We start from the raw sequence: 109409 nt of genomic DNA, 5'->3' as shown, positions 1-109409 counted from the left end.
ACGCCACATCGGCGTGCTCAGCCCGATCGTGCACACACTGCCAGTGCAGCTGCTGGCATACCACACCGCACTGGCCCGCGGGACAGACGTGGACAAGCCGCGCAACCTGGCCAAAAGCGTGACCGTGGAGTAGCCACCGTCGCCGCAGTGCACGGCGACATGCAAGCAAAAACCCGGCCTTGGCCGGGTTTTTTGTTTATCTGTCTGCCGTCGATCAGGTGCGTCCGTACGTATCCTCAAATCGTACGATATCGTCTTCGCCCAGATAACTGCCGGACTGCACTTCGATGAGTTCCAGCGGCAGTTTGCCCGGGTTCTTCAGACGATGCGTAACGCCCAGCGGAATGTAGGTGCTCTGGTTTTCGGTCAGCAGCAGCACCTCTTCGCCGCGCGTGACCTCAGCGGTGCCGCTGACCACGATCCAGTGCTCGGCCCGGTGGTGATGCATCTGCAGGCTCAGTGTTGCCCCCGGCTTGACGGTGATGCGCTTGACCTGGAAGCGGGCGCCGTTGTCGATCGAGTCGTAGGCGCCCCACGGGCGGTAAACCTTACGGTGCCAGGTCGCTTCGGGACGGCCCTCGGCCTTGATCCGCGCGACCACCTGCTTGATCTCCTGCATGCGATCGCTCTTGCCGACCATCACCGCATCGTCGGTCTCGACCACGATCACGTCGTCCAGCCCCACCAATGCGATGAGGCGCTCGCCGTAGGCAAAGGTGTTGCGGCAGTCGATCGCGATCACGTCGCCGTGGTGTGCGTTGCCATCCCCATCCTGTTCGGACACATCACGCAGCGCGGTCCACGAACCGACGTCGTTCCACCCCGCATCCAGCGGCACGACGACGGCATCGGCGGTTTTCTCCATCACCGCGTAGTCGATCGAGTCTGACGGCACTGCGGCGAACGCTTCTTTGTCCAGACGGGTGAAATCGCTGTCGCGACGTGCCTTCTGCCAAGCGGTGCGACTGCCGGCGAGCATGGCGGGGTGGAACTTTTCCAACTCGGCGAGGAAGCGGGATGCTTTGAACAGGAACATGCCGCTGTTCCAGAAGTACTCGCCCGACTGCACGTAGGCAGTTGCCGTTTCAGCATCCGGCTTTTCGACGAAACGATCCACCGCGCGAACGTCACCACCGGAGGCCGCCTTGATGTAGCCGTAGCCTGTTTCCGGGCCGGTCGGCACGATACCGAAGGTCACCAGCTTGCCTGATTCTGCTGCCGGGACCGCACGCAGCACGGCCGCACGGAATGCAGTCTCGTCGGCGATCACATGATCCGAAGGCAGCACCAGCAGCAGCGCATCGTCTCCATCCCGGGTTGCTTCCAGCGCGGCCACCGCGATCGCGGGCGCGGTGTTGCGGCCAACCGGCTCAAGCAGGATCGCCTGCGGCTCCACTCCAAGCTGCTGCAACTGCTCGGCAGCCACGAAACGGTGTTCCTCGTTGGCGACGATCAATGGCGCGCGGCCGGCGATCGGCGCAACCCGCTGCCAGGTTGCCTGCAGCATGGTCTGTTCACCCGCCAAGGCGAGGAACTGCTTGGGATAGGACTCACGGGACAGTGGCCACAGGCGGGTGCCTGAGCCACCGGAAAGAATGACGGGAAGGAGGTTGTGCATGATGGGGTGCTTGTCGCCTCAGGCGTCCTGGATCAACCGGGAGAGTTCATCAGTGCGCGCGCGCAGCAGTGCCGCGTCACCCCGGGTCTCAACATTCAGGCGGAGCAGCGGTTCGGTGTTGGAGCTGCGCAGGTTGAAGCGCCAGTCACCGAAATCGGCGCTGATGCCATCGGTATGGTCCAGCGCCGGTGCCTGCGCAGCAAAGTGCTCCATCACGCGGGCGAGGGCGCGCTTGGCATCGGCCACCTTGAAGTTGATCTCACCACTGCACGGGAACTTCTGCATGCGTGCTTCGACCAGATCGGCCAGCGAACGGCCGGACTCGGACACCAGCGCCGCGATGAGCAGCCACGGGATCATGCCGGAATCGGCGTAGGCGAACTCGCGGAAATAATGGTGCGCACTCATCTCGCCGCCGTAGACGGCATTTTCCGAGCGCATCTTTTCCTTGATGAAGGCGTGGCCGCTCTTGCACAGCACCGGCTGGCCACCGGCTTGCTCGACCATCTCCACCGTGTTCCAGGTCAGGCGCGGGTCGTGCACGATCTTGCCGCCGGGCTGGCGCGCCAGGATCGCCTGGGCGAGCAGGCCGACCAGGTAATAGCCCTCGATGAAGCGGCCGTTATGGTCGAAGAAGAAGCAGCGGTCGAAATCGCCATCCCAGGCGATGCCGAAGTCCGCGCCATGCTCGCGCACGGCCTGGGCGGTGAGCTCGCGGTTCTCCGGCAGCAGCGGATTGGGAATGCCATTGGGGAAGCTGCCATCGGGCTCATGGCAGATGCGGATGAACTCCAGCGGCAAGTGTGGGGCCAGTAGATCCACGATCGTGCCGGCGCCACCATTGCCGGCATTGACCACCAGTTTGAGCGGCTTGAGCGCCTTGGGCTCGATGTAGCTCAGCAGATGGGCGATGTAGGCGCTCTTGTCCGGATGCGACTGCAGGCCAGCGCTCGGCTCGGCGGCAGGCGCCTGGTCGGCCTCGACCGCATCGGAGATCGCGAACAGGCCGGTATCGGAGCTGATCGGGCGTGCCTGTTCCTTGACCAGCTTCATGCCGTTGTAATCCATCGGGTTGTGACTGGCGGTCACCATCACGCCACCGGCGGCCTTCAGATGGTCCACCTGGAAATAGACCTCCTCCGTCCCGCACAGCCCGATATCGAGCACCTCACGGCCGGCGCCGCGCAAGCCGGCAGCCAGAGCGTCCTGCAGCGCCAGACTGGTCAGGCGGACATCGTGGCCGACGACTACCTTGCCGGGCGACAGCTGCGCGGCCAGCGCCACGCCGATGCGGCGGGCCAGGTCTTCGTTCAGTTCGTCCGGCACACGGCCGCGGATGTCGTATGCCTTGAATGCGGGGAGCGTCATCTATTCCAGTCCTTCTGACAGTCAGGCCGCTAGTCTAGCTGCTGCCATGTATGGGAATCGTTTTCAGCCGGGGCGGGTGGTTGAACTGCCTGGGCACACCCGGGAAAGCCACTGGCAATGGCTACAATGGCGGCTTACATCAACGAGGTGAGGGCGTAGATGAGCAAGTCCCCAGACAACGCCGTGCGACCTGGCAAGCGGTACGCCAGTGCAGCCGAGGCGCTGCAAGGTGCCATCGCCGATGGCCAGACGTTGGCGGTCGGCGGGTTCGGCCTGTGCGGTATTCCCGAGGCCCTGATCGCTGCGTTGCGCGATACCGGCGCCAAGGATCTGACCGTGATCTCCAACAATGCGGGCGTGGATGGCTTTGGCCTCGGCCAACTGCTGGCGACCCGTCAGATCCGGAAAATGATCTCGTCCTATGTGGGTGAGAACAAGGAATTCGAGCGCCAGTATCTGGCCGGTGAGCTGGAGCTGGAGTTCAATCCGCAGGGCACCCTGGCCGAGCGGCTGCGCGCCGGTGGCGCCGGCATCCCGGCCTTCTTCACTGCAACCGGCTACGGCACGGTGGTGGCCGAGGGCAAGGAAACCCGCGCGTTCGATGGCAAACACTATGTGATGGAAACCGCGTTGCGCGCGGACGTCGCACTGGTCAAAGCCTGGAAGGCCGACGAGGCCGGCAACCTGGTGTTCCGCAAGACCGCGCGCAACTTCAACCCGGCCTGCGCGATGGCCGGCAAGCTGTGCATCGTGGAGGTGGAGGAGGTGGTGCCGGTCGGCAGCATCGACCCGGACCAGGTGCACCTGCCGGGCATCTACGTGCACCGCATCGTGCACAACCCGGATCCCGAGAAGCGTATCGAACAGCGTACCGTGCGCCAGGAGGCGAACTGAGATGGCCTGGACCCGCGATGAAATGGCACAGCGCGCCGCGCGCGAACTGACCGACGGCGCCTACGTGAACCTGGGCATCGGCCTGCCGACCCTGGTCGCCAACCACATTCCCGACGGCGTGGATGTGTGGCTGCAGTCCGAAAATGGCCTGCTGGGCATCGGCCCGTTCCCGACCGAGGCCGAGGTGGACGCCGACCTGATCAACGCTGGCAAGCAGACGGTGACTGCACGTGCGGGTGCCAGCTACTTCGGCAGCCACGACAGCTTCGCGATGATCCGCGGTGGTCACATCAACCTGGCCATCCTTGGCGCGATGCAGGTCACCGACAAGGGCGACCTGGCCAACTGGATGGTGCCGGGCAAGATGGTCAAGGGCATGGGCGGGGCGATGGATCTGGTCGCCGGCGTGCAGCGCGTGGTGGTGCTGATGGAGCACACCGCCAAGAGCGGCGAGCACAAGATTCTGCCCGAGTGCACGCTGCCGCTGACTGGCGTGGGCGTGGTCGATCGCATCATCACCGAGCTGGCCGTGTTCGATGTCACCGATAAGGGGTTGGTGCTGGTCGAGGCTGCCCCGGGTGTGGGTATCGATGAGTTGAAGGAAAAGACCGGCGTGGCGTTCGGCCAGGCCTGATCGCTGTCGTCAGCGTGGTGTCCGTCAACGGGCACCACGCCGTCCCCTGAGGAAAGCCCATGGACCTGCATCTACGCGAGGCCGAGGTGAGTTGGCATCGCCACTGGCTATCCCGTGACGCCGCCGACACCCTCCAGCGCACGCTCCGCGAGGACGTCCCGTGGGAGGTGCACAAGATTCGCATGTTCGGCCGTCAGGTCGATTCCCCGCGCCTGAGCTGCTGGATGGGCGACCCGGCCGCGCGCTACCGCTATTCCGGTACCGAATTCGTGCCGCAGCCCTGGCATCCGGCGCTGCTGCCGCTGCGCGATCAGCTGGGCGAATTCTGTGGTCACGCCTTCAACAGCGTGCTGCTCAACCGCTACCGCGATGGCGATGATGGGATGGGCTGGCACAGCGACAATGAGCCCGAGTTGGGGCCGGCGCCGGTGATCGCGTCAGTGAGCCTGGGCGCGGCGCGGCGGTTCCTGCTGCGGCGCCGGGACGACCATGCCAAGAAGGCCGAGGTACTGCTGGACCATGGCGACCTGCTGGTCATGGGCGGTCAGACCCAGCGCCATTACCAGCATTCCCTGCCCAAGAGCGCCCGGCCGCTGGCCGAGCGCCTGAATCTCACGTTCCGCTGGATTACCGCACCCGGGTCGGCGTGACTGCAGCGCGGGCGTGATCCTGCTCGCCGGTCACCAGCGTCCAGCCCACCACGTTCGTGGTCAGTGTCTGCAGCCCCTGTTCCAGCACGGCGGTGACCTGGGCGACGTCGCTGCTGCCGACCGGATTTTCCTGGCGGAAGGTGCGGTCGGCGACCACGCGCTGGTCGATCACGTGGATCAGCTTGGCGTTCACCTCGATCAGCGCGGTGGGCGTGGCCTGGCCGCGGTAGTCCGCTTCGAAACGACGCACGTCCATGGCCAGTTTGTAGTCGGCGCGGATGCCGGTGGTGACCCGGGCCACGCCGTTGATGCGGCCGGAATCCTCGAAGCCGCGCACCAGCGCGTCATCGAGCATGTCGGTGGCCGGCTGGGCCCAGCTCACGCCCTTGTAGACCTCCAGTTCGGAGGGGGTCGGGCGCACGTTGATGCGCGGGCTGTCGACCACGCGCGCCGCGCTGGGCTTGACCAGCACCAGCTGCCAATCGACGGTCGGCCAGCTCGGGTCGGCCTGGATGCGGACCACGGGGGAATAGATGGTCACCGCGCTGCGTTCGTTGCTGCCCAGCAGCGAGCAGCCGCCAAGCGCGGCGATCAGGGCGATCGGCAGCAGGGGCCGGAAGAAGGTCGGGTGGCTCATTTGGGTTCGAACTCCTTGGGTGCGTCACGGCCGAGCAGGTAGCGTGCCGGGTTGTTGTCCAGGCGGTCGCTGACCCGGCGCAGGTCGCGGATCAGGCCGCGCAGCTCGGTCAGGGTCGGGCCGAGCTGGGCCAGGCCATCGTTGGCGAAGCTGTTGATCGCGGCGCGGTTCTCGCCAAGGATCGAATCGGCATTGCCGGCGGCCGAATCCAGCTTGCTCAGCGTGGTTTCCAGCTTGTCCAGGATCGGCGGCAGCTGCTGCACCAGGTTCTTGTCCAGGCGCTGGATGGTGCCATTGGTGCTCTTCAGGGTGACATCCAGGCTGCGGGCGGCATCGCGCGCGCTGAGCAGCAGCGCCTGGGTGCCCTGGTCGCGGTCGGCCAGGCCGCCGCTGATGGTTTCCAGGTTGGCCAGGGTCGCGTTGATGCTGGCCACGTTGCGGTCGCTGAGCACCTGGTCCATGCGCTCGACGATGCGGTTGGCCACGTCGGTGATGTTCTGCAGCGCAGACGGGGTAGTCGGGATGATCGGGGCCGGGTCCTTGTTGACCGCGGTCAGTGCGGCGGACTGCGGGGTACCACCACTGAGCTGGATGATCGACGGGCCGGTCAGGCTGGTGATCGCCAGCTTGGCGCGGGTGTCGGTCTTGACCGGCGTATTGGAGTTCAGCCGGATCCGCGCGACCACCTGGCGCGGGTCATCCGGCACCAGGTTCAGTTCGGTGATGGAGCCGACCGCGATGCCGTTGTACTGCACCGGGCTGCCCACCGACAGGCCGGTGACGGCCTCGCGGAACACCACGCGGTATTCCGTCCAGGTGCGGTCGGAGGAGTACTTGGCGGCCCACAGGCCGAAGGCCAGCAGCGCCAGTCCCACCACCAGGGTGAAGGCGCCGATCAGGACGTAATTGGCTTTGGTTTCCATGGCTTACTCGCTCTCGTGCTTTGCATCGCGCGCAGCACGCGCGCGCGGTCCGTGGAAGTACTCCTGGATCCACGGGTGGTCCAGTTGTTCGATCTCGTGCAGCGGGGCATTGGCGATGACTTTCCTGTCGGCCAGCACCGCCACCCGGTCACAGATCGCATACAGCGTGTCCAGATCGTGTGTGATCAGGAAGACAGTCAGGCCCAGCGCTTCCTGCAGGGTCTTGATCAGGCGGTCGAAGGCGGCCGCACCGATCGGGTCCAGCCCGGCGGTGGGCTCATCCAGGAACAGCAGCGGCGGGTCCAGCGCCAGCGCCCGGGCCAGGCCGGCGCGCTTGCGCATGCCACCGGACAGCTGCGAGGGCAGCTTGTTGATCGCATCGGCGGGCAGGCCGGCCAGCTTGACCTTGAGCAGGGCCAGTTCGTAATGCCAGCGCTCGGGCAGCTCGCCGTGATGTTCCTTCAGCGGTACCTGCACGTTCTCGCCCACGGTCAGCGACGAGAACAGCGCACCATCCTGGAACAGCACGCCGGTGTTGCGTTCGATATGCAGGCGGTTGGCCGGGTCGCTGGAGCGGGCATCGACGCCCAGCACCTCGATCTGGCCATCGTCCGGCGTGCGCAGGCCCAGGATGCTGCGCATCAACACCGATTTGCCGGTACCCGAGCCGCCGACCACGCCCAGGATCTCGCCGCGTCGGACATCAAGATCCAAGCCGTCGTGTACCACCTGGGCGCCGAAACGGTTGGTCAGCCCGCGCACGCGGATCAGCAGTTCACCTTCATCCGTGGCGGCGTCGTCGCGGTCAGGGGCCGGGGCGGTGTCGGTGATCATCGGTTACCAGCCCATCTTCATGAACCACAGCGCGGCGAACGCGTCGAGGATGATCACCAGCGAAATGGCCTGCACCACGCTGGAGGTGGTGCGCTCGCCGACCGACTGCGCGGTGCCTTCCACCTTCAGGCCCTCCAGGCAGCCGATCAGGCCGATCACCAGCGCGAACACCGGCGCCTTGGACAGGCCGACCAGCATGTTGCGTACTTCCATGGTGTCGTGCATGCGCGCGATATACATCTGCGGCGGGATATCCAGATCGAAGGCGCCGACGGTGATGCCACCGGCCAGGCCGGCGATCATTGCGATGAAGGTCAGCAGCGGCAACGTGATCAACAGTGCCATCAAGCGCGGCAGCACCAGCAGATCGACCGGGTCCAGGCCCAGCGTTTTCATTGCGTCGATTTCTTCGCGCGCCTTCATCGCACCGATCTGCGCGGTGAACGCACTGGCGGTGCGGCCGGCCAGCACGATCGCGGTCAACAGCACGGCGAACTCACGCAGGAAGGCGATGCTGACCAGTTCGACCACGTAGATCTCGGCGCCGAAGTCGCGCAGGATCGTGGAGCCGAGGAAGGCGATCACCGCGCCCACCAGATAGGACAGCAGGGCGACCAGGGGCACTGCATCCAAGCCGACCTGTTCCATCTGGGCGACCGTGGCAGTGAGCCGGAAACGGCGCGGCTCCTTGATCAGGCGCGCACCCTTGACCAGGTTCTCGCCAAGGAAACTGGCCAGTGCCACGATGTTGTGGCCCATGCCGTGCACGCTGACACCGAGCCGCTCCAGCGCGGCCAGCACGCCGAAGTCCCGCTTGGCCTTGGGCCGGTCGTCGGCGACTTCCTCGATGGTCGAGACCAGCGCACGATGTTCCTCGCGGAACGTCACCGCATGCTCGCCGAGATCGGCGCGGTGGGCCACGCGCAGCAACTGCAGCACACCGGCCGAGTCGAGCAGGGTGATCCCGCTGGCATCCAGGCCGGTCACGTTCTCCGGAAGGCCACGCAGCACTTCGGCCGCGTCCAGCGCGGTGCGTAAAGTCCAATGGCCAGACAACCGGATCAGGCCGGGGTCCTGGGCATCCTGCTCGAGATGGGGGGCTTGGTCTGAGGTCATGTAGGCGTCCTGCGCGCAGCATACCCTGTCCGGGTGCATGGCTCGCGTATGCGCCGGGACGGGCTGAACGCGTCGGTCAGTGCGGCCCGTTCCTGCACGCAGGCGCACGATGACACCGGGATTCTTCAGGCCGGGGCGTGTTCGGGTAATACTACGGCGCATGTCTGCCGACGCCCCCACCATCGTTGCACCACCGGCCACCTACGCACAGCGCGTGGCCTTCGTTTCGGAAATGGCCGGGCGCCTGCACAGCTATGGCACCACCGCGCAGCGGCTGGAAGCAGCCGTGGTCGCGCTGGCGCAGCGCCTGGACCTGGATTGCGAGCCGTGGTCGAACCCGACTGGCCTGATCCTGAGTTTCAGCGACCCGACCAAGGCGATCGGTTCATCGGACATCACCCGTGTGATCCGGTTGGCACCGGGCGAGAACGACCTGCATAAACTCAGCATCGCCGACCAGATCACCGATGCGGTGGCCAACGGCACCATGAGCATCGCGCAGGGCCATACCGCGCTGCGCCAGCTGGACAAGGATCCTGGCCGTTGGGGCAAGATCCGCACCATCCTTTCCTACAGCCTCGGCGCAGCGGGCGTGGCCGGCCTGTGGAAACTGCCGTGGCTGGATATCGCCACCGCCGGCGTGATCGGTCTGCTGATCGGCGTCATGGGCATGTATACCGACCGCCGCCCGGCCACGCGCGAAGCCAACGAGGCGTTGGCGGCCCTGCTGGCCGGTTCGGTGGCGACGCTGGTGGCCTCCTTCATCGGCGCGCTCAACCTCAACACGGTGATCATCGCCTCGCTGGTGGTGCTGCTGCCCGGGATGTCGCTGACCAATGCGGTCAATGAGCTGGCGAGCCAGCATTGGGTTTCGGGCACGGCGCGGTTTGCCGGTGCGGTGACCACGATCCTGAAACTGACGGTGGGCGCGGTGATCGCGGTGACGCTGTCGGGCATCGTCGGGCTGGAGCCGCTGGTCCGCGCTTCGCGGCCGCAGGCCGATTGGGTCGAATGGGGCGCGTTGCTGCTGGCCGCGTTCGCGTTCGCGATGTTGTTCAAGGCCAACCGCCGCGATTTCCCCTGGGTGATGGCGGCGGCCGTCGCCGGTTATGCGATATCGAAATTCGCCGGACAGGCGTGGGGCATCCCGGCCGGCATTTTCATGTCCGCGATGCTGCTGACCGCCGCCGGCAATCTGTTCGGTCGGCTGGCGCAGCGACCGGGCGCGATCATCCGCCTGCCCGGCATCATCATGCTGGTGCCCGGCAGTACCAGCCTGCGCGGCGTGCTGACGCTGGTCCAGCAGCAGGACATGAGCGCCGGGCAGACCGTGCTGATGACGGTGCTCAACGTGGTGATGGCGCTGGTGGCCGGCCTGCTGTTCGGTAATCTGCTGATCCCGGCGCGCAAGAATCTTTGACCGCCCGGTCACCGCGCGCGCCATCAACGGGTACGAAAACGCCGGCGCGAAGCCGGCGTTTTCATGTGCAGCAGTGACTGACCGGCTTACTTCTTGATCAGGAACTCTTCGACCTTCTTGCCCTTGGCGGTATGCGCGGCCAGCCAGCGCGGCTGCTTGCCACGGCCGGTCCAGGTTTCCTTCGGGTTGGCCGGGTTGCGATACTTCGGGGCGACCTTGCCGAGCTTGCGCACGGCCTTGGCCGGGGCCTTGGTGGCCTTGCTCGCGGCGCGGCCACGTGCGGCCGGGGCAGCGCCGCCGAACAGTTCTTCCACCGAATAGCCCTGGGCCTTGGCCAGCTTGGTCAGCTGTGCGCGGACTTTGGTGATCGCCGGACGCTTGGCCACGATGGTCTGCTGCTTCTTGGCGTTCTTGATCAGCGCGCCCAGCTCTTTGGCGGACAGGCCGCTCAGGTCAATGCTCATCTACTACTCCGCAATATATTAAGGACAGGGTGAGCCGGTCCTTGGCGTCGGAAACAGCATACATTCTCTTTTGCGAAATACACAAACAAACCGGAGATATTGAAACCGGGTCCACCATTGAAAAGGCCGGGTTATTCACCCGGCCTTTGTCTTTACTTCGTCAATTTTGCCAGCAGTGTGTCCTTGTCGAGGACCTCCGCTTCGGCGGCATTGCGCGCGCGGTACTCGAACGTGCCGGCGGCGACGCCGCGCTCGGAGACCACGATGCGGTGCGGCACGCCGATCAGTTCCATGTCGGCGAACATCGCGCCCGGGCGCAGGCCGCGGTCGTCCAGCGCCACATCCAGGCCGGCGGCCTGCAACTGTGCAAGCAGCTCGGCGGCGGTGGCCGCTACGGTCTCGTCCTGCTTCGGGTTGATCATGCAGACCACCACCTGCCACGGCGCCATCGCGTCGGGCCAGATAATGCCGGCGTCGTCATGATTCTGCTCGATCGCCGCGGCGACGATGCGCGAAATACCGATGCCGTAGCAGCCCATCGCCAATACCGCGGCCTTGCCGTTCTCGTCGAGGACGGTCGCATTCAACGCCTGCGCATACTGGCGGCCGAGCTGGAACACATGGCCAACTTCGATGCCGCGGGCGATCTTGAGTTCACCGCCATCGGCGGCACGATCACCGGCCTTGGCGTTGCGGATGTCCGCCACTTCCGGTTCGGGCAGGTCGCGGCCCCAGTTGACGCCGGCGATATGGAAGCCGGCTTCATTGGCACCGATGACGAAATCGGCCAGCGCGGCGACGTCGCGGTCGGCCACGATGCGGATCGGCAGGGCCGGATTGAGCGGGCCGAGGAAGCCCGGCTCGCTGCCCAGGTGCGTGGCAATCTCCGCCTCGCTGGCCATGCGGTAGCCCTGCAGGCCCTCGACCTTGCCGAGCTTGATTTCATTGACGTCGTGATCGCCGCGCACCAGCGCCAGCACGAAACCGGCTTCGCTCATGATCGCGATCGACTTGACCGTGCGCTCCAGGCCCAGGCCAAGCAGGGCGGCCACGGCTTCACAGGTTTTCTGCGTGGGCGTATCGATTTTGCGCAGCGCTTCGCTGGCGGCCGGGCGCTCGCCCGGGGCCGCGGCGATGGCCGCTTCCATATTGGCCGCGTAATCCGAGCCGGTGGAAAACACCAGTGCGTCTTCGCCGGACTCGGCGATCACGTGGAATTCCTGCGAGGCATCGCCACCGATCGCGCCCGAGTCGGCCTGCACCATGCGGAAATCCAGGCCCAGGCGGGTGAAGATGCGGCTGTAGGCCGCCTTCATGTTCTCGTACTCGCGCACCAGGCAGTCATCGTGCAGGTGGAAGGAGTAGGCGTCCTTCATCAGGAATTCGCGCGAGCGCATCACGCCGAAGCGCGGCCGGATCTCATCGCGGAACTTGGTCTGGATCTGGAAGAAATTGACCGGCAGCTGCTTGTAGCTGGACAGCTCCTGGCGCGCGAAATCCGCGGCGGCTTCTTCAGCGGTCGGGCTGTAGCAGAACACCTGCTCCTTGCGATCCTTGATCTTCAGCAGCTGCGGGCCGAACTTTTCCCAGCGGCCGGTGGCTTCCCACAGTTCCTTGGGCTGGAGGGTCGGAATCTGGAATTCCACCGCGCCGGCACGCTCCATTTCCTCACGCACGATGCGCTCGACCTTGCGCAGCACGCGCAGGCCCAGCGGCGACCAGGTGTACAGCCCCGAGGCCAGCTTGCGGATCATGCCCGCGCGCAGCATCAAGCGGTGGCTGGTCAGCTCCGCGTCGCTGGGGGTTTCCTTGGTGGTGTGCAGGTGGAACTGGGAGAGGCGCATCGTCGGCTTCGCTGAACGGCAGAAGCCGATATTCTGCCAGTCCGGCCGCCGCGATGGGTGTTGCCGTTGGTTTTGGCTGCCTCGACGGGGCCGGTGGCTCAGGCCTTGGGGGTGCAGTAGGCCTGGATGGCGGCCTCGGCCAAGGTCTTCTGGGCGCTGCGCTGCTCGTCGGTCAGGGCGGTATCGGCCGTGCCGTCGCCATCGGCGTCCTGCATGACCTTGCCCGGCCCGTTGAGCAGGGTGAGATTGCCGCGGGCGTCGGTACAGGCCTTGTTCTCGGCCGGGGCGGTGGCGGTCTCGCGCGGGAGCGGGTCCCGGTTCTCGACCTGGCGGGCCTCGTACTTCTGCCCGGCCGGCGGCTTCTCCGAATACTGGGTGACGCCGTTGGCGTCTTTCCACTTATAGACAGTGCCGGCGCTGGCCGTGGCGCTGGCGAGCAGCAGCAGGGCGCTCAGACGGGACAGGGCACGCATGGCAACTCCGGGAACGGGGCAGAACCGCGATTGCAGCACCCCGCGCCGGTGCTGGCAAGCTAAACTGGCCGCATGGATCAGATGAAACCCCCGCCGCGCTCGCGCAGCATTTACCTGCTGCCCAACCTGTTCACCACCGCAGGCCTGTTCGCCGGCTTCTACGCGATCATCGCCGCGGCCAACGGCGACTTCGTGAATGCCGCAGTCGCGGTGTTTGTCGCGGCGGTCATGGATGGCCTGGACGGCCGTGTGGCCCGCCTGACCGGCACCAGCAGCGAATTCGGCGTGCAGTACGACTCGCTGGCCGATCTGGTCAGCTTCGGCATGGCCCCGGCCCTGGTGATGTACCACTGGTCGTTGTCCTGGCTGAAGTTCGACGACCCGGTGCTCGGCCGCGTTGGCTGGGCGGTCGCCTTCCTGTATGCCGCCTGCGCCGCGCTGCGCCTGGCCCGCTTCAATACCCAGGTAACCGTGGTCGACAAGCGCTGGTTCATCGGCTTGGCCAGCCCGGCTGCGGCCGGCCTGATGATGTCCTTCGTCTGGGCTTTCGCTGATGGCAACCTCGGCTGGGACGGCAACCAGCTGCGCTATGTCGCGCTGGGCGTGACCCTGGTGTCGGCACTGCTGATGGTCAGCCGGATCCGCTTCTGGAGCTTCAAGGGCAGTGGCGAGAAAGGACCGCGCGCGGATCGCGTGCCGTTCCTGGCGCTGGCCCTGGTGCCGATCGCCATCGCGATCATGGTCATTGATCTGCCGCGCGTGCTGTTCGCGGTGGGCGTGGTGTATGCCTTGTCCGGCCCGTGCTACTGGGCGTGGCAGCGCACCCGCAAGACGGTCGAGCCGAACGCGTGAGCGGGCAGGCGCTGCCGCCATTGTGGTCGCCGGCGCAGCAGTCCTGGCTGCAGGCGATGGGTTATACGGTGTTCGTCGACGGCAGCGTCGAGCCGGAAGCCGCTGCGGTACCTGATGTCCAGCTCAGCGCGGCGCCGCTCGCCGAGTCGTCCGCGCCGGTGCGCCAGTCGCGGCCAGCACCGGCGGTGGATGCGCCCGCGCCGGTACGCCGAAGCGCGCCGCGCACGGTCGAAGAAGGCGCGCCGCCATCCGTCCCGGCGGCCACGCCGGCACGCGGAGGCGGAGGCCGCCGCGCGGCGGTCCGGATGCCCGATCGCCTGCAGATCGCCCTGTTGCGCGCCTCCGGCTGCAACCCGGCCGAGCCGGACACCCAGGCCTTGATGGCCAGCTGGAACCTGGATGAACTGCGCAGCAGTGCCGCCGCCAAGCGCGCGTTGTGGCCGCAGCTGCGCGCCCTGCGCAAGCGGGGCCGACCGTGAGCGCGGTGAGCTCGCCGCGGCCGTTGTCGTTGCGCGCGCTGCGCGAAAGCGACCTCAATGCGGTGATGGCCATCGAGGTGCGCGGTTACCCGTACCCGTGGACCCGCGGCATCTTCCAGGACTGCCTGCGTGCCGGTTATCCCGGCCTGGCGATGGAAGAGGACGGTCTGCTGATGGGCTATGGCCTGCTCAGCATCGCCGCCGATGAAGCGCATATCCTCAACATCTGTGTGGACCCGCTGTGCCAATCGCGCGGCCACGGCCGCTACCTGCTGCGCGCGCTGGTGAAGCTGGCGCGTGACCACGGTGCGCACCGGGTGTTCCTGGAAGTGCGCCCGTCCAATACCTCGGCGGTGGCGCTGTACCACAGCGAAGGGTTCAACGAGATCGGCCGCCGGCCGCGCTATTACCCTGCCCGCGACGGGCGCGAGGATGCGCTGGTGATGGCCATCGAGCTGGTTGACGACGACATCCAGGTGATGCCGCCGCTCTGACAGCGTGGGGGGGTGCTACGCCAACCGCAGCACCACTGCCCCGAGCACGATCAGGCCGGCGGCGATCCAGCGTTGGCGGGTAACGCGTTCGCGCAGGAGCCACGCCGAGATCAGGATGCCGAACAAGATCGAGGTTTCGCGCAGTGCGGCGATCATCGCGATCGGCGCGACCGTCATGGCCCACAGCGCCAGCCCGTAGGAGACCAGCGTGCCGATGCCGCCGGTGATGCCGTAGCCCCAGTTGCGGCGCGCATAGTCACGCAGCGCGCTGGCGCGTGTGCACACCGCCCACAGTGGCAAAGGCAGGCCGGAAAGCAGAAACAGCCACAACGTGTAGCTCACCACGGCACCCGAGTGACGCGCGCCCCAACCATCGACCAAGGTGTAGGTGGCGATGACACCGGCATTGAGCAGCGGCAGCCACAGATGCTGGCGCGAGGTGCCGCGGGTCATGCACAGGATGCCCAGGCAGATCAGCCCGATGCCGGCCCACGCGATCCATGCCAGGCGCTCACCCAGAAACAGCGTGCTGATCAGCGCGACCAGGATCGGCGCGCAGCCGCGCATCAGCGGGTAGGACGCGCTCATGTCGGTCACTTGGTAAGTACGCGCGACAAGCACGTAGTACCCGACCTGGAGCAGGGTCGAGGCGGCCAGCCATGGCCAGCTCTGCGCGGCGGGTGTGGGCACGAACGGCAGCGCGATCGCGGCAATCACCACCGCCGAGCCGGTGACCAGGATCGTGGTCAGCAGCGTGTCGGTGCCACGTTTGACGATCGCGTTCCAGCTGGCATGCAGCAGGGCGGCCAACAGCACGATGCAGAAGAGGGACAGCGACATCGTGTCGGCGGTCATTCAATCCGTGGACGAACCCGCATCATGCCGCAGATGGGCAGGCATCGGGCCCGTAACCGCGCGGGCGGGCCCTACCTACGTTATCGGCCCAGGGTAGAGCCACCCCATGGGTGGCTGCACGCCATCCCGCCCCGGAAGGCAGCCACCCATGGGGTCGCTCTACCCTGGCCCCGCAGAAGCAGCCACGCATGGCGTGGCTCTACCCGTGCGCTTACAGCTTCGCGCGCTGCGAACGCAGACCGTCCAGCTGGGCGGTCCATTCGACCAGGCGCACGCGCTCCTGCTCGACCACAGCCGCCGGCACCTTGTCGGTGAACTTGGCCAGCTTGGTCCCGCTCTTTTCCTTCTCCGATTCCACCCGGGCGATTTCCTTGTCCAGGCGCGCGCGCTCGGCACCCAGATCGACCAGGCCCTCCAGCGGCACCAGCAAGGTGAGATCGCCCACGATCGCGGCGGCGGCCGGCGGCGTGTCGCTGCCGTTGGCCAGCCACTCGATGCGCTCCAGCTTGAGCAGGAACGACAGCGAGGAGGTGAAGCGGGTCATGCGCGCGCGGTCGTCGTCGCTGCCACCCTGCAGCAGCAGCGGCACCAGCTTGGACGGCGGCACGTTCAACTCGCTGCGCACTCGGCGCAGCGCGTTGACCATCGACTTCAGCCATTCCACGTCGGCTTCGGCGCGGGCGAAATCACCGGCGAACTCTTCGGCGGTCGGGTACGGCCGCAGCGAGATGGTGTCGTCGGTGAGGCCCAGGCGCGGGGCGACCTGGCGCCACAGCTGCTCGGTGACGAACGGGGTCAGCGGGTGCAGCAGGCGCAGCAGCGCTTCGAGCACGTACAGCAGGGTGTGGCGGGTGCTGTTGGCATCGTCGGCATCGGCGCCGTTGAGGGCCGGCTTGGTCAGTTCCAGGAACCAATCGCAGAACTCGTTCCAGGCAAATTCGTACAGGCACTGCGCCAGCAGATCGAAGCGGTAGTTGGCGTAATGCGTCTGCGCTTCGGCCGAGACCGCGGCCAGGCGCGCGAGGATCCAGCGCTCGGCATCGGTGCGCGGCTGCGGCACGCCGGTGAAGCTGCTGCCCTCAGTGTTCATCAGGGTGAAGCGGCTGGCGTTCCACAGCTTGTTGCAGAAGTTCTTGTAGCCCTCGGCGCGGTTCATGTCGAACTTGATATCGCGGCCGTGGGTGGCGAGCGCGGCGATGGTGAAGCGCAGCGCATCCGCACCGTGGGCGATGATGCCCTCGGGGAATTCGCGGCGCGTCGCCTTCTCGATCTTCGGCGCGTCCTTGGGCTTCATCAGGCCGGTGGTGCGCTTGGCGACCAGGTCCTCGATGGAGATGCCATCGATGATGTCCAGCGGGTCCAGCACGTTGCCCTTGGACTTGGACATCTTCTGGCCCTGCGCATCGCGGATCAGGCCGGTGATGTAGACGTCCTTGAACGGGATCTTCCCGGTGAAGCTGTCGGTGGCCATGATCATGCGGGCCACCCAGAAGAAGATGATGTCGAACCCGGTGATCAGCACCGACGACGGCAGGTAGCGCTCGAAACCGCGCGCGTCCATCGCCTGCTCGTTCGGCCAGCCCAGGGTGGAGAACGGCCACAGCTGCGAGGAGAACCAGGTCTCCAGCACGTCACTGTCCTGGTGCAGGGCGAGGTCGGCGGCGAGGTTGTTCTTCGCGCGCGCTTCGGCTTCATCACGGCCGACATAGCAGTTGCCCGCATCGTCGAACCACGCCGGAATGCGGTGGCCCCACCACAGCTGGCGGCTGATGCACCAATCCTGGATGTTCTCCATCCAGTGGCGGTAGGTGTTGATCCAGTTGGCCGGGACGAACTGGATGCTGCCGTTCTCGACCAGCTCCAGGCCGCGCTTGGCCAGCACGTCCATCTTCACGAACCACTGGTCGGTCAGGTACGGCTCGATCACCTGCTGGGTACGATCGCCACGCGGCACCTGCAGCTTGTGCGCCTTGGTTTCGACCAGGATGCCCAGGTCTTCCAGCTCGGCCAGGATCACCTTGCGCGCTTCGTAACGGTCCAGCCCGCGGTATTTCTCCGGGGCGTTGTCGTTGATTGCCGCCACCGGGGTGAACAGGTTGATCATCGGCAGGTTGTGGCGCAGGCCGACCTGGTAATCGTTGAAATCGTGCGCGGGGGTGACCTTGACCACGCCGGTACCGAACTCGCGGTCGACGTAATCATCGGCGATCACCGGGATCTCGCGGTCGGTCAGCGGCAGCTTCACCATTTTGCCGATCAGGTGCGCGTAGCGCTCGTCTTCGGGGTGCACCATCACCGCGGTGTCGCCGAGCATGGTTTCCGGGCGGGTGGTGGCCACGGTCAGGGTGCCGCTGCCATCGGCCAGCGGGTAGCTGATCGACCACAGGAAGCCGTCTTCCTCCACGCTCTCCACTTCCAGATCGGAAATGGCCGTCTTCAGCACCGGATCCCAGTTGACCAGGCGCTGGCCACGGTAGATCAGGCCCTGCTCGTGCCAGCGCACGAACGCCTCGACCACCGCTTCGGACGGCTGCGGGTCCATGGTGAAGGTGCTGCGCGACCAGTCGCTGGAGGTGCCCAGACGGCGCATCTGGCGCTCGATGGTGTCACCGGACTGCGCCTTCCACTCCCACACCTTCTCGATGAAGCCGTCGCGGCCCAGCGAATCGCGGGTCTCACCGGTGTTGGCCAGCGCCAGGTTGCGCGACACCACCATCTCGGTGGCGATGCCGGCGTGGTCGGTGCCGACCTGCCACAACGTGTCGTAGCCACGCATGCGGTGGTAACGCACCAGTGCATCCATCAGGGTCTGCTGGAAGGCATGGCCCATGTGCAGCGTGCCGGTCACGTTCGGCGGCGGCAGCAGGATGGTGTACGGCTCGCCCTTGCCGGACGGCTTGAAATGGCCGGCCTTCTCCCACGCGTCGTACAGCGCGGTTTCAAAGGTTTTCGGGTCGTAGCTGGAGGCGAGTTGGGTCATGCGGGAACCAGGATCGAATACGGAAGGTGGGGGTGCCGGAAGCTCAGCGCCCGAAGGCGCGGCGGATCTTCTGGTCGGTATGGAACTGTGAGACCGCGTAGGCGGCCCAGATCGCGGCGGGCAGCCAGCCGATCAGCGTGATCTGCAGGATCAGGCAGAGGATGCCTGCGATCGGGCGGCCGATGGTGAAGAAGGCGAACCAGGGAAAGATCAGGGCGATCAACAGGCGCATCAAGGGTCTCCGGGGGCGGCGGCGACCGAACGGGCGCCGCGCGGGTTACATGTCGTATTTGTTCAGGTCAAAGCCCAGTGCCTTGTACTGGCGCCAGCGCTCGCGCAGCGGTTCGCGCGCTTCCGGGTCGGCCGGCACCACTTCCAGCACGCGGTCGCAGGCGGCCAGGTAGGGATCGTCGCGCAGGTTGATCACCAGCGGCCGGGCCGGGGCCTCGGTGCCGGGAACGGCGATCAGCACCAGCGCCTCTTCCTCGTCCATGTCTTCGCCGGCGATCTGGTGCGGGATGTAGGCATCGTTGTCGAACGCCCACAGCAGCTCGTCCAGCTCTTCGGCCTGGGCCTGGTCGCGTGCCAGCACCAGGGTGAACAGCCCGGCGTCATTGGCCTTGCGGGCCAGTTCGCAGACCAGGCGCAATGGCTCGGTCAGGAAGCGGGGCTTGGCGATCAGGTAGAAATCAGCACGGGACATGGCAGGGCCTGGAGCGGAGGGAGAACCCGGCGCCAGGCCGGGCGGGATCGCGGCCACCCGCAGGCGGCCGCGATCGGGCAGGGCATCAGGCGCGGGCGGCCTGGTCCAGCAGCCACTGGCTCAGCAGGCCGACCGGGCGGCCGGTGGCCATGCCGCGCTTGCCTTCGTCGCTGGCCACGCCGGCGATGTCCAGATGAGCCCAGCGCTGGCCTTCGGCGAAGCGCGACAGGAAGCAGCCGGCGGTGATCGCACCGGCCCAGCGGCCGCCGATGTTGTAGATATCGGCGAAGCTGGAATCCAGCATCGGCTGGTACTCGTCCCACAGCGGCAGGCGCCAGGCGCGGTCGAACACGTGCTCACCGGCGGCCAGCAGCTCGTTGGCGAGGTCGTCGTGCTTGCTCATCAGGCCGGCGGTCTGGTGGCCCAGCGCCACCAGGCAGGCACCGGTCAGGGTGGCCACGTCGATCAGCGCGGCCGGCTCGAAGCGCTGCGCGTAGGTCAGCGCGTCGCACAGGATCAGGCGGCCTTCGGCGTCGGTGTTGCCCACTTCGATGGTCTTGCCCGACATCGAGGTGATCACGTCCGACGGGCGGTAGGCATTGCCGTCGATGGCGTTCTCGACCGCCGGCACCACCACCACCAGGTTGAGCGGCAGCTTGGCCGTCACGGCCGCGACGAAGGTGCCGATGACGTTGGCGCCACCGCACATGTCGTACTTCATCTCTTCGATGCCGCCCTGGGTCTTCAGATTGACGCCACCGGTATCGAAGGTGATGCCCTTGCCGACCAGCACATAGGGCTTGGCGTCGCCGCCGTTGTTCCACTTCAGCACGACCAGGTGCGGGCGGTTGGCCGAGCCACGGGCCACGGCCAGCAGCGAGCCCATGCCCAGCGCTTCCATCTGGTGCTCGTCCAGCACCTCCGCTTCGGCGCCTGCATGCGCCTGCGCGAACGCGACCGAGGACTCGGCCAGGTAGGCCGGGGTGCAGACGTTCGGCGGCAGGTTGCCCAGCTCGCGGGCGTACTGCACGCCGGCGGCGATGGCCTGGCCCTGGGCCAGCGCCTGGGTGTCGGTGCCGGCGATGGCCAGCGTGGTCAGGCCCGGCTCGTCGGCCTTCTTCTTGCCCAGCGTGGCGCTGTAGCGGTAGGCGGCGTGGTCGGCGGTGATGATGGCCTGGCGGATGTTCCAGGCGGCATCGCGGCCCTTGACCTCGATCTCGGTCAGGGTGAACAGCGCCTGATGGTTGACGCCGCTCTTGAGGGCGCGGCTGGCATCGCCGACCGCCTTGAGGTACTGCGCCACGCCGAACTTGGCCGGCTCGCCCAGCCCGACCACGAGCACGCGTGCGGCGGTGACGCCGGGCAGATCGTGCAGCAGGGTCGTATTGCCGGTCTTGCCGCCCACGTCGCCGCGGGCGATCAGGGCCGACAGACGGCCACCGGACGCGGTGTCCAAGGCCTGTGCCGCGGGGCTCAGGGTCTGGTCGGCATAGGCGCCGACGATGACGCAATCGCACTCGGCCGAGGCCGGCGCTGCGTGGTTCAGGGTGAATTCCAGGGCCATTGATCAGATTCCGTTGGCAAAACCGTACAATCGCGAGCTGTTTACGTCCCGTCAGTAGACTGGGCAGCACCGCGAACGAATCCGAGAGTTTAAACCACCGCCCCATGTCGAAGCTCGATCGCTATCTCCTGCGTGATTTCGTCCAGAGTTTCCTGGCCACCCTCATCGTGTTGCTGGTGGTGAGTGTCGGCGGGGTCCTGGTGGACATCCTCGGCAACATCGCCGACGGCCGTCTGCCTGCCCGCCTGCTGTTCTCCCAGTTGGGCCTGCAGTTCATCGTCTACATGCCGCTGATCCTGCCGCTGGCGCTGATGCTGGGCCTGCTGCTGGCCACCGCGCGGCTCTACCGGGACTCGGAAATGGCGGTCATCACCGCCATCGGTGTCGGCCCCAAGCGCCTGCTGCGGCCCCTGATGATGCTGGTGGTGCCGGTGGTCGGCCTGATCGGGCTGTGCTCGCTGTGGCTGGGCCCCTGGGCCGACCGCACCAGCGAGACCATGATCGACGAGGCCAACCGCAGCGTGGTCATGGCCGGCCTGGAGGCCGGCAAGTTCACCCCGCTGCCCAACGGCGGCGTGGTCTACCTGGCCTCGGTCTCCCCCGACGGCACCCAGTTGGGCAAGGTGTTCCTGCAGCGCCAGAAGGAAGACCGCATCGAAGTGATCTCTGCCGACCACGGCCGGATGTACTTCGAGGGCGCCAAGCAGCGCTATCTGGAGCTGGATGACGGCCACCAGGTCGAGGGCCCGGCCAACGGTGCGCTGGATTACAAGCTGATGACCTTCGCCCGCAACGACGTGGCCATGCCCGACGGTGCCGAGACCCGCAAAGACGATGACCCCGAACTGCTGCGCACCACCGAGCTGTTCGGCGATGAGCGCCCGGAGGCCCAGGCCCAGCTTCACTCGCGCATCGCCCCGCCGCTGATCGCGCTCGCCTTCGCCCTGATGACCCTGCCGCTGGCCCGCAGTTCGCCGCGGCAGCAGCGCTACGGCCGGATGATGCTGGCCTTCATGGCCTACATGGTGGGCATGAACCTGATGTTCATCGGCACCCGCTGGATCGCCGATGGCAAGATCCCCGCCGTGGCGGGCCTGTGGTGGCTGACGCTGCCGTTGCTTGCCCTCGCCCTATGGATGTATTTCCGCGACGGCAAACTGTCGCGTCCCCGGAGGACCGCATGAACGTGTTGCGCCCCATGCGGTTTGATCTGTACCTGGGCCGTGCCGTGTTCGGCACCGTCCTGCTGACCTGGGCGGTGCTGGTCGGCCTGGACGTGGTGATGGCCTTCTCCGGGGAGTTCAAGGACGTTGGCAAGGGCAGCTACACCGTCGGCCACGCGGCCGCCTGGGTGCTCTACACCGTGCCTCGCCGCGCCTATACCTTCTTCCCGACCGCCGCCGTGATCGGCGCGCTGATGGGCCTGGGCCAGCTGGCCGCCACCTCCGAACTCACCGCACTGCGCGCGCTGGGCCTGTCGCGCAAGCGCCTGAGCGTCTCGGTGGCGATCGCGCTGTCGCTGATGACCGCGGTCATGGTGTTCAGCGGCGAAACGCTGGGCCCCTGGGGCCAGAGCAAGGCCGATGACGTCAAGATCAGCGCAAGGTGGGGCAGCAGCCTGAGCGCGGCCCGCTATTCGGGCGTGTGGGCGCGGGAAGGCGATACCTTCCTCAACGCGATCAGCGGCGACGAGCAGCTGCAGGCCGGGGGCGGCACGCGCCTGATCCTGCACGACGTGCGTCTGTACAAGATCGCCGACGACGGCCGCTTGGGCTCGATGACGTATGCCACCACCGCCGAACATGACGCCAGAGGCTGGGTGTTGAACAAGGTGCGCCGCGATATCTTCGGTGAGCGTTCGGCAACGCGCGAGACGGCCGAGTCCGAGCCATGGGATTCACGCTTGGATGCGGCGGCGCTGGCCAGCGGCATTTCCAAGCCACGCAATCTGACGGCGATGGATCTGCGTAACAGCATCGAGTACCGCAAGCGCAACGGGCTGGATGCGCGCGATTACGAGGATGTGTACTGGAGCCGTTGGTTCTATCCGATCAATGTGTTGGCGTTGTGCCTGGCGGCGATACCGTTCGCGTTCGGTTCGCTGCGCAGTGGCGGTATGGGCAAGCGGTTGTTCCTGGGCATTCTGTTCGCGTTGGGCTTCTGGTTGCTGCAGTTGTTCTTCGGCCGCATGGCCGGTGCGCTGAAGTTCGATTACCGGATTGCGTATGCGTTGCCGCCGATCGTGATGATGGTGGTGTCCGGGTTGTTGTTCCGACGTAAGTCGGGCTGATTCATCCGGCCGGCCTGGCGGCAAACGCCGAAGCCAACGCCAACGCCAAAGCGGCCACCATGTGCTGTCGAGCTAGGCGCGACGGGCTCGCCATTCCGGGACCCGCCGCAAGTACGTCCCTGTAGCAACTGTGTTGCTGGAGGGAGTTCGGTCCCTCCAGTAGACGGACGCGGTAGTGCCGGCCGCTGGCCGGCAGCCTTTGGAGATGTGCCCGTGCGCGCTTCAGGCCGGGATTGGTCCGCTTTGAGCGTCGCGCACGCGGGCGTTGAGGATCACCAGCATCTTCCGCATTACCGCCACGATCGCCACTCCTGACGGATCTCGGCTCGACCGCCGTGGATGCTTCGTTTTCCGCGTATCGTCCCGCTGTCGTGGGACATCGGTGCCACGCCCACCAAGCTGGCGATGGCCTTGCCGCTGATCTGGCCCAGCTCAGGCAGGTAGCTGGCCAGCACCGCCTGTAGCCCCGGTCCCACGCCCTTCATCGACTTCAGAATCGTGAGCTGGGGCTGTTGAGCGACTTGCTCGGCAATCTGCTTTCCCAGGCGTTCTACCAGTGTCTGCAAGCGGGTGATGTTGGTCTGCAAAAGCCGTCGCAATTCATGATCACGCACCATTTCCTGCTGCTGTCGCGCTACGGTCAGGGCCTGCATCATCTGTCGACGTGCCCGCACAAATTCCCGCAGTTTCTGCTGCCAAGGCTCTAGTGGCTGGTAGGCCGGCAGTTTCACCAGCGCGGCCATCTGTGCCAATGCATAGGCATCCAAGCGGTCTGTCTTGGCTATTTGGCCCAGCCCCTGAGCTAGTTTCCGCGCCCGAAAGGCATTGGCGCGCACCACCCGATGGCCTGCCTTGTGCAGGAAATCCAGCACGGGCTGCTCATATCCGCCGGTGGCCTCCAGCACGATCTGGATCGCTGGACGCTTCTTCAGCCAAGCGTTCAATTCAACAAAGCCAGAGGGGCTATTGCTGACCTGCAGGGTCTCTCTGTCCGTCGTGCCGACATCCAGCTGGCGCTTGCTTACATCAATCCCGATCCCGTTCATCGCCCGACTCCGTATAGTCTGGAAGGGTCGAGAGCTCCCCCGCTTGCCCAGTCTTATCGCTTCGAGTGTCAGCTCCAGCAACTGTTCGGGCGGATCAAGGGAGATTCCGGCGTGGGCGCCAAGCTACATGGCGATCGCTCAGATCCAGGCTCGTACGGCGGCCCACGCCGGCTCTCGGCACCTAAGCTGCCAGATTCCGAACAGATAAGGCTCGTGTGCTGCCATCCATGGCAGCACACGGTCCCGGCCTGGCAATCCCGCCGCGCCTCCGACAGTGTGCTGGTGGGGGAGGGGAGAGCAGCCGGGCATGGCCCGGCTCTACCCGTTCTGATGGATTGGCGAAGTGACGCTGTTCGTATTGAATCTTGGCGACTGAGCGACTGAGCGACTGAGCGACTGAGCGACTGAGCAATTGAGCAATTGAGCAATTGAGCAATTGAGCAATTGAGCAATTGATCGACGAAGGCTTGATCGATTGAGCGAAGGTACGACTTCGCTATGAAGATTGCGCTCCTTACGCGTCTTGATCGCGAGAGCCGGTACTGAGTGCGAAACGTCGGTCACGCAACAAATCCGCTTTGATCAACCGCACTTCGCAATCTGTCAATGCGGAGAGGCGCAGCCCATTTCAGGGCCGTAGTGCGCCATGGATGGCGCACTACGAGCTTACATGGACGTACTTGCAGCGGGCCCAGAAATGGGTTGCGCCTCTCCGCAAACGCACAGAAAACAGAGGCGCTGCTTTCAGCGCTGTTCTGGAAGGCTTTAGAGCGTCAGTGCGTCAGTACGTCAGCGCGTCAGTACGTCAGTACGTCAGTACTTCGGCAGCCGGACAACCCGCGTTCCGCTGGCCCGGTCATGCCAGGTCAACCGCTGCCGATCCAGCAGCGCCCACCAGAACCCCAGGCCGGCCGCCAACACCGACAGCGACCCCACCGCATAGCGCCGCCACAACTGCCCGCGCGTCGGCACCGTGCCGTCCAGCGACACCACCCGCAACCGCCACGGGCGCATCCCCAGCGTCTGCCCGCCGCGGCGCCAACTCATCGTCGCGTACAGGCCCGTCACGACCCAGCAGCAGGCCCACAACGCCCACTGCCACGCACTGAACGGCGCGATGTTCTCGCGCTCCGCATGACCGCTCAACGTGTAGACCGCCACGAACACCGCACCGAGCAGCATCCACAGCGCCAGCGCCGGGAAGACGTCGTACAACAGCGACAACCACCGCCACAGCAGCAACGATGCAGGGCGATCAGCAGGGGGGGGCGACAGCGCGGTATCGGTCATGACCCGGAGCATACCCGGCCGGCCGCCCGCGTTCGATGGCCCACGCGCGGTCTGCTCCGTATGCTGTCCGCATGTCCGATGCCACCACCCCCGCCCTGCGTCGCCAGCTCATCCAGCACCTGCCCGAGCTGCGCGAGGATGACAACGTCCGCATCCAGCGTTTCCTCGACACCGCCTGGGCCGAGCACGGCCTCGCGCGTGCCAGTCTGGACAGTTACCGGCGCGATCTCGAAGGCCTCGCGCGCTGGCGTGATGGCGCCGCCGGCGGGCTGGCTGGCCTCGATCGCGCCGGGCTGTTCGACTACCTCGCCTGGCGCTCCCGCCATGGCTGGTCGCCGCGCAGCAATGCCCGCCTGCTGTCCGCGCTGCGGGCCTTCTTCGCCGATGCGGTTCGCCGCGGCGAGCGCGGCGATGACCCCAGCGCGCTGCTGGATCCGCCCAAGCTGCCGCGGCTGCTGCCCAAGGCGCTGGCCGAAAGCCAGATCGATGCGCTGTTGGCCAGCCCCGATATCGAGACGCCGCTCGGGCTGCGCGACCGCGCCATGCTGGAACTGATGTATGCCGCCGGCCTGCGAGTCAGCGAACTGGTCAACCTGCCGGCCAATGCCGTGAACCTGCGGCAGGGGGTGCTGCGCGTGACCGGCAAGGGCAGCAAGGAACGGCTGGTTCCGCTGGGGGAAGAATCCCAGCACTGGCTTGTGCGCTACCTGGCTGAATCGCGCCCGCAGCTCACGGGCAAGCGCAACGTGCCGACGCCGCAGGAGGGCGCCGTGCCGATGTTCCTGACGCCCTCGCTGCACCCGCTCAGCCGCCAGCAGTTCTGGGGGCTGGTGAAGACGTACGCGGTGCTGGCCGGGATCGACCCCGCCCGGATCAGTCCCCACGGGCTGCGCCACAGCTTTGCCACGCACCTGCTCAACCGGGGCGCGGATCTGCGCGCCCTGCAGATGCTGCTCGGCCACAGTTCGCTGTCCACCACCCAGATCTACACGCTGGTGGCCCGCGAGCACCTGCAGAAGCTGCACGCCAAGCACCACCCGCGCGGCTGAGAGGGTGCCAACCCCGGCCGCGCATCACCGTTCCACTGCGGTCCAGCTGTGTGAGCAGGCAGCTGTGCGAGAATCCAGCCTGACTCCTTACACCGGAATGCTCGATGCTCCGTGTTGCCATTGCGGCGCTCTTCGGCGCGCTCAGCCTGTCTGCCTGCGCGCAGCAACCGTCCGCTCCGGCGGCCAAGACCACTGCCGCCACCCCGGCCGCTGCCGGTGATGCTGACCAGCGCGTGCGTACCGCGCTGCAGCAGCTGGACCCCACCTTCAAGCCTGATTTCATCGGGGCCGCGCCGTTTGCCGGTTTCCGCGAGGTGCTGGTCGGTGGCCAGGTGCTGTATGTCTCCGATGACGGCCGCTACCTGATGCAGTCCCAGCCGTACGACATCCAGAACAAGGCGCCGGTCAGCAGCCAGGGCCTGCTCAGCTACCGCCGCAAGCTGCTCGATGGCGTGCCGCACACCGAGCGCATCGTGTTCGCCGCGCCGAATGCCAAGTACACCGTCAGCGTCTTCACCGACATCGAGTGCGGCTACTGCCGCAAGCTGCACCAGGACATCGCCGAGCTCAACCGCAACGGCATCACCGTGGAATACCTGGCATTTCCGCGCATGGGGCTGGGCAGCCAGGACTACACCGACATGATCTCGGTCTGGTGCGCGGCCGATCGCAAGCAGGCCCTGACCGCGGCCAAGACCGGCAAGGCCGTCACCCCGAAGAACTGCACCAATCCGGTGGCCATGCAGTACAAGCTTGGCCAGCAGATGGGCGTCAACGGCACCCCGGCCATCTTCGCCGCCGACGGCACCCAGCTCGGTGGCTACCTGCCGCCGGCCCAGCTCAAGGCCGCGCTGGAGCGCGTCTCGGCAGGCGGCAGCCGCTGAAAACAGAACGCCCCGGCCAGGCCGGGGCGTTTTTCTGTCAGCGGAGGAGCGGCCTGCTCGATCAGCGAGGCAGCGTCCCGCGCGACGGTGTCACTTCAAGCCGTCACTGATCGCCTTGGTCAGGGTGCCCTGCGCATCATCGCCGCTGAACTCCCAGAAGAATGCGCCGCCCAGGCCCTGTGCTTTCACATAGCCCATCTTCTCGGTGACCATGGCCGGCGTATCCAGACTCCAGAACGTGGTGCCGTTGGAGATCCACGTGGCCTTGGCGATGTTGTCGGTGTACACCGGCCAGTTGAGGTTCTTGAGCACCTTCCAATCTTCGATACCGGCTTCGTAGGTGCCCGGTGCCGCGCCGCTGGCGCTCTTGTAGAGCCCGTTGTTGCCGCTGGCCACGCCAGTCCAGCCACGCCCGTAGTAGCCGATGCCCAGGTTCAACTTGCTGGCCGGCACCCCGCGGCTGAGGAAGGCTTCCATCGCATCGTTGCTGTTGTAGAGCTTCTGGTCGCCGGTGGAGGGATCAGCCGGTGAATCGAACAGGGCCGAGTGATGGTTGGTCTGCGGATCCCACGCGCCGTGGAAGTCGTAGGTCATCACGTTGATGAAATCCAGGTACGGGTGGTAGCTGGCCGGATCGGTCACGCGCACCTTGTCCACGCCGGCACCGACGGCCACCGTCAGCAGCAGGCCGGGCCGCACTGCATCCAGTTGGCGGCGGAATTCGGCCAGCAGCGCGGTGAAGTTGGCGTTGTCGGCCGGCGTCCCGCAGCTCAGCCCGCAGGCCACCGGATACTCCCAGTCGATGTCGATGCCGTCGAACACGCCGAGCGCCGCACCCGCACCGCCCGCACCGTCGGCCACCGGCAGGTTGCCTTTGATGTAGGCATCGATGCATGAGGCCACGAACGCCTGCCGGTTGGCCGGCTGCGCCGCGCTGGAGAAGCCGCGCGACCAGGTCCAGCCGCCCAGCGAGATCAGCACTTTTACGTTCGGGTGTTTGGCTTTGAGCTGCTTGAGCTGGTTCCAGTTGCCCCGCAGTGGCTGGTCCCAGGTGTCGCCCGTGCCGCTGACGCTATCGCCGGCAGCGAAGGACTTGCCGTAATCGGCGTAGGCATCGCCGCCCACGCCGGTGTTCGAATCGGAGGCCTGGGTCACGCCCACTTCGCAGCGGTTGTTGCGCACGTTGCCGAAGGCGTAATTGATGTGGGTCAGCTTCGCCGCCGAGCCGCTGGTGTCGATGTTCTTGACCTGGTAATTGCGGCCGTAGATGCCCCACTGGGTGAAGTAGCCGATCACCCGCTTGGTGCTACCCCCGCCGCCACCGGCGGCCGTGGTCACGCTGATCGAGCCGCTCTGCGCCGAGGCATTGCCGGCGTTGTCGCGTGCCCGCACCGTGTAGGTATAGGCCGTGCTCGCGGTAAGGCCGCCATCGGTGTACTGGGTGGCGCTGGGCGAACCGACCAGGCTGCCGTTGCGGTACACGTCGTAGCCGGCCACACCGCTGCCGCCGCTGTTGTCGGTGGCCGCGTTCCAGGCCAGGTTCACCGTCGTGGCGGTCCTGGACGGGGAAGCCAGTCCGCCCGGGACGCTGGGGGGCGATGTGTCGTTGCTGGCCGCGGTGACGGTCACATTGACGGTGGCCGAGGAGGTCACCGCGTTGTTGTTGTCGGTCGCCACCGCCTTGAAGGTGTGGCTGCCGGCCGAGGCATTGCTCCAGACCACGCTGTAGGGCGCGCTGGTGTCGATGCCCAGCGAGGTACCGCCGCGGAAGAACTCGACCTTGCTGATGCTGCCGTCGGTATCGCTGGCATTGGCGCTGACCGTGATGCTGCTGCCGGCGGTGAAGCTGGCCCCGGCGGCGGGCGAGGTCAGCGCGACGCTGGGCGGCTGGTTGCTGCCACTGCCATCGCAGGCACCGAGGTTGGTGTAGTAGGGCGCACCGGCCGGGTGGTCGGGGGGGGCGTTCCAGATGTCCTGGTTGGCGCGGTACAGCACGCCGCCTTTCTGCAGGGTCTGGCTGGCCAGATAGATGGCCGCGCCATTCCACTCGGGCGCCCCGGTACAGTTCGCGGCCTGCACCAGTATGGGCGTGCCGGCGGCAGCGGCCAAGGCCAGCGCCAGCAACCAGCGCCGTCGGCGCGGAAGCAGGGCGGGGGAGGAAAACGATGTCACTGCACGGCGCGCAATCGGGTCTGGCATGGTCGGTCTCCGATCAGGTGGTGTGCGCATGCCGCCGGGATGGCGGCATGCGTGCAGCAGGTCCGGGCGCCGGTGAGAGAGGCCGGCAACGACGTGGGGGACGGACGGCACCTGGCGCTGGGCCAGGTGGTGATAACGTTGTCATGTAATCGACATGCAATCCGTGAACCAGTCGATGGTTCGCGTGTGAACGGTGTCGTCCGCGGCCCCACGCCGGCCGATCGCCCGGGCCGGGCCGCGGCGGCCGACTTGGGTACAATAGTGGGCCCCGTTCCCAACCACGGTTCCCCGGACATGATGGTCCTCGAGGGCGCATCCGCCCTTTCGCCGTTCCGCCGCGAACGTCTTGAATCCCGCCTGCAGTCCCTGGCCGCCGATCTGCGCATCACCGGTGCCTGGCATGTCTACTTCATCCAGACCGAGGGCGATGCGGCCCCGGATCCGGCGATCCTGAGCCGGATCCTGGAAGCGCAGCCGGCGCTGGCCGGGCGTGAGGACGGGGCGGTATCGCGCTTCGTGGTGCCGCGGTTGGGCACGCTGTCGCCGTGGTCGAGCAAGGCCACCGAGCTGGTCCGCGGTGCCGGGCAACCGATCCGCCGGGTCGAACGTGGCCTGCGCATCGATCTGGCCGGCTGGCCGGCCGATGCGGCCGCACAGGAAGCGGTGATCCGCGCGCTGCACGACCCGATGACCCAGTCCGTGCTGGCCGAGACCGCCCAGGCGCAGGCGCTGTTCAGCGCCCCGGCGCGTGGTGAGCTGGAACGGATCGCCCTGGAAGATCTGGAGGCAGCCAACAGCCGCCTCGGCCTGGCCATGGCCCAGGACGAGATCGACTACCTGCGCCAGCGCTTCGGCGCGTTGGGCCGCAAGCCGTCGGACGTGGAACTGATGATGTTCGCGCAGGCCAACTCCGAGCACTGCCGCCACAAGATCTTCAATGCCAGCTGGACCATCGACGGTGCCGACCAGTCGCACTCGCTGTTCCGGATGATCAAGAACACCCACCAGCAGACCCCGCAGCACACGTTGAGCGCCTACAGCGACAACGCTGCGGTGGTGGCCGGCTTCCCGGCCGCGCGCTATCGCCCGGATCCGGCCACCGGCCAGTACCGCAGCGAGGCCGTGGTCGATTCGGCGTTCTGCATCAAGGTGGAAACACACAACCACCCGACCGCGATCGCCCCGTTCCCAGGTGCGGCCACCGGTGCGGGCGGTGAGATCCGCGATGAAGGCGCGACCGGCCGCGGCGGCAAGCCCAAGGCCGGCCTGACCGGTTTCTCGGTCTCGCACCTGCGCATCCCGACCCTGCCGCAGCCGTGGGAGGCACCGCGCGCGCTGAACCCGCGCATGGCCCCGGCGCTGGACATCATGCTGGACGGTCCGCTCGGCGGCGCTGCGTTCAACAACGAGTTCGGCCGCCCGAACCTGCTCGGCTACTTCCGCAGCTTCGAACTGCCCGAAGGCGAGGGCCTGACCCGCGCCTACGACAAGCCGATCATGCTGGCCGGTGGCCTCGGCGCGATCGACCAGAACCAGGTCGAGAAGCTGCGCCTGCAGCCCGGCGATGCGGTGATCGTGCTGGGTGGCCCGGCGATGCTGATCGGTCTCGGCGGCGGTGCCGCCAGTTCGGTGGCCTCCGGTGAGAGCGCCGAAGACCTCGATTTCGCCAGCGTGCAGCGCGACAACCCGGAAATGGAGCGTCGCTGCCAGGAAGTGATCGACCGCTGCGTCGCGCTCGGTCTGGACAACCCGATCCGCTGGTTCCATGACGTGGGCGCCGGTGGCCTGTCCAACGCGATTCCCGAGCTGCTGCATGACTCCGGCGTGGGCGGTGTGATCGATCTGGGCAAGGTGCCCGCCGATGACCCGTCACTGTCGCCGATGCAGTTGTGGTGCAACGAATCGCAGGAACGCTACGTGCTCGGTGTGCCGCAGGCACGCCTGGCCGAGTTCGCCGCGCTGTGCGCGCGCGAACGTTGCCCGTTCGCCGCCGTTGGTGTCGCCACCGCTGAAGAGCGGCTCGTCGTGGCGTACGGCGCCACCGTGGGCAATACCCCGGCGGATGCCCCGATCGATCTGCCGATGGACGTGCTGTTCGGCAAGGCGCCGAAGATGCATCGCGACACCGTGCACCCGGCGGCACCGCGCTGGCCCGCGCTGAAGACCGCCGGGCTGGACCTGCATGAAGCCGGTCTGCGCGTGCTGGCCCATCCCTCGGTGGCCTCGAAGAACTTCTTGGTCACCATCGGTGACCGCAGCGTCGGTGGCCTGACCGCACGCGAACAGATGATCGGCCCGTGGCAGCTGCCGCTGGCCAACGTCGCCATCACCTTGGCCGGGTTCGACAGCGTGGCCGGTGAAGCCATGGCGATCGGCGAGCGCACCCCGTTGGCCCTGCTGGACGCGGCCGCGTCGGCGCGCATGGCGGTCGGTGAAGCGATCACGAACCTGTGTGCGGCGCCGGTGGATGCACTGGAAACGGTGAAGCTGTCGGCCAACTGGATGGCCGCGGCTGGCCATCACGGTGAAGACGCGCTGCTGTATGACGCGGTGCGTGCGGTCGGCATGGAGCTGTGCCCGCAGCTGGACCTGAGCATTCCGGTCGGCAAGGACTCACTCTCCATGCAGGCGCAGTGGCAGGCCGACGGCCAGGCGCACAAGTCGGTGTCGCCGGTGTCGCTGGTGATCTCGGCGTTCGCGCCGGTTGCCGATGCGACCGGCCAGCTGACCCCGCTGCTGGACCGTGACGCCGACAGCGAGCTGTGGCTGATCGGCCTGGGGGCGGGCAAACAGCGCCTGGGCGGCTCGATCCTGGCCCAGGTGCACGCCGACCATTCCGCACTGCCGGCCTTCGCCGGTGCCGTGCCGGATCTGGACGATGCACAGCGCCTGCGTGCCTTCTTCGAACTGATCCGCGATGCGCGCCAGGCCGGCCTGCTGCTGGCCTATCACGACCGCAGCGATGGCGGTGCGTTCGCCGCGCTGTGCGAAATGGCTTTCGCCTCGCGCCTGGGCCTGGATATCACCCTGGACGCCTGGGGCGATGATCCGTTCCGCAGCCTGTTCAATGAAGAGCTGGGTGCGGTGGTGCAGATCGCCAAGGAAGATCGTGCCGCGTTTGCTGATCTGGTCGAGCGTCATGCACTGACCGAATGCGCGCAGCGCATCGCGCGTCCGACCACCGCCCCGGTGGTGCGTGTCTCGCTGCAGGGCGAAAGCCTGGTCGAGTGGCGCTGGGAAGCGCTGTTCGATGCCTGGTGGTCGGTCACCCACGCCATGCAGAAGCTGCGCGACAACCCGGACAACGCCGACCAGGAGCGTGCGATCGCGCGCAACTTCAACGCGCCGGGCCTGAAGCCCAAGCTGACCTTCGATATCAGCGAAGACGTGGCGATGCCCTTCATCAACACCGGCGCGCGTCCGCGTGTGGCGGTGCTGCGCGAGCAGGGCGTCAACGGCCAGATCGAAATGGCGAACGTCTTCGAACGTGCTGGCTTCAGTTCGTTCGACGTGCATATGAGCGACCTGATCGAAGGCCGTGTCGCACTGTCCGATTTCACCGGTCTGGTGGCCTGTGGCGGCTTCAGCTACGGCGACGTGCTCGGTGCCGGCCGCGGCTGGGCCACCTCGGTGCTGGAGCGCAGCGCGCTGCGGGATGCCTTCGCCGCATTCTTCGCCCGCGAGGACAGCTTCGCCTTGGGCGTGTGCAACGGCTGCCAGATGATGAGCCAGCTGAAGGACATCATCCCCGGTGCCGAGCACTGGCCGCAGTTCCGCCGCAACCGCAGCGAGCAGTTCGAAGCGCGCACCGCGTTGCTGGAAGTGGTGGAATCGCCGTCGATCCTGCTGCGTGGCATGGCCGGCTCGCGCCTGCCGGTGGCGGTGGCGCATGGCGAAGGCCAGGCGGTGTTCGCCAATGCAATCGATCAGGCCGCGGCGCGCGTGTCGCTGCGTTACATCGATGGCGATGGCAACGTGGCCACCCAGTACCCGCTGAATCCGAACGGCTCGCCCGACGGCATCACCGGCCTGACCACCACCGATGGCCGCACCACGATCATGATGCCGCACCCGGAACGTACCGCGCGTGCGATCAACCACAGCTGGCATCCGGATGACTGGAACGGTGATTCACCGTGGCTGCGGATGTTCCGCAACGCAAGAGTATGGTGCGGCTGATACTGCGCACCGCATCAAAATCGATGCAGTGAAAATCGCGTGAAGAAACCGCCGGCCTGTCCGGCGGTTTTCTTTTGTGTGGGGCACAAACTGATCGGGAGCAATGAGTTACACGGCGTTACAACGTGAAAATCCGTTATATCGTTTGCTCACATGCAGCTAACAAAAATGCGCAATAACGCGGCGTTTTTGTGACGCGTGACACGGTCATATGAAAATCGACGTCAAAGTCTTGACGTTATTGAAACTGTACGTTAACACTGCATCCTCATTTCGACAGCGTTCAGTTCCACAGTAACCGCATGGATGGCGAGCACGCTGTAGGTATCTGCCAGCCATTGCGCACAACGCAGTAAATCAAGCGAAAAACGCCCCCAGGGGACGTTGGACCACGCGGTCCGGCGTTGGCGTCGCTTTGCCTAAAACCAGCCTAATCAGGAGCCGCATCGATGAATCGGATTTATCGCAAGGTCTGGAACAAAGCACTGGGGCAGATGGTCGTCGCCTCGGAATTGGCCAGCAGCCAGTCCTCGGGTGTCGTCATCGATCAACGCCGAACCTCTGGCGGACGCAACACCGCACTGCTCTCGGCCGCCATCGCGTTGACGCTCGGATTGGGCACGGCAGGCGCCACGCTGACAGCGCACGCGCAGTCGGTGGAAGTGGGTGGGAATGCGAACTGCCTGGTGCTCAACAGCGGCATCGTCGACAGCTGCGTGGTCGATGGCAACGCCACGGCATCGGGCACGAATGCGGTCGCGATCGGCAGCAACAGCACCGCCTCCGGGGCGAACAGCGTGGCGCTCGGCGCCGGCTCGAAGACCAACCGTGCCAACACGGTTTCGGTGGGTGACGCAGGTAAGGAACGGCAGGTCACCAACGTGGCCGCAGGGACCACGGCAACGGATGCGGTGAACAAGGCGCAGCTGGACAAGGTTGCGGTCGCTGCCGAAGGCGCGACCCGCTATTTCAAGGCCGATGGTGACGGCAACGACAGCGACGCGGCGAAGATCGATGGCGAGGGTGCACTGGCCGCTGGGGCCAGTGCCAACGCCGATGGCGACGGCGCAACGGCACTGGGCCGCGGCAGCCAGGCCATCGGCAATGCGACCACCGCAGTGGGCGGCGAGGCCTTGGCCGTCGGCCTCGGGGCGAGTTCGTTCGGGCAGGGCAGCATGGCTTTCGGTGATGCCAGCATCGCGCTCGGCCAGAGCGCCGCGGCGTTTGGTCTGGGTGATGTCGCCCTGGGTGCATCGGCGGTGGCCGCCAGCGAGAACGGCGCAGCAACGGCGATCGGTGGTCTGGCCGAAGCCAGCGCCGATGGCGCAACCGCGATCGGTGGCGGTGCACTGGCCATCGGGCCGGGCAGCACCTCGCTCGGCCGCGGTGCGGCCAGCGCAGGCGAAGCCTCGGTGGCGGTGGGTGCGTTCAGCGTCGCGGTCGCGGATTTCAGCGCGACGCTCGGCGCGAATTCGGCGGCGGTTGCGGTGGGTAGCGTGGCACTCGGTGCCGGCTCGTACGCCGATCGGGTCGACACGGTGTCGGTCGGCAATGCGGACAATGGCCTGCGTCGCCAGATCACCAACCTTGCCGATGGCACCGAAGACAGCGATGCGGTGAACAAGGCACAGCTCGATGAGGTCGGTGCGGTCGCCGCCAACACGAACAAGTACTTCCAGGCCACCGGCAGCAGCGACAGCGATGCCGGTGCGCTTGCGGCAGGCGACAACGCGACCGCGATCGGTGAAGCATCCAACGCGCTGGCCGACGGCGCGACCGCGCTCGGCAGCGGCGCCACGGTCACTGCGCAGAACGCGACGGCCGTCGGCTACAACGCCAGCGCCACCGGTCAGAACAGTGCAGCCTTCGGCACCAACGCGCAGGCCAATGGCCCGGGCAGCGTGGCCGTGGGTGGGGCGGCGGTGGATGCCGACGGCAACCCGCTGATCACCAATGGCGGGGTGCCGGTCGATACCGGCGCAACCAGCGCTGGCGTGGGCGGCACCGCAGTCGGCGCGAGTGCGGAAGCCGCAGGCTTCGCATCGTCCTCGTATGGTGTGGGCGCTTACGCCGCCGGTGCACAGGCCTCGGCGTTCGGCGCGGTGGCCAATGCCACCGGCGACTATTCCACGGCGGTCGGTACGCAGAGCGTGGCGACCGGCAACAGCAGTACCGCCATCGGGGGGCCGGCGGATCTGCTGCCGGGCCTGGGCTTCTTCGTGCAGACCCAGGCCAGTGGCGAAGCCGCCACCGCGGTGGGGGCCGGTGCGATCGCCAGCGGCGATTACGCCGTGGCCAACGGTACGTTGAGCGAAGCCTCGGGCACCGAAGCGACGGCCGTGGGCTACTTTGCCTACGCTCCGGGCGAGGGCGCCACCGCACTCGGCGCAGAGACCTGGGCCAGCGGTGAACTGAGCACGGCGGTGGGCTTCTACAGCACTGCGCGCGGCGCGAACAGCGTCGCCCTCGGCGCCAACTCCACCGCCACCCGGGACAACACGGTCTCGGTAGGTGACGTCGGCAACGAACGTCAGATCACCAGCGTCGCGGCCGGTACCGAAGCCACGGATGCGGTCAACAAGGCGCAGCTTGATGCGGTTGCGACCTCGGCCTCGGCAACCTCGGCGCAGTTCAAGGCGAACGGTGCGGCCAGCGGTGCGGTCGGTGCATTCGCCGATGGCGAGGATGCGCTGGCGGCCGGTGAAGCCAGCAATGCGCTGGGGGCCGGGGCAACGGCGGTCGGCGGTGGTGCGACCGCGGTCGGCGATGACACCGTCGCGCTGGGCCGCAACAGCAGCGCTACCGGCAACGGCAGCGTGGCCATTGGTGGCCTGGGCCAGGCGTATGACGAGTACAACCAGCCGCTGGTGGATGACCAGGGCAATGCGATCCTGATCGGTGCCACCGCGGCGCCGGACAGCGTGGCGGTCGGTGCCGGTGCACAGGCTACCGGCACCACCAGCAATGCGTTCGGTAGCGGCGCACAGGCCACTGGCAGCAACAGCCTGGCCAGTGGCTACAAGGCACGCGCCACCGGCGATTACAGTGTGGCGCAGGGCGACAACGCCTTCGCCAGCGGTGAAGAAACCACGGCAACCGGCGCGTACGCGTGGGCCACTGCCGATGGCGCCACCGCCTTCGGTTCCAGTGCGTGGGCCACCGAAGCCAACGCCACGGCAGTGGGTCAGTCGGCGTGGGCAAGCGGTACCGGGTCCACCTCGATCGGCTACAACAGCTGGGCACGCGGCAGCAGTTCCACCGCGCTTGGCCGCGGTGCCTTCGGCTACGGCGACAACAGCGTCGCCGTCGGCTTCCAGGCCTTGGGCAACAGCATCAACAGCATCGCCATCGGCACCAACGTGGTCGCCGGCGGGGAAAGCGCGATCGGTATCGGTGCGGGCAGCAATGCCAGCGCATCCAATACCGTGGCGCTCGGCGCGGGTTCGGTCGCCGACCGTGCCTACACCGTCTCGGTCGGCAACGATGGCCGGCAGCGCCAGATCACCCAGGTTGCCGCCGGTACCGAGGGCAGCGATGCCGTCAATCTGGATCAGCTGACCGCCGCGACGGACCGGTTCCAGGCCAGCGGTGACGGTGTTGCCGTCGCAGGTGGCGAGGAGAGTGTGGCCGCCGGTGCAAACGCGGCGACCGATGGCGACTACGCCACCGCGGTCGGTTCGAGCAGCTTTGCAGCCGGCACCGGTGCATCGGCGATCGGCAGCGGCGCCTTCGCCTTGGCCGACAACGCCAGTGCCGTCGGCTTCAACGCCGTCGCCAGCGCTGCCAATGCAAGCGCAACGGGCGCCAACGCACAGGCGACCGCCGAGTACGCGACGGCGACTGGTGCAGAGAGTCTGGCTTCCGGCGAGCAGAGCACCGCGACGGGTGCGGCCAGCGTCGCCTCCGGCGCCGGCAGCCTGGCCGGTGGTGCACTGTCCGACGCGGCCGGTGAGGAGTCGGTGGCCCTGGGCTACTTCAGCAGCGCCAGCGGTGAGGGTGCGACGGCCGTCGGCGCGGAAAGCGTGGTCAGCGGCACGCTCTCCGCGGGGTACGGGTTCGCTTCCGAAGCGACTGCCAATTACACCACCGCGATCGGCGGTTACGCGGTGGCCTCCGCCTTCAACGCGACAGCGTTGGGCAGCTTCGCGCAGGCGACCGGCTCCAACAGCGTCGCACTCGGTGGCGATGCCGAAGCCTCCGGCGCGTACAGCACCGCGACCGGCCAGGGCAGCCTGGCCAGCGGCACCAACAGCGTGGCCGTCGGTGGCGCGCTGTTCGGCCTGCTGCCCACCGAAGCCTCGGGCAACTACTCCACGGCCGTCGGTGGTGGGGCGTGGTCGTCGGGCGTGAACAGCACCGCACTCGGCAACGCAGCGACTTCCAGTGGCGCCAACAGCGTGGCGCTGGGTGCCGACTCGATCGCCGACCGCGACGACAGCGTCTCGGTGGGCAGTGCCGATGCGCAGCGCCAGATCACCAACGTCGCTGCCGGTACGGACGGCACCGATGCGGTGAACGTGAATCAGTTGAATGCAGTAGCCGATGCGGCGGCGACGACCAGCAAGTATTTCCAGGCCAGTGGCAGCGCCGACAGCGATGCCGGTGCCTATGTGGAAGGTGACAACGCGCTGGCCGCCGGTGAGGCCGCCAACGCCATCGGCAACGGTGCCACCGCGCTTGGCGGTGGCAGCACCGTGATCGCCAACGAATCCACGGCACTGGGCTTCAATGCCACGGTCACCGCAGACAACGCCGTGGCGATCGGCAGCAATGCCAACAGCAGCGCCGCTGGCGCGGTGGCGATCGGCGATCTGAGTGCGGCGTCCGGTGCGGCGTCGGTCGCCATCGGCGGCGGCTCGCTGTCGCAGGGCTTTGGTGCCGTCGCGGTCGGTGCTGGCGCCGAGGCCAGCGGTCTGGCCGCCACGGCGGTGGGGTATGGCGCCTGGGCGCTGGGGCGCGAGTCCACCGCGATCGGCAACTTCGCCACGGCGGACGGCTGGCAGGCCAGTGCGTTCGGTGCCAACGCCAACGCGGGCTTCTTCGGTACCGCACTGGGCAGCAATACGCAGGCCGCCGATGTTGCCACCGCCGTGGGTCAGGGCACGCGTGCGGATATCGCTGGCGCCGCCTTTGGCGTGCAGGCCAACGCCGGGTTGTACGGCGTGGCCGTGGGCAACAACGCCGCCACCGCCGAGGATGGCGTGGCCGTGGGCTTCAATGCGCTGGCCGGTGCGGATGCCGGCAGCGCGACCCAGGGCATCCAGACCACTGCCATTGGCAGTGAAGCCTGGGCGACCGAAGATGGTGCCACCGTGGTGGGCTACAACAGCTACGCGCAGGCGGTGAATTCCACCGTGGTCGGCAGCAACTCCTGGACCACCAAGGACGCCGACAACAGCGTCGCGCTCGGCGCCGGTTCGCTGGCCGATCGTGCCAATGCGGTGTCGGTGGGCGCCGCACAGGCCTGGACCGATGCGGCGGGCGTGGTGCATCAGGCCATCGACCGGCAGATCACCAACGTCGGTGCCGGTACTGACGACACCGATGCGGTCAACGTCGCGCAGCTGAAGGAGGTGGCGGCCACCGCCGAGGCCACCAGCAAGTACTTCCAGGCCAGCGGCAGCGCAGACAGTGATGCCGGTGCGTATGTAGAAGGCGACAACGCGCTGGCTGCCGGTGAGGCCGCCAACGCCATCGGCGATGGCGCCAGCGCGCTCGGCAGTGGCGCCACCGCCATCGCCGACAATGCCACCGCGGTCGGCTTCAACGCATTGGCAAGCGCCGAAGGTGCCGCAGCACTGGGTAGCGACGCGCAGGCCACCGGCGAAGACAGCGTCGCCATCGGTAACGGCGCCAGCGCCAGCGATATCGGCGCCACTGCCACGGGTGCAGGCGCGCAGGCCGCGGGCGCCTACGCCACGGCCACCGGCAGCCAGGCCACCGCAGAGGGCCAGCAGGCGACCGCCAATGGCTTCCGCGCCAGCGCGTCCGAAGCCGGTGCCTCGGCCTTCGGCAGCTACAGCGAAGCAACCGGCCAGCTCTCGTCGGCGCTGGGCTATGGTGCGGTGGCCTCCAATGCCTACGCCGTAGCGGTCGGTGCGGCCTCGACTGCGTCCGGTTCGGGTGCGGTGGCGGTCGGCGAGTACTCCGAAGCCACCGGCGATGAGAGCGTGGCGATCGGTGGCACGACCTTCTTCGGTCTGCTGCCGTCGCGCGCCTCGGGTACGGGGGCATCGGCCTTCGGTGCAGGCGCCTGGGCGACCGATGACTACGCCACCGCGATCGGCTGGAACTCGTGGGCCGATGCAGGCAGTGCCACCGCGTTGGGCGCCAGCGCCAGCGCAGAAGGCGTGAACAGCGTGGCACTGGGTGCCGGGTCCGTCGCCGACCGTGACAATTCCGTCTCCGTCGGCACGGCCACCGCACAACGCCAGATCACCAACGTCGCCGCGGGTACGGAAGGCACCGACGCGGTCAATGTCGATCAGCTCAATGCAGTCGCCGATGTCGCCGAAACCACCAGCCGCTTCTTCCAGGCGTCGGGCAGCGGTAACGGCGACGACGTCGGCAGCTATGTCGACGGTGCGTATGCCACCGCCGCGGGTGAGGCCGCCAACGCGTTCGGCACCGGGGCCTCGGCCTATGGCAGCGGTTCGCTTGCCTCCGGTCGCAATGCCTCGGCATCGGGCTTCAACGCTTCGGCCACGGCGGATTCGGCCACCGCGATCGGCGGGGCGCTGTACTACGAGGATGAGAACGGCAACGTGCTGCTCGACCAGGCCACCAGCGCCAGTGGTGTGGGTGCGACGGCACTGGGCGCCGGCGCACAGGCCGAGGGCAGCTTCAGCACCGCCACCGGCGCCGGCGCGACTGCCGCAGGATTGCAGTCCTCGGCCTTCGGCTACAGCGCCGAGGCTGGCAGTGACTACAGCACCGCCGTCGGTACCTTCAGCGCGGCCAGTGGCGTCCGCACCACGGCGCTGGGCTACGGGGCCGAGGCCAGTGGTGATTACGCCTCCGCACTGGGCTGGGGCAGTGCCGCGTCGGGCAGCTACGCCAATGCGATCGGCTACGCATCTCAGGCCAGTGGCGACAACAGCGTCGCGGCCGGTTCCAACGCCTGGGCCACCGCCGCACGCACCACCGCAGTAGGGCAGTTGGCGTGGGCAACCTCGCAGGGCGCGACGGCCATCGGCCAGGACAGCTACGCCTACAGCGGCCTGAACGCCACGGCGGTCGGTACCAGTTCGTCGGCCAGTGGCGCAGGCAGCGTTGCGCTCGGCGCCGGTGCCCGCACCAGCGAGGCCAATGTGGTCTCGGTCGGCGGCGGCAACGGCACCACCGCCCCGGCCACGCGCCGCATCACCAATGTCGGTGACGCGGTCAATGGCAGTGACGCGGTGACCAAGTCGCAGCTCGATTCGGTCGCTGCCACTGCCGATGCGGTGGGCAAGCACTTCCAGGCCAGCGGCAGCGGTGTCGCCACGGCCAGCGGCAGTGACGCACTTGCCGCCGGCTCCGGTGCCACCGCCAGTGCGACACGCAGCAGTGCGCTGGGGACCGCGGCCGTCGCCTCGGCGACCGGGGCCACGGCGGTCGGTGCCGATGCCTCGGCACGCGGTGCCAACAGCACCGTGCTGGGCCGCCAGGCATCGACCAATGCGACCAACGGTGTGGCGATCGGCAACGGTGCGTTCGCCAGCAACGGGGCCAACAGCATCGCGATCGGTTCGGCGGCAGGTGTCTCCGGTGCCAACGCGGTGGCGCTGGGTGCCGGTTCGCGCGCGGTGGAAGCCAATGTGGTGTCGGTCGGTGGCGGCAACGGCACGGACGGCCCGGCCACGCGCCGCATCGTCAATGTCGGTGCCGGTCGCATCGCCGCGGGCAGCACGGATGCCGTAACCGGCGGCCAGCTCAACACCACCAACCAGCGGGTCGGCGCGGTGGAAACCCAGGTGGGCGACATCGACACCCGCATCGGCTCGGTCGAGAACGTCACCGCCAATGCGCTGACCTATGACGACAGCAGTCGCGACACGCTGACCCTGTCGGGTCTGCAGGGCACCACGCTGGACAACGTCGGCAGCGGCTCGATCGCGTCCGGCAGCCGCCAGGCCATCAACGGTGGGCAGTTGTTCCAATCGCTCACCGATGTCGCCACCTTCCTCGGTGGCGGTGCCAGCGTCGGCATGCAGGGCGTGTTTGTCGCGCCGAACTATGTAATCCAGGGCGCGACGTACAGCAATGTCGGCGATGCACTTGGCGCGCTGGACCGCAAGGTCAGCGATCTCGATCAGCGGGTTGCTGGCGGCAGCAGCAGTGCGCGTGCACGCACGGCGTCGCTGTCGACCGCCAGGGTGGCAGCGGACACCAGCGCAGAGCCGGACACCGGCGCTGCGCCGGAGGCCAGCGTCGTCACTGCCGCCAGCGACACCGCCGTCGCCAGCGTGCAAGGGGCGCCGACCGCTGCGAATGTCGGCAGCAGTCAGCCGATCAACGTGCCGACTGCCGCACCTGCCGCCGTCAATGCGGTGGTGATGGGGGACGGTGCGGTAGCCAGCGGCGCATCGGCCACAGCGATCGGCCAGGGCGCCACCGCGTCAGCCGCCAACTCGGTCGCGCTGGGCCAGGGCTCGGTCGCCGACCGCGCCGACACGGTCTCGGTCGGCAGTGCCGGCAACGAGCGGCAGGTCGCCAACGTCGCCGCCGGTACGCAGGCCACCGATGCGGTCAACAAGGGCCAGCTGGATGGCGGCATCGCGACCGCCAACAGCTACACCGACCAGCGCTTCACCTCGATGGCCGACAGCTTCGACATCTACAAGGGCGAGATCGATCAGCGCCTGCGTCACCAGGACCGTCGCATTGATCGCCAGGGCGCGATGAGCGCGGCGATGCTCAACATGGCCACCAGTGCCGCCGGTGTGCGTACCCAGAACCGCGTCGGTGTCGGCGTCGGCTTCCAGGGCGGCGAATCGGCGCTCTCGCTGGGCTACCAGCGCGCCCTCAGCGAGCGCGCCACGGTGACCCTGGGCGGTGCCTTCAGCAGTGATGACAGCTCGGTCGGCGTGGGCGCCGGCTTTGGCTGGTAAGCCGTTCCAACGCGGGGCCGTGCGCGGCCCCGCTGCAACGCAATGCAAGGCCTGAGGGGGCGGGTCACGGGAACCCTGGCCAGGGCCGGCCAGGGAGCTCGCATGGAGTGTTGGCCTGAACAGTCGTTTGATCCATGACCTTGAAGAGGACGTCAACGTGACCAGTAAGCAGAACCTTCGCATCAATGTGCTGGCAGCCGCCGTGCTGTCGTTGTCCGCAGGCGCCAGCGCCTATGCAGCGGGCCTGCCGGCCAAGGAGCCGGTGCGCCAGCCGGCTGCCGCCCAAGGCGCAGAGCGCATCATCGTCAAGTACCGCGCCGGCACCGCTGCGGCCACGGATCGTTCGGCCAAGCTGACGGCCGTGCAGTCGGCGGTCGCCCGCGCCAGTGTCGGTGGCTCCGCCGCCGGCCGTGCCAGTGCCGTGAACCCGCAGATCGTGCGCAAGCTCGGTGTCGGGGCCGATCTGATCCGCCTGCACGGCCGCTTGAGCCCGGCCGAACTGCAGAAGGTGCTGGCCGAGATCAAGGCCGATCCCTCGGTGCAGTACGCCGAAGTGGACGTGAAGCTGCAGCGCACCGATGTGCGCCCGCGCGACGCGACCCCGCAGCTCGTGCCGAACGATCCGTACTACGCGCAGTACCAGTGGCATCTGAACAGCGCCACCGGCGGCATCAATGCGCCGGCGGCGTGGGACATCGCCCAGGGCGAAGGCGTGGTGGTGGCGGTGCTCGATACCGGCATCCTGCCGCAGCATCCGGACTTCTCCGGCAATCTGCTGGCCGGTTACGACTTCATCAGCGATGCGGAAACCTCGCGCCGTCCGACCGACGAGCGCGTGCCGGGTGCGCTGGATTACGGCGATTGGGTCGAGAACGACAACGAGTGCTATGCCGGCTCGCTGGCCGATGACAGCTCCTGGCACGGCACCCACGTCGCAGGCACGATCGCCGAGTCCACCAACAACGGTGTGGGCATGGCTGGCGTTGCGTACAAGGCGCGCGTGCTGCCGGTCCGCGTCCTGGGCAAGTGCGGTGGCTACCTGTCCGACATCGCCGATGCGATCACCTGGGCCTCCGGTGGCACGGTGGCCGGCATCCCGGCCAACGCCAATCCGGCCGAAGTCATCAACATGAGCCTGGGCGGCGGCGGCGCGTGTGATGCGCTGTACCAGGATGCGATCAATGGTGCCGTGTCGCGCGGCACCACCGTGGTGGTCGCCGCCGGCAACTCGGCTTCCAACGCGTCCAATTTCCGGCCGGCCAGCTGCGCCAACGTGGTGGCGGTCGGCGCCACCCGCATCACCGGTGGGATCGCCTACTACTCCAACTTCGGCACCGTGGTGGACCTGTCCGGCCCGGGCGGCGGTGGCAGCGTGGACGGCAATCCGGGCGGCTACGTGTGGCAGTCCGGTTACAACGGCCTGACCACGCCGACCTCCGGCGCCTACAGTTACATGGGCATGGCCGGCACCTCGATGGCCTCCCCGCATGTCGCGGCGGTGGCAGCGCTGGTGCAGGGCGCGGTCGCGGCGGCCGGCAAGGATCCACTCACCCCGGCAGCGCTGGAAGCCCTGCTCAAGCAGACCGCACGGGCCTTCCCGGTCACCATCCCCACCGCCACCCCGATCGGCACCGGCATCGTCGATGCCAAGGCCGCCCTGGACAAGGCGCTGGAAGAAGAGTGCACCGAGAACTGCGGCCCGGTGGCCACGCCGCTGACCAACAAAGTGGCCGTGGGCGGCCTGAGCGGCGCTGGCGGCAGCGAAGTGCTGTACAGCTTCGAGGCGCAGGCCGGCAAGGTGTTGAGCCTGCTCACCTACGGTGGCAGCGGCAATGTGTCGGTGTATGTGAGCCAGGGCAAGGAGCCGACCGCGACGGCGTTCGATGCCAAATCCACGCGTCCGGGCAATAGTGAAACGGTGCGCTTCACTGCACCGGTGGCCGGCACGTATTACATCAAGGTGGTCGGTGAGTCCGCGTTCAGCGGTGTGAGCATCCTCGCCAACCAATAAGACCGGTAAAACCCCAACGGGAGTCCGTCATGTGACGGGCTCCCGTTTTTACATCTGGACCGCGTGCAATCCCGCGTACGATCGCGGTGAACTGCTAAAGTCGCAGCGGTTGCCAGGAGAATGTTCTTGAACGCGGTTGCCCAGGATCCCACTGCAGAAGCCACCGCAGAATCCCGCATCGTCGGGGTATTGCTGGAGAAAGGTCGGCTCAAGGACAGCGACCTGGCCCGCGCGCGTCCGCTGCACCGTGAGTCCGGCGGCAGCCTGCTCGGTCTGCTGGTGCGGCTGGGGCTGGTCTCCGAACGCGACCATGCACAGACCTGTGCCGAGGTGCTCGGCCTGCCTTTGCTCGATGCCAAGGCTGTGCCGGAGGCGCCGCCCGAAACGCTGCTCGATGGCTTGCCGCTGACGCTGCGTTTCCTCAAACAATTCCATGTCTGTCCGCTGGTACTCCAGGACGGCGTGCTTGATCTGTGGCTGTCCGATCCGCAGGACCCGTATGCGGCCGATGCGGTGCAGTTGGCGGTGGGCCTGCCGGTGCGGCGGCACGTGGGCCTGCGCTCGGAGATCGACGATCTGATCGAGCGCTGGTTCGGCCAGGGCCGCAGCGCGATGGGCGCGATCATCGAGACCGCCGACGGGGAAGGCGCTGCGGTCGACGACATCGAACACCTGCGCGATCTGGCCTCCGAAGCGCCGGTGATCCGGCTGGTCAACCTCGTCATCCAGCGGGCGGTGGAACTGCGCGCCTCGGATATCCATATCGAACCGTTCGAGAATCGCCTGAAAGTGCGTTACCGCGTGGATGGCGTGCTGATCGAAGGCGAAAGCCCGCCGGTCAATCTCACCGCCGCGGTGATCAGCCGCATCAAGATCATGGCGCGGCTCAACATCGCCGAACGCCGCCTGCCACAGGACGGCCGCATCATGCTGCGCGTGCAGGGCAAGGAGCTCGATCTGCGTGTCAGCAGCGTGCCCACCGCGCATGGCGAAAGCGTAGTGATGCGTCTGCTTGATCGCGACACCGTGGTGTTCGATTTCCACCGGCTGGGCTTTACCGATGCGTTCCTGCCGCAGTTCCGCAAGGTGCTCGAGCAGCCGCACGGCATTCTGCTGGTGACCGGCCCGACCGGCTCGGGCAAGACCACCACGCTGTACACCGCGCTGAGCCAGCTCAATACCGCCGACGTCAAGATCATCACTGTCGAAGACCCGGTCGAGTACCAGATCGAAGGCATCAACCAGATCCAGGCCAAACCGCAGATCGGGCTGGATTTCGCCAATGCGCTGCGCAGCATCGTGCGCCAGGATCCGGACATCATCATGATCGGCGAAATGCGCGATCTGGAAACGGCCCGCATCGCGATCCAGTCCGCGCTCACCGGCCACCTGGTGCTCTCCACGCTGCACACCAACAACGCCGCCGGTGGTATCACCCGCCTGCTGGACATGGGCGTGGAAGATTATCTGCTGACCTCCACCATCAACGGCATCCTCGCCCAGCGCCTGGTGCGCCGGCTGGAGCCGCAGCATGCGCAGCGCTACCGTGCCTCGCCGGAAGAGATCGACAAGTTCGGCCTGCGCCGGCTGCAGCCGGAGGGGGAGATTTTCCTCTACCGCGCACAGCCCTCGGCGATAGCGCCCACCGGGTATCTCGGCCGCACCACCATCGTCGAGTTCCTGGTGATGAACGATGCGCTGCGCAGCGCGGTGATGCGTCGCGCCGGGATGGGCGAGATCGAACAGATCGCGCGCGCGGCCGGCATGCGCACCATGTATGAGGATGGCCTGTCCAAAGCCCTGCAGGGCCACACCACGCTGGAAGAAGTACTGCGCGTGACGGAGGAATCCTGATGCGCGCCTGCGGCCGGCACCCGGTGAGCGGCTGAGCATGGCCCAGTACCGCTACAAGGCGCTCAACGCGCATGGCGAACTGTTCGATGGCCAGATGGAGGCGGCCAGCGAAGCCGAGGTTGCCGCGCGCCTGCAGGACCAGGGCCACATGCCGATGGAGGCGCGCCTGGCCAGCGAGGGTGTCGCGGGGGCGTCGTCCTGGGCGGCGCTGCTGCGCCGCAAACCGTTCGACGGCGGTGGGCTGGTGCAGTTCACCCAGCAGCTGGCCACGCTGCTCGGCGCGGGGCAGCCGCTGGACCGCGCGCTCAGCATCCTGCTGGAACTGCCCGAGGACGAGCGCACGCGCCGGGTGGTCACCGACATCCGCGACATCGTGCGCGGCGGTGCGCCGCTCTCCACCGCGCTGGAACGCCAGCACGGGCTGTTCTCGCGGCTGTACATCAACATGGTGCGCGCCGGTGAGGCCGGTGGCAGCCTGCATGACACCCTGCAGCGGCTGGCGGATTACCTCGAGCGCAGTGCTGAACTGAAAGGTCGCGTCATCAATGCGCTGATCTACCCGGCGATCCTGCTGGCGGTGGTCGGCGGTGCGCTGCTGTTCCTGCTGGGCTACGTGGTGCCCCAGTTCGCGCTGATGTACGAAAGCCTGGATGTCGCGTTGCCGTGGTTCACCCAGTGGGTGCTCACTGCCGGCCTGGTCGTGCGCGAAGGCTGGATCATCATGATCGTGGTGCCTGCGGTGATCGCGCTGGTGGTGGAGCGGCGGCTGCGGCAACCGGCCACGCGCCTGGCCATGGACGGCTGGCTGCTGCAACGCAACGGCATCGGCCCGCTGCTGGCCAAGCTGGAAACCGCGCGCCTGGCCCGTACCCTGGGCACGTTGCTGCGCAACGGCGTGCCGCTGCTGTCCGGCCTGGGCATCGCGCGCAACGTGCTGAGCAACCGCGCGCTGGCCGCCGATGTGGATGCCGCCAGTGACGAGGTCAAGAACGGCAACGGCCTGTCGGCGTCCCTGTCGCGTGGCAAGCGTTTCCCGCGCCTGGCGCTGCAGATGATCCAGGTCGGCGAGGAATCCGGCGCGCTGGATACGATGCTGCTCAAGACCGCCGATACGTTCGAACAGGAAAGCGCGCGCGCGATCGACCGGCTGCTGTCGGCGCTGGTGCCGGTGATCACCCTGGTGCTGGCCTCGGTGGTCGGCCTGGTGATCGTGGCCGTGCTGGTGCCGTTGTACGACCTGACCAATGCCATCGGCTGACCGGCCGCTGGTGAATACCCCAACGATTCGATGCAAGGAGCCTGCCATATGCAACGCCGTCGCCTGACCCGCTTTTCTTCCGCGCGCCACCAGTCCGGCATGAGCCTGTTGGAAATCATCATCGTGATCGTGTTGATCGGGGCGGTGCTGACCCTGGTCGGCAGCCGCGTGCTCGGCGGTGCCGATCGTGGCAAGGCCAACATCGCCAAGGCGCAGGTGCAGACCATGGCCGGCAAGATCGACAACTACCAGCTCGATACCGGCAAGCTGCCGGCCAAACTGGATGATCTGGTCACCCAGCCCGGCGGCAGCGCGGGTTGGCTCGGCCCGTACGCCAAGCCGGCCGACCTCAATGACCCGTGGGGTCATGCACTGGAGTACCGCGTGCCGGGCGAGGGCCAGCCATACGACCTGATCAGCCTGGGCAAGGACGGCAAGGTGGGTGGCAGCAGTTACGACGCGGACATCCGGTACGAGTAATCGGCATTGGGAGCGCCGTGGCCCGTGTCGAGCAGACCGCCGCATCGCGTGCCCGCGGGCAGCCGTGCACGCGGTCTGTCGCTGCTGGAGATGCTGCTGGTGGTCGCCCTGATCGCGATCATCGGCGTGGTCACCGCCACCGCGATGAACGGTGGCATCGATGGCCTGCGGCTGCGCAATGCCGGCAAGGAGATCGCCACCCAGCTGCGCTACACCCGCACGCAGGCCATCGCTACCGGCCAGACGCAGCGCTTCGTGATCGACCCACGTGCGCGGACGTGGCAGGCGGCCAATGGTCGTCACGGCCAGATTCCCGCCGCGCTGGACGTCCGCTTCCGCGGGGCGAGCCAGCTCAGCACCGCGCCGGGGCAGGGCAGCATCGCCTTCTTCGCCGACGGCGCGGCCAGTGGCGGCAGCATCGACCTCAGCACGCGCGGCGCGGTGTGGGAGATCCACGTCGGCTGGATCACCGGCGAAGTCCGTGCCGGCCCGCGCCGGGAGGGCGGATGAAGCGTCAGCGCGGCTATTCACTGCTGGAGGTGATCATCGCCTTTGCGCTGCTGGCGTTGGCGTTGACCCTGCTGCTGGGCAGCCTGTCCGGTGCGGCCCGTCAGGTCGGCCAGGCCGACGTGCGCAGCCGGGCCACGCTGTATGCGCAGTCGCTGCTGGCCAGCACGGGCGTGGAGACGCCGCTTCAGGAAGGCAGCACGCAGGGCGAGTGGGAGCAGGGCAGGTACCGCTGGCGATTGCAGGTGGAACCGTACGCGGAGCCGCGCACGACCACCGCGCCGGTGACCACCGATATCGGCGGCCCGACCCTGGCGCAGATCACCCTGCAGGTGAGCTGGGGCGAAGGCAACGGCGAGCAGTTGCAATGGCGCAGCCTGCGCTTGTTGCCGCCGGTACCGGGCGCACCGCGATGACGCTGCGCGCGCGCCGCGCCCGCGGCTTCACCCTGATCGAAATCCTGCTGGCGACCGCGCTGCTGGTCGGCGGCCTGGCGCTGGCCTTCGCCACCGTGCGCTCGGCCATGGCAATCAGCCAGCGCGGCGAGCGCATGGCCGCCCAGAACGAGCGCATGCGCGCGGTCGAAGGCTTTCTGCGGCGTCGCCTGTCCACCGCGCTGGTCATCGCGACCTCGCCCCCGGATCCCACCCGTGACCCGGTGTACTTCATTGGCGAGCCCCAGCGGATGCTGTTCGTCTCCGATCTGCCCGGCTACCTCGGCCGGGGCGGGCCGTATGCGCATGAGCTGCAGGTCCGTCGTGCGGGTGGGCAGGAACGGCTGGAGATCGGGCTGACCCTGCTGCAGAACGGTGAAGCGATCGAAGAAGACCCGCCGCGCCCGCCGGAGATGCTGGCCGATCAATTGCGCGAGGTGCGCTTCCGCTATCGCGGCACCGATCCACGCACCGGCCAGCTCACGCCGTGGCTGGACCGCTGGGACGATACCCGGCGGCTGCCGCTGCTGGTGTCGATCGAGATCGCACCGCTGCAGGGGCCGGCGTGGCCACCGATGATCGCAGCGCTCCCGCCGCCGCGCGGGGATCGCCGATGAGGCCGGCGCGCGGTGCCGCGCTGGTGCTGGTGCTGTGGTTGATCGCGCTGCTCACGGCGGTGATCGGCGCATTCGCGCTGAGCGCGCGCGTGGAGCACATGCAGCAGCGCGTGATCGGCGACGACGCCATCGGCCAGGAGTACGCGCGCGCGGGGCTCGAATATGCCCTGCATCGTCTGCAGCCCCGCGCCAGTCAGCCGGCGTGGGTAGCTGACGGTCGCCGCTACCGCTGGACCTTCGACGACCGCCGGATCGACCTGGCGATCCTCGATGAGAACGGCAAGGTGAACCTGAATCTGGCCGATGCCAGCTTCCTCGCTGCTTTCCTGCGTGCGATGGGAGAGGCGCCGGGAAGGGCCCAGCAGCTGGCCGGCGCCATCGTCGACTGGCGCGATGCCGACAGCCTCAAACAGCCCGGTGGCGGCGCGGAGACGCCGGACTACGTCGCGGCCGGCCTGCCCTATGGCGCACGCAACGCGCGCTTCGAGACCGTGGGCGAGCTGCAGCGCGTGCTGGGGATGGATGCGGACCTGTATGCCCGGATCGAGCCGATGCTGACCCTGTACAGCCGCCAGGCGCGGCCCGACCCGCGTTTTGCAGCCGGCCCGGTATTGACCGCGCTGGGGCTGGATGCCGAACGCCTGCTGGCCGAGCGGGAACGTGCGGCGACGGCCGATCAGGCCGGATTGCCTGCCGCACCGCTTGCAGGTGGCAGCGGCACCTATAGTATCGAGAGTCGCGCCACGGACGAACGCGGCCGGATATCGGTACTGCGCGCCGTGGTGAGGACGGGGTCGGCAGGCACGCCGGGAACGGCATACACAGTACTTCGCTGGGAACAGGGAATGGCAGCAAGATGACGGCATGGCGTGACAGTCTGGTGCGGGCCCGCGGGCGCTTGTCGCCTGGCGTGGGCAGCAGCCTGCGCTGGTGGCGGCAGTCCTTGCTGGCCTGGCTGCCGGTGCGGTGGCAATGGGCGATGGGCTGGTCGCGCTCGCGGCTGCTGTTGCAGCGCGATGGTGAGGTGTTGCGCCTGCAACGCCAGACGGGCGAGCAGATCGAGGCGATCGCCGAGCTGCCTTGGCCGGTCTCGCCGGCCACCCTGGATACTGTGCTGGATGCGCGCCTGCGCAGCTTGCCGCGGCATTGGTTGCTGCCTGCCGGCAGCGTGTTGCGGCGTCCGCTGCGGCTGCCCGCCGCGGCCGCGGAGCGGCTGCGCGATGTGGTCGGTTTTGAAATTGATCGGCAGACCCCCTTCGATGCCAGCCAGGTCAGCTACGACGTGCGCGAGCTGGGGGCGCTGCCGGATGGCCAGTTGCAGGTGGAGCTGGTGGTGATCCCGCGCGTGCAGCTGGAGCAGTGGGCGCAGCAGGCCGGGCCGTGGGCGCAGGCCGTGGCCGGCATCGATGCGGTGGATGCCACTGGCCAGCCGCTGGATGTCAATCTGCTTCCGGTCGCGCAGCGGCAGCCGTATCGCGACCCGATGGCGCGCTGGAACGGGCTCCTGGCCGTGGGCGCGATCGTGCTGCTTGCGCTGGCCGGCCATCAGCTGATCGACAATCGCCAGGCCGCGGCGGACCAGTTACGTGAGCAGGTCGATGCCGCCGCGCGTGATGCGCGTCGGGTTGCCGCCGAACGGCAGCAACTGCAGCGTCTGGTCGAAGGCGCCGCGTTCCTGGAGGGCAAGCGTGCCGAGCATGCGAGCACGGTGGAGATCTGGAATGAGCTTACCCGCCTGCTGCCCGATGGCACGTATCTGGAAAAGATGTCGATCGAAGGCAGCACGCTGCAGTTGATCGGGCTCAGCCGCGAAGCGTCGCAACTGGTGCCGCTGCTGCAGGACTCGCCGCTATGGCGCAAGGTCAACCTGACCGGCGTGCTGCAGGCCGATGGGGCGACCAGCGGCCGCGACCGTTTCACGCTGACTGCCGAGCTGCAGCCGCTGCCTGGTGCGACACCGCCTGCCAAGGAGGTTGCCGATGGCAGCACACCCGACGCGCCGTGATCGCTGGCTGGCACTGGGGCTGCTGTTGGCGGTGATCGCCGTGGCCTACCTGCTGCTGGTGCATCCGTGGTTGACCCGCCCGTTGCTGGCGATCAACGCCGACATCACTGCCGTGCAGGAGCGCCAGCAGCGCGTGGAGGCGCAGTTGGCCCAGCGCGGCCAGATCGCCACCCAGCTGGGCGAGGTGCAGGCGGCGCTCGAAGGCCGCCCCGGCTTCCTGCGCGAGGCCACGGCCGAATCGGCCGCTGCCGCGCTCTCCAGCCGCCTGCAGGATGCGGTGGCCTCCGCCAGCCCGGGCAATCGCAGCTGCACGATCAGCAATCGCACGCCACTGCCTGATGCCAGTCGCGAACCGGCCTTCCCGCGCGTGGCCCTGCAGGTGCGCCTGCGGTGCGGCGTGCCGGAGATGGCCGCCGTGCTGCACACGCTGGAGACGGGGACACCGCGCCTGTTCGTGGACAACCTCAATCTGCTGGCGCAGCGCTTCCAGCAATCGCCAAGTGAAACCGGCACCGGCCTGGACGTGTCGTTCGAACTGGTCGGCTATCTGCGCCCGGGCGCCGCACTGGAGCCCGGTGCGCCTGCGCCGGCACCCCTTCCGCTGCCGGCGGGACAGGACGCTGGGCAGAACGCTGACCCAGGTGCGGCCCTGCCCAGCGATGCGGCCGAACCCGCGCCGGTATCGGACGCTGCGGAGGAGGTTGAGCATGAAGCTTGAGGCAGCCGGCCTGCGCACTTGGTGGCTGGGGGGCATCGCGCTGTGGGCACTGGCGATCTGGATCGCCACGCTGTTCGGGCTGGGCAGCCGTATCGCGCCGGCCACGGATGGCGATATCGGCCCCGCGCCGTTGCCGCAGCTGGCACCGGCCGCGCCGGAGCGCATGGCCTCGGCCAGCACCTATGCGCAGATCGGTACGCGGCCGCTGTTCGCCGAAGACCGGCAGCCGCGCCCGTATCTGCTCGGCGGCACCGAGCAGGGCACCGCCAGCAGCGTCTCGTTGACCGGCGTACTGCTCACGCCTGACTTCGCCATGGCAATCCTGACCACCGATCAGCGCCAGTCGCTGCGGTTGCGCTTGAACGGTGAGGCGGTGAACGGCTGGCAGCTGCTGGCGCTGGAACCACGCCGCGCCACGGTCAGCGGGCCGGGTGGCACCCAGACGCTGGAACTGCCGGTGTTCAACGGCCAGGGTGGCGAACCGCCGACGGTACTGGGCAGCCCACAGCTCACCACGGTTCCACCGGCCGGTACCGGGGCCCGCCCGATCAATGGCGCAGCCGCCCCGGTGCCCGCACCACCGCCGGCTGCACCCCCTGCGCCGCAGGCAGGAACGCCCTCGAATGCGGCGGCCCCCGCGCAGAACGCGCAGGGCCCCAGCGAAGACCAGATGAAGGCGATCCGCGAGCGCATCCAGGCGCGCCGCCAGCAATTGCAGCAACAACAGCAACAGCAGTCGCAGCAACCGCCCGCGGGCGGCTCCGGCCACAACCCTTAGAGTGACAGCATGACCCTGCGCCTTTTCCCCGTGTCTTTCCTTGTCGCCCTGCTGGTGGGCTGCACCACCGTGCCCGCGCCGGAGGTGCGCCGCGATGCGGTCCTCGACAGCCACCAGGTGGTCGCCGGCGATGGATCCCACGCAGGCGTCGATGCCGAGCCACTGGGAACCAGCAGTGCACCGCAGGCGGTGATCCGCCGCGGCACCGGCACGATGATCAACCGCAGCGCCGCCGCCGCGCCGCAGCCATCGCTGGGCAATGCCTCCACCGGCAATGCGACCTTCAACTTCGAAGGCGAATCGGTGCACGCCGTGGTCAAGGCGATCCTCGGCGACTTCCTCGGCCAGAACTACGTGATCGCGCCGGGCGTGCAAGGGACCGTGACCCTGGCCACGCCCAAGCCGGTGTCCTCGGCGCAGGCCTTGAACCTGCTGGAAATGGTGCTGGGCTGGAACAACGCGCGCATGGTCTACAGCGCAGGCCGCTACAACATCGTGGCCGCCGATCAGGCGCTGGCGGGCACCGTGTCACCCAGCACCGCCTCGCCGGCCAATGCGCGTGGCTTCGAAGTGCGCGTGGTGCCGCTGCAGTACATCTCCGCCACCGAGATGAAGAAAGTGCTGGAGCCGTACGCGCGCCCGAACGCGATCGTCAACGTCGACAACGGCCGCAACGTGATCACCCTCGGTGGCACCCGCAGCGAGCTGGAAAACTACCTGCGCACGGTGGAGATCTTCGACGTGGACTGGCTCTCGGGCATGTCCGTGGGCGTGTTCCCGATCCAGTCCGGCAAGGCCGAGCAGGTGGCCGCCGATCTGGAGAAGGTGTTCGGCGAGGAAAGCAAGACCCCCAGCGCCGGCATGTTCCGCTTCCTGCCGCTGGAGAATGCCAACGCGGTGCTGGTGATCACCCCGCAGGCGCGCTATCTCGATCAGATCCAGCAATGGCTGGACCGCATCGATACCGCCGGTGGCAGCGCGCGGCTGTTCTCCTACGAGCTGCGTTACGTCAAGGCCAAGGACCTGGCCGAGCGCCTGGCCGAGGCGTTCGCCAACGAGAACGGCCGCAGCGGCCGCGGCAGTAGTTCGCTGGCGCCGGGCGCGTCGCCGATGGACCTCGGCAGCCGCGATGGCAACAGCAACAACAGCAATTTCTCCAACACCGGCAGCAGCAACGGCGGCAGCCGCGGCGGGTTGGGCGATGGCACGATGAACCTGCCGCAGCGTCAGTCCGGCAACGCCAGCTTCAGCCTGGAAGTGCAGGGCGATACGGTCGGCGTGTCGGCGGTGGAGGAAACCAACACCTTGCTGGTGCGCTCCACCCCACAGGCCTGGCGCTCGATCCGCGAAGTGATCGAAAAGCTCGACGTGATGCCGATGCAGGTCCACATCGAAGCGCAGGTGGCCGAGGTCGCGCTGACCGGTGACCTCAGCTACGGCGTGAACTGGTTCTTCGAGCAGGCTGTGGCCACCGGCAAGACCGAGAGCGGCATCGACCTGCCCAGCGCGCTTGGCCGTTCGATCTGGGGCAGCATCTCCGGCTCGGTTGGCAGTGATGGGGTCGGCTGGACCTTCCTCGGCAAGAACGCCGCCGCAGTGGTCAGTGCGCTGGACAAGGTCAGCAACCTGCGCCTGCTGCAGACCCCCTCGCTGTTCGTGCGCAACAACGCCGAAGCCACCCTCAACGTGGGCACCCAGATTCCGATCAACTCGGTGTCGGTCAATACCGGCGTGGGCGGCGACAACACTTACAGCCAGGTCCAGTACCTGGATACCGGCGTGATCCTCAAGGTGCGCCCGCGCATCACCCGCGATGGCGTGGTGTTCCTGGACATCGTGCAGGAGGTCAGCTCGGCCGGCGCGATCCCGAGCGGCTGCGACCCGACCCGCACCACCTGCAACCCGCCGATCAATACCCGCAAGATCTCCACCGAAGCGGCGGTGCAGAGCGGTGACACCATCATGCTCGCCGGCCTGATCACCGATTCCGGCGAAGACGGCTCCAGTGGCGTACCGGGCCTGAGCAAGCTGCCGGTGATCGGTGCGCTGTTTGGCCGGAAGACGTTGAAGTCAGAACGCTCCGAAGTGATCGTGCTGCTGACCCCGACCATCGTGCGCAACGCGCAGGAGTCGCGGAACCTGACCGACGAATACAGCAGCCGCTTCCGTGCGATGGAGCCATTCCCCGAGCGCAAGGGCAAGCGCTGAGCGATGCCAGGCCCCTGCTGTCATCGCAGGGGCCGATCTTGTTACGCTGGCCGCGCCCAAGGGAGCCTGCGATGACACAGCGACACGGCGAAGACGGCAGCACGCAGAGGTCGGCATGAGCACGGTCATCCTGCTGCCGATCGGGGTCGACGATGCCGCGCTGGACCGCTGCCTGGCCGCGCTCGATGCCGGCACCGCAGCGGGCACCGCGATCTGGCTGGCCGACGATGGCCAGGCCGGTCCGCGCGCCCAGGCCGTGATCGAACATTGGCTTGCACAGACGCCGCTGCAGGCCGAGTACACCCGCCGCGCCCGCGCGATCGGCGAAGTCGCCCATCTGGATGAAATGCTCGCAGCGTGTACCGGCGCCGATGTGGTGGTGCTCGCCCCGGATGCGATCCCGGCACCGGGTTGGTTGCAGCAGTTGGAAGCCTGCCTGGCCCGCGATGCCTCGATCGGCTCGACCACGCCGTGGTGCAACGCCGGTGAGACGGCCGCCTGGCCGCGTCTGGGCGAGATCAATCCGCTGCCGGACGATCTGGATCTGGCCCCGCTGGCCCAGGCCTGCGCGGCGATGCCGCCGCTGCATCCCGAGCTGCCCTCGGCGGTGACGCACGCCGTGTTGTTGCGCGGCAACGCCCGGCGCAAGGCCGGCGGGCTGGACATGCACAGCTACGCGTCGTGGAATGCGGCGCTGATCGACCTCAGCCTGCGCATGGCCGGGCTCGGCTGGCGCAACGCCCTGTGCGAGACCGCCTTCGTCGCCCGCGTGGCCGAAGGTGTAACCGGCGAGGGCGACATGGAGGCGTTGGCGTCGCGCTGGCCGGCCTGGCCGCCGCGGCTGGCCGGTTTTCTGATGGCTGATCCACTGCAGCAGGCACGCCACGATCTGCAGCAGCAGCACCGGCAGGCGATAATGCCCAAGGCGCAGGGCGATCTGTTCGCGCCGCCTGTCATTGCCGCCCCGGAGTCGCCCGTTTGAGCCCTGCCATCGCCGCCATCATCGTCAGCTACCAGAGCGCCAGTACGCTGGACGCCTGCCTGCTGCGCCTGCGCGAGGCGCGCGACATCGCCGAAATCCGCGTGGTCGACAACGATTCCACCGACGGCACCCTGGAGATCGTGCAGCGCCATGCCAGCGCCGATCCGCGGGTGCGCTTCATCGCCAATCCGGACAATCCCGGCTTTGCCGCCGCCAACAACCAGGGCGTGGCCGACAGCCAGGCACCCTGGCTGGCCTTCATCAACCCGGATCTGATGGTCGGCCCGGAGACCCTGGCCCAACTGCGCGCACGCGCGCTGCCGCTGGGTGACTGTCTGCTGGGGGTCGAGCAGGTGGACGAGGAGGGCCTGCCGGACGCTGCGGTGCGCCGCCGTGATCCGGATTTCGCCGCGATGCTGCGCAACCCCGGGCAGGGCGGCAAGCTGGCGATCCCGGTCGACCGCAGCCAGCCGCTGCAGGTGGTGCCGGCCCTGTCCGGCGCATTGCTGCTGATGCCGCGCGCCCTGTTCGAGCGGATCGGCGGCTGGGATGCGGGCTACCGCCTGCACGCCGAGGACCTGGACCTGTGCCGGCGCGCACGCGACGCCGGCGCGGTGATCGCGATCGCCAACGACCTGCAGGTCACCCATGTGCGCGGTGTCTCCAGCCGCTCACGGCCGTTCTTCGTGGAATGGCACAAGCACCGCGGGCTGTGGCGGTACTTCCGGAAATTCGAGGCGCCGCAACGTGCCTGGCCGGTGCGCTGCGCGGTGTGGGGCGCGATCTGGGCGCATGCGCTGGTGCAGGTCCCGCGACTGCTCCGCCGCCGGTGAGCATCCGCGCACCCACTTCGGCACCGGGGCGATACGTGCCGTGAACGCATTCCACGCTGAGGGCACTGGCCGTTGGTCGGGCACGGTGGCAGGCGCATAATCTCCAGCATGATCATCCAGTCCCTGCTCGACACCGACCTGTACAAGTTCACCATGATGCAGGCGGTGCTGCATCAGTACCCCGGCGCGCAGGTGCAGTACCGGTTCAAGTGCCGGACCCCGGGCATCGACCTGGCGCAGTTCATCGACCAGATCAACGCCGAGATCGACCACCTGTGCAGCCTGCGCTTCAGCGCCGAAGAGCTGGACTACGTGCGCGGCCTGCGCTTCGTCAAACCGGATTTCGCCGATTTCCTCGGCCTGTTCCACCTGGACCGCAAGTACATCGCGCTGCGCCCCTCGACCACCGTGCCCGGTGAGATCGATCTGGACATCACCGGGCCCTGGCTGCACACCATCCTGTTCGAAGTCCCGCTGCTGGCGATCATCAACGAGGTCTGGTTCCGCAACACCACCGACTCGGATTTCAGCGAGGGCGAGCGCCGCCTGCAGGCCAAGACCGCGCTGCTGCGCGATACCCCCGGCTTCGAGCTGTGCCGGATCGCCGATTACGGCAGCCGCCGCCGTTACTCGCGTGAGTGGCACGGGCGGATGCTGCCGATGCTGCGCGACGCGCTCGGTGCGCAGTTCGTGGGCACCAGCAACGTGCATTTCGCCCGGCTCTACGGCATGACCCCGCACGGCACGATGGCCCATGAGTACCTGCAGGCCTTCCAGGCACTCGGCCCGCGCCTGCGTGACTCGCAGGTGGCCGCGCTGGAATCCTGGGCACGCGAGTACCGCGGCGATCTGGGTATCGCGCTGTCGGACGTGGTCGGGCTGGAGGCCTTCCTGCGCGACTTCGATATGTACTTCTGCAAGCTGTTCGACGGCGTCCGCCACGATTCCGGGGATCCCTTCACCTGGGGCGACCGCATGCTGGCCCACTTTGAAAGCCGCCGGGTGGATCCACGCAGCAAGGTGCTGGTCTTCAGCGACGGGCTGAACATCGAAAAGGTGATGCAGCTGTTCGATTACTTCCGCGGCCGCTGCCAGGTGGCCTTCGGGGTCGGCACGCACCTGACCAACGACCTGGGCCCGACCCCGCTCAACATCGTCATCAAGATGGTCCGCTGCAACGGCCAGCCGGTCGCCAAGCTGAGCGATTCGCCGGGCAAGAGCATGTGTGATGACCCGGGGTATCTGGCGTATCTGCGCCAGGTGTTCGAGTTGCCGGCCGAGGGCTGAGTGCTGCGGCTCGGCGGTCGCCCCGCCGTGGTGTCACACTTTTCGGGAGGGTCGGCCGGGGGCATCCCAGGCCTGTGATTGCCCTCACGGCCGCCCGGCGTGTCGGGTATCCCACGTTTCCGTTCAGCCCGGCCGCCGCGGGTGACGCGGCGCGTCAGGAAACGACGCAGCGCGCTTGCTATGCAGGAAAGCCAGATGTGCCACAATATTGTGAGGCGTAGTTCACACTTTTGACCGACATCGATGCCGGTAATTGCCCGTATACCGCCTCTGCATCGTGGTTCGTCTAGGCTTTTCAGATGAATTCATCAGCATTGCTTGATTACTACCGTGCCCATGCGTGCTCTACTCAGTGGCGCGGCTTCCTGCTCGCGCTCTGTGAAGAGTTCGACAGCGCGTTGCCCGATGCCGAACTGGCCCGGCTGATGGCGCGTATCGGTGAGCGCTTCGGCCGTGACCACGCACTGCCGGCGGTCGCCACGCTGGACGAACTGCAGCATGCGGCCAACGCCGTGTGGTCGTCGACGGAGTGGGGACAGGTCGTGTTCGAGGAAGCGCCCGAACAGGTGCGCATCCATCACGCGGCGTCGCCGTTGTCGGCGGTGCTCGGCACCCGCGCCGGGTGGGAGACCGGGTTTCTCGAAGGTGTGTACCGGCAGTGGTTCCGCGCCGCCGGGATGATGTCGGTGCTGGATGTGCGCTATCTGCAGAGCGACCATCCCGATGTAGCCACGTACACGCTGTCGCGTGTGTTCTGAATCTCTCCCCCCTTTCGATGGTGCCATGAGCAAGCTTCAGCAACCTGCCGATTCAGAGAGCCACGACGACGTGGCCGGTCTCTTCAACCGCCTGGGGGACCGCGATGACACGCGTGCTTACCGGGATTTCTCTCATAGCCAGTCCCGCGTCAGCACGGTAGCCAAGCCGCGCGACGAGGTGCCGCCGCCGATTCCGGCCGTGGTCCTGCCGCCGGTGCCCAATGCCGCAGCGGTGATCGCGCCGGCCCAGACTGCTCCGGTGGAGACGCCGGCCAGTGCCGCACCGGCACAGAAAACACCGCTGGAACAGCTGTTCCAGCGACTGGCCGGTGCGCGTAGCGCGACGCCGGGGCACAGCCCGCTGAGCCGGCTGCGCGGGGCGTGAAACGTAGCCGGTGATCGCTCGCCGCGCCCTTCGGGGTGGGGCGGGAGTGCCGGCTGATGCAAGGGGATGCCGCTGCGTGCGGCCGTGTTGGGGAACATCATGAGCAAAACTTCCACCCCGAGAGGGGATGCCGTTCTGGCCCGCTTGGCGCTGCTTGCGCTGGTGGTCGGCGGCGCCATGCTGCTGGCCTTCGTGATCACCGTGCCCATGGAGATCGGTCAGCAGTTCCTGTTCTCGGCCGTGGTGTTCCTGATCGCCCTGTGCCTGCGCAACCGCGAAAGCCGGTTGATTCCGCTGGTGTTGATGGGCCTGTCGCTGGTGATGTCCACGCGCTACATGTACTGGCGCCTGACCGACACGATGGGCATGAGCAGCTTCGTCGATCTCACTCTGGGCCTGGGCCTGGTGGCCGCCGAGGTGTACTCGTTCATCGTGCTGGTGCTGGGCTACTTCCAGGTGGCCTGGCCGCTGCATCGCAAGCCGATGCCGTTGCCCGAAGACCAGTCGCTGTGGCCCACCGTGGATGTGCTCATCCCGACCTACAACGAGCCGCTGTCGGTGGTACGCACCACCGTGCTGGCGGCCACCGTGCTGGACTGGCCGGCGGACAAGCTCAACATCTACCTGCTCGATGATGGCCGCCGCGAGGAATTCCGTGAATTCTGCGAGGAGGTCGGGGTGCAGTACATCACCCGGACCAACAACAGCCACGCCAAGGCCGGCAACATCAATGCGGCGCTGAAGAAGACCACGGGCGAATACGTGGCCATCTTCGATTGCGACCACATGCCGACCCGCTCGTTCCTGCAGATGTCGATGGGCTGGTTCCTGTTCGACGAGAAGATGGCCGTGGTGCAGACGCCCCACTACTTCTTCTCGGCCGATCCGTTCGAGCGCAACCTGGGCAACTTCGGGCGCGTGCCCAACGAAGGCGAGCTGTTCTACGGCTTGCTGCAGGATGGCAACGACCAGTGGAACGCGACCTTCTTCTGTGGCTCCTGCGCAGTGATCAAGCGCGGCCCGCTGGAGGAAGTGGGTGGCGTGGCCATCGAAACCGTCACCGAGGATGCGCACACCGCGATCCGTCTGCACCGTGCCGGATACCGCAGTGCCTACATCCCGGTGCCGCAGGCGGCCGGCCTGGCTACCGAGAGCCTGTCGGCACACGTCGGCCAGCGCATCCGCTGGGCCCGTGGCATGGCGCAGATCCTGCGGGTGGACAACCCCATGTTCGCCAAGGGGTTGAGCCTGATGCAGCGCATCTGCTACACCAACGCGATGCTGCACTTCTTCTATGGTCTGCCACGGATCATCTTCCTGACCGCGCCGCTGGCCTTCCTGTTCTTCGGCGCCCACGTCATCCACGCCTCGGCGCTGATGATCCTGGCCTACGCGCTGCCGCACATCGTGATGGCCAACCTGACCAACCTGCGCGTGCAGGGCAAGCATCGCCATCTGCTGTGGAACGAGGTGTACGAGACCACGCTGGCCTGGTACATCCTGCGCCCGACCCTGATGGCGGTGATCAATCCCAAGCTGGGCAAGTTCAACGTCACCGCCAAGGGCGGCCTGGTCCAGCGCAGCTACTTCGATGCGCAGATCGCCCGCCCGTACCTGTTGCTGCTGTTGTTGAACCTGCTGGGCGTGGTGGCCGGCATCGTGCGGATGGTGATGGCCGATACCAGCGGCGAGGTCAACACGATCTGGTTGAACCTGGGCTGGACCGTCTACAACATGATCATGCTGGGCGCGGTCATCGCCACCTCCAGCGAACAGCGTCAGATCCGACGCTCGCACCGCGTGCCGCTGAACATGCGGGCAGTCCTGCACCTGCCCGATGGCCAGGCATTGCCGTGCCGCACGCTGAACTTCTCCACCGGTGGCATGGCGCTGCGGCTGGACCAGTCCCAGCCCGTGCAGCCGGGTACGTACGTGGAGGTTGAACTGGCCCATCGCCAGCGCAGCGAGCGCCTGCCGGCCGAAGTGCGGCACGATCGCGACGACCAGGGCATCAGCATCCAGTTCGGCGAGCTGACCTTGGAGCAGGAACGCTGGCTGGTCACCTCCACCTTCGCCCGTGCCGACATCTGGGTGAAGCTGTGGGGTCGTCATGACCGCGATACGTTCCTGCGTTCCACCACCGACGTCCTCAAGGCCAGCATGCGCGGCTTCCACCGCCTGGGCAGTTTCGTTCTTGCGGGAGGCCGCAAGGATGGCCCCACCCCGCCGCGCACCGGAGATTCCGCATGACCCGTCGTGACCGTTCCCTGTTCCGCCCGGTGCGCGTGCCGCGTCCGTCCGCCGCAGCGGTGGCGTTCACCCTGACCCTGCTGTGTGGCGCGGTCTACGCGCAGGATCCTGCGGTTCCCGCAACGGCCACGCCCGTCGTTGCACCCGCCGATGCCGCCCCGGCAGTGCCCGTGCCGCCTGCCGCGCCAGCGGCTGGTTCGCGGCAGAGCCGCTCCACGCTCAAGCAGCTCGGCATCGATTACGAGATCACCCTGCGCGGCATCCAGGGCACCGCTGGCGTGCCGTTCTCGGTGCGCAACGACCAGGTGGTCGATCGCGCCTCGCTGCATCTGAAATACAGCTATTCACCGGCGCTGTTGCCGGATCTGTCGCACCTGAAGGTCACCGTCAACGACGTCACCGTGGCGACGTTGCCCACGCCGGTCGAGCAGGCCGGGCGGATGATCGAGCGCGACATCGATATCGATCCGCGCATGATCATCGATTACAACCGCATCAACCTGCAGTTGATCGGCCACTACACCCGCGAATGCGAGGATCCGGACCACACCAGCCTGTGGGCCAACATCGACGCCGGCAGCTATCTGGAACTGGGCTGGGCGCCACTGCAGCTGACCAATGATCTGTCGCTGCTGCCGGTGCCGTTCTTCGATGCCCGTGACACCAACCGGCTTGAACTGCCGTTCGTGTTCACCGGTCAGCCGGGGCAGGGGCTGCTGCAGTCGGCCGGTATCGTCTCTTCGTGGTTCGGCGCGCTGGCCGGCTATCGCGGTGCGCTGTTCCCGGCCTCGATCGATACCGTGCCGCTGGAAGGCAATGCGGTGGTCGTGGCCACCCCGCGCAACCCGCCGGCCGGCCTGGTGCTGCCCGACATCAGCGGGCCGACCCTGGCCGTGATCGCCAATCCGAACGATGCCAACGGCAAGTTGTTGCTGGTGCTCGGCCGCGATGACGGTGAGCTGCGCATCGCGGCCACCGCGCTGACCCTGGGCACGCCGTTGTCCGGACCGACCGCCAGCATCGGCGATTTCAAGGAGATCGCGCCGCGCAAGCCGTACGACGCGCCAAAGTGGGTGCCCAGCGATCGCCCGGTGCGAGTCTCCGAACTGGTCCAGCAGACCAGCGAGTTGAATGTGGTCGGTTACCACCCGGACCTGATCCGGATCGGCCTGCAGCTGCCGCCGGATCTGTTCACGTGGCGCCGTGATGGCATCCCGCTGGATCTGCGCTACCGCTACACGCTGCCGGAAGGCGCGAACAAGTCGGCGCTGAACATCAGCATCAACGATGCTTTCGTCACCACGCTGCCCTTGAACGGCCGCCCCGCACCGCGCTCAGTGTCGGAGATGCTGTGGAACAAGATGAAGGCACCGGGCGTGATGCCGATCCAGCAGAAGGTGATGCTGCCGACCGGCCCGTTCTCGTCCAACAGCCAGCTGCGCTTCCACTTCTTCTTTGATCGCCCGCAGGCGGCCGAATGCAAGAACACCTTCCCGGATGTGTCCGCGGCGATCGACGGCGACACCAGCATCGATCTGAGCGGCTTCGACCATTACATGGCGATGCCCAACCTGGCCGCATTCGGAAATGCCGGTTATCCGTTCACGCGTCTGGCCGATCTTTCCGAGACCGTGCTGGTGCTGCCCAACAACCCCAACGCCGATGACGTCGGCAATGTGCTGACCCTGCTCGGCCGCATGGGTGCCTCGACCGGTTACCCGGCGCTGCGCAACCGCATCATCGCTGCCGGCCAGGTAGGCGAGCACGCCGGCCAGGATCTGGTGGTGCTGGGGTCGCGTCGCAGCCAGCCGCTGTTCGGCGAGTGGGCCGCGCACCTGCCGATCGGCGAGGCGGGGCAGTCGCGCCGTTTCCAGCTGTCGGACTGGGTGTTCGAGCGGATGCCCTCGTTCCTGTCGCCGGATGCGCGCCGCACCGATCTGCCGACCACCGCCGAAGTGTCGGTGCGTCCGGACGCTGGCGATGTCGTGCTGATGGGCTTCGAGTCGCCCCTGCGCAAGGGGCGCAGCGTGATCGCGGTGATGGCCGATGATCCGGCGCAGGTCAACCGCCTGTTCGAGGCGTGGTTCGACCCGGACCGTCTGCGTGACTTCCAGGGCAGCGTGGTGCTGCTGCAGAAGGACAAAGTGCGCAGCCTGGCCGGCAACCAGACGTATTACGTCGGCCACCTGCCGCCGCTGACCTGGCTGCGCTGGTACTTCTCGCAGAGTCCGCTGCTGTTGGCTGGCTTCGTCGGTCTGGCCTGCCTGCTGTTGGCCCTGATCGCGCGCTGGCTGCTCAAGCGCAACGCCAAGTCCCGCATCGGGCTGTCAGGCTGAGCATGCTCGACACGTCCGTCCCCGCGCCGGCGCTCGCGCGCCGCCGCTTTCTGCAGGCACTCGCGGCAGCCGGTGCTGCCGCCGCGTTGCCGCTGAACGCATGGGCGCAGGCCTGTGGCACGCCGTGGCGTGAGTGGCGCACGTTCGTGGATCGGCACATCGAGCCCGACGGGCGCGTGGTCGATCACCTCAACACGGACCTGCGCAGCACCTCCGAATCGCAGTCCTACGGGTTGTTCTTCGCGCTGGTCGACAACGATCCGGTGCTGTTCGACCGCATTCTGGCCTGGACCCGCCGCCACCTCTGCCGCGGCCGCGCCGATCTCAATCTGCCGGCGTGGCTGTGGGGCCGGGCCGCCGACGGCCAGTTCCGCGTGCTCGACCCCAACACCGCCTCCGATGGCGAGTTGTGGATCGCTTATGCGCTGCTTGAAGCCGGCCGCCTGTGGAAGCGCCCGGGCCTGGTCGAGGCCGGGCGCCAGACGCTCGCGCTGATGCGCACGGCCGAAATCGTCGAGCTGCCCGGATTCGGGCCGATGCTGCTGCCCGGCAATCGCGGCTTCGTGCAGGCCGACCGCTGGACGCTCAACCCCAGTTACCTGCCGCTGTTCGTGCTGCGCCGCTTCGCCGCCGTCGATGCACGCGGCCCGTGGGCGCGGCTGGCCGAGCGCAGCGTGGCGATGACCCGCGCCAGCGCCCCGGTCGGGTTCGCGCCGGACTGGATTGCCTGGAACGGCAAGGCCTTCGTGGTCGACGCCGGCAAGGGCGCGCTCGGCAGCTACGATGCCATCCGCTGCTATCTCTGGGCCGGGATGACCGACCCGGCCGATCCGCTGCGGCGCAGCTTGCTTGATGGCCTGTCCGGCCCGCTGTCGATGCTGCGCGCGCAGACCGGCTTTGCCGAGAAGATCGACACGCGTCTGGGGGTCGGCACCGGCGCACCCTCGCCGGGCTTTGCCGCCGCACTGCTGCCGTATCTCAGTGCGCTTGGCCAGCCTGCACTGGCCAAGGCACAGCTGGCGCGGATCCCGACCGGCACCCTCAACTATTACGATCGTGCCCTGGTGCTGTTCGGCAAGGGCTGGATGGATCGCCGCTACCGTTTTTCTGCCGATGGGCGACTGCTGCCCGCGTGGAGTTCGCCATGTTCCGCAAGACCCTGACCCCCCTTTGCCTGGTTGGCCTGTGCGTGTTGACCGTGCCGGCCTTCGCGCAGAACGCGTCCTCGACGCAGCAGCTGGTCAGCCAGGGCAATTACTGGCAGGACCAGGGCCGTGAAGATCTGGCGGCCGATGCCTGGCGCAAGTTGCTGGCGACCGATCCCAACCAGGCCGACGCACTGCTCGGCCTGGGCCTGATCGACCTCAACCAGGGCCGCCGTGCCGAGGCACAGAAGCGGCTGCAGCAGCTGCAGGCACGCCACCCGTCCTCGGCGCAGACCACGCGCCTGCGCATGGCGCTTGGCGGCGGCGGCGGTGGCAACCAGCTGCAGACCGCGCGCCGTGCGGCGGCGGCCGGTCGATACGTCGAGGCGGTACGCGCCTATGACGAGGCCTTCGGTGCGGGCGGCCCGCCCAACGATCTGGCGCTGGAGTACTACCAGGTGCTGGCCGGTACGCCGGAAGGCTGGACCCGCGCGCGCGATGGCTTGCGCCGTATCGCCACCGGCAACAACAACCCGGCCAAGCTCGCACTGGCCCAGGTGCTGACCTACCGCGAGCCGACCCGCCGCGAGGGCATCGCCCAGCTGCGTGCGCTCAGCCAGGCCACCGACACCGCCGGCCCCGCGCGTGCGGCCTGGCGCCAGGCGCTGCTGTGGCTCAACGCCACCACCGCCGATGCCGGGCTGTACCAGGCCTTCCTGGACGTGGTGCCGAATGATCGTGAAGTGGCGGCCAAGCAGGCGCAGCTGCGTGAGCAGGCCATCGCCAACCGTCCCGCGCCGCAGGACCCGAACCAGCGGCTGCTCGGCGAGGGCTTCCGCGCGTTGGACAGCAACAACCTGGCCCAGGCCGAAGCGCGTTTCGCGCAGGTGCTGCGCGTGCGGCCGCGCGATGCCGAGGCACTCGGCGGTCTGGGCTCGGTGCGCCTGCGCCAGGAGCGCTTTGGTGAGGCCAATGAACTGCTGCGCCCGGCCGCTGCGATCAACGGCAAGTGGCGCAGCGCGGCCGATGCCGCGCGCTACTGGCTGACGCTGCAGGAGGTGCGTCGCCAGCCCAGCGGCGATGCGATCACCCGCGTGCAGCAGGTCATCGCGCTGCAGCCCAAGGAGCCCGCCGGCTACGTCGCGCTGGCCGACCTGCAGAGCGGCAGCGATCCGGCCGCGGCCGAACGCAGCTACCGCAAGGCACTGGAACTGGATGCCGGCAATGCCGGTGCGTTGCAGGGACTGGTCGGCCTGCTCGGCCGTCTCGGTCGCGCCGATGAAGCGGCCGCGTTGTTCGACCGGCTGACCCCGGCCCAGCAGGAAAGCGCCGGTGGCCAGTCCGTGCTGCGTGCCAACCTGGCCCGCGCCCGCGCACAGCAGGCGCTGGCCGAGGGCAGCATCGAGATGGCGCAGATCGAATTGGAAGACGCGCTGCTGGTGCAGCCGCGCGATCCGTGGCTGCGGCTGGAACTGGCGCGCCTGTACACGCGTGCCGGCCGCCCCGACCAGGCCAACGGCGTGATCGAAGGGCTGCGCGCGCTGGATGACAGCTCGGCGACCTCGCTGTATGCCCAGGCGCTGTTCGCTCAGGAAAACAGTGATTGGCCGCGCGCGTATGCGTTGCTCGAACGCATTCCCACCGCCTCGCGTGATTCAGAAATGACCGCGCTGCACGACACCGCGTGGGTGCAGGTGCAGGCCGCCCAGGCGCGCTCACTCATGCAGCGCCAGCGCAGTGGCGAAGCGCAGCTGCTGCTGGCCCGCGCCGAAGCCGCACTCGGCGACCGGGTCAAGAATCCGGCCATCGTGGCCGCGTTGGCCGGTGCCTACGCCGACATCGGCAGCCAGCAGCGCGCCCTCGTGCTCGCGCAGCGCCTGATCGAAGGCGGTTCGCCCAGCGTCGACAATCGCCTGGAATATGCCTCGGTGCTGTTGCGCGCCGGTCGCGATGGCGAAGTCGCCGCGATCCTGCGCCAGCTCGCCGACGTGCCGCTCTCGGCGAGCCAGCAGACCCGCTTGAACGATCTGCGCAGCGGTTACGTGCTGCGCCAGGTCGATGCGCTGCGTGAGCTGGGCAATCTGGAAGGTGCATATGCGGTGCTGGCCCCGGCCTTGGCCGAGCGCCCGCAGGATCCGCGCAACATCGCTGCGCTGGCACGGCTGTACGCCGCCGCGGGCGACAACGGCCAGGCGCTGGCGCTGTATCAGCAGCAGCTGCAGTTGGCGCCGGGCGATCTGGATGCGATGGTCGCCGCTGCCGGCAGTGCCGCGGCGATGCGCGACATGGACCTGGCCGAACAGTATCTGGAGCGCGCGCTGAAGCAGGCGCCGGAATCGCCGGATGTGTTGGCGGCCGCCGGCCGTGTGTACCGCGCGGCCGGCAAGAACCGCCGTGCTGAAAGCTACTTCCGCGCGTCGCTGGCGGCTGCCGCGAAGGGCAGTGGCCAGCTCGACAACGGCTACCCGCAGGCCAGCACCGCGATGCTGGCAGGCGGTGGCAGCTTCAATCCCTTCGCTGGCCTCAACCGTGGCGGTGGCACCCGTACCGCAGCGCTGCGCGACGGGGGGCTGCCATTGCCGGCCGCGACTGCCCGTCTGGCTGCCGAACCGCTGCCGATGGACGCCGGTCCGGCGATGGGCATGAGTCTGGGCCCGGCAAGCGTCACCCCGGTGATCGATGCCGATGGCCTGCCGGAGCCGGTCATGGCCACGGCCGCGGCCAGCGGCGGTGTCGGCCTGCCGTTGCCGGTGCCCGGCTCGCGCCAGGTGCCCGGCCAGGCGAGTGCGCCGCGCGCCTCGCGCAACACCGCGCTTGGCCCGCTGCCGCCGGCCACCACCGGCAACGGCGTGCTCGACGAACTGCGCGCGCTCAAGGCCGAGAACAGCAGCAGCCTGGCCGTGGGCGCGGCGTATCGCACCCGCGCCGGCGAAGCCGGCATGGGCCAGCTCGATGACCTGCAGGTGCCGCTGGAAGGGCAGTTCGCGGTCGGCGACGGCAAGCTCAAGGTGGCCATCACCCCGACCGTGCTCGATGCCGGTCGCCCGGATCCCGAGTACACCAGTGCCAGCCGTTTCGGCGGTGGCCCGCAGGCGGCTCTGGCCGGCGCACTGGCGGCTGATCGCACGCCGGTCGATGATCTGGTCGGCTCGTCGCTGTACCAGACACTGCTGACCCGTGGCGAGAGCAACGCGACCCGCAATCTGATCTACGACCGCGCACTGGACAACGGCCGTTACCAGGAACTGTTCAACCAGACCGATGGCTCGCTGACGCAGGCCGAACGTGCGGCTGCCGCGCGTGCGCTGCTGTTCGCCGATCCGCTGCCCAGCTACATCCTCAGCCGCGATCTGGCCAATACGCCGATCAGCGATATCGCCACGCAGGTGTTGGGCAATGCCGGCCTGGTGCGCGGGCTGAGCGCGGCCGAGCAGGCCCAGCTCAAGACCCTGTCCCAGGGCGGCGGCGGTTCGCAGACCCCGCAGGCCTTCCAGGACACGCTCTATGCGATGGTGGCCAATGCCGCCGGTGCGCGCCGCATGAGCTCCCAGGATGCCAGCGGTGCCGGCGTCTCGGTCGGCTACGAGCGCGGTGGCTTCCGCGCCGATGTCGGCAGCACCCCGCTCGGCTTCGATGACACCCAGATCGTCGGTGGCATCGGCTACCGCGGCCAGATCGGCGATGCGCTGATCTGGTCCGGCGAAGCCTCGCGCCGCGCCGTGACCGACAGCCTGCTGTCCTTCGCCGGGGTGGAAGACGGGCGCAACGGGCTGCGCTGGGGCGGGGTGACCGCCAGCGGCGCCAAGCTCGCCGCGACCGTCGACAACGGTCAGTTGGGCGGCTACGCCAGTGCGTCGTGGCACCGCCTGGAAGGCGAAAACGTGGCCGACAACGATCGCCAGGAAGTCGGCGTGGGCGTGTACGTACACGCGCTGGAAACCGACAACCAATCGCTGACCGCCGGCCTGAACCTGACCGCGATGCAGTACGACCGCAACCTCAGCGGCTTCACCTATGGGCACGGCGGCTACTTCAGCCCGCAGCGTTATGTGGATGTCGGCTTCCCGGTGCACTGGAACGGCCGCACCGCCAGCGGCCGCGTGGCGTGGCAGCTGGATACCAGCGTCGGCGTACAGCACTTCAAGGAAGACGCTGCGCCTTACTTCCCGACCGATCCGGCCATGCAGCAGGCTGCCTACGATGCCGCCTCGATGGCCGCGCTGCTGGGCCTGACCACCGAGTACGTCGATCCGGTCTACACCGGCCAGACCAAGACCGGCGTGTCCTACAACCTCAGCGCTGCCGCCGAATGGCAGCTGTCTTCGCAGCTGTTCCTGGGCGGGCGCATGGAGTTCAACAACGCGCGTGACTACCGGCAGTTCGGCACCAGCCTGTACCTGCGCTTCCTGCTCGACCGCCTCGGCGCCGGGCTGGGCAAGCAGCCGCAGCCGCTGCGCTCGCCGTACGCCTCGGGTGAATGATCGCCGTCATGCGCTGATGACCGGCCCGCTGCCAGGCTTTACCTGGCCGCGGGTGTCCCGCAGGCTTGGCCCGTTCCTGTTGCGAAGAGGCTGATGTCCCGTGACTGATTCCCCATCGTTCCACCCGATGCGCCGCCGCCTGCTGCAGGCGCTGGCCGTGACCCCGTTGTTGGCGTGTTCTGCCAACGGTCCAGCGCGTGGCCCCGGCCCGTGGACGGCGTGGCAGGTGATGCGCGCCTCCAGCGTGACCCCGGACGGCCGCATGGTCGACCACAACAACGCCGACCAGCGCTCGACCTCTGAAGGCCAGTCCTACGCGCTGTTCTTCGCGCTGGTGGACAACGATCAGACGCTGTTCGACCGCATCCTGCGCTGGACCGAGGACAACCTCGCCGGTGGCAGCATGGCCCAGCGCCTGCCGGCCTGGCTGTGGGGGCGCGATGCCGCCGCCAGCGCCTGGAAGGTGCTGGACGACAACCCGGCCAGCGACTCGGACGTGTGGCTGGCCTACACCCTGCACGAAGCGGCCCGGTTGTGGAAACGGCCCGCACTGCGGCAGACCGCCGAGGCGATGCTGGCCGCGATCCTGGCCCAGGAAGTGGTGAATGTGCCGGGCCTGGGCACGATGCTGATGCCGGGGCCGAACGGGTTTGCGACCGAAGATACCTGGCGCTTCAATCCCAGCTACGTCCCACTGCCGCTGCTGCGCCGGTTCGCCGCACTGGACCCGACCGGGCCGTGGACCACCGTGATCGGCAACAGCATGCGTCTGTTGCGCGACACCGCACCGCACGGCTTCGCGCCGGACTGGACCGCATGGCGCGACGGCAGCTTCATCGCCGACCCCGACAAGGGCCCGCTCGGCAGTTATGACGCGATCCGCTGTTACCTGTGGGCGGGCATGACCGCGGTCAACGATCCCAGCTTCCGCCCGGTGCTGGAGGCGCTGCACGGCCCGCTGACAGTGTTGCGCGACGGCCAGCCGATACCCGAGAAGGTCAACACGCTCACCGGCGCGCGCGAGGGCACCGGCAACTACGGTTTCGAGGCGGCGTTGGTACCGTACCTGCAGGCGCAGGGCGAAGCGGACCGGGCAAAGGCGATGGTGGCTGGCCTGCCCACGCCGGAGCAGCAGCGTGCCGCACCGCCGCGCTATTACGAGCAGGTGCTCAGCCTGTTTGCGCTGGGCTGGTACGAAGGTCGTTACCGCTTCGCCGCCGACGGCCAACTGCGCCCGGCCTGGGCCTGATCCGCCGCCTACCGGCTACCGGTCGGTAGGCGCACCTTCATTCCAGCGCGTAACGCAGCACGAACAACCCGGCCACCAGCCAGACCGCCGGGTGCACCTCGCGCCAGCGCCCGGTGCCGGCTTTGAGCACCGCGTACGCGATGAAGCCGAAGGCCAGGCCATTGGCGATGGAGTAGGTGAACGGCATCGCCAACGCGCACAGCGCGGCCGGCACCGATTCGGTCAGGTCGCCCCAGTCCACATCCACCAGCTCACGCAGCATCAGCCCGGCCACGAACAGCAGGGCAGGGGCGGTGGCATAGCCGGGCACCATCGCCGCCAACGGCGAGAACAACAGGGCGGCCAGGAACAGCGCGGCCACCACCAACGCAGTCAACCCGGTGCGGCCACCGGCCTGCACGCCCGACGCGCTTTCAGCGAAGGCGGTGGTGCTGCTGGTCCCGAGCAGCGAGCCGGCCACGATCGCGGTGCTGTCGGCCAGCAGCGCGCGGCCGAACCGCTTCTGTGCGCCCGGTAGTTTCAGCAGCCCCGCACGACCGACCACGCCGTACAGCGTGCCGGTGGCATCGAACACTTCCACCAGCACGAACACCAGCACTACCTGCAGCAACACTGCGATCGGCGCACCGCCGTCGTGGTGCAGCAGGCCGGGCAGGTCCAGCTGCAGGAAGGTCGGGGCCAGACTCGGTGGCAGCGAGATCAGGCCGTGGAACTGCACATCACCAAGCAGCCACGCCGCACCGGTGACGGCCAGGATCCCGATCAGGATCGCGCCACGCACCTTGCGCGCCTCCAGGATGGCGATCAGCAGGAAGCCGGCCAGCGCCAACAGCGGCGGCGCCGTATTGAGCGGACCGAGTGCGACCAGTGTGTCGGTGTTGGCGATGATCACCCCGGATTTCTGCAGCGCGATGATCGCCAGGAACAGCCCGATGCCGGCCACGATCGCCGCACGCAGCGAGGGCGGGATGCCCGCCACCAGCCACGCGCGTACGCCGGTGAGCGACAGCACCAGGAACACCAGACCGGAGATGAAGACGGCGGCCAACGCCTGCTGCCAGGGCAGGCCGGCGGCACCGACCACGGTGAAGGCGAAAAACGCATTCAAGCCCATGCCCGGGGCCATGCCGACCGGGAAGTTGGCGGCGAACGCCATCACCATCGAGCCCAGTGCAGCGGCCAGGCAGGTGGCGACGAATACCGCACCCGGGTCCATGCCGGTGGTGCCCAGGATGTCCGGGTTGACGAACACGATGTAGGACATCGTCAGGAAGGTGGTCAGGCCGGCCAGCAGTTCGGTGCGCACGGAGGTGCCGTGCTGCTGCAGCTGGAACAGGCGCTCGGGAAGGGACATGGTGGTTATCTCGCGACGATAAGGCGTCACGACCAACGGTCGTGACCTACCGGAATGCAAACGGCCGCGCAGTGCGCGGCCGTTTTTCCTTTCTTATTTCAGCGCCTTGAAGCGCAGGCGCTTCGGCGCGGCGTCGTCGCCCATGCGGCGGCGCTTGTCTTCTTCGTACTCGCGGTAGTTGCCCTGGAAGAACTCCACGTGCGAATCGCCTTCGAACGCCAGGATGTGGGTCGCGATGCGATCCAGGAACCAGCGGTCATGCGAAATCACGAAGGTGTTGCCCGGGAACTCCAGCAGCGCATCTTCCAGCGCACGCAGGGTTTCGATGTCCAGATCGTTGGACGGTTCATCGAGCAGCAGCACGTTGCCACCCTGCAGCAGGGTCTTGGCCATGTGCAGGCGGCCACGCTCACCACCGGACAGCGAGCCGACCAGCTTCTGCTGATCCTGGCCCTTGAAGTTGAAGCGGCCGATGTAAGCGCGCGACTGGATCTCCACACCGTTGATGTTGAGGATGTCCAGGCCGCCGGCGATTTCCTGGAAGACGTTGTGGTTGCCTTCCAGCGCGTCGCGGCTCTGATCCACGTAGGACAGCTTGACGGTCGGGCCGACCACGATCTCGCCGGTATCCGGCTTTTCCTGGCCGGTGATCATCTTGAACAGGGTCGACTTACCGGCACCGTTGGGGCCGATGATGCCGACGATCGCGCCACCCGGAACCAGGAAGTTGAGGTTGTCGAACAGCAGGCGGTCACCGAACTTCTTGGAGACGTTCTTGAACTCCATCACCGCATTGCCCAGGCGCTCGCCCGGCGGGATGAAGATTTCATTGGTCTCGTTGCGCTTCTGGTAATCCACCGACTGCAGCTCTTCCAGGCGGGCCAGACGGGCCTTGCCCTTGGTGCGGCCGCCCTTGGCGTTCTGGCGCGACCACTCCAGTTCCTTCTGGATCGCCTTCTGGCGGGACTTCTCCTGGTTGTCTTCCTGACGCAGGCGGTCGTCCTTCTGGGTCAGCCAGTCGGTGTAGTTGCCCTTCCACGGAATGCCGCGGCCGCGATCCAGTTCCAGGATCCACTCGGCGGCGTTGTCCAGGAAGTAGCGATCATGGGTGACGGCCACGACGGTGCCGGTGTAGCGGGCCAGGAACTGCTCCAGCCATTCCACGGACTCGGCGTCCAGATGGTTGGTCGGTTCATCGAGCAGCAGCATGTCCGGCTTCTGCAACAGCAGGCGGCACAGCGCCACACGGCGCTTTTCACCACCGGACAGGGTACCCACGATGGCTTCCCACGGCGGCAGGCGCAGCGCATCGGCGGCCACGTCCAGCTGGTTTTCCAGGGTGTGTGCATCGCCGGCGGCCAGGATCGCCTCCAGGCGCTCCTGCTCCTTGGCCAGCTTGTCGAAGTCCGCGCCTTCCTCGGCATAGGCCAGGTAGACGGCGTCCAGCTGGGCCTGGGCCTGCAGCACTTCGCCCACGCCTTCCTCGACCGATTCACGCACGGTCTTGGTCGGGTCCAGTTCCGGTTCCTGGGCCAGGTAGCCGACCTTGATGCCGGCCTGCGGGCGGGCTTCGCCCTCGAAATCGGTGTCCACGCCGGCCATGATCTTGAGCACCGTCGACTTGCCGGAGCCGTTCAGGCCCAGCAGGCCGATCTTGGCACCCGGGAAGAACGACAGCGAGATGTCCTTGATGATCTGCCGCTTGGGCGGGACCACCTTGCTGACGCGGTTCATGGTGTAGATGTATTGCGAGGACATGAGGTCTCCGAAGGCGCAACCCTGCGCCCGTTCCGGACGGAACAGGAACAGATGGAAGAAAAGGATGCCCCGATTATAGCCGGAAGCGATCAGTGCCGCCGGGAGCCACGAGCCCCGGGGCTTGCCGCCGCCTGAATGCGGGGTCAAAGCCCTTGAATTGGAAACCGTTTCCAGCCGGAGACCGTTCAGACGGCGTGCGCATGATGGAGCCATCAATCCACCAAGCGAGGCCAATCATGCGCATGAATCGATTTGTGGTCGGGGCCGTTGCCTCGCTGCTGGCCTTGGGCACCGTGGCCCCGGCCTTCGCCGATGACCATCGTGGCCGCGGGCACGACCGCCGGGAGTGGCGTGATGACCGCCGTGACAACCGCCACGATCGCCATGACCGGCACGATCGTCATGACCGTCGCGAGGTCCGCCACGACCGCCGTTACGACCATCGCTACGACAATCGTGGTTACTACCGTCCAGGCCCGCCGCCGCCGCGTGTGGTCTATCGCCCCGCGCCGGGGTATGGCTCCTACGGCTGGGCGCGTGGCCACCGCTACCGTGAGTACTACGGCGGGCCGGTCTACGTGGTCAACGATTACAGCCGCTATTCGGTGCGCCGCCCGCCGCGCGACCATCACTGGATCCGCGACGACCGCGGCAACCTGCTGCTGGTCGCCATCGCCACCGGGATCATTGCGGACTACGTGATCAACCGGTAAGCAGGATGACAAGAAGGCGCATCCGGTGGATGCGCCTTCTTGCTATCGCACGCCGGCGATCATTCCGGCGGCTGGCGCAGGCAACCTCCGCGCAGGGACGTGCAGCGATCCTCGACGGGACGGATGGCCGCTTCGCTCAGGCGGTACAGCGGCGGGGTGGATGGCTCTACCAATGGGATCACCGCGAGCGCAGGTAGATTGGCCGCGACCTCGCGCGCCACCTGCAGTGCCTGTTCTGGCCACACTCCGACGATGTCCAGCGTACCGGGGCGGTAGCGGATGTCGTAGTTGCCCAAGCGGGCACCCTGCGCATCGCCGGCGTGGATCGCATAGCGGCCGGGGCGCGCACCGGCATCATCCCCCTCGATGCGCAACACAACGCTGTCGATGGCATCGCCGTTGAGCAGCCCTTCGGCGGTATGGCCATTCAGTACAGCGATCTGGCCGATGTTGCTGCGGGCATCGTTGGCGGTGATGGTCAATCCGGCCTTGCCGATGGACAGCACGCCGTTGACGTAGGTGATGTCGTAGTTGGACAAGCCGTTGCCGTCGGCGTTGCTGGCGGTGATGGTGTAGTTGCCGACGTTGGCACTAGCGCTGGCTCCGGAGCTCGCCAGATCGACCTTGCCCACCGTATCACCATGGAGCAGACCATCGACGTTGTAACCGGCCAGGCCGCCGGTTTGCCCATACGTCCTGCTGCCATCATTGGCGGTGATGGTCAATCCGGCCTTGCCGATGCTCAGGACGCCGTCGACATAGGTGATGTCGTAGTTCGACAGCCCCGTGCCATCCGCATTGCTGGCGGCAATCAGGTAGTTGCCGACGTTGGCCGTCGCCACCATACCGGTGGATACCAGATCTACTGAAGACACGGTGTCGCCGTTGACCAGACCATGGCTGCCAAAGCCGTCGAGGCCACCGGACTGGCCATAGGTCTTGCCGCCGTTGTTGGCGGTGATCGTCAGTGCCCGTGGATCCACCTGCAGGGTGCCATCGATGAAGCGCAGTGCATAGCCGGCCTGCGAGCTGTCGAGTGATCCCTTTCCGACCCACAGCGCATAGGGTGTGGTGGACACATTGGCCATCGCAGTGGAGCCGGCTGAGGTGATCAACGGAGCGCCACCCAATACGCCGCCGATCCGATCCGCTTCATAAGCGCCGGCTACGCCCTGCATCGCCCCGCTCACGATGTAAGCCTGGCTCAGATCGACGGTATCGCCATAGATCTTGCTCAGGTTTGCACCGGTGACGGTCAAAAGAGGCTGGTAAGCGAACAGGTAGCGGTTGCCGCTGGCCGTTGGCGTTGCGAATGCCGGGGTGTTCCAGAGTGCGGTATTGCCGCTGTCGAGGCCATTGAACTGGTGGTTCAGCATTGGGCTGTCGAGGAAGATGCGCCACTGGCCATTGCCGCCGCTGACATCGAGTGCGGTAGAGCCAACGTCATTGACGAAGCGACCCGCTGTTGCGAGGTCGATTGTGTCGGCACGGATCATGCCGGTGAGGCGCAGCTCGCCATCGCTGCTGGCGCGCAGTGCACCCGTCGTGACGGAGCCCAATCTCAGCGCGTTGGCGGCGTTGATAGCGATATCGCGGCCAGACAGATCGACTGCTCCAGTGAAATGGTTGCCGGCATCTTTCAACGCGATATCCGCGCCATTGGCATTGAACGAAGACGCGCCGCCTACCCGGAATGCATCGGCTTGGGTAATGCCGCCGGTATCCACGTCGACCGATAGATTTCCGGTAACGTGGAGGCTCGAGCCCAGCGCGGTGAGGTTGGCATCGATGTTCAGATGACTCAACGCGCCAGCCCCCCCGACCGCGCCTGCGATACCCACCTGCCCGCCGGCGTTGATGTCCAACGCGTGCGTCCCGTCGACCGTGCCACCGAACGCGACGCTGCGACCGGCGGCGAGCGCCACATCACGATCCAGCCGCACCGCGCCGGCGTACTCCTGATCCTCGTCGGTGGTGACGTCGCCGCGCAGCGCGATCGTGTCCGCCGTTGCACGCAGGTTGCGTGCATCGACAGCGCCCAGCGGCAGGGTGTTGGCAGCGCGGATCGTGATGTCACGACCGGCAAGTGCGACTGAGCCGGCGAACTGGTTGCCAGCGTGGGTCAGCGTGATGTCGCCGATGCCTGCAGCGAGCGTGCTGGCGCCGCCGACCATCAACACGCCCGTCTGCGTGATCGCGCCCCCATTCGAGCGCGCATCCAACGCACCGGCAAGCGTCATGGCGCCGAGGTTGAGCGCACCGTGGCTGGTCGCGGCCAACGAGGACGCAGACACGCCGCCGAACGCCAGCGCATTGCGATCCGTGATCGCCACCGCGTCGGCACCGACGAGGTCGATCTCGCCTCCGAAATCGTTGTCGGTTCGCGTCAGGGTGATCGCGCCGCCGCTCGTCGCCAGGCGCGTGTCGCCCGTGACCTGGAACGCAGCCGACTGGGTGATGCCATCCCTGTCGCTCGCGAGCGACAGGGTGCCACCGCCGTTGCCGTCGTCGATGGTCAGCGCACCGCCGATCACGATCCGCGCTGCATCGGCATCCAGCCCGGCGAGCGCATGGCTGCCGCCGACCGCGCCCCCGAAGCGTATGTCGCCGTCGCCGGCGCGCGCGGTCAGGGTATGCCGGCCACTGGCGGTCGAGTCGACTGTGCCGGTGAACGCAATGTCGCCCGACGCGCTGTCCAGCGCGGTGTCGGCATCGAGCACAACGCTGCCCCGATAGGTCTGGTCACCCGAGGTGGTCATGGCGGGCGCCAGGTGGATCGTCGTCGCCTGCGCATCGAGGCTGGCCGCGTCCACCTGGCCGAGCACCAGGGTATTGCTGTCGCGGAGCGCGACGTTGCGACCGCGCATGTGGACCCGACCACTGAAGTCGTTGCCGGCGCCGCGCAGATCCATGTCGCGACCCGCATCGAGGGTCGTTGTGCCGCCTGCATCGATGCGGCCACCGGTCTGCACGATGTCCACGCCGCTCGACAGCGCGAGCGCGCCGGCCGCGGAGACATCGGCTCCGAGCACCAGACCGTTCGCGCCATACAGGGACACGGCACCGCCGCCGAGTGTGTGGCCCAGGGCCAATGCGCCGGTCTCCGAGCGCAGGGTCAAGCGCCCCATGCCCGTGTTGACAGCGGTGGCGAGTTCCAGAGTGCCGCCTGCGAGATCGACATTGCTTCCAGCGCCGCTGGCGAGGTCGACGACCCGCAGGGTGTCCTGGCTGCGCAGGACCACGCCTGCACCGGCGCGCGCGCCCACATCGCCACCGAAGCGGTTGCCGGCATGTGCCACTGCGATCGCGCCGACGGCATCGAAGGATGCGACCGCTGCGACGACGAGTGCGCCGGCCTGGCCGATCGCCGCGCCGCTGTCCGCGGTGAGGCTGCCGCCGACGCGGCCGGCACCGAACACGAGGCCGCCGGTGCCTGCATGCGCGCCCAGGTCGCCGTCGATGTCGAAGGTCCCCAGGGAAAGCGCGCTGCCGGTCAGCGTGGCATCACCCGCGACCCTCGCGTCGGCCAGCGTCAGTCCGGCCACGCTGGTCGCGCGCAGGCTGTCCACGTCGATCCCTTCAAGCGTCAGCGCCGAGGCGGCATCGACGATCGCAGCGCCGCCATCGAGCGACAGCACGCCGCCGAAGCGGTTGGACGCATTGGCCAGGGTGATGTTGCCATTCGCCACGAAGCGGGCGTTGCCTCCGATGTCGTAGGCGCCCTGCTGGGTGTACGCGCTGCCACTGTCCACGGTCAGCGTATTGGCCACGCGGATGCCGCGGGCGGACACCGTCGCGCCCTTGAGCGCCAGCGACTGCAGACGACGGGACGCACCGGCATCGGCGCCCAGCAAGACCCCGTTGAGGGCGGCGAGTGTCAGCTGGCCGCGGGCGTCGGTTTCCGCGTCGAGGGCACCGGTCACGGCGATCGAGCCGCCCGTGCTGCGCACCGTGTAGTTTCCGCTGCGCACCCCGGTCACGCCGAATGCGATGTTGCCCGCGGTGGTGAGGTTGCCACCGATCGTCGTCAGGTCGCGGACACCACGTGCATCGAACGACGACAGCGCAGTCGCGCCGCCGATGTTGCCCGCGAATGTCGACCAGCGGCCGGTGACGCCGAGTGCGTACGCGCCATCCACGCGACCGCCGAAGTCGACGGCGCCGACGGTACTGGTCAACTGCGTGTCGCGCTCGAGCAGCAGATCGCCACCGTAGAACTGGTAGCCCGCCGTGGTGACCGGTCCGGACAGCCGCAGTTGCGGCGCCCTCGCAAACAGGGCGCCGACGTTCAACGTGCCGAAGCGCAGCATCGCGGCGTCGCTGATGTACGCGTTGTTTCCGCCCAGCGACACGATGCCGCCGAAGGCATTGCCGGGGTTGTCGAATCGGATGTCGCCGTTGGCCTGCAGCGTTGTCGCGCCTGCCACACGCAGCGCGCCCGTCTGGAAGATGGCGCCAGTCGACGTCGCCGACAGCGCGCCACGGACGCTGCCGCCGCCGAAGCTGAGTGCGCTGGACACCGCCGGGCCTGAGGTGGTCGCGTCGAGGCTGCCTACATCCAGCTGCCCCAGTGTGAGAGCACCGGTATTGCGGATGCGGGCATCGCCACCCGAGGTGAGGCTGACCGCGCCCCCGAACCAGTTGTTCGGGTTGGTCAGGGTGATCGCATTGCCGCCGGTGTTGATCGTGCTGGTGCCGCCCACGTTGAGCGGTGCGACCTGCTCCAGCGCGATGCTGTTGCCCACCACCAGATTGCCCTGCACGGTGCCGCCAAGGTTACCGATGCGGTTGCTGGGTGACCCCAGCGTCACGTTCCGCAGGGGGCCGGCAAACTGCAGGGTCCCGGCCGACAGGGTTCCGGAGTTCTGGGTGACATCACCTTCGGCGTACAGCGTGGTGACACCGGCACTGACGTTGCCGGTCTGCACGATGCCCCCGCCGTGGGCCTGTACCACCAGGCTGCCATCGTTGCCCAAGACACTGCTGGCGGTGACCACGCCGCCCAGGTTGATCAGGGACGGCAGCAGGCCCGGCGCTACCGCCGCCTGCAGGTTGATCGCCCCGGCCTGCAGGGTGCCGGTGTTGTGGATGGCGCTGTTGCCGAACGCAGTGGCGGGGGAATTGCTGATGCTGGCCAAGTAGACGCTGATGCCGGTGCCGGGCTCGTAGAGCTGCAGCCGTACCGGGTTGCCCGCCATCAGGTTGATCTGCGCGGCCTGGATGCTGCCGCCATTGGTGACCGCCGCGCCCAGCAGCGATATCGATCCGTTGGTCGCGGTCAGGTTGCCCAGGTTGATGATCTGCGCACCGGTCTGGGCACTGCCCTGGAAATCGTAGACGTCATTGGCCACGCCTCCGTCCAGCGCCATCGTGCTGGCCACCAGGCCGCCGACGTTGACGCTGGATCCTGAGCTGAACATGATCCCGGCCGGATTGATCAGGAACACCTGGCCGTTGCCGTTGAGCAGGCCGGCGATGGTGCTCGGCGTACCAGAATTGATCTTGTTGACGGTGACCGCGCTGCTACCGGGCACCACGAAGTTCACGGTACCGGTACTGCTGATGTCGAAGCTGTTCCAGTCAATCAGCGCCTTGGTCGATGTCTGGTTGACGGTGAGCGCATCGACACCGGAGGGGGTGATGTTGCCAGCCCCTGTGGTCCAGATGCCGCCGGTGGGCAGGGTCGCGGCAAGCCCGGCCGGCGCCCATAGCGCCAGCAGCAGCGGCAGCCAGAGTGGGCGCAGTGCCGGCTGCCGCTGCGAGGACAGGGCAGCACCGGAACCGGCCACGCTGCCACTGGCCAGCTCCGAAGCAACCTGGACGCGGCCCAACGCACGATTGAAGACAAGGCGATAGATACGATTCATGGTCTGTGTTCCTCAGAACGTCAGGCTGATGCCGGCCCAGACGCGCATATCGTCTTGATCGGCAGGTTGGGTGCGGCCGGTCGGGGTGGCAGCGGTCAGGTTGAACTGCAGGCCCTGCGGCAGCCGCAGCTGCAGGCCCAGCCCCGCGCCTTCAAGCGTGAGGGGCTGCAGCCCGAGCCGGCGGTTCTGCGCCACGGGCGAGGTCCTGCCCCAGTCGTAGAACAGCTGGAGCGACAACACGTCTCCCCAGTTGCGGCCTTGGAACGGTGAGGGCAGGGTGGCGAAGCCGGGCGCATCGACCTGGTACTCGAAGGTGGCCTGCACGCCACGATCGCCCAGCGCGGCCGAGAGCGGGAAGGCGCGCACGCTGTTGGGGCCGCCGATGCTGAACTGCTCCATCGGTGTGAGCGCGTTGTCGGTGAACTGGCCAGTGCCACGCAGGTAGAGGCGCTGGTTGCCGGGCAGGGCCTGCAGGCGAGCCGCCGACAGTCGCGTCACCCAGTAGTAGCTGTCGTGGTTGGGATACAGCCAATCGAACGGCGCTGACTCGTCGTTGATCGACTTGCGCGTGCTCAGCTGCACCAGGTTGATGCCGCGCAACCGGCGGTCGGTATGCCGCATCGACAGGCCGGCTTCAAGCACGTCGAACGTATGACGTGAGAGCTGCATGCCGAGGCCATCAAGACGGGATTCCTGGTGGATCCAGCGGCTGGAGACCTGCAGCAGCAGATCGGTACGGTTGACGAATTTCCAGTCCAGCCCGGCTTGCCCGACCGTGGTGGGGCCATGGATTTCCAGCGCCGCGAACGGGCCGTTGTTGAGCTCGATCTCGCTGCGGCTCACGCCGGCCGTCAGGCTCAGACCGTCGATGGCGGAGGAGGGAATGCTCAGCGATAACGCCCCCTGCCAGCTGTCGGCCGGATCCAGCCCGTAGGCGACACTGGCGCCCAGTACATCGGCCGCGCCAAGCGCGTTGAAGGCACTGATACCGAGTTCGGCGCGGTACTTGCCCGTGCTGTCGGTGCCATGGTTGTTCAGCCCGGCGGTGATTTCATACGGATGCGCGCTGTCCTGGGCGACCAGCACGATGTCCGTTTCACCGGCTTGCTGACCGGGCTGCAGCACCGAGGTAACCGACACCCCTGGCAGGTCACGCGCATACAGCAGGGCGCGGTCCAGTTCGGCGCGGCGCAGGGGACGGCCGATCAGCCCCAGGCTGCTGGCGCTGAGCTGGTGGTCGCGGTAGCGCTGGCTGCCCTGCACCAGCACCCGGCCCACCCGGCCTTCCAGGACATTCAGGGTGAGCATCTGGCGCTCGCCGATGTCCTGCGGCGGCACATAGGCCACCGAGACCAGAAACCCTGCCTCGCGATACGTCTGGGTGATCCGCGCGCTGATCTGCTGGATCTGCTCGAAATCCAGCGCGGCGGGCAGCGTTGGGCTGATCTCACGCAGTGCCTGGTTGGCGACGGCCTCCACGGCGGCGCGGCTGATGCCGCTGGCGGGGTGATCACCCACGCCCTCCACGGTGACCCGCGCGATCAGTACGGTCGCGCTTGCGGTGGCGGCCGGTGGCGCAGTGTCGGCGGCCAAGGCGACCTGGCCGAGGGGCGCGGCCAGGGCCAGGACGAGCAGGCCTGCCCGCCGTGGCAGGCAGCACTGACGGAGGGCGGGGGGCGAGAAGCCGGAGCAGCGCATTGGAGCGTTTCCTTACGGTGATAGGCCCCAGGACGGGAAAAACCAGGGCTGATCCTGTTAACCGTCAAAAGTGCGTGACCGCCATCACCGAATCCAGCGTATGTCTCAAAAAATGGGGGCAGGGCGCCTTTGACCGGGCCGGCCGCGCGCAGCCAGGGCGCCGAAGCAGGGCAGCCCCAGCCTGGGAACGGGCTACAATCGACGCCTTTCCTCCCTGTCCTGGAGTACCACCCGATGTTCCCGCGCGACGTCCGCATCGAAAGCTACGATCCCGAACTGGCCAAGGCCATTGCCGCCGAAACCCAGCGCCAGGAAGACCATGTCGAGCTGATTGCCAGCGAGAACTACACCAGCCCGGCGGTGATGGAAGCCCAGGGCAGCCAGCTGACCAACAAGTACGCCGAGGGCTATCCGGGCAAGCGTTACTACGGTGGCTGCGAATACGTGGACATCGCCGAGCAGCTGGCCATCGATCGCCTCAAGCAGCTGTTCGATGCCGACTATGCCAACGTGCAGCCGCACAGCGGTTCGCAGGCCAACCAGGCGGTGTACTTCGCGCTGCTGCAGCCGGGCGACACCATCCTGGGCATGAGCCTGGCCCATGGCGGCCACCTGACCCACGGTGCCAAGGTCAATGCCTCGGGCAAGCTGTTCAACGCCGTCCAGTACGGTGTCGACGAAGCCGGCCTGATCGACTATGACGAGGTCGAGCGCCTGGCGCTGGAGCACAAGCCGAAGATGGTCGTCGCCGGGTTCTCGGCTTACTCGCAGGTGGTGGACTGGGCGCGCTTCCGCGCCATCGCCGACAAGGTCGGTGCCTACCTGTTCGTGGATATGGCGCACGTGGCCGGTCTGGTCGCCGCCGGGGTCTACCCGAGCCCGCTGCCGCACGCCCACGTGGTCACCTCGACCACTCACAAGACCCTGCGCGGCCCGCGTGGCGGCATCATCATCGCCAAGGGGGCAAGCGAAGAACTGCAGAAGAAGCTGCAGTCCATCGTGTTCCCGGGCATCCAGGGCGGTCCGCTGATGCACGTCATCGCCGGCAAGGCCGTGGCCTTCAAGGAGGCGCTGGAGCCGGGCTTCAAGGCCTACCAGCAACAGGTGGTCAAGAACGCCCAGGCGATGGCGGATACGCTGATCGCGCGCGGCTACAAGATCGTCTCTGGCGGTACCCAGAACCACCTGATGCTGGTCGACATGATCGGCAAGGATGTCTCGGGCAAGGATGCTGAAGCCGCGCTCGGCCTGGCCCACATCACCGTCAACAAGAATTCCGTGCCGAACGACCCGCGTTCGCCGTTCGTGACCTCGGGCCTGCGCCTGGGTACGCCGGCGGTCACCACGCGCGGTTACGTGGAGCAGGACTGCGTGGAGCTGGCCAACTGGATCGCCGACGTGCTCGACGCCCCGGCAGATGAGGCCGTGATCGCCCGCGTCCGCGACGCGGTCAGCGCGCAGTGCCGCAAGTACCCGGTCTACGGCTGATATGGACGAGGGCCGGCAACGGCGTATCTACGCCGTGCTGGCCCTGATCTGCGGCATCGTGGGGATGGCCGGCGGCGGCACCTTCGCCGCCATCGGGGTCTGGGTCGCGTTCGTCGAGCCGGCCTATCTGGACCGGGCCTCGCGCCTGTTGATCGGTGGCTGGGGCAGTGCGGGCCTGAGCGGGGTGGCGGGCTGGCTGTGGTTGAGCAGCCGCTATCTCCGACAGGGACGCACCGGCCTGCGCGATGCCGGGCCTTGGCCGTGGGTTGCATTGGGCCTTGGCGTCCTTGCCGCCCTGGCGGTGGTCGGCATGGCATTCTGGCAGGCCGCCGCGAGTCCGATGGCACTGGTTCTGCTGCTGGCAGGGCCGCCGCTGATGTTGCCGGCTGTCATGCTGGTGCGGCTGCGGCGCACGCAAGGCACCTGACGGGATGAAACCCCTGGGCAGGCAGCGGTGGGGTCTGCTGCTGCATATGGCGTTGTTTGGACTCCCGCATGCCGTGGCGGCGTTTGTCGTGGTTGGGCTGTGCGTGCGCGACGTGCTCCATCAATACGGTGGGCCAGGCGATGCGCCGGGGTGGGCGGCCGCGTGGTTCGTCGCCGCCAGTCTGGTGCTGATCATCTGGTGGGGCCTTGCCCGGCGCTGGTGGCAGGGCGGCTCGGGCGAACTTCTTGCGGCCTCATCGGTGTGGTGGGCTGGCCTGCTGGCCGCCCTCGTGGCAACCGGCATTGCCTGGGCGGGTCTGGTGCGGTCGATCTTCCACCATCATCTGTTCGAAGGGTCCGCGCCAGCGGCCGCCCTGCTGCTGATGGCGGGCCTCCCCCTGCTCTCCTGCGCGGCGCACCTGCTATCGCTGCGTTGGCGCGCCAGGTAGGCGGGCGGGCCTTTCCGGGCCGCTATTTGCTGTAGCTGGTCCCTCTCAGGTACCGTTGCGACGCTGCCGTGACCACGGCATGACGTTTTCCCGATGTAAGGCGTTCCATGTACTGTCCGTTCTGCCAGCATGCCGATACCCGTGTGATCGACTCGCGCGTCTCTGAAGACGGCGCGACGATCCGGCGTCGCCGCGAGTGCGAGGCCTGCAACGAGCGCTTCAGCACCCTGGAAACCATCGAACTGAAACTGCCGGCGATCGTGAAAAGCGACGGCAGCCGGGAGGCGTTCGATGCCCGCAAGGTCCGCAGTGGTTTCGACCGCGCGCTGCAGAAGCGCCCGGTTCCCGAGGACAAGATCGAGCTGGCGGTGCGCGCGGTGATGCAGCAGGCGCGTATCTGCGGCGAACGCGAAATCCCCTCGATCAAGGTCGGTGAGTTCGTGATGAACGAGCTGCGCAAGCTCGACCATGTCGGCTACGTGCGGTTTGCCTCGGTGTACCGCAGCTTCGAAGACGTGGCCGATTTCCGCGAGGAAATCGAGAAGCTTGAACGGGAGTTGCCCTCCAGCACCGAACAGCTGCAGCTGCTCGGCGATGTGATCGCGCTGACCAAGAAAAAGAAAGGCTGAGCCTGCGCCGCATCGCGGCCACCACGGCTGAGCTACCATCGCGGCTGCCTGCCGCCGGACGCTCACCGCCATGACTGACTTCACCGCTCTCGACCACCAGCACATGGCGCATGCGCTGCGCCTGGCCGAGCGCGCCGCGTACACCGCGCGGCCCAATCCGATGGTGGGTTGCGTCATCGCACGCGACGAGGTGGTGGTCGGCGAGGGCTGGCACCAGCGCACCGGCGGCCCCCACGCGGAAGTATTCGCGCTGCGCCAGGCTGGCGAACAGGCGCGCGGCGCCACCGCCTACGTGACCCTGGAGCCGTGCGCGCACCACGGTCGCACGCCCCCGTGCGCACTGGCCTTGATCGAGGCAGGGGTGACACGCGTGGTCGCGGCGATGCGCGACCCCTTCCCGAAGGTCGACGGCGGCGGTTTCGTGCTGCTGCGCGAGGCCGGCATCGAGGTCGCGGAAGGGTTGATGGCTGCGCAGGCGCGCGAGCTCAACCACGGGTTCCTGTCACGCATCGAACGCGGGCGCCCCTGGGTGCGGGTGAAGCTCGCGGCCAGTCTGGACGGGCGTACCGCGATGGCCGATGGCAGCTCCAAATGGATCACCGGTGCGGCCGCCCGCGAGGACGTGCAGCACTGGCGGGCGCGGGCGGGCGCGATTCTTACCGGCGCGGCCACCGTGTTGGCCGATGACCCGATGTTGACCGTGCGGCTGGCCGATACCGAGGTAGTGCCGCCGTTGCGGGTGGTGCTCGATGCACGTCTGCGCTCGCTGGAATGTGCGCGGGTGCGCGAGGGCGGGGCGCCGACGCTCTACGTGCATGATGCCGCGGTCAGCCCGCCGGATGCCGCCGATGCGGAGTTCGCCAGCGTGCCCAGCCATGACGGTCGTCTGGATCTGGGCGCGGTGCTGGCGCTGCTCGCTGAGCGCGGCATCAACGAAGTGCATACCGAAGCCGGCGCCACCTTGGCCGGTGCGTTGCTGGCCGGTGGCTGGGTCGACGAACTGCTGCTGTACCAGGCGCCCACGCTGCTCGGCGAGCATGGGCTGCCGCTGCTGTCCGGTCTGGGTATCCACGCGATGGACCAGCAGCGGCAGATGCGGGTGGTGGACAGGCGCCAGGTGGGTGAGGACCTGCGCCTGTTGCTGCGCCCATAAAAAACGGGCCCCTTGCGGGACCCGTTCGATCATGGCGCGGCGCGGACGCCGCAGCCCGATCAGTAACCAACGTGTGTGCCCTCATATCCACGGGCGCAGCACTCAGCGGGCTAGCTTAACACTTATTTAACTTAAAGCCCCCAGTCAGGGTGCCCTGTTACACTAGCCGCGCCGGTTCGCCGGTACACAAACGTCTTCAGGGCGGGGTGCGATTCCCCACCGGCGGTAGGTGCGCAAGCACGAGCCCGCGAGCGCTTCCCGGTCCCCGGGAAGGTCAGCAGATCCGGTCCGATGCCGGAGCCGACGGTATAGTCCGGATGAAAGAAGACGGTGCGGCCGGGCCTTGTGCTCGGCGTGCACCTATATGCCTTGCGGCGTTTTTCGCTCACTTTCCGCGGAGAACGTTCCTTGTTTACTGGAATCATCGAAGGCGTCGGCCGTCTGGCCGCACGCGACACCCTTGGCGGCGATGTCCGCTTCACCTTTGACGTGGGCACCCTGCCGTTCGAGAACGTGCAGATGGGCGAGAGCATCGCCATCAACGGGGTCTGCCTCACCGTCATCGCGTATGACGCCACCCGCTTCCAGGCCGACGCCTCCACCGAGACGCTGGGCCTGACCACGCTGGGGCAGCTGGCCGACGGCGCCGTCATCAATCTCGAACGCGCGATGCGCCCGACCGATCGCCTGGGTGGCCATCTGGTCAGCGGCCATGTCGATGGCCTGGGCCAGGTGCTGTCAGTGCATGACGATGCACGTGCCCAGCGCTGGCGCTTCGCCGCGCCGGCCGCGCTGCTGCGCTACATCGCCAAGAAAGGCTCGATCTGCGTGGACGGGGTCAGTCTGACCGTCAACGAAGTGGACGAACAAGGCTTCGAGGTCGCCCTCATCCCGCACACCGTCGCCAACACCGCCTTCGCCGCTACTGCCGTGGGCAGCGCGGTCAATCTTGAAATCGATCTGGTCGCCCGTTACGTCGAACGTTTGTTGGGTGCAGGAGCACGCGCATGAATTTCGCCCCCATTCCCGAGATCCTCGAGGACATCCGCCTCGGCCGCATGGTCGTCATCGTCGATGACGAAGACCGTGAGAACGAAGGCGACCTGATCATGGCCGCCGAGCTGGTCAAGCCCTCGGACATCAACTTCATGGTCACCCATGGCCGTGGCCTGGTGTGCCTGCCGCTGACCCGCGAGCGTGCGGCCGACCTGGGCCTGGCCCCGATGGTGCAGGCCAATACCGCGCAGTTCCAGACCAACTTCACGGTCAGCATCGAGGCCGCCGAAGGCGTGACCACCGGCATCTCGGCCTACGACCGTGCGCACACCATCCGCACCGCAGTGAAGCCCGATGCCAAGCCGGCCGACCTGCACCAGCCGGGCCACATCTTCCCGCTGATCGCCCAGCCGGGCGGCGTGCTGACCCGCGCCGGGCATACCGAGGCCGGCGTCGATCTGGCCATGCTGGCGGGCCTGGAGCCGGCGGGCGTGCTGGTGGAGATCCTCAACCCGGATGGCAGCATGGCGCGCCGCCCGGAGTTGGAGGTGTTCGCCCGCGAGCACGGCCTGAAGATGGGCTCCATCGCCGACCTGATCGCGTACCGTCTGGCCACCGAGAAGACGGTCGAGCGCGTCGACGAGCGCGAGATCGAGACCGAGTTCGGCCCCTTCACGCTGGTCACCTACCGCGATCGGATCGCCCACGACCTGCACTTCGCGCTGGTCCGCGGCACCCCGGATGCCGAGCCGACCCTGGTCCGCGTGCAGGTGGAAAACCCGCTGGCTGATCTGCTGCACTGGCGCCGCGATGATTTCGGCGTGGCCTCCACCGATGCCCTGCGCGCCATCGCCGCCGCCGAGCGCGGCGTGATGGTGGTGCTGTCGGCGCCGCGCGACACCAACAGCCTGCTGGCCCGCCTGCGCCAGCAGCCGGTGCCGGTCGTGCCGGGCAAGGACAAGGACGTGAGCCAGTGGCGCCGCAACGGCGCCGGGGCGCAGATCCTGTCCGACCTGGGCCTGGGCAAGCTGCGCGTGCTGGGCACCCCCCGCCGCCAGATCGGCCTGGCCGGGTATGGCCTGGAAGTGGTCGAGACGGTGGAGAACACGTCATCGCAGGCGCGCTGACGTCGCGCCGCTTCGCGGCAGCTCCCTGACTCAGGGGGCTTTTGCACCCGACCCGTCCCGTAACGCGCGGCGACCCGGCTACACGCAGCCATGCGCTAGAATATTCACCTATTAAATGGACCCCACGCCGAACATGAGCCATTACGAAGGCGACCTCCGTACTCCGGAAAAGGCCCGTTTCGCCATCCTCGCCAGCCGCTGGAACGCCCGCATCACCGACGTGCTGGTGGCCGGTGCGCGGCAGAGCCTGGCCGGCAACGGGATCGACGAGTCCGCCATCGACGTGATCCGCGTGCCCGGCGCATGGGAACTGCCGCTGGTCGCCGCGCGTCTGGCGGCCGCCCATCAGCATGCCGCGATCATCACCCTGGGCTGCGTGATCCGGGGCGATACCCGCCATTACGAACACGTGGCCGACCGCTGCGCCGAAGGCCTGATGCGCGTGCAGCTGGATTTCGGTGTGCCGGTGCTCAATGGCGTACTGGCGGTGGAACGTGTCGAGGATGCCGACGCCCGCGCGGGTGGCAGCCACGGCAACAAGGGTGAGGAAGCCGCACTGACGGCGTTGGAAATGGTCAATCTTCTGGAGCAGCTGCCATGAACAAGTCAAACCCGGGCAAGCCCTCCGGTAAGCCCGTCCGCCGTGATGGCGTCGACCCCGTGCTGCGTTCGCGCGCGCGTCGTCGTGCCCTGCAGGCAATCTATGCGTGGCAGATCTCCGGTGGCAACGCGCAGAGCGTGATCGCCCAGTTTGCCCATGAACAGGCCCGCGAAATCGCGGATCTGGCCTACTTCGAAGCGCTGGTGCATGGCGTGCTCGACAACCGCAAGGATCTGGATGCGGCGCTGGACCCGTACCTGGATCGTGGGATCGAGGAAGTGGATGCGATCGAACGCGCCGCGCTGCGCGTGGCCGCCTATGAGATGCGCTTCCGCCTGGACGTGCCGTACCGCGTCGTGATCAACGAAGCGATCGAGTCAGCCAAGCGTTTCGGTTCCGAGCATGGCCACACCTACGTCAATGGCGTGCTCGACCGGGCCGCGGTGGAGTGGCGCAAGGTCGAATCGGGTCACTGATCCGCCCCGTGTCCCTTGCCGAATTTGCTCTGATCGACCGCATCCGTGCGCGCACCACCGCGCGCGCCGATGTCGTGCTCGGCATCGGCGATGACGCCGCGCTGCTGCAGCCGCGTGCGGGCGAACAGTTGGTGATCACCACCGATACGCTCAACAGCGGCGTGCATTTCCCGGTCGAAACCCCGGCCTACGAGATCGGCTGGAAAACCCTCGCGGTGAACCTCTCCGATCTCGCCGCCATGGGCGCCCGTCCGGCGTGGTGCACCTTGGCGCTGTCCTTGCCGGACGCCGACGCGGACTGGATCGAAGCCTTCGCCGATGGTTTCTTCGCATTGGCCGACGAGCACGACATCGTGCTGGTTGGCGGCGACACCACGCGCGGGCCGCTGTCGCTGTCGGTGACCGCGATCGGGCAGGTCGCGCCCGGCCAGGCGCTGCGTCGCGATCGTGCCCAGTTGGGGGATGACATCTGGGTCAGTGGCACGCTGGGCGATGCCGCCGGTGCCCTGCGCCTGTGGCAGCAGAACCGGTTGAAGGTGGCGGTCGCCACGCTGCTCAGCGATGACGAAACGCTGCGCGGGCGCCTGCTGCGTCCGATCCCGCGCGTCACGCTTGGCCTGCGCCTGCGTGCCTACGCACATGCGGCCGTGGATATCTCCGATGGTCTGCTCGCTGATCTGGGCCATATCGCGGCCTGCAGCGGCGTGCGCGCGGAAGTGGAGGCCGATGCATTGCCGATCTCGTCGGCCCTGCGCGAGCAGCTCGGGCGCGAGGGTGCCCGCGACTGCGCGCTGCGTGGCGGCGACGACTACGAGCTGTGCTTCACCGTCGCGCCGTCGCAGCGTGACGCGATCCATGCCTTGTCGGCGTCCCTGGGCTTGCCGCTGACCCGGATCGGCCGGATCGTGGAAGGACAGGGCGTGCACTGCGCTGATGCCGACGCCACCGACGGTGGCTACCAGCACTTCTCCGAACGTCGCTGACGCCCATCACACCGGCGGCAGCACCTTCCCCGGATTGAGAATCCCATCCGGATCCAGCGCACCCTTGATCGCGCGCATCGCCGCCAGCGTGGCCGGGGTGAACGCCTGTGCCATGAAATCGCGCTTGGCCAGGCCGATGCCGTGTTCGCCGGAGAGCGTGCCGCCCAGTGCCAGGGTCAGCGCGAACACGCGCGGCAGCGCCGCATGGGCGCGTGCGTTCTCGCCGGCGTCGTCCGGGTGGTAGAGGATGTTGACGTGCAGGTTGCCGTTGCCGGCATGGCCGAAGGTGACGATCGGCAGAGCGAACTCCGCCGACAGCGCCTGCACCCCGGCGACCAGCGCGGGAATGCGCGACACCGGGACCACCACGTCTTCGTTGATCTTGCCCGGTGCGATGCTGCGCAGCGCCGGTGACAGCGCCTTGCGCGCGGCCCACAGGGTTTCGCGCGCGCTGCCTTCCATCGCCACATCCAGTGCGATCAGACCATCGCCTTCGGCCGCCGCCGCCAGGGCCTGCAGCAGGTAGGGCAGCGTGTCGTGGTCGCCGTCGGCCTCCACCAGCAGCATCGCGCCGGCCTCGGGCACGTCAGCCCCATTGCGACGCAGCAGTTCGAGGCTGCGCGCATCCATGAATTCCAGGCGCGTGGGCACCACCGGCTGGGCCATCAGGCGCGACACCGCCTGCGCGGCGGCATCCGCATCGCGGTACAGCACGCGCAGCCCGGCCTGCGTCACCGGCAGCGGGGTCAGCTTCAGGGTCGCTTCCACGATCAGGGCCAGCGTGCCTTCGCTGCCGACCAGCAGATGGGTCAGGTCGTAGCCGGTGGCGTCCTTCGTGTACGGCCCGCCGCAGGTGATCAGTTCACCGGCACCGGTGACGGCAACCAGGCCGAGCACGTTGTCGCGGCTGGTGCCGTACTTCACCGCGCGCGGGCCACCGGCATTGCAGGCGAGGTTGCCGCCGATGCTGCAGATCTCCGCACTGGAAGGGTCCGGCGGCCAGAACAGGCCGTGCGGCATCAGCGCCTGCTGCAGGTCGCCGTTGAGCACGCCGGGTTCGACCACCGCGCAGCGGTCGCCGGGCTGGATGGCGAGGATGCGGTTCATCCGCGCGAACGAGAGCACGATGCTGCCTTCGATAGGCACGGCAGCGCCGGTGGTGCCGGTGCCTGCGCCACGCGCGACCAGGGCGATGCGATGTTCGCGGCAGGCGCGGACCAAGGCGACCACCTGCTCGCGATCGCGCGGGAAGGCGACACCGGCCGGCAGCGTGTGCCGCCACGAGTTGTCCTGGGCATGTGCGTTGCGTGCGCTGTCATCCGTTCGCCAGCCGTCGTCGCCGAGCAGGGCATGCAGGGTGGCAACGAACGCCGTGGGCAGGGCAGGGGTCATCATCAGGTCCGGGAATCAACAGGGGCACGTTGGATCGCGCGCCAGCCGATCACGGCCAGCGCCAGGGGCAGCCACACCCAACGCAGTTCGGAAAGGACGGTCGCCATCCCGCGCGCGCTGAAGAACTGCGGCGCGAAGGGCGAGACGCGGATCGGGCGCCAAGGGGCGAAGAAGCGTTCGCCGCTCCATGGCCACCACAGCGCGACGCCAAGCCCGCCGGAGGTGAATGCATCCAGCAATGGATGCGACAGTGCGCACAGGCCGACGAACGCAGCCGCCTGCACCGCCGTGGCGCGCAGGCGCCGGTGCAGCAGCGCGGCGAGCACGGCCATCAGCGCGGCGAATAGGATCGAATGGCTGGCGCCCCGATGGCCGAAGCTGTCGGCGTAAGGAATGTGCAACGCGAAGGCGAGCACGTCCGCATCCGGCAGCATGGCCGCGACCACGCCGGCGGTGAGCAACGGCGTGGAGATGCGGCCGCGATCCGCGGCGCACCACAGCGCCAGCGGAATGGCGGCGTGGGTAAAGATCGAGGGCATCAGCAGTCTTCCAGCCGGAACGCGTCCCGCAGCCAGTTCAGCTGCGGGGGCTCGCCACTGGCTTCAACTACGTCGAAGCGGCAGGGCTGCTCGGCCAGCCAGGGATGGGATTGCAGGAACAGCTGCGCGGCGATCACCAGCTTGCGTCGCTTGCGCAGATCCACCGAAGCCGCGCCACCGCCGAAGCGGGCACTGGCGCGGTAGCGGACTTCCACGAACACGACGACCTCGCCGTCGCGCATGATCAGGTCGATCTCACCGCGGCGATACCGCGCATTGGTGGTGACCGGGCGCAGCCCGGCCTCACGGAGATGGTGCTGCGCGGCGGCTTCCACCGCCGCACCGCGTACCGCGCGCCCGGTGGGCACGTGGCTCAGTTGCTGCTGGCGATCGGCATCGGCCGGCCGCCGCTGAAGGTCGACCATGCCGGCACCCGCAGTACGTTGCCGTTGCTGTCCAGGAACAGGGTGCCGGTGGCGCCGGCCAGGCCGCCTTCGGTGGCGACCTTGTCCAGGTAGGCGCTGATCTTCCACGCATCGAAACCGAACGCGAACAGGCGACCAGACGCGCCACGCGCCGAGGGCAGGATCTGCCCGGCGGTGGAGGCGGCCGGCAGGCCGGGCACGCCGCGCACGTTCCAGGCTTCGTTGGGGTAGACGATGCCGTCCAGCGCCATGTCTTCTTCCGGCTTGCCGGCACCGACGGTCAGCTGCGAGGTGCCGACGCGGCTCGCGCCACCGGCACCGGCCAGCGCCAGCTGCGGGGTCAGTGCACGCGCCTGCGGCGCCTTCACCGCCAGCAGCACGCCGTCGATGGCGCCTGCCGCGCGCACCTGCGCACCGATGTCGCCGACGGTGTCGCTCACGCCGATGGTGGCCACCACCTGCCCGCCACGCTGCGCGAAGCGCTCGCGGAACGCGGCCGCGGCACGGCGGCCGTTGTCGTCGTTGCTGTGGATCACCAGCACCTTGCTGCGCTCGCGGCCGCGCAGGTATTCGGCGGCGATGATGCCGTCGTCTTCCGGGGCCAGGGAGAAACCGGCGCTGCCGGCCGGCGGGGTGTCCTTGCCGCGGTTCAGGGCGAGCACCGGTACGGGCAGCTCGCGGCGGCCGAACACGGCATCCACTTCGTCGCGCCCCAGCGGGCCGACGATGAAATCGGCACCGGCGGTCACGGCCTTGTCGTAGGCGGCCAAGGCACCGGCGGCGGTACCGGCGGTGTCGATGAACTGGATGTCCGGGCGACGGCGGGTTTCGCCGTAGTAGCCGCTGAGCAGGCCATCGCGGACCGGCTGCGCGGCGGTGGCCAGGCGGCCGCTGAGCGGCAACAGCACCGCCATCTTCACCGGCGGGCGGTAGCCATCGCTCATCGCCGGCGGGCGCTTGCTGGTATCGAACTGCGAGGCGCCTTCGCGATCGAACGGACGCGGCAGCGGCAGGCCACGGGCGATCAGCGCACGGCCGGCGAAGTTGTACAGCGGTTCATTGGCCGGCAGCGCCGCCGCGCGCGCGCGCAGGGTGGCATCGTCCAGCGTGCCGAGCAGGCTGGCGATGGCCTGCTGGTTGTCGCTGCGCGCTTTGCCGGTCAGTGCGGCGTGCGCACGGGCGCGCTCGAGCGCGGCACCGAGGTTGTCGCCGGTGGCCTGCAGTGCGTTGGCGCGGGCCAGGTGCCAGCGGGTTTGCAGCGAGGGGGTGACCGCGTCGGCCGGTTCTTTCAGCGCGGCCAGCGCCTGCGCCGGCTGCTTGTCGGCCAGCGCGAGTTCGGCGGTGGTCAGCTGGTAGCGCTGGAGGCTGGCGCCGCTGAGCTGGCGCGCGGTGAGCTGGGCCAGCAAGGTGCGGGCGCGGGTGGCATCGCCGGCTTCGTGCCAGGCAAAGGCGGCATCGGCCAGGGCGGCGCTGCGGGCACTGCCGCGCAGGGTGTTGGCCAGCGCTTCCAGCTGGACCGCCGCATCGCGCGGCTTGCCCTGCTCGATCAGCGCCAGGGCCTGGCTCTGGGCCGGCGAATCCGGCGCACTGGTGAAGCTGGTCGTGGCGCAGCCGGCAAGCAGCATCAGCGACAACGAAAGGGCGGAGATCCGTACGACGGGCTTGTTCATGATCAGGTCCATTCGATGGGGGCAGCGGCCGTGGCCGGGGAACGGTACGATTCTACCCTTGACCACGGAAGAGCCGCTGATGAGTGCTGTCCCCACGCTGTATGTCGTTGCCACCCCGATCGGCAACCTCGCCGATCTGACCCCGCGCGCGCAGGACGTGCTGCGTTCGGTGGCCGCGATCTGCGCCGAGGACACCCGCCGCAGCGGCCAGCTGTTGGCCCACTTCGGCATCCAGCAGCCGCTGGTGGCCCTGCATGACCACAATGAAGAGGCGTTGTCGCAGCGGATCGTGGCGCGCCTGCTGGCGGGCGAGTCGCTGGCGCTGGTCAGTGATGCCGGCACCCCGCTGGTCAGCGACCCGGGCTACCGCCTGGTCCGCGCCGCGCGCGAAGCCGGGATCAAGGTCAGCCCGATTCCCGGCGCCTGTGCGGCGATCGCCGCGCTCAGCGTGGCCGGCCTGCCGAGCGACCGCTTCACGTTCGAAGGCTTTCTGCCGGCCAAGGCGTCCGGCCGCCGCGAGCGGCTGCATGCGCTGGCCGGTGAAACCCGCACGCTGGTGTTCTACGAATCCTCGCACCGGATCACCGAATCGCTGGCGGACATGGTCGCCGCGTTCGGGCCCGAGCGGCCCGCGGTGCTGGCGCGTGAGCTGACCAAGCTGTTCGAGACCGTGCTGGATGGCGATCTGGCCTCGCTGCTGCAGCAGGTCGAGGCGGACGACAACCAGCGCAAGGGCGAGTTCGTGGTGATGGTGCAGGGCGCGGCCGACGATGAGGAGGCTCAGCTGGTTCAGGGCCGGCGCCTGTACGCCAAGCTGAGCGAGCACCTGCCGCCCTCGACCGCAGCCAAGCTGGCGGCGGAAATCACCGGTGCCCCGCGCAAGGCGTTGTACGGCGGGTAACCGCGATCGTCCTTGTTTTGTGGGACAATGCGCGCGGCGGAGTCGGCCAGACAGTCGCGTCATCCCTTGCGGATGCCGAGGAAAGTCCGGGCTCCACAGGGCAAGGTGCCAGGTAACGCCTGGGCGGCGCGAGCCGACGGAAAGTGCAACAGAAAGATACCGCCTACGTTCCCTTCGGGGAGCCGGTAAGGGTGAAATGGTGCGGTAAGAGCGCACCGCGAGTCTGGTAACAGACCGGCACGGCAAACCCCACCTGGAGCAAGACCAAATAGGGACCTAATGGCGTGGCCCGCGTCGGGTCCGGGTAGGTTGCTTGAGCGCTGCGGTGACGCAGCGCCTAGAAGAATGACTGTCCACGACAAAACCCGGCTTATCGGCCGGCTCCGCCGCTTTTTTCGCGGACTCGCGAAAAAAGCCCCAAGGTTTGCAGCGCAAACCTTGGGCCCCGGGCTACCAGCCTCCAATTCCCCGCGCCTGACGGCGCGCCCCCTTTGACTAAAGGGGGCTGTTACTCGGCTTGATTGTCCTGGGCGTTGAGTACCTGTTGATCACGGCGCTGTCCCTACCGGCTTAGCCGTGCGTTGCCAGCGTCGTTTCACCCACACAGACACCTTCCGCATCGAACCGCCGCTCGGTGATGAAGCCGTGGCCGTTGGCGTCCAGCACGATGATCGTGCTGGCGCGGGTGCCGTACTCGGGGCTTCGGATGAAGGGGGACGACAGCCAGCGCTCGCGCTCCAGGCCGATGCCGGTATCCGGCAGGGTGCTGTCCTCAGCGCGGGTTTCATCACGCAGGGCCTTCCACAGCGGGGCCAGATCATCGTCGCCGTGGTCCACCCATGCGCGCAGTGCTGCGTTCAATGTCACGGTTTTCGGCCACGGCGCATCCAGCGGCCCGTTGGACATGCCATGGATGCCCGGCGCCAGCGACTGGCGGTGCAGGGGGTGGTTGCCCAGGAACTGGCAGCTGTCGCGATCGGCCAGTAACAGATTGAAGGGGGCGAATTCGACTGCCCGCCGCGCGAGCTCGTCCGCGAACAGTGCGGCCGGCGCGGCATCACGCAGATAGTCGGCCACCAGTGCGCCGCGGGAGGGGCCGGTCTGCCGGGCTTGCGGATCGCGGACGTTGGTCACCACCGCCATCCGCCCCGCCGGGCCGATCCCGGCCCAGGTCCCTCCCGAGCGCAGGTCGCGGCCGGCGGCCACTCCGTCATCCGGTGCGGGCCATCGGCGCAGGGCGGCGGTCGGCCGCGCGTGGAACTCATCGCGGTTACCGGCCATCACCAACGGCCAGCGGGGGAGGGTTTTCCAGGCAAGCGCGAGCAGACACATGCCTCACAGTGTGCCGGTTCTGCGCAGCGCCGGGGCGATGGCGACCCCGTCAGGGATGAATACGGGCGGATGTTTCACGCGGTCTCCACAGGCCTGAACTTCGGCGAAATCTCAAAAAATGAGACGAAACAGCAACTTGTGGATAAGCCTTGAACAAGTCTCTAAACATTGCTGCAAGCCCTTGATGTTCAAAGTGATTTCCCCTTCGCAAAGTTGTTGACAACCCAATCGGCACTGCTAAGGTGGGCATCAGAGGGGAAACCGGGTTTTTTGTGGTTTTTCGTGGTTCAATGTTTCACCGGGCGAAGGAAAGGTGAAAACGTCGTGTTTCAAGGCGAGACGGCCATCACTGTTGACGACAAAGGGCGCATGGCGGTTCCGACCGCGCATCGCGACCTTGTCGCGCGTGTGAGCAACAACCGTCTGGTCCTGACCTACAACCCGTTCGAGTCCGGCTGCCTCTGGTTGTACGCCGAACAGGAATGGGAACGCGTCCGTGATGACGTCATGTCCAAGCCCAACACACAGCGCGTCGTGCGCCTCCTGCAACAGAAGCTGGTCGGTTCGGCCGCGCATCTGGAGTTGGACGGCAACGGCCGCATCAGTATTCCCGCCAGCCACCGTGGTGCCGTTGGCATTGAAAAGAAGGCGGTGCTGCTCGGTATGGGCGACAAATTCGAATTGTGGAGCGAGCAGGCTCATCGCGCGTTGATCCAGCAGACGTTGTCTGACGAGGATCTCGGCGATGGGTTGCTCGACCTGAAGTTGTGAGCCGGGGTGCCCGGATGCGCGGAGCAGCGCAGACCGGTCACCTTCCGGTGTCGCAGCCGCCGGCAGGCCACCTGCCGGTCCTGTACACGCAGGTCCTGGACGGCCTGAAGGTGATCGAAAACGGAGTGTATCTCGATGGCACGTTTGGTCGTGGCGGTCACGCCCGCGGCGTGCTCGAGCAACTCGGTCCTGGAGGCCGGCTGCTGGTCATGGACAAGGATCCGGAGGCGATTGCGGTAGCCGAGCGTGATTTCGCGCCGGACCCGCGCGTCTCGATCTTCCGTGGCAGCTTTGCTGATCTGCTGCACTGGGAGGCCACCGCGCAGGGCCTGGATGGCGTGCTGTTCGACCTGGGCGTGTCCTCGCCCCAGCTGGATGTTGCCGAGCGCGGTTTCAGCTTCGGCAAGGACGGCCCGCTGGACATGCGCATGGATCCGGACAGCGGTGAAAGCGCGGCGCAGTGGCTCAACCGTGTTGAAGAGCGCGAGCTGATGGACGTGCTGTGGACCTACGGCGAAGAGCGCCAGGGTCGCCGCATCGCCAAGGCCATCGTCGCCCGCCGCGACAAGCAACCCTTCACCCGCACCGCCGAGCTGGCGGAGTTGATCGCCTCGGTGATGCCGCGTGGCAAGGACAAGATCCACCCGGCCACGCGCAGCTTCCAGGCGATCCGCATCCATATCAACCGCGAACTGGCCGACCTTGAGGCCGGCCTGGACGCGGCACTGGCACGCCTCAAGCCCGGTGGCCGGCTGGCGGTGATCAGCTTCCATTCGCTGGAAGACCGCATCGTCAAGCAGTTCATGAACCGCTACGCCAAGGCACCGCCGAGCAACCGCCGGTTGCCCGAGCTGGCCGCCTTCGTGCCGACGCTGGACCTGCACGGTGGCGCCATCAAGGCCGAAGACGACGAGCTGGCGGTCAATCCGCGCTCACGCAGCGCCGTGCTGCGTGTCGCCGAAAAGCGCGAGGTGGCTGGATGAGCCGCCTGCTGTTGATCGTGCTGCTGGCCTGCACCGTCGCGTCTGCGATCGGTGTGGTGTTCATGCGCCATCGCCACCGCCAGACCTTCGTGGAGCTGTCCCGGGTTGAGCGTGCGCGCGATGAGATCAACATCGAGTTCGGTCGCCTGCAGCTTGAGCAGGCCACCCTGGCCGAGGCCACCCGGGTCGACCGCGTCGCCCGCGAGCGCCTGGGCATGAAGTTCCCCGAAGCGACCGATGTCGTGGTGATCCGGCCATGAACAAGTCCGGCCGCAACCGTGCGCGCAACAGCTTCAACCTCCGCCAGCGCCTGAAGTGGGTGGGGCTGGCGCTCGGCCTGTGCTCGGTCTCGCTGGTCGGCCGTGCCGCCTACGTGCAGATCATCAACAGCGAGTTCTACCAGCGCCAGGGCGAAGCCCGTTACCTGCGCGAGCTGCCGATCAACACCTCGCGCGGCATGATCACCGACCGCAATGGCGAGCCGGTCGCGGTGTCCACCCCGGTCGCCTCGATCTGGGTCAACCCGCAGGAACTGCTGCGTTCGCCGGACCGTATCCCCGAGCTGGCGACCGCGCTGGGCATGCCGCTGGATGAGCTGACCTCCAAGCTCTCGCAGAAGGCGGATAAAGAATTCATGTACCTGCGCCGCCGGATCAATCCGGACGACGCGGAAAAAGTGGTCGCGATGAAGATCCCGGGCGTGGCCTCGCAGCGCGAGTTCCGTCGTTTCTACCCGCAGGGTGAGGCGATGGCGCACGTGCTCGGCTTCACCAACATCGACGACCGCGGCCAGGAAGGGCTGGAGCTGGCCTTCGACGAATGGCTGCGCGGCAAGGCCGGCGCCAAGCGCGTGATCCGCAACCGCAAGGGCGATACGGTGGAGAGCGATCTGCTGCGGGCCGCCGAGCCGGGCAAGGACCTCACTCTCAGCATCGACCGCCGCATCCAGTTCCTGGCCTTCAAGGAGCTGCGCAACGCGCTGATCGAGAACAAGGCCGCGGGCGGCTCGATGGTGATCATGGATGTGGCCACCGGCGAGATCCTGGCCATGGTCAACCTGCCGACCTACAACCCCAATGCCGTCGGTGGCGCTGCGCCGGACACCCGCCGCAACCGCGCGGTGACCGATCTGGTCGAGCCGGGTTCGACCATGAAGCCGCTGACCATCGCCTCGGCGTTGCAGTCCGGCGTGGTCACCAAAGACACCACGGTGGACACCAACCCGGGCTACATGGCGCTGGGCCGCTACACGATCAAGGACGTGCCGCGGAACAATGGCGTGCTCAACGTCACCGGCGTGATCACCCGCAGCTCGAACATCGGGGCGGCCAAGATCGCCGCCAAGATGCCGGACCAGGTCTTCTACGACCACATTCACAGCTTCGGTTATGGCGTTGCCCCGCACAGCGGCTTCCCGGGCGAATCGGCCGGCGTGCTGCCGCGCCCGGCGCGCTGGAGTGGTCCCTCCAAGACCACCATGTCCTACGGCTACGGCCTGAATGTCAGCCCGCTGCAGATCGCGACCGCCTACTCGGCGCTGGGCAACGGCGGCAAGCTGATCGCGCCGACCTTCGTCAAGGGCCAGCGCAACGAAGGCAAGCAGATCATCGACGAGAAGATCGCCAAGGAAGTCGTGGCGATGATGGAAACCGTGGTCACCCAGGGCGGCGCCAAGCAGGCGGCGGTGCTGGGTTACCACGTGGCCGGCAAGACCGGCACCGCCCGCAAGGCCGGCCCCGGCGGTTACGAGCGTGGCCATTACAACGCGCTGTTCGCCGGCGTGGTGCCCGCCACCAACCCGCGCTTCGCCACGGTGATCGTCATCAACGACCCGCAGGGCGGCAAGTATTACGGCGGCCTGGTCTCCGCGCCGGTGTTCCACAACGTGATGGAGGGCGCGCTGCGCCTGATGGACGTGCCGCCGGACGACATCGAGTCGTGGCTGGCCGCCCAGCAGTCCGGAAAGATGGGCCACTCGGCCTCGGTGCTGCCGATGCCGCCGCCGGAAACGGTGATCGCGCCCGATGCCGCCGCAGAATTCGATGCCGCGCTGCCCAGCGCGCACGCCACAGTGCCGCCCGCGCAGGGAGGCACGCAATGAGCCAGATGATGTTGCTGTCGCAGTTGCTTCCCGATGTGGTGCTGAGCCACGACCCGACCATCACCGGCCTGGTGCTGGACAGCCGTGCGGTGCGCCCGGGCAATGCCTTCGTGGCGATCGCCGGCTTCGGCGCGCACGGGCTGGGCTTCGTCGATCAGGCCCGCGCCAACGGCGCCGGGGCGATCCTGTTCGAGCCGCCGGCCCCGGCCGAGCTGCCGGCCCCGGCCGATGCGATTGCCGTGCCGGGCCTGCGCCACCGCATGGGCGCGATGGCCGATCAGTTCCACGGCCACCCCTCGCACGCGATGACGATGGTCGGGGTGACCGGCACCAACGGTAAAACCTCCACCGTGCAGTTGCTGGCCCAGGCCTGGCACCTGCTCGGCACCCGCAGCGGCAGTATCGGCACGTTGGGCGTCGGCCTTTATGGCGACGTGGTGCCGACCGGCTTCACCACGCCGCTGGTGCTGCAGATGCATGAGGTGCTGGCGCAGCTGCGTGACGGGGGTGCCCAGGCCGTGGCGATGGAAGTCAGCTCGCACGCGCTCGATCAGGGCCGCGTGGATGCCGTGCATTACGACGTTGCGGTGTTCACCAATCTCACCCGCGACCATCTCGACTATCACGGCGACATGGCGCAGTACGGTGCGGCCAAGGCCAAGCTGTTCCACCGCGACGGGCTCACGGCCGCCGTGGTCAACCTCGATGACAGCTTCGGCAGCGAACTGCTGCGCACCGTCGGGGAGACCGTGCGTCCGATCGGCGTGAGCTCGCGCGGTGCCGCACAGGCCACCGTACGCGCTGATTCACTCACCCTGGATGGCCGCGGCATCGCCTTCGATCTGGTCGTGGACGGTCAGCGCCACCCGGTGCAGTCGCCGCTGCTCGGCCGGTTCAATGTAGACAACCTGCTGGCCGTGGCCGGTGCGCTGTATGCGCTGGATCACGCCCCAGCCGCGATCGCCGCGCTGCTCTCGCAGCTGCAGCCGATCGCCGGCCGCATGAACCGCCTGGGCGGCGAGGGTGGCCTGCCCACCGTCGTGGTCGATTACGCGCACACCCCGGATGCGCTGGAACAGGCACTGGCCAGCGTGCAGGGCCATCTGGCCGGGCGCCTGATCTGCGTGTTCGGCTGCGGCGGCGAGCGCGATACCGGCAAGCGCCCGCAGATGGCCGCCATCGCCGAGCAACACGCCGACGTGGTGATCGTCACCGACGACAATCCGCGCGGCGAAGACGGCGACGTGATCGTGGCCGACATCCTCAAGGGATTTGATGCACCCGCTGCCGTCACCGTGCAGCGCGACCGCGCCGCCGCGATCGCCACCGCGATCGGCCAGGCCGGTGCGGGCGATATCGTGCTGATCGCCGGCAAGGGTCACGAGCCCTATCAGGAGATCCACGGGGTCAAGCACGCCTTCGATGACACCGAGGTGGCCGGCCGTGTGCTGGCCGCGCGCGTAGACAACGCGGGCACGCCGCGCATGGAGGCACCATGAAGCGCACCCCCCTGTCGCTGATCGCTCACTGGGCCGGTGGCGAGATCCATGGCGAAGATACCGCTATCGATGCCATCAGCAATGACACCCGTACGCTCGCGCCGGGCAGCCTGTATGTGGCGCTGCGTGGCGAGCGTTTCGATGGCCATGACTTCGCGGCCGACGCGCTGGCGCGCGGTGCCTCGGCGATGCTGGTCGAGCGCCTGCTCGATGTCGCCCTGCCGCAGATCGTGGTCGCCGACAGCGAGCATGCCCTGGGCCGCATCGCCGCCGGCATGCAGCGCGACCGCGACACCGCGGTCTTCGCGATCACCGGCAGCAACGGCAAGACCAGCGTCAAGAGCCTGCTGCTGGCGATCCTGGAGCAGGTGGCACGTGACGACCGCAAGGTGGTCTACGCCAACCCGGGCAACCGCAACAACGAGATCGGCCTGCCGCTGGCAGTGCTCGATGCCCCGGAAGATGCCGACTACGCCGTCTACGAGATGGGCGCCGGCAAGCCGGGCGACATCGCCTACCTCACCGAGATCGCGCGCCCGCACTACGCGCTGGTGAACAACATCGCCCCGGCGCATCTGGAACGCATGGGCAGCCTGCAGGGCGTGGCCACCACCAAGGGCGCGATCTACGCGGCGCTGCCTTCCGATGGCGTGGCCGTGATCAATGCCGATGACGCCTTCGGGATCTGGTTCGAGCAGCACATCGTCGGCCAGCCGCCACGCTGCCGCGTGCTGCGTTACGGCCTGGAGCACACCGCCGATGTCACCGCGCGTGCGATCCGCCCGGCCGCGCAGGGCAGCCAGTTCGTGCTGTGCACGCCCGCGGGCGATGCCGAGATCACGCTGGGCCTGCCGGGCCGGCACAACATCAGCAACGCGCTGGCCGCTGCCTCGCTGGCGCTGGCCGCGGGCATTGCGGTGGCGCAGATCGCCGCCGGCCTGGCCCGCGCCGAGCCGGTGCCCGGCCGCCAGATCGCGCACCAGCTGCCCAGCGGCGCGGTGCTGATCGATGACAGCTACAACGCCAACCCCGGTTCGCTGGCCGCCGCCATCGATGCCCTGGCTGCCTCGAAGGACGAGGGCTGGCTGGTACTGGGCGACATGCGCGAACTCGGCCCGGACGGCGAGGCGCTGCATGCCCAGGCAGGTCGCCGCGCCCGCGATGCCGGCCTGAAGCGGCTGTATACGCTCGGCCCGCTGAGCGCCGCCGCCTCGACCGCCTTCGGTGAAGGCGGCCAGCAGTTCCAGAGCCATCAGGCCCTGGCCACCGCGCTCGCCGCCGAACTGCATGCCGGCGTGCGCTGCCTGGTCAAGGGCTCGCGTGGCAGCGCCATGGACACGATCGTCAAAGCGCTGCTCGCGCAAGGAGAGGAAACCCCCAATGTTGCTTGAACTGGCCCGATGGCTGCAGCAGTTGGAGAGCCTGTTCGGGCTGTTCGGCTACCTGACCCTGCGCGGCATCCTCGCGGCGCTGACCGCCCTGTTCCTGTCGCTGTGGCTCGGCCCGGCGATGATCCGCAAGCTGGCCCAGTTCAAGGGCGGCCAGCCGATCCGTACGGATGGTCCGCAGACCCATTTCGCCAAGGCCGGCACGCCGACCATGGGCGGCTCGCTGATCCTGCTGACGATCACGCTGTCGGTGCTGCTGTGGGCTGACCTGCGCAACCGTTACGTCTGGCTGGTGCTGGCCGTGATGCTGTGCTTCGGCGCGATCGGCTGGTACGACGACTGGATCAAGATCGTCCGCCGCGACCCGAACGGCCTGAAGTCGCGCTGGAAGTACCTGCTGCAGTCGATCTTCGGTCTGGCGGCCGGTCTGTTCCTGTTCTACACCGCCGATGTCCCGGCGGCGATGACGTTCTACATCCCGATGTTCAAATCGATCGCGCTGCCGCTGGCCGGCATCAGCTTCGTGGCCATCGCGTATTTCTGGATCGTCGGCTTCTCCAACGCGGTCAACCTGACCGACGGCCTGGACGGGCTGGCGATCATGCCGACCGTGCTGGTCGCCTGCGCGCTGGGCGTGTTCGCCTATGCCTCGGGCAACGTGGTGTTCTCCAGCTACCTGCAGATCCCGCAGATCCCGGGCGCCGGTGAGCTGGTCATCATCTGCGCGGCGATCGCCGGCGCAGGCCTGGGCTTCCTCTGGTTCAACACCTATCCGGCCATGGTCTTCATGGGCGATATCGGCGCGCTGGCGCTGGGTGCGGTGCTGGGCACGATCGCGGTGATCACCCGCCAGGAACTGGTGCTGGTGGTGATGGGCGGCGTGTTCGTGATCGAGACGCTGTCGGTGATGATCCAGGTCGCTTCGTTCAAGCTGACCGGCAAGCGCGTGTTCCGCATGGCGCCGATCCACCACCACTTCGAACTGAAGGGCTGGCCGGAGCCGCGTGTGATCGTGCGCTTCTGGATCATCTCCGTCGTGCTGGTCCTGATCGGCCTGGCCACGTTGAAGGTCCGCTGATGAACGACCTGTCGCGCCAAGCCACCCGCCTGGAAGCCATCGGAGGCCACTTCGACAAGTGGCTGCTGGGTGCGATCATCGCGCTCACCGGGCTGGGCGTGGTGATGGTCGCGTCGAGCTCGATCGCGTTGATGAGCAGCCCGTTCTATTACCTCAACCGCCACCTGATTTTCCTGGCGGTAGGTATCGGCCTGGCGATCATCGCCATGCGCACCGAGCTCAAGAGCATCGAGCAGTACAACCAGATCCTGCTGCTGGGCTGCTTCGCGCTGCTGGTGGTGGTGTTCATCCCGGGCCTGGGCAGCAGCGTCAACGGTGCCCGCCGCTGGATCAACCTGGGCATCTCCAAGTTCCAGACCGTCGAAGCGGTGAAGGTGCTCTACATCGTGTGGCTGTCCAGCTATCTGGTCCGCTTCCGCGATGAGGTCAACGCGACCTGGCCGGCAATGCTCAAGCCGCTCGGCGTGGCCGGCGCGCTGGTGGTGCTGCTGCTGCTGCAGCCGGACTTCGGCTCGTCCACGCTGCTGCTGGCGATCACCGCCGGCATGCTGGTGCTGGGCGGGGTCAACATGCCGCGCATGTCCATGCCGGTGATCATCGGCATGGTCGGCATGAGCGCGCTGGCGATCATCGAGCCGTACCGCATGCGCCGCATCACCTCCTTCCTGGATCCGTGGGCCGATCAGCAGGGCGACGGCTACCAGCTCTCCAATGCGCTGATGGCCGTGGGCCGTGGCGAGTGGACCGGCGTGGGCCTGGGCAACTCGGTGCAGAAGCTCTATTACCTGCCCGAAGCGCATACCGACTTCATCTTTTCGGTCACCGCCGAGGAGCTGGGCTTCCTCGGCACCTGCCTGATCATCTCGCTGTATGCGCTGCTGGTCGGCCGCACCTTCTGGCTGGGCATGCGCTGCGTGGAAATGAAGCGCCACTTCTCCGGCTACATCGCTTTTGGCATCGGCCTGTGGATCAGCATGCAGAGCTTCGTTTCGATCGGGGTCAACCTCGGCATCCTGCCGACCAAGGGCCTGACCCTGCCGCTGATCTCCTCCGGCGGCTCCAGCGTGCTGATGACCTGCGTGGCGATGGGCCTGCTGCTGCGCGTTTCCTATGAACTGGACCGCGCCGAGCGCCGCCAGGCCGTGCGCATGGGCGCCGACCAGGATGGCCCGTTGCCCGGCGATGTTCCCAAGGCCGACAGCGCCAGCGCGGTCGCCGCGGCGATGCAGGACAGCGGCAACCGCGACACCGCACCGCGTGACAGCGCCACCCGTGGCACCAGCCGCATGCAGCAGCGCATCGAACCGACGCTGGGGAGAATGGGATGAGCACGCCTCGCCTCGATCCGTCCCAGCGCCCGGTCATGATCATGGCCGGCGGTACCGGTGGGCACATCTTCCCCGGCCTGGCCGTGGCCAAGGTGCTGCGCGAACGTGGCGTGCCGGTCACCTGGCTCGGTGCCGATGGCGCGATGGAAACGCGCCTGGTGCCGCAGCACGATATCCACATTGATACGCTGGCCATCGCCGGCCTGCGTGGCAAGGGCAAGCTGGCCCTGATCGGCGCACCGCTGCGGCTGCTGCGTGCGATCCGTGCGGCCGGCTTCCTGATCCGCGATCGCCAGCCGCGGGCGGTGATCGCCTTCGGCGGCTTCGCCTCCGGCCCCGGCGGTATCGCCGCGCGCCTGCATGGCCTGCCGCTGCTGGTGCACGAACAGAACCGCGCACCGGGCCTCACCAACCGCGTGCTGTCGCGCTTCGCCCGTCGCGTGCTGGCCGGTTTTCCGGGCAGCTTCGCCAAACGCGAGGAAGCGGTCGGTAACCCGGTGCGTGCCGAGATCGCTGCGATCACGCCGCCGGAGCTGCGCCTGGCCAACCGTCAGGGGCCGCTGCGTCTGCTGGTGCTTGGCGGCAGCCAGGGCGCACGCGCGCTCAACAACGCAGTGCCCAAGGCACTGGCCGCACTGGGCGCTGGCATGCCGGTGCAGGTGCGCCACCAGAGCGGCGAGAAGCTGCATGCCGAAGCGCTGCAGGCGTATGTCGATGCCGGTGTGCAGGCCAGCGTGGAACCGTTCATTGCCGATATGGCCGAGGCGTTCGCCTGGGCCGATCTGGTGGTGTGCCGCTCCGGCGCCTCCACCCTGGCCGAGCTGTGCGCCGTCGGTGTGGGCAGCGTGCTGGTGCCGTTCGCTGCGGCCGTCGACGATCACCAGACCCGCAACGCGGAGTATCTGGTCGAGCGCGGCGCCGCGGTGTTGCTGAAGCAGGATGAAACGCTGGCGACGCAGCTGGAAGGCGTGTTGCGCGATTTGTCCGAACATTCCGCCCGACGCATGCAGATGGCCAACGCCGCGCGTGCCCTGGCCAAGGTCGATGCCGCTGAGCGCATTGCCGACATCATTCTCGAGGAATCCAAATGAACACCGCTACGCGCGCCAGCCTGGCGCGAGGCCGCGCATGATCCGCCGCCTCCACGACACCAACGACCTGGTACGCGCGTTCCCGCGCGTGCACTTCGTCGGCATCGGCGGCACCGGCATGAGCGGCATCGCCGAAGTGATGCTGACGCTGGGCTATGAAGTGTCCGGTTCGGACAATGCCGACAACGCCGCGACCCGCCGCCTGGCCGGCCTGGGTGCGCGCGTGATGCGCGGCCACTCGGCGGCCAACGTGCTTGGTACCGACTGCGTGGTCGTCTCCAGCGCGATCCGCGATGACAACCCGGAACTGATGGAAGCGCGCAGCCAGCGCATTCCGATCATGCCGCGCGCGGCGATGCTGGCCGAACTGATGCGCTTCCGCCGCGGCATCGCGGTGGCCGGCACGCACGGCAAGACCACCACCACCAGCCTCACCGCCGCGGTGCTGAGCGAAGGCGGGCTGGACCCGACCTTCGTGATCGGCGGCCAGCTGCTCGCCGCCGGTGCCAACGCCAAGCTTGGCGGTGGCCAGTGGCTGGTGGCCGAAGCCGACGAAAGCGATGGCAGCTTCCTGCGCCTGAACCCGCTGGTCTCGGTGATCACCAACATCGATTCGGACCACCTGGAAAACTACGGCAACGATTTTGCCCGCGTCCAGGCCGCGTTCGCCGAGTTCCTGCAGCGCCTGCCGTTCTACGGGCTGGCGGTGCTGTGCATCGACGATCCGGAAGTGGCCGCATTGGCCGCGCAGACGCCACGCCATGTCATGAGCTATGGCATGAGCAGCAACGCTGACGTGCGTGCCGAGGATGTGGTCCAGGACGGGCCGCGCATGCATTTCACCCTGCGCCTGCCGGAAGGCAGCAGCCACCCGGTGACGCTGGCCCTGCCGGGCGAGCACAACGTGCTCAACGCGCTGGCCGCCGCCGCCGTGGGCTGGCAGCTGGGCGTGGCGCCGGAGGCGATCGCGCGTGCGCTGGAGAGCTTTGCCGGCATCGGCCGCCGCTTCAATGACCTGGGCATCGTCACCACGCACACCGGTGCCAAGGTCCGCGTGATCGACGATTACGGCCACCACCCGCGTGAGCTGGCCGCCGTGTTCGCTGCTGCCCGGGGTGGCTGGCCGAGCCAGCGCCTGGTCGTGGCGTTCCAGCCACACCGTTACAGCCGCACCCGCGATCAGTTCGATGCCTTTGCCGCGGTGCTGTCCGAAGTGGATGCGCTGGTGCTGAGCGAGGTGTACCCGGCCGGCGAAGCGCCGATCCCGGGCGCCGATTCGCGTTCGCTGGCCCGCGCCATCCGTGCGCGCGGCCGCAGCGAGCCGGTCGTGGTCGGCAACGCCGCCGAACTGGCCCACGTGCTGCCCGACGTGCTGCAGGACGGTGACCTGCTGCTGATGATGGGGGCCGGTGACATCGGCTACATCGCCCAGCAGATCGCCGGCGAAGGTTTCCAGGAGACCCCGGCGGCATGAACGCGCTGACCTTCCCGCCGCTGCGCCTCACCGACCCGGCCATGTTCGGCCGCGTCGCCGTGCTGCTGGGGGGTACCTCCAGCGAGCGCAACGTCTCGCTGGATTCCGGCCGCAACGTGATCGAAGCGCTGCGCGCGCGCGGCGTCGATGCGATCGCGGTCGACGGCATCCCGGCCCTGGCGCTCGCGCTGGTCGAGAAGCGCTTCGACCGCGTCTTCAACATTCTCCACGGCCATAACGGCGGTGGCGAAGATGGCATCGTGCAGGGCCTGATGGAAGCCTTCGGCGTGCCCTACACCGGCTCGGACGTGC

General features: G+C 67.7%; 81 protein-coding genes, 1 other RNA gene, 3 pseudogenes and 1 riboswitch. Of the genes and pseudogenes, 59 read left to right on the top strand and 26 right to left on the bottom strand.

Annotated features, from left to right (window positions below):
• Positions 1 to 214: 214 nt before the first annotated feature.
• Both ACW6W5_RS13625 and ACW6W5_RS13620 read right to left on the bottom strand, forming a co-directional pair.
• On the bottom strand, positions 215 to 1618 hold the full coding sequence (locus ACW6W5_RS13625; protein WP_152152456.1) for a mannose-1-phosphate guanylyltransferase/mannose-6-phosphate isomerase: 1404 nt from the start codon (positions 1616 to 1618) through the stop codon (positions 215 to 217).
• An 18-nt stretch (positions 1619 to 1636) separates the two neighbouring features.
• Positions 1637 to 2986 carry a phosphohexomutase domain-containing protein gene (locus ACW6W5_RS13620; protein WP_152152454.1) on the bottom strand — a complete coding sequence of 450 codons (1350 nt, stop codon included), beginning with the start codon at positions 2984 to 2986 and terminating at the stop codon, positions 1637 to 1639.
• Between the two features lie 159 nt (positions 2987 to 3145).
• Between ACW6W5_RS13620 and ACW6W5_RS13615 the strand changes: the two genes are divergently transcribed.
• From ACW6W5_RS13615 to ACW6W5_RS13605, 3 genes are read left to right on the top strand one after another with little or no spacing between them, the layout of a single operon-like run.
• Complete coding sequence (locus ACW6W5_RS13615; protein ID WP_152152452.1) at positions 3146 to 3880, top strand: CoA transferase subunit A; 735 nt, start codon at positions 3146 to 3148, stop codon at positions 3878 to 3880.
• A gap of 1 nt (position 3881) precedes the next feature.
• Positions 3882 to 4514: a CoA transferase subunit B gene (locus tag ACW6W5_RS13610; protein ID WP_152152450.1), complete on the top strand. Its 633-nt coding sequence runs from the start codon at positions 3882 to 3884 to the stop codon at positions 4512 to 4514.
• 59 nt (positions 4515 to 4573) lie between these two features.
• Positions 4574 to 5164, top strand: coding sequence for an alpha-ketoglutarate-dependent dioxygenase AlkB family protein (locus tag ACW6W5_RS13605; protein WP_152152448.1), 591 nt, complete (start codon positions 4574 to 4576; stop codon positions 5162 to 5164).
• On the opposite strand, the gene ACW6W5_RS13600 is transcribed toward ACW6W5_RS13605, so the two are convergent.
• Genes ACW6W5_RS13600 through ACW6W5_RS13585 form a run of 4 tightly spaced genes read right to left on the bottom strand, consistent with a single transcriptional unit; the run spans position 5142 to position 8713 of the window.
• Complete coding sequence (locus ACW6W5_RS13600; RefSeq protein WP_152152446.1) at positions 5142 to 5801, bottom strand: ABC-type transport auxiliary lipoprotein family protein; 660 nt, start codon at positions 5799 to 5801, stop codon at positions 5142 to 5144. The genes ACW6W5_RS13605 and ACW6W5_RS13600 overlap by 23 nt on opposite strands.
• Positions 5798 to 6724, bottom strand: coding sequence for an MlaD family protein (locus ACW6W5_RS13595; RefSeq protein ID WP_121042588.1), 927 nt, complete (start codon positions 6722 to 6724; stop codon positions 5798 to 5800). Before ACW6W5_RS13595 ends, ACW6W5_RS13600 begins: the two co-directional genes overlap by 4 nt.
• A gap of 3 nt (positions 6725 to 6727) precedes the next feature.
• Complete coding sequence (locus ACW6W5_RS13590; protein WP_152152444.1) at positions 6728 to 7558, bottom strand: ABC transporter ATP-binding protein; 831 nt, start codon at positions 7556 to 7558, stop codon at positions 6728 to 6730.
• Positions 7559 to 7561: 3 nt separating this feature from the next.
• On the bottom strand, positions 7562 to 8713 hold the full coding sequence (locus tag ACW6W5_RS13585) for an ABC transporter permease (RefSeq protein WP_428999832.1): 1152 nt from the start codon (positions 8711 to 8713) through the stop codon (positions 7562 to 7564).
• Between the two features lie 121 nt (positions 8714 to 8834).
• Between ACW6W5_RS13585 and ACW6W5_RS13580 the strand changes: the two genes are divergently transcribed.
• Positions 8835 to 10094 carry a threonine/serine exporter family protein gene (locus ACW6W5_RS13580; protein ID WP_088432072.1) on the top strand — a complete coding sequence of 420 codons (1260 nt, stop codon included), beginning with the start codon at positions 8835 to 8837 and terminating at the stop codon, positions 10092 to 10094.
• A gap of 89 nt (positions 10095 to 10183) precedes the next feature.
• Here ACW6W5_RS13580 and ACW6W5_RS13575 read toward each other — a convergent pair.
• The 3 genes and pseudogenes from ACW6W5_RS13575 to ACW6W5_RS13565 all read right to left on the bottom strand — a co-directional run.
• Positions 10184 to 10558 (bottom strand): annotated as a pseudogene (locus tag ACW6W5_RS13575) (H-NS histone family protein); the annotation flags it as partial.
• A gap of 152 nt (positions 10559 to 10710) precedes the next feature.
• Positions 10711 to 12402 carry a proline--tRNA ligase gene (locus tag ACW6W5_RS13570; protein WP_121042597.1) on the bottom strand — a complete coding sequence of 564 codons (1692 nt, stop codon included), beginning with the start codon at positions 12400 to 12402 and terminating at the stop codon, positions 10711 to 10713.
• 98 nt (positions 12403 to 12500) lie between these two features.
• On the bottom strand, positions 12501 to 12875 hold the full coding sequence (locus tag ACW6W5_RS13565) for a DUF4124 domain-containing protein (protein WP_121042599.1): 375 nt from the start codon (positions 12873 to 12875) through the stop codon (positions 12501 to 12503).
• A gap of 72 nt (positions 12876 to 12947) precedes the next feature.
• Between ACW6W5_RS13565 and pssA the strand changes: the two genes are divergently transcribed.
• From pssA to rimI, 3 genes are read left to right on the top strand one after another with little or no spacing between them, the layout of a single operon-like run.
• Entirely contained in the window at positions 12948 to 13727 is a 780-nt protein-coding gene (pssA, locus tag ACW6W5_RS13560) for a CDP-diacylglycerol--serine O-phosphatidyltransferase (protein ID WP_121042601.1), read from the top strand.
• Complete coding sequence (locus tag ACW6W5_RS13555) at positions 13724 to 14206, top strand: hypothetical protein (RefSeq protein ID WP_226956622.1); 483 nt, start codon at positions 13724 to 13726, stop codon at positions 14204 to 14206. Before pssA ends, ACW6W5_RS13555 begins: the two co-directional genes overlap by 4 nt.
• Positions 14203 to 14700 carry a ribosomal protein S18-alanine N-acetyltransferase gene (gene rimI, locus ACW6W5_RS13550; protein ID WP_121042847.1) on the top strand — a complete coding sequence of 166 codons (498 nt, stop codon included), beginning with the start codon at positions 14203 to 14205 and terminating at the stop codon, positions 14698 to 14700. Before ACW6W5_RS13555 ends, rimI begins: the two co-directional genes overlap by 4 nt.
• 15 nt (positions 14701 to 14715) lie before the next feature.
• On the opposite strand, the gene ACW6W5_RS13545 is transcribed toward rimI, so the two are convergent.
• The 5 genes from ACW6W5_RS13545 to ACW6W5_RS13525 all read right to left on the bottom strand — a co-directional run bounded on the left by ACW6W5_RS13545 (position 14716) and on the right by ACW6W5_RS13525 (position 20802).
• Positions 14716 to 15540: a DMT family transporter gene (locus ACW6W5_RS13545; RefSeq protein WP_152152441.1), complete on the bottom strand. Its 825-nt coding sequence runs from the start codon at positions 15538 to 15540 to the stop codon at positions 14716 to 14718.
• A 226-nt stretch (positions 15541 to 15766) separates the two neighbouring features.
• Positions 15767 to 18535, bottom strand: a complete 2769-nt coding sequence (locus ACW6W5_RS13540; RefSeq protein ID WP_121042603.1) for a valine--tRNA ligase — start codon at positions 18533 to 18535, stop codon at positions 15767 to 15769.
• A gap of 43 nt (positions 18536 to 18578) precedes the next feature.
• A complete protein-coding gene (locus tag ACW6W5_RS13535; RefSeq protein ID WP_121042605.1) occupies positions 18579 to 18767 on the bottom strand; it encodes a YqaE/Pmp3 family membrane protein in 189 nt (62 codons plus the stop codon).
• Between the two features lie 45 nt (positions 18768 to 18812).
• On the bottom strand, positions 18813 to 19238 hold the full coding sequence (locus tag ACW6W5_RS13530) for a DNA polymerase III subunit chi (RefSeq protein ID WP_019182556.1): 426 nt from the start codon (positions 19236 to 19238) through the stop codon (positions 18813 to 18815).
• 85 nt (positions 19239 to 19323) lie between these two features.
• Complete coding sequence (locus ACW6W5_RS13525) at positions 19324 to 20802, bottom strand: leucyl aminopeptidase (RefSeq protein WP_121042607.1); 1479 nt, start codon at positions 20800 to 20802, stop codon at positions 19324 to 19326.
• Between the two features lie 104 nt (positions 20803 to 20906).
• Here ACW6W5_RS13525 and lptF point away from each other — a divergent pair, with 104 nt between their 5' ends.
• Together lptF and lptG are read left to right on the top strand one after the other, a co-directional pair.
• Positions 20907 to 21986, top strand: coding sequence for an LPS export ABC transporter permease LptF (gene lptF / locus ACW6W5_RS13520; protein WP_121042609.1), 1080 nt, complete (start codon positions 20907 to 20909; stop codon positions 21984 to 21986).
• Positions 21983 to 23092 carry an LPS export ABC transporter permease LptG gene (gene lptG / locus ACW6W5_RS13515; protein ID WP_428999831.1) on the top strand — a complete coding sequence of 370 codons (1110 nt, stop codon included), beginning with the start codon at positions 21983 to 21985 and terminating at the stop codon, positions 23090 to 23092. The genes lptF and lptG overlap by 4 nt, the downstream gene beginning before the upstream one ends.
• Positions 23093 to 23314: 222 nt before the next feature.
• Here lptG and ACW6W5_RS13510 read toward each other — a convergent pair.
• Together ACW6W5_RS13510 and ACW6W5_RS13505 are read right to left on the bottom strand one after the other, a co-directional pair.
• Positions 23315 to 24138, bottom strand: a pseudogene (locus tag ACW6W5_RS13510) (IS110 family RNA-guided transposase).
• A gap of 813 nt (positions 24139 to 24951) precedes the next feature.
• Positions 24952 to 25440 carry an RDD family protein gene (locus ACW6W5_RS13505; RefSeq protein WP_152152439.1) on the bottom strand — a complete coding sequence of 163 codons (489 nt, stop codon included), beginning with the start codon at positions 25438 to 25440 and terminating at the stop codon, positions 24952 to 24954.
• Positions 25441 to 25499: 59 nt separating this feature from the next.
• Between ACW6W5_RS13505 and xerD the strand changes: the two genes are divergently transcribed.
• Complete coding sequence (gene xerD, locus ACW6W5_RS13500; RefSeq protein WP_152152437.1) at positions 25500 to 26477, top strand: site-specific tyrosine recombinase XerD; 978 nt, start codon at positions 25500 to 25502, stop codon at positions 26475 to 26477.
• Positions 26478 to 26581: 104 nt separating this feature from the next.
• Complete coding sequence (locus ACW6W5_RS13495; protein WP_152152435.1) at positions 26582 to 27361, top strand: thioredoxin fold domain-containing protein; 780 nt, start codon at positions 26582 to 26584, stop codon at positions 27359 to 27361.
• A gap of 90 nt (positions 27362 to 27451) precedes the next feature.
• On the opposite strand, the gene ACW6W5_RS13490 is transcribed toward ACW6W5_RS13495, so the two are convergent.
• The gene (locus tag ACW6W5_RS13490; RefSeq protein ID WP_152152433.1) at positions 27452 to 29560 is read right to left on the bottom strand and encodes a glycosyl hydrolase family 18 protein; all 2109 of its coding nucleotides are present in this window, start codon (positions 29558 to 29560) and stop codon (positions 27452 to 27454) included.
• Between the two features lie 294 nt (positions 29561 to 29854).
• Here ACW6W5_RS13490 and purL point away from each other — a divergent pair, with 294 nt between their 5' ends.
• The 24 genes from purL to bcsZ (ACW6W5_RS13370) all read left to right on the top strand — a co-directional run bounded on the left by purL (position 29855) and on the right by bcsZ (ACW6W5_RS13370) (position 71407).
• A complete protein-coding gene (gene purL / locus ACW6W5_RS13485) occupies positions 29855 to 33739 on the top strand; it encodes a phosphoribosylformylglycinamidine synthase (protein ID WP_152152431.1) in 3885 nt (1294 codons plus the stop codon).
• Positions 33740 to 34188: 449 nt separating this feature from the next.
• A complete protein-coding gene (locus ACW6W5_RS13480) occupies positions 34189 to 42831 on the top strand; it encodes an ESPR-type extended signal peptide-containing protein (RefSeq protein ID WP_152152429.1) in 8643 nt (2880 codons plus the stop codon).
• A gap of 157 nt (positions 42832 to 42988) precedes the next feature.
• Positions 42989 to 44842, top strand: a complete 1854-nt coding sequence (locus tag ACW6W5_RS13475) for a S8 family peptidase (protein ID WP_152152427.1) — start codon at positions 42989 to 42991, stop codon at positions 44840 to 44842.
• A 126-nt stretch (positions 44843 to 44968) separates the two neighbouring features.
• The gene (gene gspE, locus ACW6W5_RS13470) at positions 44969 to 46696 is read left to right on the top strand and encodes a type II secretion system ATPase GspE (RefSeq protein WP_193222791.1); all 1728 of its coding nucleotides are present in this window, start codon (positions 44969 to 44971) and stop codon (positions 46694 to 46696) included.
• A 37-nt stretch (positions 46697 to 46733) separates the two neighbouring features.
• Positions 46734 to 47954: a type II secretion system protein XpsF gene (gene xpsF, locus ACW6W5_RS13465; RefSeq protein WP_152152423.1), complete on the top strand. Its 1221-nt coding sequence runs from the start codon at positions 46734 to 46736 to the stop codon at positions 47952 to 47954.
• A 48-nt stretch (positions 47955 to 48002) separates the two neighbouring features.
• Positions 48003 to 48434: a type II secretion system major pseudopilin GspG gene (gene gspG / locus ACW6W5_RS13460; RefSeq protein WP_121042627.1), complete on the top strand. Its 432-nt coding sequence runs from the start codon at positions 48003 to 48005 to the stop codon at positions 48432 to 48434.
• 90 nt (positions 48435 to 48524) lie between these two features.
• A complete protein-coding gene (gene xpsH / locus ACW6W5_RS13455) occupies positions 48525 to 48944 on the top strand; it encodes a type II secretion system protein XpsH (protein WP_226956624.1) in 420 nt (139 codons plus the stop codon).
• A complete protein-coding gene (gene xpsI / locus ACW6W5_RS13450) occupies positions 48941 to 49357 on the top strand; it encodes a type II secretion system protein XpsI (RefSeq protein WP_152152421.1) in 417 nt (138 codons plus the stop codon). Before xpsH ends, xpsI begins: the two co-directional genes overlap by 4 nt.
• Positions 49309 to 49992 (top strand): type II secretion system protein J, encoded by a 684-nt coding sequence (locus tag ACW6W5_RS13445; protein WP_428999830.1) that lies wholly within the window; start codon positions 49309 to 49311, stop codon positions 49990 to 49992. The genes xpsI and ACW6W5_RS13445 overlap by 49 nt, the downstream gene beginning before the upstream one ends.
• Positions 49989 to 50852, top strand: coding sequence for a type II secretion system minor pseudopilin (locus ACW6W5_RS13440; RefSeq protein ID WP_152152419.1), 864 nt, complete (start codon positions 49989 to 49991; stop codon positions 50850 to 50852). Before ACW6W5_RS13445 ends, ACW6W5_RS13440 begins: the two co-directional genes overlap by 4 nt.
• Positions 50849 to 51997, top strand: a complete 1149-nt coding sequence (locus ACW6W5_RS13435) for a PilN domain-containing protein (RefSeq protein WP_121042636.1) — start codon at positions 50849 to 50851, stop codon at positions 51995 to 51997. Before ACW6W5_RS13440 ends, ACW6W5_RS13435 begins: the two co-directional genes overlap by 4 nt.
• Entirely contained in the window at positions 51972 to 52715 is a 744-nt protein-coding gene (gene gspM, locus ACW6W5_RS13430) for a type II secretion system protein GspM (protein ID WP_428999829.1), read from the top strand. The genes ACW6W5_RS13435 and gspM overlap by 26 nt, the downstream gene beginning before the upstream one ends.
• Positions 52705 to 53493, top strand: a complete 789-nt coding sequence (locus tag ACW6W5_RS13425) for a general secretion pathway protein GspN (protein ID WP_121042640.1) — start codon at positions 52705 to 52707, stop codon at positions 53491 to 53493. Before gspM ends, ACW6W5_RS13425 begins: the two co-directional genes overlap by 11 nt.
• Before the next feature lie 9 nt (positions 53494 to 53502).
• Entirely contained in the window at positions 53503 to 55701 is a 2199-nt protein-coding gene (gene gspD, locus ACW6W5_RS13420) for a type II secretion system secretin GspD (protein ID WP_152152417.1), read from the top strand.
• A gap of 115 nt (positions 55702 to 55816) precedes the next feature.
• Positions 55817 to 56683, top strand: a complete 867-nt coding sequence (locus ACW6W5_RS13415) for a glycosyltransferase family 2 protein (RefSeq protein ID WP_152152415.1) — start codon at positions 55817 to 55819, stop codon at positions 56681 to 56683.
• Entirely contained in the window at positions 56680 to 57516 is an 837-nt protein-coding gene (locus tag ACW6W5_RS13410) for a glycosyltransferase family 2 protein (RefSeq protein ID WP_152152412.1), read from the top strand. Before ACW6W5_RS13415 ends, ACW6W5_RS13410 begins: the two co-directional genes overlap by 4 nt.
• Positions 57517 to 57624: 108 nt before the next feature.
• Positions 57625 to 58803: a nicotinate phosphoribosyltransferase gene (gene pncB, locus ACW6W5_RS13405; RefSeq protein ID WP_121042648.1), complete on the top strand. Its 1179-nt coding sequence runs from the start codon at positions 57625 to 57627 to the stop codon at positions 58801 to 58803.
• 299 nt (positions 58804 to 59102) lie between these two features.
• The gene (gene bcsD / locus ACW6W5_RS13400; RefSeq protein ID WP_226956620.1) at positions 59103 to 59561 is read left to right on the top strand and encodes a cellulose biosynthesis protein BcsD; all 459 of its coding nucleotides are present in this window, start codon (positions 59103 to 59105) and stop codon (positions 59559 to 59561) included.
• A gap of 25 nt (positions 59562 to 59586) precedes the next feature.
• Positions 59587 to 59946: a hypothetical protein gene (locus ACW6W5_RS13395; RefSeq protein WP_121042652.1), complete on the top strand. Its 360-nt coding sequence runs from the start codon at positions 59587 to 59589 to the stop codon at positions 59944 to 59946.
• Positions 59947 to 60045: 99 nt separating this feature from the next.
• The gene (gene bcsA / locus ACW6W5_RS13390; RefSeq protein WP_152152410.1) at positions 60046 to 62196 is read left to right on the top strand and encodes a UDP-forming cellulose synthase catalytic subunit; all 2151 of its coding nucleotides are present in this window, start codon (positions 60046 to 60048) and stop codon (positions 62194 to 62196) included.
• Positions 62193 to 64532, top strand: a complete 2340-nt coding sequence (bcsB, locus tag ACW6W5_RS13385; protein WP_193222790.1) for a cellulose biosynthesis cyclic di-GMP-binding regulatory protein BcsB — start codon at positions 62193 to 62195, stop codon at positions 64530 to 64532. The genes bcsA and bcsB overlap by 4 nt, the downstream gene beginning before the upstream one ends.
• Before the next feature lie 2 nt (positions 64533 to 64534).
• Positions 64535 to 65695, top strand: a complete 1161-nt coding sequence (bcsZ, locus tag ACW6W5_RS13380) for a cellulose synthase complex periplasmic endoglucanase BcsZ (protein WP_152152408.1) — start codon at positions 64535 to 64537, stop codon at positions 65693 to 65695.
• Positions 65677 to 70158, top strand: coding sequence for a cellulose biosynthesis protein BcsC (locus tag ACW6W5_RS13375; protein ID WP_193222789.1), 4482 nt, complete (start codon positions 65677 to 65679; stop codon positions 70156 to 70158). The genes bcsZ (ACW6W5_RS13380) and ACW6W5_RS13375 overlap by 19 nt, the downstream gene beginning before the upstream one ends.
• Positions 70159 to 70285: 127 nt before the next feature.
• A complete protein-coding gene (gene bcsZ / locus ACW6W5_RS13370) occupies positions 70286 to 71407 on the top strand; it encodes a cellulose synthase complex periplasmic endoglucanase BcsZ (protein ID WP_152152460.1) in 1122 nt (373 codons plus the stop codon).
• Between the two features lie 37 nt (positions 71408 to 71444).
• On the opposite strand, the gene ACW6W5_RS13365 is transcribed toward bcsZ (ACW6W5_RS13370), so the two are convergent.
• Together ACW6W5_RS13365 and ettA are read right to left on the bottom strand one after the other, a co-directional pair.
• Positions 71445 to 72761: an NCS2 family permease gene (locus tag ACW6W5_RS13365; protein ID WP_152152404.1), complete on the bottom strand. Its 1317-nt coding sequence runs from the start codon at positions 72759 to 72761 to the stop codon at positions 71445 to 71447.
• Positions 72762 to 72854: 93 nt separating this feature from the next.
• Positions 72855 to 74519: an energy-dependent translational throttle protein EttA gene (ettA, locus tag ACW6W5_RS13360; RefSeq protein WP_121042662.1), complete on the bottom strand. Its 1665-nt coding sequence runs from the start codon at positions 74517 to 74519 to the stop codon at positions 72855 to 72857.
• A gap of 236 nt (positions 74520 to 74755) precedes the next feature.
• Here ettA and ACW6W5_RS13355 point away from each other — a divergent pair, with 236 nt between their 5' ends.
• Complete coding sequence (locus ACW6W5_RS13355) at positions 74756 to 75232, top strand: RcnB family protein (protein ID WP_152152402.1); 477 nt, start codon at positions 74756 to 74758, stop codon at positions 75230 to 75232.
• Positions 75233 to 75291: 59 nt separating this feature from the next.
• Here ACW6W5_RS13355 and ACW6W5_RS13350 read toward each other — a convergent pair whose 3' ends face one another.
• Both ACW6W5_RS13350 and ACW6W5_RS13345 read right to left on the bottom strand, forming a co-directional pair.
• Positions 75292 to 81099, bottom strand: a complete 5808-nt coding sequence (locus ACW6W5_RS13350) for an MBG domain-containing protein (protein ID WP_152152400.1) — start codon at positions 81097 to 81099, stop codon at positions 75292 to 75294.
• Positions 81100 to 81111: 12 nt separating this feature from the next.
• Complete coding sequence (locus ACW6W5_RS13345) at positions 81112 to 82797, bottom strand: ShlB/FhaC/HecB family hemolysin secretion/activation protein (RefSeq protein ID WP_152152398.1); 1686 nt, start codon at positions 82795 to 82797, stop codon at positions 81112 to 81114.
• A gap of 234 nt (positions 82798 to 83031) precedes the next feature.
• Between ACW6W5_RS13345 and glyA the strand changes: the two genes are divergently transcribed.
• From glyA to thiL, 10 genes are all read left to right on the top strand, one after another.
• Positions 83032 to 84285 carry a serine hydroxymethyltransferase gene (gene glyA, locus ACW6W5_RS13340; RefSeq protein ID WP_121042670.1) on the top strand — a complete coding sequence of 418 codons (1254 nt, stop codon included), beginning with the start codon at positions 83032 to 83034 and terminating at the stop codon, positions 84283 to 84285.
• A gap of 1 nt (position 84286) precedes the next feature.
• Entirely contained in the window at positions 84287 to 84712 is a 426-nt protein-coding gene (locus ACW6W5_RS13335; protein WP_152152396.1) for a hypothetical protein, read from the top strand.
• 4 nt (positions 84713 to 84716) lie between these two features.
• Positions 84717 to 85160, top strand: coding sequence for a hypothetical protein (locus ACW6W5_RS13330; RefSeq protein WP_152152394.1), 444 nt, complete (start codon positions 84717 to 84719; stop codon positions 85158 to 85160).
• 107 nt (positions 85161 to 85267) lie between these two features.
• Positions 85268 to 85789 (top strand): transcriptional regulator NrdR, encoded by a 522-nt coding sequence (nrdR, locus tag ACW6W5_RS13325; protein ID WP_019182518.1) that lies wholly within the window; start codon positions 85268 to 85270, stop codon positions 85787 to 85789.
• A 70-nt stretch (positions 85790 to 85859) separates the two neighbouring features.
• Entirely contained in the window at positions 85860 to 86942 is a 1083-nt protein-coding gene (gene ribD / locus ACW6W5_RS13320; protein ID WP_152152392.1) for a bifunctional diaminohydroxyphosphoribosylaminopyrimidine deaminase/5-amino-6-(5-phosphoribosylamino)uracil reductase RibD, read from the top strand.
• Positions 86943 to 87130: 188 nt separating this feature from the next.
• A riboswitch (FMN riboswitch) is annotated at positions 87131 to 87275 on the top strand.
• A gap of 75 nt (positions 87276 to 87350) precedes the next feature.
• On the top strand, positions 87351 to 87953 hold the full coding sequence (locus ACW6W5_RS13315) for a riboflavin synthase (protein ID WP_070426607.1): 603 nt from the start codon (positions 87351 to 87353) through the stop codon (positions 87951 to 87953).
• Positions 87950 to 89065 carry a 3,4-dihydroxy-2-butanone-4-phosphate synthase gene (gene ribB / locus ACW6W5_RS13310; RefSeq protein ID WP_121042678.1) on the top strand — a complete coding sequence of 372 codons (1116 nt, stop codon included), beginning with the start codon at positions 87950 to 87952 and terminating at the stop codon, positions 89063 to 89065. The genes ACW6W5_RS13315 and ribB overlap by 4 nt, the downstream gene beginning before the upstream one ends.
• Before the next feature lie 133 nt (positions 89066 to 89198).
• Positions 89199 to 89666, top strand: a complete 468-nt coding sequence (ribH, locus tag ACW6W5_RS13305; protein WP_121042680.1) for a 6,7-dimethyl-8-ribityllumazine synthase — start codon at positions 89199 to 89201, stop codon at positions 89664 to 89666.
• On the top strand, positions 89663 to 90142 hold the full coding sequence (nusB, locus tag ACW6W5_RS13300; protein WP_121042682.1) for a transcription antitermination factor NusB: 480 nt from the start codon (positions 89663 to 89665) through the stop codon (positions 90140 to 90142). Before ribH ends, nusB begins: the two co-directional genes overlap by 4 nt.
• Positions 90143 to 90150: 8 nt before the next feature.
• Positions 90151 to 91125, top strand: a complete 975-nt coding sequence (gene thiL, locus ACW6W5_RS13295) for a thiamine-phosphate kinase (protein WP_152152390.1) — start codon at positions 90151 to 90153, stop codon at positions 91123 to 91125.
• 6 nt (positions 91126 to 91131) lie between these two features.
• Here thiL and ACW6W5_RS13290 read toward each other — a convergent pair whose 3' ends face one another.
• From ACW6W5_RS13290 to ACW6W5_RS13275, 4 genes are read right to left on the bottom strand one after another with little or no spacing between them, the layout of a single operon-like run.
• Positions 91132 to 92517: an FAD-binding oxidoreductase gene (locus ACW6W5_RS13290; RefSeq protein WP_152152388.1), complete on the bottom strand. Its 1386-nt coding sequence runs from the start codon at positions 92515 to 92517 to the stop codon at positions 91132 to 91134.
• 2 nt (positions 92518 to 92519) lie between these two features.
• On the bottom strand, positions 92520 to 93056 hold the full coding sequence (locus ACW6W5_RS13285) for a metal-dependent hydrolase (protein WP_152152386.1): 537 nt from the start codon (positions 93054 to 93056) through the stop codon (positions 92520 to 92522).
• Positions 93056 to 93481 (bottom strand): YraN family protein, encoded by a 426-nt coding sequence (locus ACW6W5_RS13280; protein WP_226956618.1) that lies wholly within the window; start codon positions 93479 to 93481, stop codon positions 93056 to 93058. Before ACW6W5_RS13280 ends, ACW6W5_RS13285 begins: the two co-directional genes overlap by 1 nt.
• Complete coding sequence (locus ACW6W5_RS13275) at positions 93430 to 95151, bottom strand: penicillin-binding protein activator (protein WP_152152384.1); 1722 nt, start codon at positions 95149 to 95151, stop codon at positions 93430 to 93432. Before ACW6W5_RS13275 ends, ACW6W5_RS13280 begins: the two co-directional genes overlap by 52 nt.
• A 79-nt stretch (positions 95152 to 95230) precedes the next feature.
• On the opposite strand from ACW6W5_RS13275, the gene rsmI reads away from it, so the two are divergent.
• Together rsmI and rnpB are read left to right on the top strand one after the other, a co-directional pair.
• Positions 95231 to 96052 carry a 16S rRNA (cytidine(1402)-2'-O)-methyltransferase gene (gene rsmI, locus ACW6W5_RS13270; RefSeq protein ID WP_121042690.1) on the top strand — a complete coding sequence of 274 codons (822 nt, stop codon included), beginning with the start codon at positions 95231 to 95233 and terminating at the stop codon, positions 96050 to 96052.
• 38 nt (positions 96053 to 96090) lie between these two features.
• Positions 96091 to 96441: RNase P RNA component class A (gene rnpB, locus ACW6W5_RS13265), an RNA gene on the top strand.
• A gap of 181 nt (positions 96442 to 96622) precedes the next feature.
• Here the strand turns inward: rnpB and ACW6W5_RS13260 are convergent.
• Positions 96623 to 97384, bottom strand: coding sequence for an NRDE family protein (locus tag ACW6W5_RS13260; protein WP_152152381.1), 762 nt, complete (start codon positions 97382 to 97384; stop codon positions 96623 to 96625).
• A 324-nt stretch (positions 97385 to 97708) separates the two neighbouring features.
• Between ACW6W5_RS13260 and mraZ the strand changes: the two genes are divergently transcribed.
• The 11 genes and pseudogenes from mraZ to ACW6W5_RS13205 form a co-directional block, all read left to right on the top strand.
• Positions 97709 to 98155, top strand: coding sequence for a division/cell wall cluster transcriptional repressor MraZ (gene mraZ / locus ACW6W5_RS13255; RefSeq protein WP_019182494.1), 447 nt, complete (start codon positions 97709 to 97711; stop codon positions 98153 to 98155).
• A 14-nt stretch (positions 98156 to 98169) separates the two neighbouring features.
• Positions 98170 to 99138: a 16S rRNA (cytosine(1402)-N(4))-methyltransferase RsmH gene (gene rsmH / locus ACW6W5_RS13250; RefSeq protein WP_121042694.1), complete on the top strand. Its 969-nt coding sequence runs from the start codon at positions 98170 to 98172 to the stop codon at positions 99136 to 99138.
• Positions 99135 to 99398, top strand: coding sequence for a cell division protein FtsL (gene ftsL / locus ACW6W5_RS13245; RefSeq protein WP_152152380.1), 264 nt, complete (start codon positions 99135 to 99137; stop codon positions 99396 to 99398). Before rsmH ends, ftsL begins: the two co-directional genes overlap by 4 nt.
• Positions 99395 to 101239, top strand: a complete 1845-nt coding sequence (locus ACW6W5_RS13240) for a peptidoglycan D,D-transpeptidase FtsI family protein (RefSeq protein WP_121042695.1) — start codon at positions 99395 to 99397, stop codon at positions 101237 to 101239. Before ftsL ends, ACW6W5_RS13240 begins: the two co-directional genes overlap by 4 nt.
• Positions 101236 to 102738 carry a UDP-N-acetylmuramoyl-L-alanyl-D-glutamate--2,6-diaminopimelate ligase gene (locus tag ACW6W5_RS13235; protein ID WP_152152378.1) on the top strand — a complete coding sequence of 501 codons (1503 nt, stop codon included), beginning with the start codon at positions 101236 to 101238 and terminating at the stop codon, positions 102736 to 102738. Before ACW6W5_RS13240 ends, ACW6W5_RS13235 begins: the two co-directional genes overlap by 4 nt.
• Positions 102735 to 104129, top strand: coding sequence for a UDP-N-acetylmuramoyl-tripeptide--D-alanyl-D-alanine ligase (locus ACW6W5_RS13230; RefSeq protein ID WP_152152376.1), 1395 nt, complete (start codon positions 102735 to 102737; stop codon positions 104127 to 104129). Before ACW6W5_RS13235 ends, ACW6W5_RS13230 begins: the two co-directional genes overlap by 4 nt.
• Positions 104119 to 105204, top strand: coding sequence for a phospho-N-acetylmuramoyl-pentapeptide-transferase (gene mraY / locus ACW6W5_RS13225; protein WP_088433957.1), 1086 nt, complete (start codon positions 104119 to 104121; stop codon positions 105202 to 105204). Before ACW6W5_RS13230 ends, mraY begins: the two co-directional genes overlap by 11 nt.
• The gene (ftsW, locus tag ACW6W5_RS13220) at positions 105204 to 106532 is read left to right on the top strand and encodes a putative lipid II flippase FtsW (RefSeq protein WP_121042702.1); all 1329 of its coding nucleotides are present in this window, start codon (positions 105204 to 105206) and stop codon (positions 106530 to 106532) included. The genes mraY and ftsW overlap by 1 nt, the downstream gene beginning before the upstream one ends.
• Positions 106529 to 107623, top strand: a complete 1095-nt coding sequence (gene murG / locus ACW6W5_RS13215) for an undecaprenyldiphospho-muramoylpentapeptide beta-N-acetylglucosaminyltransferase (RefSeq protein WP_152152374.1) — start codon at positions 106529 to 106531, stop codon at positions 107621 to 107623. Before ftsW ends, murG begins: the two co-directional genes overlap by 4 nt.
• A gap of 37 nt (positions 107624 to 107660) precedes the next feature.
• Positions 107661 to 109097, top strand: coding sequence for a UDP-N-acetylmuramate--L-alanine ligase (murC, locus tag ACW6W5_RS13210; protein ID WP_121042706.1), 1437 nt, complete (start codon positions 107661 to 107663; stop codon positions 109095 to 109097).
• Positions 109094 to 109409 (top strand): annotated as a pseudogene (locus tag ACW6W5_RS13205) (D-alanine--D-alanine ligase); the annotation flags it as partial. The gene murC and the pseudogene ACW6W5_RS13205, both read left to right, overlap by 4 nt.

This window comes from Stenotrophomonas sp. IS26, assembly GCF_054188265.1.
This window is presented reverse-complemented; position numbering and strand designations above follow the sequence as displayed.

Excerpts from the sequence above, each read along its gene's own strand:
- ACW6W5_RS13625 (WP_152152456.1), bottom strand. The coding sequence starts at position 1,618 with ATGCACAACCTCCTTCCCGTCATTCTTTCCGGTGGCTCAGGCACCCGC.
- ACW6W5_RS13620 (WP_152152454.1), bottom strand. The coding sequence starts at position 2,986 with ATGACGCTCCCCGCATTCAAGGCATACGACATCCGCGGCCGTGTGCCG.
- ACW6W5_RS13615 (WP_152152452.1), top strand. The coding sequence starts at position 3,146 with ATGAGCAAGTCCCCAGACAACGCCGTGCGACCTGGCAAGCGGTACGCC.
- ACW6W5_RS13610 (WP_152152450.1), top strand. The coding sequence starts at position 3,882 with ATGGCCTGGACCCGCGATGAAATGGCACAGCGCGCCGCGCGCGAACTG.
- ACW6W5_RS13605 (WP_152152448.1), top strand. The coding sequence starts at position 4,574 with ATGGACCTGCATCTACGCGAGGCCGAGGTGAGTTGGCATCGCCACTGG.
- ACW6W5_RS13600 (WP_152152446.1), bottom strand. The coding sequence starts at position 5,801 with ATGAGCCACCCGACCTTCTTCCGGCCCCTGCTGCCGATCGCCCTGATC.
- ACW6W5_RS13595 (WP_121042588.1), bottom strand. The coding sequence starts at position 6,724 with ATGGAAACCAAAGCCAATTACGTCCTGATCGGCGCCTTCACCCTGGTG.
- ACW6W5_RS13590 (WP_152152444.1), bottom strand. The coding sequence starts at position 7,558 with ATGATCACCGACACCGCCCCGGCCCCTGACCGCGACGACGCCGCCACG.
- ACW6W5_RS13585 (WP_428999832.1), bottom strand. The coding sequence starts at position 8,713 with ATGCACCCGGACAGGGTATGCTGCGCGCAGGACGCCTACATGACCTCA.
- ACW6W5_RS13580 (WP_088432072.1), top strand. The coding sequence starts at position 8,835 with ATGTCTGCCGACGCCCCCACCATCGTTGCACCACCGGCCACCTACGCA.
- ACW6W5_RS13570 (WP_121042597.1), bottom strand. The coding sequence starts at position 12,402 with ATGCGCCTCTCCCAGTTCCACCTGCACACCACCAAGGAAACCCCCAGC.
- ACW6W5_RS13565 (WP_121042599.1), bottom strand. The coding sequence starts at position 12,875 with ATGCGTGCCCTGTCCCGTCTGAGCGCCCTGCTGCTGCTCGCCAGCGCC.
- pssA (WP_121042601.1), top strand. The coding sequence starts at position 12,948 with ATGGATCAGATGAAACCCCCGCCGCGCTCGCGCAGCATTTACCTGCTG.
- ACW6W5_RS13545 (WP_152152441.1), bottom strand. The coding sequence starts at position 15,540 with ATGTCGCTGTCCCTCTTCTGCATCGTGCTGTTGGCCGCCCTGCTGCAT.
- ACW6W5_RS13540 (WP_121042603.1), bottom strand. The coding sequence starts at position 18,535 with ATGACCCAACTCGCCTCCAGCTACGACCCGAAAACCTTTGAAACCGCG.
- ACW6W5_RS13535 (WP_121042605.1), bottom strand. The coding sequence starts at position 18,767 with ATGCGCCTGTTGATCGCCCTGATCTTTCCCTGGTTCGCCTTCTTCACC.
- ACW6W5_RS13530 (WP_019182556.1), bottom strand. The coding sequence starts at position 19,238 with ATGTCCCGTGCTGATTTCTACCTGATCGCCAAGCCCCGCTTCCTGACC.
- ACW6W5_RS13525 (WP_121042607.1), bottom strand. The coding sequence starts at position 20,802 with ATGGCCCTGGAATTCACCCTGAACCACGCAGCGCCGGCCTCGGCCGAG.
- lptF (WP_121042609.1), top strand. The coding sequence starts at position 20,907 with ATGTCGAAGCTCGATCGCTATCTCCTGCGTGATTTCGTCCAGAGTTTC.
- lptG (WP_428999831.1), top strand. The coding sequence starts at position 21,983 with ATGAACGTGTTGCGCCCCATGCGGTTTGATCTGTACCTGGGCCGTGCC.
- ACW6W5_RS13505 (WP_152152439.1), bottom strand. The coding sequence starts at position 25,440 with ATGCTCCGGGTCATGACCGATACCGCGCTGTCGCCCCCCCCTGCTGAT.
- xerD (WP_152152437.1), top strand. The coding sequence starts at position 25,500 with ATGTCCGATGCCACCACCCCCGCCCTGCGTCGCCAGCTCATCCAGCAC.
- ACW6W5_RS13495 (WP_152152435.1), top strand. The coding sequence starts at position 26,582 with ATGCTCCGTGTTGCCATTGCGGCGCTCTTCGGCGCGCTCAGCCTGTCT.
- ACW6W5_RS13490 (WP_152152433.1), bottom strand. The coding sequence starts at position 29,560 with ATGCCAGACCCGATTGCGCGCCGTGCAGTGACATCGTTTTCCTCCCCC.
- purL (WP_152152431.1), top strand. The coding sequence starts at position 29,855 with ATGATGGTCCTCGAGGGCGCATCCGCCCTTTCGCCGTTCCGCCGCGAA.
- ACW6W5_RS13480 (WP_152152429.1), top strand. The coding sequence starts at position 34,189 with ATGAATCGGATTTATCGCAAGGTCTGGAACAAAGCACTGGGGCAGATG.
- xpsF (WP_152152423.1), top strand. The coding sequence starts at position 46,734 with ATGGCCCAGTACCGCTACAAGGCGCTCAACGCGCATGGCGAACTGTTC.
- gspG (WP_121042627.1), top strand. The coding sequence starts at position 48,003 with ATGCAACGCCGTCGCCTGACCCGCTTTTCTTCCGCGCGCCACCAGTCC.
- xpsH (WP_226956624.1), top strand. The coding sequence starts at position 48,525 with ATGCTGCTGGTGGTCGCCCTGATCGCGATCATCGGCGTGGTCACCGCC.
- xpsI (WP_152152421.1), top strand. The coding sequence starts at position 48,941 with ATGAAGCGTCAGCGCGGCTATTCACTGCTGGAGGTGATCATCGCCTTT.
- ACW6W5_RS13445 (WP_428999830.1), top strand. The coding sequence starts at position 49,309 with ATGGCGCAGCCTGCGCTTGTTGCCGCCGGTACCGGGCGCACCGCGATG.
- ACW6W5_RS13440 (WP_152152419.1), top strand. The coding sequence starts at position 49,989 with ATGAGGCCGGCGCGCGGTGCCGCGCTGGTGCTGGTGCTGTGGTTGATC.
- ACW6W5_RS13435 (WP_121042636.1), top strand. The coding sequence starts at position 50,849 with ATGACGGCATGGCGTGACAGTCTGGTGCGGGCCCGCGGGCGCTTGTCG.
- gspM (WP_428999829.1), top strand. The coding sequence starts at position 51,972 with ATGGCAGCACACCCGACGCGCCGTGATCGCTGGCTGGCACTGGGGCTG.
- ACW6W5_RS13425 (WP_121042640.1), top strand. The coding sequence starts at position 52,705 with ATGAAGCTTGAGGCAGCCGGCCTGCGCACTTGGTGGCTGGGGGGCATC.
- gspD (WP_152152417.1), top strand. The coding sequence starts at position 53,503 with ATGACCCTGCGCCTTTTCCCCGTGTCTTTCCTTGTCGCCCTGCTGGTG.
- ACW6W5_RS13415 (WP_152152415.1), top strand. The coding sequence starts at position 55,817 with ATGAGCACGGTCATCCTGCTGCCGATCGGGGTCGACGATGCCGCGCTG.
- pncB (WP_121042648.1), top strand. The coding sequence starts at position 57,625 with ATGATCATCCAGTCCCTGCTCGACACCGACCTGTACAAGTTCACCATG.
- bcsD (WP_226956620.1), top strand. The coding sequence starts at position 59,103 with ATGAATTCATCAGCATTGCTTGATTACTACCGTGCCCATGCGTGCTCT.
- ACW6W5_RS13395 (WP_121042652.1), top strand. The coding sequence starts at position 59,587 with ATGAGCAAGCTTCAGCAACCTGCCGATTCAGAGAGCCACGACGACGTG.
- bcsA (WP_152152410.1), top strand. The coding sequence starts at position 60,046 with ATGAGCAAAACTTCCACCCCGAGAGGGGATGCCGTTCTGGCCCGCTTG.
- bcsB (WP_193222790.1), top strand. The coding sequence starts at position 62,193 with ATGACCCGTCGTGACCGTTCCCTGTTCCGCCCGGTGCGCGTGCCGCGT.
- bcsZ (WP_152152408.1), top strand. The coding sequence starts at position 64,535 with ATGCTCGACACGTCCGTCCCCGCGCCGGCGCTCGCGCGCCGCCGCTTT.
- ACW6W5_RS13375 (WP_193222789.1), top strand. The coding sequence starts at position 65,677 with ATGTTCCGCAAGACCCTGACCCCCCTTTGCCTGGTTGGCCTGTGCGTG.
- bcsZ (WP_152152460.1), top strand. The coding sequence starts at position 70,286 with ATGCGCCGCCGCCTGCTGCAGGCGCTGGCCGTGACCCCGTTGTTGGCG.
- ACW6W5_RS13365 (WP_152152404.1), bottom strand. The coding sequence starts at position 72,761 with ATGTCCCTTCCCGAGCGCCTGTTCCAGCTGCAGCAGCACGGCACCTCC.
- ettA (WP_121042662.1), bottom strand. The coding sequence starts at position 74,519 with ATGTCCTCGCAATACATCTACACCATGAACCGCGTCAGCAAGGTGGTC.
- ACW6W5_RS13355 (WP_152152402.1), top strand. The coding sequence starts at position 74,756 with ATGCGCATGAATCGATTTGTGGTCGGGGCCGTTGCCTCGCTGCTGGCC.
- ACW6W5_RS13350 (WP_152152400.1), bottom strand. The coding sequence starts at position 81,099 with ATGAATCGTATCTATCGCCTTGTCTTCAATCGTGCGTTGGGCCGCGTC.
- ACW6W5_RS13345 (WP_152152398.1), bottom strand. The coding sequence starts at position 82,797 with ATGCGCTGCTCCGGCTTCTCGCCCCCCGCCCTCCGTCAGTGCTGCCTG.
- glyA (WP_121042670.1), top strand. The coding sequence starts at position 83,032 with ATGTTCCCGCGCGACGTCCGCATCGAAAGCTACGATCCCGAACTGGCC.
- ACW6W5_RS13335 (WP_152152396.1), top strand. The coding sequence starts at position 84,287 with ATGGACGAGGGCCGGCAACGGCGTATCTACGCCGTGCTGGCCCTGATC.
- ACW6W5_RS13330 (WP_152152394.1), top strand. The coding sequence starts at position 84,717 with ATGAAACCCCTGGGCAGGCAGCGGTGGGGTCTGCTGCTGCATATGGCG.
- nrdR (WP_019182518.1), top strand. The coding sequence starts at position 85,268 with ATGTACTGTCCGTTCTGCCAGCATGCCGATACCCGTGTGATCGACTCG.
- ribD (WP_152152392.1), top strand. The coding sequence starts at position 85,860 with ATGACTGACTTCACCGCTCTCGACCACCAGCACATGGCGCATGCGCTG.
- ribB (WP_121042678.1), top strand. The coding sequence starts at position 87,950 with ATGAATTTCGCCCCCATTCCCGAGATCCTCGAGGACATCCGCCTCGGC.
- ribH (WP_121042680.1), top strand. The coding sequence starts at position 89,199 with ATGAGCCATTACGAAGGCGACCTCCGTACTCCGGAAAAGGCCCGTTTC.
- nusB (WP_121042682.1), top strand. The coding sequence starts at position 89,663 with ATGAACAAGTCAAACCCGGGCAAGCCCTCCGGTAAGCCCGTCCGCCGT.
- ACW6W5_RS13290 (WP_152152388.1), bottom strand. The coding sequence starts at position 92,517 with ATGACCCCTGCCCTGCCCACGGCGTTCGTTGCCACCCTGCATGCCCTG.
- ACW6W5_RS13285 (WP_152152386.1), bottom strand. The coding sequence starts at position 93,056 with ATGCCCTCGATCTTTACCCACGCCGCCATTCCGCTGGCGCTGTGGTGC.
- ACW6W5_RS13280 (WP_226956618.1), bottom strand. The coding sequence starts at position 93,481 with ATGGTCGACCTTCAGCGGCGGCCGGCCGATGCCGATCGCCAGCAGCAA.
- ACW6W5_RS13275 (WP_152152384.1), bottom strand. The coding sequence starts at position 95,151 with ATGAACAAGCCCGTCGTACGGATCTCCGCCCTTTCGTTGTCGCTGATG.
- rsmI (WP_121042690.1), top strand. The coding sequence starts at position 95,231 with ATGAGTGCTGTCCCCACGCTGTATGTCGTTGCCACCCCGATCGGCAAC.
- ACW6W5_RS13260 (WP_152152381.1), bottom strand. The coding sequence starts at position 97,384 with ATGTGTCTGCTCGCGCTTGCCTGGAAAACCCTCCCCCGCTGGCCGTTG.
- rsmH (WP_121042694.1), top strand. The coding sequence starts at position 98,170 with ATGCGCGGAGCAGCGCAGACCGGTCACCTTCCGGTGTCGCAGCCGCCG.
- ftsL (WP_152152380.1), top strand. The coding sequence starts at position 99,135 with ATGAGCCGCCTGCTGTTGATCGTGCTGCTGGCCTGCACCGTCGCGTCT.
- ACW6W5_RS13240 (WP_121042695.1), top strand. The coding sequence starts at position 99,395 with ATGAACAAGTCCGGCCGCAACCGTGCGCGCAACAGCTTCAACCTCCGC.
- ACW6W5_RS13235 (WP_152152378.1), top strand. The coding sequence starts at position 101,236 with ATGAGCCAGATGATGTTGCTGTCGCAGTTGCTTCCCGATGTGGTGCTG.
- ACW6W5_RS13230 (WP_152152376.1), top strand. The coding sequence starts at position 102,735 with ATGAAGCGCACCCCCCTGTCGCTGATCGCTCACTGGGCCGGTGGCGAG.
- mraY (WP_088433957.1), top strand. The coding sequence starts at position 104,119 with ATGTTGCTTGAACTGGCCCGATGGCTGCAGCAGTTGGAGAGCCTGTTC.
- ftsW (WP_121042702.1), top strand. The coding sequence starts at position 105,204 with ATGAACGACCTGTCGCGCCAAGCCACCCGCCTGGAAGCCATCGGAGGC.
- murG (WP_152152374.1), top strand. The coding sequence starts at position 106,529 with ATGAGCACGCCTCGCCTCGATCCGTCCCAGCGCCCGGTCATGATCATG.
- murC (WP_121042706.1), top strand. The coding sequence starts at position 107,661 with ATGATCCGCCGCCTCCACGACACCAACGACCTGGTACGCGCGTTCCCG.